At 63.0% G+C, this 113381-nt stretch carries 104 protein-coding genes, 1 tRNA gene and 4 pseudogenes (2 of these 109 only partly in view); 52 read left to right on the top strand and 57 right to left on the bottom strand.

Annotated features, from left to right (window positions below; translation table 11 throughout):
- On the bottom strand, positions 1-866 hold the 5' portion of the coding sequence (locus tag QQL79_RS16500; RefSeq protein ID WP_284392654.1) for an ABC transporter substrate-binding protein. 1042 nt of this gene lie to the left of the window's left edge; the window shows 866 of its 1908 coding nt (coding positions 1-866); it begins with the start codon at positions 864-866; its stop codon lies off the left edge, out of view.
- Between the two features lie 274 nt (positions 867-1140).
- Between QQL79_RS16500 and QQL79_RS16495 the strand changes: the two genes are divergently transcribed.
- Complete coding sequence (locus QQL79_RS16495; protein ID WP_284392653.1) at positions 1141-2364, top strand: ROK family transcriptional regulator; 1224 nt, start codon at positions 1141-1143, stop codon at positions 2362-2364.
- A gap of 401 nt (positions 2365-2765) precedes the next feature.
- Here the strand turns inward: QQL79_RS16495 and QQL79_RS16490 are convergent, their stop codons facing one another.
- Together QQL79_RS16490 and QQL79_RS16485 are read right to left on the bottom strand one after the other, a co-directional pair.
- Positions 2766-3815: a LacI family DNA-binding transcriptional regulator gene (locus QQL79_RS16490; RefSeq protein WP_370461229.1), complete on the bottom strand. Its 1050-nt coding sequence runs from the start codon at positions 3813-3815 to the stop codon at positions 2766-2768.
- Positions 3812-4600, bottom strand: coding sequence for an NAD-dependent epimerase/dehydratase family protein (locus QQL79_RS16485; RefSeq protein ID WP_284392651.1), 789 nt, complete (start codon positions 4598-4600; stop codon positions 3812-3814). The genes QQL79_RS16490 and QQL79_RS16485 overlap by 4 nt, the downstream gene beginning before the upstream one ends.
- Before the next feature lie 144 nt (positions 4601-4744).
- On the opposite strand from QQL79_RS16485, the gene QQL79_RS16480 reads away from it, so the two are divergent.
- The 4 genes from QQL79_RS16480 (at position 4745) to QQL79_RS16465 (ending at position 9405) form a co-directional block, all read left to right on the top strand.
- Positions 4745-5644 carry an SMP-30/gluconolactonase/LRE family protein gene (locus tag QQL79_RS16480; RefSeq protein WP_284392650.1) on the top strand — a complete coding sequence of 300 codons (900 nt, stop codon included), beginning with the start codon at positions 4745-4747 and terminating at the stop codon, positions 5642-5644.
- 146 nt (positions 5645-5790) lie between these two features.
- The gene (locus tag QQL79_RS16475) at positions 5791-7140 is read left to right on the top strand and encodes an MFS transporter (protein WP_284392649.1); all 1350 of its coding nucleotides are present in this window, start codon (positions 5791-5793) and stop codon (positions 7138-7140) included.
- Between the two features lie 65 nt (positions 7141-7205).
- On the top strand, positions 7206-8420 hold the full coding sequence (locus tag QQL79_RS16470) for an MFS transporter (protein WP_284392648.1): 1215 nt from the start codon (positions 7206-7208) through the stop codon (positions 8418-8420).
- 64 nt (positions 8421-8484) lie between these two features.
- Positions 8485-9405, top strand: a complete 921-nt coding sequence (locus QQL79_RS16465; RefSeq protein WP_284392647.1) for an ABC transporter substrate-binding protein — start codon at positions 8485-8487, stop codon at positions 9403-9405.
- A gap of 178 nt (positions 9406-9583) precedes the next feature.
- Here QQL79_RS16465 and panC read toward each other — a convergent pair whose 3' ends face one another.
- From panC to QQL79_RS16440, 5 genes are all read right to left on the bottom strand, one after another.
- The gene (gene panC, locus QQL79_RS16460) at positions 9584-10429 is read right to left on the bottom strand and encodes a pantoate--beta-alanine ligase (protein WP_284392646.1); all 846 of its coding nucleotides are present in this window, start codon (positions 10427-10429) and stop codon (positions 9584-9586) included.
- Positions 10426-11637, bottom strand: coding sequence for a bifunctional phosphopantothenoylcysteine decarboxylase/phosphopantothenate--cysteine ligase CoaBC (gene coaBC / locus QQL79_RS16455; RefSeq protein ID WP_284392645.1), 1212 nt, complete (start codon positions 11635-11637; stop codon positions 10426-10428). Before coaBC ends, panC begins: the two co-directional genes overlap by 4 nt.
- Complete coding sequence (gene panB / locus QQL79_RS16450) at positions 11638-12438, bottom strand: 3-methyl-2-oxobutanoate hydroxymethyltransferase (RefSeq protein ID WP_284392644.1); 801 nt, start codon at positions 12436-12438, stop codon at positions 11638-11640.
- An 85-nt stretch (positions 12439-12523) separates the two neighbouring features.
- Complete coding sequence (locus QQL79_RS16445) at positions 12524-13582, bottom strand: Gfo/Idh/MocA family protein (RefSeq protein ID WP_284392643.1); 1059 nt, start codon at positions 13580-13582, stop codon at positions 12524-12526.
- Positions 13583-13607: 25 nt separating this feature from the next.
- Positions 13608-15101 carry a GMC oxidoreductase gene (locus QQL79_RS16440; RefSeq protein ID WP_284392642.1) on the bottom strand — a complete coding sequence of 498 codons (1494 nt, stop codon included), beginning with the start codon at positions 15099-15101 and terminating at the stop codon, positions 13608-13610.
- A gap of 130 nt (positions 15102-15231) precedes the next feature.
- On the opposite strand from QQL79_RS16440, the gene QQL79_RS16435 reads away from it, so the two are divergent.
- Entirely contained in the window at positions 15232-16122 is an 891-nt protein-coding gene (locus QQL79_RS16435; protein WP_284392641.1) for a sugar phosphate isomerase/epimerase family protein, read from the top strand.
- A 267-nt stretch (positions 16123-16389) separates the two neighbouring features.
- On the opposite strand, the gene QQL79_RS16430 is transcribed toward QQL79_RS16435, so the two are convergent.
- Together QQL79_RS16430 and QQL79_RS16425 are read right to left on the bottom strand one after the other, a co-directional pair.
- Entirely contained in the window at positions 16390-17217 is an 828-nt protein-coding gene (locus QQL79_RS16430; RefSeq protein ID WP_284392639.1) for a sugar phosphate isomerase/epimerase family protein, read from the bottom strand.
- Between the two features lie 106 nt (positions 17218-17323).
- On the bottom strand, positions 17324-18163 hold the full coding sequence (locus QQL79_RS16425; RefSeq protein WP_284392638.1) for an alpha/beta hydrolase family protein: 840 nt from the start codon (positions 18161-18163) through the stop codon (positions 17324-17326).
- Positions 18164-18473: 310 nt separating this feature from the next.
- Here QQL79_RS16425 and QQL79_RS16420 point away from each other — a divergent pair, with 310 nt between their 5' ends.
- The 6 genes from QQL79_RS16420 to ligD all read left to right on the top strand — a co-directional run bounded on the left by QQL79_RS16420 (position 18474) and on the right by ligD (position 23696).
- Positions 18474-19442 (top strand): ABC transporter substrate-binding protein, encoded by a 969-nt coding sequence (locus QQL79_RS16420; RefSeq protein WP_284392911.1) that lies wholly within the window; start codon positions 18474-18476, stop codon positions 19440-19442.
- 28 nt (positions 19443-19470) lie between these two features.
- A complete protein-coding gene (locus tag QQL79_RS16415) occupies positions 19471-20373 on the top strand; it encodes an ABC transporter permease (protein ID WP_284392636.1) in 903 nt (300 codons plus the stop codon).
- Entirely contained in the window at positions 20349-21083 is a 735-nt protein-coding gene (locus tag QQL79_RS16410; protein ID WP_284392635.1) for an ABC transporter ATP-binding protein, read from the top strand. Before QQL79_RS16415 ends, QQL79_RS16410 begins: the two co-directional genes overlap by 25 nt.
- Positions 21084-21187: 104 nt before the next feature.
- Positions 21188-21607 carry a MerR family transcriptional regulator gene (locus tag QQL79_RS16405; RefSeq protein ID WP_284392634.1) on the top strand — a complete coding sequence of 140 codons (420 nt, stop codon included), beginning with the start codon at positions 21188-21190 and terminating at the stop codon, positions 21605-21607.
- Between the two features lie 10 nt (positions 21608-21617).
- On the top strand, positions 21618-22607 hold the full coding sequence (locus tag QQL79_RS16400) for an aldo/keto reductase (RefSeq protein ID WP_284392633.1): 990 nt from the start codon (positions 21618-21620) through the stop codon (positions 22605-22607).
- A 117-nt stretch (positions 22608-22724) separates the two neighbouring features.
- Positions 22725-23696, top strand: a complete 972-nt coding sequence (gene ligD, locus QQL79_RS16395; protein ID WP_284392632.1) for a non-homologous end-joining DNA ligase — start codon at positions 22725-22727, stop codon at positions 23694-23696.
- Between the two features lie 96 nt (positions 23697-23792).
- Here ligD and QQL79_RS16390 read toward each other — a convergent pair whose 3' ends face one another.
- The 8 genes from QQL79_RS16390 to QQL79_RS16355 form a co-directional block, all read right to left on the bottom strand.
- Positions 23793-25862: a DUF4139 domain-containing protein gene (locus tag QQL79_RS16390; RefSeq protein ID WP_284392631.1), complete on the bottom strand. Its 2070-nt coding sequence runs from the start codon at positions 25860-25862 to the stop codon at positions 23793-23795.
- Positions 25863-25991: 129 nt separating this feature from the next.
- The gene (locus QQL79_RS16385; protein ID WP_284392630.1) at positions 25992-27059 is read right to left on the bottom strand and encodes an aldose 1-epimerase family protein; all 1068 of its coding nucleotides are present in this window, start codon (positions 27057-27059) and stop codon (positions 25992-25994) included.
- Positions 27059-27862 (bottom strand): inositol monophosphatase family protein, encoded by an 804-nt coding sequence (locus tag QQL79_RS16380; RefSeq protein WP_284392629.1) that lies wholly within the window; start codon positions 27860-27862, stop codon positions 27059-27061. Before QQL79_RS16380 ends, QQL79_RS16385 begins: the two co-directional genes overlap by 1 nt.
- Positions 27859-28686 carry a glycerophosphodiester phosphodiesterase gene (locus QQL79_RS16375; RefSeq protein WP_284392628.1) on the bottom strand — a complete coding sequence of 276 codons (828 nt, stop codon included), beginning with the start codon at positions 28684-28686 and terminating at the stop codon, positions 27859-27861. The genes QQL79_RS16380 and QQL79_RS16375 overlap by 4 nt, the downstream gene beginning before the upstream one ends.
- A 47-nt stretch (positions 28687-28733) precedes the next feature.
- On the bottom strand, positions 28734-29555 hold the full coding sequence (locus tag QQL79_RS16370; RefSeq protein WP_284392627.1) for a carbohydrate ABC transporter permease: 822 nt from the start codon (positions 29553-29555) through the stop codon (positions 28734-28736).
- Positions 29555-30430, bottom strand: coding sequence for a carbohydrate ABC transporter permease (locus QQL79_RS16365; protein WP_284392626.1), 876 nt, complete (start codon positions 30428-30430; stop codon positions 29555-29557). Before QQL79_RS16365 ends, QQL79_RS16370 begins: the two co-directional genes overlap by 1 nt.
- Positions 30431-30516: 86 nt before the next feature.
- Entirely contained in the window at positions 30517-31785 is a 1269-nt protein-coding gene (locus tag QQL79_RS16360; RefSeq protein WP_284392625.1) for an ABC transporter substrate-binding protein, read from the bottom strand.
- A gap of 59 nt (positions 31786-31844) precedes the next feature.
- A complete protein-coding gene (locus QQL79_RS16355; RefSeq protein ID WP_284392624.1) occupies positions 31845-32618 on the bottom strand; it encodes a DeoR/GlpR family DNA-binding transcription regulator in 774 nt (257 codons plus the stop codon).
- A gap of 236 nt (positions 32619-32854) precedes the next feature.
- Between QQL79_RS16355 and QQL79_RS16350 the strand changes: the two genes are divergently transcribed.
- The gene (locus tag QQL79_RS16350; RefSeq protein ID WP_284392623.1) at positions 32855-33913 is read left to right on the top strand and encodes an ABC transporter ATP-binding protein; all 1059 of its coding nucleotides are present in this window, start codon (positions 32855-32857) and stop codon (positions 33911-33913) included.
- 150 nt (positions 33914-34063) lie between these two features.
- A complete protein-coding gene (locus tag QQL79_RS16345; RefSeq protein WP_284392622.1) occupies positions 34064-35734 on the top strand; it encodes a Na/Pi cotransporter family protein in 1671 nt (556 codons plus the stop codon).
- An 8-nt stretch (positions 35735-35742) separates the two neighbouring features.
- On the opposite strand, the gene QQL79_RS16340 is transcribed toward QQL79_RS16345, so the two are convergent.
- From QQL79_RS16340 to QQL79_RS16315, 6 genes are read right to left on the bottom strand one after another with little or no spacing between them, the layout of a single operon-like run.
- A complete protein-coding gene (locus QQL79_RS16340) occupies positions 35743-37446 on the bottom strand; it encodes a glycoside hydrolase family 32 protein (RefSeq protein ID WP_284392621.1) in 1704 nt (567 codons plus the stop codon).
- Entirely contained in the window at positions 37439-38791 is a 1353-nt protein-coding gene (locus QQL79_RS16335) for a NosD domain-containing protein (protein WP_284392620.1), read from the bottom strand. Before QQL79_RS16335 ends, QQL79_RS16340 begins: the two co-directional genes overlap by 8 nt.
- A 53-nt stretch (positions 38792-38844) precedes the next feature.
- Positions 38845-39984, bottom strand: a complete 1140-nt coding sequence (locus QQL79_RS16330; RefSeq protein ID WP_284392619.1) for an ABC transporter ATP-binding protein — start codon at positions 39982-39984, stop codon at positions 38845-38847.
- 10 nt (positions 39985-39994) lie between these two features.
- Positions 39995-40834, bottom strand: coding sequence for a carbohydrate ABC transporter permease (locus tag QQL79_RS16325; protein ID WP_284392618.1), 840 nt, complete (start codon positions 40832-40834; stop codon positions 39995-39997).
- Entirely contained in the window at positions 40827-41705 is an 879-nt protein-coding gene (locus tag QQL79_RS16320; RefSeq protein ID WP_284392617.1) for a carbohydrate ABC transporter permease, read from the bottom strand. The genes QQL79_RS16325 and QQL79_RS16320 overlap by 8 nt, the downstream gene beginning before the upstream one ends.
- A gap of 58 nt (positions 41706-41763) precedes the next feature.
- Positions 41764-43026 carry an ABC transporter substrate-binding protein gene (locus tag QQL79_RS16315; RefSeq protein ID WP_284392616.1) on the bottom strand — a complete coding sequence of 421 codons (1263 nt, stop codon included), beginning with the start codon at positions 43024-43026 and terminating at the stop codon, positions 41764-41766.
- Positions 43027-43247: 221 nt separating this feature from the next.
- On the opposite strand from QQL79_RS16315, the gene QQL79_RS16310 reads away from it, so the two are divergent.
- The 6 genes from QQL79_RS16310 (at position 43248) to QQL79_RS16285 (ending at position 49047) form a co-directional block, all read left to right on the top strand.
- Positions 43248-44279, top strand: coding sequence for a LacI family DNA-binding transcriptional regulator (locus QQL79_RS16310; protein WP_284392615.1), 1032 nt, complete (start codon positions 43248-43250; stop codon positions 44277-44279).
- Between the two features lie 177 nt (positions 44280-44456).
- Positions 44457-45347: a metal ABC transporter substrate-binding protein gene (locus QQL79_RS16305; RefSeq protein ID WP_284392614.1), complete on the top strand. Its 891-nt coding sequence runs from the start codon at positions 44457-44459 to the stop codon at positions 45345-45347.
- Positions 45344-46222, top strand: a complete 879-nt coding sequence (locus QQL79_RS16300; RefSeq protein WP_284392613.1) for a manganese/iron ABC transporter ATP-binding protein — start codon at positions 45344-45346, stop codon at positions 46220-46222. The genes QQL79_RS16305 and QQL79_RS16300 overlap by 4 nt, the downstream gene beginning before the upstream one ends.
- Entirely contained in the window at positions 46219-47073 is an 855-nt protein-coding gene (locus tag QQL79_RS16295) for a metal ABC transporter permease (RefSeq protein ID WP_284392612.1), read from the top strand. Before QQL79_RS16300 ends, QQL79_RS16295 begins: the two co-directional genes overlap by 4 nt.
- Entirely contained in the window at positions 47070-47909 is an 840-nt protein-coding gene (locus QQL79_RS16290) for a metal ABC transporter permease (RefSeq protein WP_284392611.1), read from the top strand. Before QQL79_RS16295 ends, QQL79_RS16290 begins: the two co-directional genes overlap by 4 nt.
- A gap of 76 nt (positions 47910-47985) precedes the next feature.
- Positions 47986-49047 (top strand): DUF2793 domain-containing protein, encoded by a 1062-nt coding sequence (locus QQL79_RS16285; RefSeq protein ID WP_284392610.1) that lies wholly within the window; start codon positions 47986-47988, stop codon positions 49045-49047.
- Between the two features lie 4 nt (positions 49048-49051).
- On the opposite strand, the gene QQL79_RS16280 is transcribed toward QQL79_RS16285, so the two are convergent.
- On the bottom strand, positions 49052-49633 hold the full coding sequence (locus tag QQL79_RS16280) for a TetR/AcrR family transcriptional regulator (protein WP_284392609.1): 582 nt from the start codon (positions 49631-49633) through the stop codon (positions 49052-49054).
- Positions 49634-49707: 74 nt separating this feature from the next.
- On the opposite strand from QQL79_RS16280, the gene QQL79_RS16275 reads away from it, so the two are divergent.
- The 3 genes from QQL79_RS16275 to QQL79_RS16265 are packed head-to-tail and all read left to right on the top strand — an operon-like array spanning position 49708 to position 52141.
- Complete coding sequence (locus tag QQL79_RS16275; RefSeq protein ID WP_284392608.1) at positions 49708-50115, top strand: VOC family protein; 408 nt, start codon at positions 49708-49710, stop codon at positions 50113-50115.
- 44 nt (positions 50116-50159) lie between these two features.
- Entirely contained in the window at positions 50160-51344 is a 1185-nt protein-coding gene (locus QQL79_RS16270; RefSeq protein ID WP_284392607.1) for a glycosyltransferase family protein, read from the top strand.
- Positions 51341-52141, top strand: coding sequence for a glycosyltransferase family 32 protein (locus QQL79_RS16265; protein WP_284392606.1), 801 nt, complete (start codon positions 51341-51343; stop codon positions 52139-52141). Before QQL79_RS16270 ends, QQL79_RS16265 begins: the two co-directional genes overlap by 4 nt.
- Here the strand turns inward: QQL79_RS16265 and QQL79_RS16260 are convergent, their stop codons facing one another.
- The 3 genes from QQL79_RS16260 to QQL79_RS16250 form a co-directional block, all read right to left on the bottom strand.
- Positions 52142-53017, bottom strand: a complete 876-nt coding sequence (locus tag QQL79_RS16260; RefSeq protein ID WP_284392605.1) for a glycosyltransferase family 8 protein — start codon at positions 53015-53017, stop codon at positions 52142-52144.
- The gene (locus tag QQL79_RS16255) at positions 53014-54219 is read right to left on the bottom strand and encodes an O-antigen ligase family protein (protein ID WP_284392604.1); all 1206 of its coding nucleotides are present in this window, start codon (positions 54217-54219) and stop codon (positions 53014-53016) included. The genes QQL79_RS16260 and QQL79_RS16255 overlap by 4 nt, the downstream gene beginning before the upstream one ends.
- Positions 54220-54282: 63 nt before the next feature.
- Positions 54283-54882 carry a hypothetical protein gene (locus QQL79_RS16250; protein WP_284392603.1) on the bottom strand — a complete coding sequence of 200 codons (600 nt, stop codon included), beginning with the start codon at positions 54880-54882 and terminating at the stop codon, positions 54283-54285.
- 194 nt (positions 54883-55076) lie between these two features.
- Between QQL79_RS16250 and QQL79_RS16245 the strand changes: the two genes are divergently transcribed.
- Positions 55077-55967, top strand: a complete 891-nt coding sequence (locus QQL79_RS16245; protein WP_284392602.1) for an NAD(P)/FAD-dependent oxidoreductase — start codon at positions 55077-55079, stop codon at positions 55965-55967.
- Between the two features lie 125 nt (positions 55968-56092).
- Positions 56093-57073, top strand: coding sequence for an iron exporter MbfA (gene mbfA, locus QQL79_RS16240; protein ID WP_284392601.1), 981 nt, complete (start codon positions 56093-56095; stop codon positions 57071-57073).
- Here the strand turns inward: mbfA and QQL79_RS16235 are convergent.
- Positions 57070-57516, bottom strand: a complete 447-nt coding sequence (locus QQL79_RS16235) for a DUF6463 family protein (RefSeq protein ID WP_284392599.1) — start codon at positions 57514-57516, stop codon at positions 57070-57072. The two genes, mbfA and QQL79_RS16235, sit on opposite strands and share 4 nt — an antisense overlap.
- A 119-nt stretch (positions 57517-57635) precedes the next feature.
- Here QQL79_RS16235 and QQL79_RS16230 point away from each other — a divergent pair, with 119 nt between their 5' ends.
- On the top strand, positions 57636-58202 hold the full coding sequence (locus QQL79_RS16230; protein ID WP_284392598.1) for a TetR/AcrR family transcriptional regulator: 567 nt from the start codon (positions 57636-57638) through the stop codon (positions 58200-58202).
- Positions 58203-58208: 6 nt separating this feature from the next.
- Here the strand turns inward: QQL79_RS16230 and QQL79_RS16225 are convergent, their stop codons facing one another.
- On the bottom strand, positions 58209-59141 hold the full coding sequence (locus QQL79_RS16225; RefSeq protein ID WP_284392597.1) for a LysR family transcriptional regulator: 933 nt from the start codon (positions 59139-59141) through the stop codon (positions 58209-58211).
- Positions 59142-59217: 76 nt separating this feature from the next.
- Entirely contained in the window at positions 59218-60198 is a 981-nt protein-coding gene (trhO, locus tag QQL79_RS16220; RefSeq protein WP_440588467.1) for an oxygen-dependent tRNA uridine(34) hydroxylase TrhO, read from the bottom strand.
- A 293-nt stretch (positions 60199-60491) separates the two neighbouring features.
- On the opposite strand from trhO, the gene QQL79_RS16215 reads away from it, so the two are divergent.
- Positions 60492-61529 (top strand): aldo/keto reductase, encoded by a 1038-nt coding sequence (locus QQL79_RS16215; protein WP_284392595.1) that lies wholly within the window; start codon positions 60492-60494, stop codon positions 61527-61529.
- A 168-nt stretch (positions 61530-61697) separates the two neighbouring features.
- Here the strand turns inward: QQL79_RS16215 and QQL79_RS16210 are convergent, their stop codons facing one another.
- A complete protein-coding gene (locus tag QQL79_RS16210) occupies positions 61698-62741 on the bottom strand; it encodes a LacI family transcriptional regulator (RefSeq protein WP_284392594.1) in 1044 nt (347 codons plus the stop codon).
- A gap of 489 nt (positions 62742-63230) precedes the next feature.
- On the opposite strand from QQL79_RS16210, the gene QQL79_RS16205 reads away from it, so the two are divergent.
- Positions 63231-63482: a hypothetical protein gene (locus QQL79_RS16205; RefSeq protein ID WP_284392593.1), complete on the top strand. Its 252-nt coding sequence runs from the start codon at positions 63231-63233 to the stop codon at positions 63480-63482.
- A 242-nt stretch (positions 63483-63724) separates the two neighbouring features.
- On the opposite strand, the gene QQL79_RS16200 is transcribed toward QQL79_RS16205, so the two are convergent.
- From QQL79_RS16200 to QQL79_RS16180, 5 genes are all read right to left on the bottom strand, one after another.
- Entirely contained in the window at positions 63725-63922 is a 198-nt protein-coding gene (locus QQL79_RS16200) for a hypothetical protein (protein WP_284392592.1), read from the bottom strand.
- Positions 63909-64055, bottom strand: coding sequence for a hypothetical protein (locus QQL79_RS16195; protein WP_284392591.1), 147 nt, complete (start codon positions 64053-64055; stop codon positions 63909-63911). Before QQL79_RS16195 ends, QQL79_RS16200 begins: the two co-directional genes overlap by 14 nt.
- A 59-nt stretch (positions 64056-64114) precedes the next feature.
- Complete coding sequence (locus QQL79_RS16190; protein ID WP_284392590.1) at positions 64115-64486, bottom strand: phosphonate metabolism protein/1,5-bisphosphokinase (PRPP-forming) PhnN; 372 nt, start codon at positions 64484-64486, stop codon at positions 64115-64117.
- 127 nt (positions 64487-64613) lie between these two features.
- Positions 64614-65750 (bottom strand): alpha-D-ribose 1-methylphosphonate 5-triphosphate diphosphatase, encoded by a 1137-nt coding sequence (locus tag QQL79_RS16185; RefSeq protein ID WP_370461228.1) that lies wholly within the window; start codon positions 65748-65750, stop codon positions 64614-64616.
- Complete coding sequence (locus tag QQL79_RS16180) at positions 65750-66445, bottom strand: DUF1045 domain-containing protein (RefSeq protein WP_284392589.1); 696 nt, start codon at positions 66443-66445, stop codon at positions 65750-65752. Before QQL79_RS16180 ends, QQL79_RS16185 begins: the two co-directional genes overlap by 1 nt.
- Positions 66446-66587: 142 nt before the next feature.
- Here QQL79_RS16180 and QQL79_RS16175 point away from each other — a divergent pair, with 142 nt between their 5' ends.
- From QQL79_RS16175 to QQL79_RS16165, 3 genes are all read left to right on the top strand, one after another.
- Entirely contained in the window at positions 66588-67841 is a 1254-nt protein-coding gene (locus tag QQL79_RS16175; RefSeq protein WP_284392588.1) for a glycerate kinase type-2 family protein, read from the top strand.
- 9 nt (positions 67842-67850) lie between these two features.
- Positions 67851-68198, top strand: coding sequence for a VOC family protein (locus tag QQL79_RS16170; protein WP_284392587.1), 348 nt, complete (start codon positions 67851-67853; stop codon positions 68196-68198).
- Positions 68199-68291: 93 nt separating this feature from the next.
- The gene (locus tag QQL79_RS16165; RefSeq protein WP_284392586.1) at positions 68292-69230 is read left to right on the top strand and encodes a Gfo/Idh/MocA family protein; all 939 of its coding nucleotides are present in this window, start codon (positions 68292-68294) and stop codon (positions 69228-69230) included.
- Positions 69231-69377: 147 nt separating this feature from the next.
- Here the strand turns inward: QQL79_RS16165 and QQL79_RS16160 are convergent, their stop codons facing one another.
- From QQL79_RS16160 to QQL79_RS16150, 3 genes are read right to left on the bottom strand one after another with little or no spacing between them, the layout of a single operon-like run.
- Positions 69378-70322, bottom strand: a complete 945-nt coding sequence (locus tag QQL79_RS16160) for an aldo/keto reductase (RefSeq protein ID WP_284392585.1) — start codon at positions 70320-70322, stop codon at positions 69378-69380.
- 26 nt (positions 70323-70348) lie between these two features.
- The gene (locus QQL79_RS16155; protein WP_284392584.1) at positions 70349-70852 is read right to left on the bottom strand and encodes a hypothetical protein; all 504 of its coding nucleotides are present in this window, start codon (positions 70850-70852) and stop codon (positions 70349-70351) included.
- Entirely contained in the window at positions 70828-71217 is a 390-nt protein-coding gene (locus tag QQL79_RS16150) for a VOC family protein (protein WP_284392583.1), read from the bottom strand. Before QQL79_RS16150 ends, QQL79_RS16155 begins: the two co-directional genes overlap by 25 nt.
- A 228-nt stretch (positions 71218-71445) precedes the next feature.
- On the opposite strand from QQL79_RS16150, the gene QQL79_RS16145 reads away from it, so the two are divergent.
- The 5 genes from QQL79_RS16145 to QQL79_RS16125 all read left to right on the top strand — a co-directional run bounded on the left by QQL79_RS16145 (position 71446) and on the right by QQL79_RS16125 (position 76808).
- On the top strand, positions 71446-73041 hold the full coding sequence (locus QQL79_RS16145; RefSeq protein ID WP_284392582.1) for an ABC transporter substrate-binding protein: 1596 nt from the start codon (positions 71446-71448) through the stop codon (positions 73039-73041).
- A 178-nt stretch (positions 73042-73219) separates the two neighbouring features.
- Positions 73220-74227 (top strand): ABC transporter permease subunit, encoded by a 1008-nt coding sequence (locus QQL79_RS16140; RefSeq protein WP_284392581.1) that lies wholly within the window; start codon positions 73220-73222, stop codon positions 74225-74227.
- A gap of 1 nt (position 74228) precedes the next feature.
- On the top strand, positions 74229-75131 hold the full coding sequence (locus tag QQL79_RS16135; RefSeq protein ID WP_284392580.1) for an ABC transporter permease subunit: 903 nt from the start codon (positions 74229-74231) through the stop codon (positions 75129-75131).
- Between the two features lies 1 nt (position 75132).
- Positions 75133-75978 carry an ABC transporter ATP-binding protein gene (locus QQL79_RS16130; RefSeq protein WP_284392579.1) on the top strand — a complete coding sequence of 282 codons (846 nt, stop codon included), beginning with the start codon at positions 75133-75135 and terminating at the stop codon, positions 75976-75978.
- Positions 75978-76808 (top strand): ABC transporter ATP-binding protein, encoded by an 831-nt coding sequence (locus QQL79_RS16125; protein WP_284392578.1) that lies wholly within the window; start codon positions 75978-75980, stop codon positions 76806-76808. The genes QQL79_RS16130 and QQL79_RS16125 overlap by 1 nt, the downstream gene beginning before the upstream one ends.
- On the opposite strand, the gene QQL79_RS16120 is transcribed toward QQL79_RS16125, so the two are convergent.
- The 5 genes from QQL79_RS16120 to QQL79_RS16100 form a co-directional block, all read right to left on the bottom strand.
- Positions 76805-77848 (bottom strand): Gfo/Idh/MocA family protein, encoded by a 1044-nt coding sequence (locus QQL79_RS16120; RefSeq protein WP_284392577.1) that lies wholly within the window; start codon positions 77846-77848, stop codon positions 76805-76807. The genes QQL79_RS16125 and QQL79_RS16120 overlap by 4 nt on opposite strands.
- Positions 77849-77907: 59 nt before the next feature.
- A complete protein-coding gene (locus tag QQL79_RS16115; protein ID WP_284392576.1) occupies positions 77908-80568 on the bottom strand; it encodes a bifunctional diguanylate cyclase/phosphodiesterase in 2661 nt (886 codons plus the stop codon).
- A 130-nt stretch (positions 80569-80698) separates the two neighbouring features.
- Positions 80699-81463 (bottom strand): DeoR/GlpR family DNA-binding transcription regulator, encoded by a 765-nt coding sequence (locus QQL79_RS16110; RefSeq protein WP_284392575.1) that lies wholly within the window; start codon positions 81461-81463, stop codon positions 80699-80701.
- 10 nt (positions 81464-81473) lie between these two features.
- Positions 81474-82028, bottom strand: coding sequence for a gamma carbonic anhydrase family protein (locus QQL79_RS16105; RefSeq protein ID WP_284392574.1), 555 nt, complete (start codon positions 82026-82028; stop codon positions 81474-81476).
- Positions 82029-82038: 10 nt separating this feature from the next.
- A complete protein-coding gene (locus tag QQL79_RS16100) occupies positions 82039-83448 on the bottom strand; it encodes a protein adenylyltransferase SelO (protein ID WP_284392573.1) in 1410 nt (469 codons plus the stop codon).
- Positions 83449-83549: 101 nt separating this feature from the next.
- Between QQL79_RS16100 and QQL79_RS16095 the strand changes: the two genes are divergently transcribed.
- Together QQL79_RS16095 and QQL79_RS16090 are read left to right on the top strand one after the other, a co-directional pair.
- The gene (locus QQL79_RS16095; RefSeq protein WP_284392572.1) at positions 83550-84233 is read left to right on the top strand and encodes an HAD family hydrolase; all 684 of its coding nucleotides are present in this window, start codon (positions 83550-83552) and stop codon (positions 84231-84233) included.
- Between the two features lie 327 nt (positions 84234-84560).
- Positions 84561-85514, top strand: a complete 954-nt coding sequence (locus tag QQL79_RS16090; protein WP_284392571.1) for a cell wall hydrolase — start codon at positions 84561-84563, stop codon at positions 85512-85514.
- A gap of 313 nt (positions 85515-85827) precedes the next feature.
- Here QQL79_RS16090 and pckA read toward each other — a convergent pair whose 3' ends face one another.
- A complete protein-coding gene (gene pckA / locus QQL79_RS16085) occupies positions 85828-87420 on the bottom strand; it encodes a phosphoenolpyruvate carboxykinase (ATP) (RefSeq protein WP_284392570.1) in 1593 nt (530 codons plus the stop codon).
- Positions 87421-87670: 250 nt separating this feature from the next.
- Here pckA and QQL79_RS16080 point away from each other — a divergent pair, with 250 nt between their 5' ends.
- From QQL79_RS16080 to QQL79_RS16050, 7 genes are all read left to right on the top strand, one after another.
- Complete coding sequence (locus QQL79_RS16080; protein ID WP_284392569.1) at positions 87671-88387, top strand: response regulator transcription factor; 717 nt, start codon at positions 87671-87673, stop codon at positions 88385-88387.
- A 90-nt stretch (positions 88388-88477) separates the two neighbouring features.
- A complete protein-coding gene (locus tag QQL79_RS16075) occupies positions 88478-90223 on the top strand; it encodes a sensor histidine kinase (protein WP_370461256.1) in 1746 nt (581 codons plus the stop codon).
- 8 nt (positions 90224-90231) lie between these two features.
- A complete protein-coding gene (locus tag QQL79_RS16070) occupies positions 90232-90702 on the top strand; it encodes an HPr kinase/phosphorylase (protein WP_284392567.1) in 471 nt (156 codons plus the stop codon).
- Positions 90703-90856: 154 nt separating this feature from the next.
- Positions 90857-91258 carry a PTS sugar transporter subunit IIA gene (locus tag QQL79_RS16065; protein WP_284392566.1) on the top strand — a complete coding sequence of 134 codons (402 nt, stop codon included), beginning with the start codon at positions 90857-90859 and terminating at the stop codon, positions 91256-91258.
- A gap of 3 nt (positions 91259-91261) precedes the next feature.
- Positions 91262-91570, top strand: coding sequence for an HPr family phosphocarrier protein (locus QQL79_RS16060; RefSeq protein ID WP_284392565.1), 309 nt, complete (start codon positions 91262-91264; stop codon positions 91568-91570).
- A gap of 35 nt (positions 91571-91605) precedes the next feature.
- Positions 91606-92427, top strand: coding sequence for an AAC(3) family N-acetyltransferase (locus QQL79_RS16055; RefSeq protein WP_284392564.1), 822 nt, complete (start codon positions 91606-91608; stop codon positions 92425-92427).
- A 58-nt stretch (positions 92428-92485) separates the two neighbouring features.
- Positions 92486-92992, top strand: coding sequence for a DUF2937 family protein (locus QQL79_RS16050; RefSeq protein ID WP_284392563.1), 507 nt, complete (start codon positions 92486-92488; stop codon positions 92990-92992).
- Here the strand turns inward: QQL79_RS16050 and QQL79_RS16045 are convergent, their stop codons facing one another.
- On the bottom strand, positions 92993-93565 hold the full coding sequence (locus QQL79_RS16045) for a DUF308 domain-containing protein (RefSeq protein ID WP_284392562.1): 573 nt from the start codon (positions 93563-93565) through the stop codon (positions 92993-92995). It lies immediately after the preceding gene.
- A gap of 63 nt (positions 93566-93628) precedes the next feature.
- The gene (locus QQL79_RS16040) at positions 93629-94207 is read right to left on the bottom strand and encodes a TetR/AcrR family transcriptional regulator (protein ID WP_284392561.1); all 579 of its coding nucleotides are present in this window, start codon (positions 94205-94207) and stop codon (positions 93629-93631) included.
- Positions 94208-94363: 156 nt separating this feature from the next.
- Here QQL79_RS16040 and ahcY point away from each other — a divergent pair, with 156 nt between their 5' ends.
- The 3 genes from ahcY to tsaE all read left to right on the top strand — a co-directional run bounded on the left by ahcY (position 94364) and on the right by tsaE (position 99339).
- Positions 94364-95776, top strand: a complete 1413-nt coding sequence (ahcY, locus tag QQL79_RS16035; RefSeq protein WP_284392560.1) for an adenosylhomocysteinase — start codon at positions 94364-94366, stop codon at positions 95774-95776.
- A gap of 510 nt (positions 95777-96286) precedes the next feature.
- Entirely contained in the window at positions 96287-98698 is a 2412-nt protein-coding gene (locus tag QQL79_RS16030) for a sensor histidine kinase (RefSeq protein WP_284392559.1), read from the top strand.
- Between the two features lie 221 nt (positions 98699-98919).
- A complete protein-coding gene (tsaE, locus tag QQL79_RS16025; protein WP_284392558.1) occupies positions 98920-99339 on the top strand; it encodes a tRNA (adenosine(37)-N6)-threonylcarbamoyltransferase complex ATPase subunit type 1 TsaE in 420 nt (139 codons plus the stop codon).
- Between the two features lie 3 nt (positions 99340-99342).
- Here tsaE and QQL79_RS16020 read toward each other — a convergent pair whose 3' ends face one another.
- The 3 genes from QQL79_RS16020 to polA all read right to left on the bottom strand — a co-directional run bounded on the left by QQL79_RS16020 (position 99343) and on the right by polA (position 103703).
- The gene (locus QQL79_RS16020) at positions 99343-99912 is read right to left on the bottom strand and encodes an AAA family ATPase (protein WP_284392557.1); all 570 of its coding nucleotides are present in this window, start codon (positions 99910-99912) and stop codon (positions 99343-99345) included.
- A gap of 84 nt (positions 99913-99996) precedes the next feature.
- Positions 99997-100791, bottom strand: a complete 795-nt coding sequence (locus tag QQL79_RS16015) for an aminoglycoside phosphotransferase family protein (RefSeq protein ID WP_284392556.1) — start codon at positions 100789-100791, stop codon at positions 99997-99999.
- Positions 100788-103703 (bottom strand): DNA polymerase I, encoded by a 2916-nt coding sequence (gene polA, locus QQL79_RS16010; RefSeq protein WP_284392555.1) that lies wholly within the window; start codon positions 103701-103703, stop codon positions 100788-100790. The genes QQL79_RS16015 and polA overlap by 4 nt, the downstream gene beginning before the upstream one ends.
- Before the next feature lie 603 nt (positions 103704-104306).
- On the opposite strand from polA, the gene QQL79_RS16005 reads away from it, so the two are divergent.
- Positions 104307-106652, top strand: a complete 2346-nt coding sequence (locus tag QQL79_RS16005; RefSeq protein WP_284392554.1) for a PAS domain-containing hybrid sensor histidine kinase/response regulator — start codon at positions 104307-104309, stop codon at positions 106650-106652.
- An 8-nt stretch (positions 106653-106660) separates the two neighbouring features.
- On the opposite strand, the pseudogene QQL79_RS16000 reads toward QQL79_RS16005, so the two are convergent.
- Positions 106661-107002, bottom strand: a pseudogene (locus tag QQL79_RS16000) (transglycosylase SLT domain-containing protein); the annotation flags it as partial.
- A gap of 731 nt (positions 107003-107733) precedes the next feature.
- On the opposite strand from QQL79_RS16000, the gene QQL79_RS15995 reads away from it, so the two are divergent.
- A tRNA-Arg gene (locus QQL79_RS15995) sits at positions 107734-107810 on the top strand.
- Positions 107811-108130: 320 nt separating this feature from the next.
- Here QQL79_RS15995 and QQL79_RS15990 read toward each other — a convergent pair.
- The 5 genes and pseudogenes from QQL79_RS15990 to QQL79_RS15970 form a co-directional block, all read right to left on the bottom strand.
- Positions 108131-108744: pseudogene (locus tag QQL79_RS15990) on the bottom strand (thiolase family protein); the annotation flags it as partial.
- A gap of 30 nt (positions 108745-108774) precedes the next feature.
- Positions 108775-109002 (bottom strand): annotated as a pseudogene (locus QQL79_RS15985) (CoA-transferase); the annotation flags it as partial.
- A gap of 200 nt (positions 109003-109202) precedes the next feature.
- Positions 109203-109310, bottom strand: a pseudogene (locus QQL79_RS22540) (CoA-transferase); the annotation flags it as partial.
- A gap of 351 nt (positions 109311-109661) precedes the next feature.
- Positions 109662-110459, bottom strand: a complete 798-nt coding sequence (locus QQL79_RS15975; protein ID WP_284392553.1) for an ABC transporter ATP-binding protein — start codon at positions 110457-110459, stop codon at positions 109662-109664.
- Between the two features lies 1 nt (position 110460).
- Entirely contained in the window at positions 110461-111216 is a 756-nt protein-coding gene (locus QQL79_RS15970; RefSeq protein ID WP_284392552.1) for an ABC transporter permease, read from the bottom strand.
- A 505-nt stretch (positions 111217-111721) separates the two neighbouring features.
- Between QQL79_RS15970 and QQL79_RS15965 the strand changes: the two genes are divergently transcribed.
- Positions 111722-112717: a sulfotransferase family protein gene (locus QQL79_RS15965; protein WP_284392551.1), complete on the top strand. Its 996-nt coding sequence runs from the start codon at positions 111722-111724 to the stop codon at positions 112715-112717.
- Positions 112718-112954: 237 nt separating this feature from the next.
- Positions 112955-113381, top strand: partial view of a glycosyltransferase gene (locus tag QQL79_RS15960; RefSeq protein ID WP_284392550.1) — the beginning only. Its footprint extends 509 nt past the window's final position; 427 of the gene's 936 nt are visible here — the first part of the coding sequence; it begins with the start codon at positions 112955-112957; its stop codon lies off the right edge, out of view.

Here is a 113381-nt window from a genome sequence, read left to right as displayed (position 1 = left end):
TGATCGACGGCGTAATAATAGGGATTGCGCACCATGACGACCGTATCGGCCGGCGGGGGTGTCTCGATCTTCCAGGCGGTGATGACGGGCAGGTCCGGATTGGACCACCAGGCGGTGGCAGCGCCCTTGGAGCCCCAGAGATCGGTCCAGGCCGCGACGTTGAACTTCTTGGCCGCGGCGGTCAGCTCGTCTTCGCTGGCGTAATTATTGTTGAACTGGCTGAGATAATGCTTGGGGAACAGGAAGCTGGGACGATCCAGGCTGGGTTCCCCGGTAGAATCCTTGGCCAGGATCTGCAGGAAATAGACATAGGGCTGGGCGAACTTCACCGTGAAGGTGCGCTCGTCCACCACTTCGAGTTCCAGCGGCACGCCGCCCGGCGCGAAGGTCGGCTCCAGCGTCGGCACGATCTTGCGGTTGAGGAAGATGTCATTGTACCAGAAGGCCACGTCTTCGGTGGTCACCGGTTGGCCATCGGACCATTTGAGGCCCTCGAGCAGGGTGAAGGTGAATTCGGTCGAGTTCTCGTTGACTGAGTAGCTCTCGATATAGCCCGGCGTCAGCACGGCACCGCCATTGGCGTCGGCGGTCCATTTGAGGACGCGCTCTTCCATCAGCTTGGTGGGGCCCCAGCGGTCGCCCGGGCCATTGAAGGCGCGGCGCCAGGTGCCGCCATATTGGCCCACCTCGATGGCCGTGACCACGGCGGGCTTGGTGGGCAGGCGCTCATCCACCGGCGGGAGCGAGCCGGCCTGAACCTGCTCGGCCAGCATCGGCGCTTCCTGAAAGGCCCAGGCCAGCCCGCTCAGCCCTGTCGTGCACAGGATGCCAGCCGCCAGAGCGGTAATCCATCTCTTGGAATTCATCGTCTCGTCCTCCCCAAACCTTGATTGGGTTCCCTGGCGGAGCGGATGCTCAGCCTGTTTTTTCGGTGGATTCAGACCTTAAGCAATAAAAATATTTGCATTAGATTGATCCTCCAATCTCCTGGGCAGCCAAGGCATGTGCGATTTGCTCGCTATTCTGGCCTATTAGGCTGCTACATTCGTATAATTGCGTCAGTCGTCGTATGAATCAACTAGAAAAAATTTGCACGCATGGCATTATGGCTGAGCAAACCGGATAAAGGGCGCATCTTGAATGGAAGATTGGCAGGCAAATCAAACGGCTAGGGGTCCCGCACCGGCCCTCTATGGTCTGGCCAAGACTTCGGGCACCATTCCAGCCGACCCGGCTCCGCCCCATCTGCGCCAATTGGCCGAAGTGCTGATCGAATCGGGCGCGCTGCAGCGTCCGGCACTGGCCCGGCGCATCGGGGTTTCCAAGCAGACCGTCTCCGAGCTGCTCTCGGTACTCGAGCAGCGCGGATTGGTGCGTGTGGCCGGCCCCCTCAATGGCCTGCCGGGACGCTCGAGCCTGAGCTATGCCCTGCGCCCCGAAGCAGCGCTCGCGCTGGGTTTCGATATTGGCGGCACCAAGATTGCCGCCGCCCTGATCGACCTGCGCGGCACGGTTCTGGCCGAAACCATCGAGCCGACCGCCCATGGCGATCTCGACCAATTGGTCGGCCAGCTGGCGGGGCTTGCAACGGCACTGACCGAGCGGGCCGGGGCACAGCGGCTGCATGTGCAGGCCTGTACGGTTGGCGTGCCGGCCGCGGTCAACCCGGCCACCGGCATTCTGAACCTGGCCGCCAACCTGCCGGGCCTGGTGGCGGTGGACCTGCATGCCAGGCTGACCGCGGCCCTGGGCTGCCCGGTCGCCATCGAAAACGACGTCAACCTGGCCCTCTTGGGCGAAGTGGCGGCCGGTTGCGGCAAGGGCAAGAGCGACATCGCCTTCGTGGCGCTGGGCACCGGTGTCGGCGCCGGCCTCATGGTCAATGGCCGGCTTTTGCGCGGCGCCACCGGCGGGGCCGGCGAAATCGCCTATCTCCCGCTGCCCGACCACGGCACGACCGAGCGTTCGCTGATCCAGGGGCATTTCGAAACCGTTGTCGGCGAGGCCGGCATTCGCGAAGCCTTCGTCCGCCGCGGCGGCGCGGCCGACCTGCCGGTACGGGCAATTTTCGATGCCGCGGCCGCGGGTGACGCGAGGGCGCTCGAAACCATCGACGAGCTGGCCGGCCATGTCGCGCTCGGCATCGTCTCGCTGATCGCGCTGATCGATCCCGAGCTGGTGGTGCTGGGCGGCAGCGTGGGCGCCCGGCCCGAGCTGATCGAGCGCGTGCGCCACCAATTGGCCACAAGGTTCGAGCGGCCGGTGCCGATCCTGGCCAGCAATACCGGCGCCCGGGCGGGCCTGGCCGGAGCGCTGGAAACCGCACGCCGGCATTTATTGGCGGATTTGTTTGGGGAGGAGTAACCCCGAGGGTCACTCTCGGCGTGGTGCGCGTGAGGAAAGGTCCTCGGGTCAAGCCCGAGGAAGGCGCAGACTGGAACACCGCGTCATTCCCGCGCAGGCGGGAATCCATTCTTTGGGCTTGCAAGGGCTTTTAAGAGTGGATTCCCGCCTGCGCGGGAATGACGTTGCGGGGTGGAGGGCCGGATGCCCATCCCGCACGATCGTCTCCCTCGGGCCTGACCCGAGGGTCTTTCCCAATCTGGCGGGAGCGACGAGTGGCCCTCGGGTCAGGCCCGAGGGAGGCGATTGTGGGTGGGGAGATTTGGGGCTGAGGTGCGCACCCATGGGTGCGGCATTCTCGGGGCACGACCTAATGGTGAGCCTGTCGAACCACGAAGTCGTGGCGGCCGCGCGCGGGACAGCTAAACCAGCCGCTTTACGCTGTTGCGGATGGTCAGCCGGCAGCCCAGTTCGAGCCGGTGAGCCGGGGGTTGCTGGGCGGCGTTGACGATGCGCTGTTCGAGCAGATGCAGGGCTGCGGTGCCCATATGCTCGAGGGGCACGCTGACCGTGGTGAGGCTGGGCGTGGTCAATTCCCCGATGGCGACGCCGTCGAAGCCCACGATGGACACATCGTCCGGCAGGCTCAGTCCGGCCTTGGTCAGGGCCGCCAGCGCGCCCAATGCCAGATTGTCGGCCGCGCAGAAAATGGCGGTGACCCCGCCCAGCCCGTCATGGCTGGCCAGCCAGTCCTTCATCGCCGCCTCGCCCTGATCGGGCAGATAGCCCTCGGCCAGATGCACATGGGCGGTGTCGAGCGACAGGCCATTGGCGCGGAAGGCGTCGAGAAAACCATCGCGGCGGCGGCGGATGGTCGAGCGGCCCTCCCAGCTGAGATGCAGGATCGAGCGGTGTCCCTCCTCGATCAGCCAATTGGTGGCGTAACGCGCGGCAAAGCGATTGCCGGGCGTGACGCTGTCGATCTGCATTTCATGGTCTTCGCCATTGATCAGCACGGCCGGGATTTCGGAGGCGGCGATATCGCTGAGCACATCGCGGCGATCTTCGCTGAGCAGCAGAATACCGTCCACCTCGGCCGCGCGGGCCTCGGCGACGATGCGTTCGCCGCTCAAATGCGGGCGGTCGATTTCAATGGGGATGACGCGGATGGCGCGCCGCTCGCATTCCCGCATCAGCGTGCTGAGCAGCGTCCAGGAAAAGAGGTTGAATTCATTATGCGGCAGCGTATCGCTGGGCACGGCCAGCAGGATCGAGCGCAGCACGGCGATGGCAGCCTTTTCCCGGCGCTTGGCGAGATAGCCCAATTGCCCGGCCGCTTCGAGCACCCGCGCCCGCACTTCCGGCGAGATCGGCGCGGTGCCGTTGAGCACATGCGATACTGTGGAAATGGCGACATCGGCCCGCAGCGCGATTTCCTTGAAGCCGACCTTTTTGTGCTGCACCGGCTTCATCCTGCCGCGCCGGGCGCGGGGCGCAGCGCCATGCCGCCGCCCAGCAGGCGATTGGCCGGGTCGTCGAAATCGACCGGCGCGCGCGGATCGGGAAAATCATGCTGGAGGGAGCTGCCCTGGGGCGCCCAGCCCAGGCTGTTTCCTGCCCGATTGACGAAGAAAGCGCCCGGATTGTCCGATATGCCGTACAGCACCTGGCAGCCCAATTGGTCGATCTCGATGGCCCGGTTCACCAGGCGCGCAAGATCTGCGGGGTCGCACCAATTGCGCGATTCCCGGACCGTTTTCGGATCATAGGCCGAGCAGATGCGGATCGACAGCGACTGGACGCCATGCTTGTCGAAATAGAAGCGCGCCAGGCTTTCGCCGAAAACCTTGGAGACCCCGTAAAGCGTATCGGGGCGGTAGGCGATGTCGACCGGCAGCGGCGCGGCCTCGGTGGGGTAAAAGCCCACGACATGATAGGACGAGGCATAGATGATGCGGTTGACGCCATGGCGCCGGGCGGCCTCGAACAGGGTGTGGCAGCCCATGATATTGGCGCGCAGGATGAGGTCCCAATCGCCCTCGTTGGACATGCCGCCGAGATGGACCACGGCGTCGATCTGCCGTCCCATCAAGCCATCCATGGCCGCCGCATCGGCGAGATCGGCAATCTCGATGGCGGCGCCGTCGGCGGCGGGGCGGATATCGGTGGCGATGATGGTGTGGCCCGCCGCGGCGAGCGCTGTGCGGAGCCGTGTTCCCAGATAGCCGGAGGCTCCGGTGAGCAGGATGCGGGACATGGAACCAGAGACCTTAATTCGCGCCGGCCGGCGCGCCGGAAGCTGCGAGAGCGGCACGATTGCCGCTTGCGCGGTGGAAAAGTTGGTAGGACTAATCCGGCGCCGAGGCAAGATAGCGCCGGCCAGGGAACAAGGAGCGTGCCATTGAGCGGAGAGGGGAACCAGGCGCTGGCCATATCGCCAGTGACTTTCCTGGTGGAGGAGCGCTTCGGCGTCGGGGAGAGCCCGGTTTGGGAGCAGGAGCATGGCCGGCTCTGGTGGTGTGACATCGAGGCGGGGGCGATCCATGCCCTGACGCTGGCCGATGGCAGCCGCCAGAGGCTGCAATTCGACGAACCGGTGGCCAGCCTTGGGCTTGCCGGCCCCGGACAGCTCGTCGTGGCCTTCCGCCGCACGGTCGAACTGGTGGACATGGCCGATGGCGCGCGCCGCCTGGTCGCGTCGGTCGAGCATGCCAAGCCGGCCATGCGCTTCAATGATGGCAAGGTCGGCCCCGATGGCGCTTTCTATGTCGGCAGCATGGACAATGGCGGCGTGGGAAGCCCGGCCGGATGTCTCTACCGGGTGACGGCGGCGGGCGCGGTCTCGACCCTGGTCACCGGCCTCGTCATTTCCAATGGCCTGGCCTGGAACGGGGCGGCGACGCGGCTCTACCACTCCGATTCGCGCGGCGAGATGTGGGTGGATGCCTGGGATTTTGACCGGACCAGCGGCGCCATCGCCAATCGCCGCCGCCTGCGCCACCAGGACGAAGCCAACGGCCGGGCCGATGGCGCCGCCTGCGATATCGAGGGCTATTACTGGTCCGCCGGCCCCAGCCGCAGCCGCATCAATCGCTTCGCGCCCGATGGCACGCTGACCGGCTGGGTCGACCTGCCGCTGGCCCACCCCACAATGCCCTGCTTCGGCGGCGCCGATATGCGCACGGTTTTCGTGACCAGCCTCAATTCGGGGGCAGCAGGGGAGGGCCGGGATGGCGTGGTGCAGTTTCGCGTGGCGGCACCGGGGGTGAAGGTGGGGCGGTTCGGGGTTCCGCAGGAGTAGCGCAAGAGTTCGGCAAATTACCCGGATCACTGCTGCCAAGCGCTGTCAGCACGCCTGGTTGAAGCTGGGATCGCGGCGTCCCAAAAAGGGTTGAGCATCCGGGCGCGTCGTCCTAGCCTCGCCACCTGCACGGAGGAGCGCCGCCCATGACCCCGTTTTATCATCTGCTGGGCAATAATCTGATTGCCAATATCACCAACTTCACGGTGTGGTTCGCGCTGACCTTCTGGGTCTATATCGAGACGCAATCGGTCTTTGCCACCGGCATGATTGCCGGCATCTATCTGGTTTTCACCGCCGGTTTCGGGTTCTGGCTGGGCAGCATTGTCGACCACAATCCCAAAAAACTCGCCATGCTGGGCTCGAGCGTGGTGTCGGCGGCATTCTATGCAGCCTCGCTGGCGCTATATCTGCTGTCGCCGGCCGAAGTCTTCACCAATCCCTATGGCGCCCATCTCTGGATCTTCGTGTTCCTGGTGATGCTGGGCGTCATTGCCGGCAATATCCGCTCCATCGCGCTGCCGACCCTGGTGACCATCCTCATCCCCGAGGACCGGCGCGACAAGGCCAATGGGCTGGTCGGCATGGTGACCGGCATCGGTTTTCTGACCACCTCGGTCATCAGCGGCTTCCTCGTCGCCTGGGGAGGCATGGTGGCGACGCTCGGCCTGGCGCTGGTGCTGACGCTGCTGGCCTTTGCCCATCTCTTCCCGGTGCCGATCGACGAGGGGCGTGTTGCCCTCGAGCCGGGCGAGGTGGCGGAGCCCAAGCGGGTCGATATCAAGGGCACGATTGCGGTGATCGCAGCGGTACCGGGCCTGTTCGCGCTGATCTTTTTTGCCACCTTCAACAATTTCCTGGGTGGCATCTTCATGGCGCTGCTCGATGCCTATGGCCTTTCGCTGGTGTCGGTGCAGATCTGGGGGCTGCTTTTCGGCGTGCTCTCGACCGCCTTCATCCTGTCCGGCCTCATCATCGCCAAAACCGGCCTGGGCAGGAATCCGCTGCGCACGCTGCTGCTGGTCAATCTCATCACCTGGGCGGTGTGTTGCGTCTTCACCCTGCAATCCTCGATCTGGCTGCTGGCGGCCGGGTGTTTTGTCTGGATGCTGCTGGGCCCCTATGCGGAAGCGGCCGAGCACACGACTTTGCAAAAGGTCGTGCCGCTGGAGCGGCAGGGCCGGGTCTTCGGCTTTGCCCAATCGGTGGAACAGGCGGCTTCCCCTTTGACCGCCTTCCTCATCGGCCCGCTGACCCAATTCGTCGTCATCCCCTTCATGACCGATGGTGCGGGGGCGCGGACCATTGGCTCCTGGTTCGGCACGGGGCCGGCGCGGGGGATCGCGCTGGTCTTTACCCTGGCCGGAATGGTCGGCGTGGTGGTGACCATAGTGGCGCTGCGCTCGAAATATTACCGCCAGCTCTCGGCCGCCTATGCCGGGGGGCCGGACGATGACGATCTGGATGGCGAGGGCGCCACGGTGAGCCCGGCCTAGCAGGCCCTTGCCTGGCGCGCCGTGATCGGCCATGGCTGGGCGGTTCTTATCCGCCGAGCCCGCCCTTGCCTGTTTCCACTCTCCTGCTGCTCTCGAACCAGTTCATCTTCATGGTCGGGTTCTACATGGTGGTGCCGTTTCTGGCTGCCTTCATGCGCGATGACCTGCGGCTGGAAAGCGCTGTCATCGGGCTCGTGCTCGGGCTCAGGACCTTTTCCCAGCAGGGGCTGTTCATCGTGGGCGGCGCCTTTGCCGACCGGCTTGGCGCCCGGCGCCTGATCCTGCTCGGTTGCATGCTGCGCATCGTGGGCTTCGTTGTTCTGGGCCTGAGCGACAGTTTCCTCACCGTGCTGCTCGGCGCCTGTCTCACCGGGCTCGCCGGCTCGCTGTTTTCGCCCGCCATTTCCTCGCTGGCCGCAGAGGCGGGCGAGGCGGCGGCGCGCGAGGGCAAGGGCACGCGCCTGCAGTTTTTTGCCCGGCTGGCGGTCTGGGGCGAACTGGGCGCGGTGGTGGGGCCGCTGCTCGGTGCATTGCTGTTGGGCGTGGGTTTCAAGGCCATGGCCTTTGCCGGCGCCGGCGTGTTTCTCCTGGCCTATATCGTGCTGCACATCTATCTGCCGCGCAGTGGAAGCCCGGTGCTGCAGCGGCAGGATGGCGCCTGGTGGCATGTCTTTACCGACAAGCTGTTTGTGGCTTTCACCCTTGCCCATGCCGGGTTCCTGTTCAGCTATAACCAGCTCTATTTCGCCCTGCCGGTCGAGGTGAAGCGCGCTGGCGGCAGCGATATGGACCTGGCGCCGCTCTTCATGATCGCCTCGGTGATGATCGTCGTGCTGCAGCTGCCGGCGGCGCGGCTGGCGCAGAAACTGAGCTGGGCGGCAAGCCTGGCCGCCGGTTTCCTGCTCATGGCGCTGGCCTTTGCGCTGACCGCATATTGCGCCACTTTTCCGGCGCCATCCGGCCCATGGCGGCTGGCCCCAGCCATTGCCATGGTGGCACTGCTGATCCTGGGCCAGATGATCGTCAAGCCCGTCGCCATGGACATCGTGCCCCGCTTTGCCAAAGGCCGGCCGACCGGGATCTATTATGGTGCGCTGGCCTCGGTGGGCGGCTTGGCCGTGCTGGTCGGCAATATCCTGCTCGGTCCCATTCTCGATCTGGCGCTGGTGCCCTCGGTCGCAGCCGCCATTCCCTGGCTGGCCCTGGCCGCGGTGCCCGCTTTGGGCGGGTTGGCGATGATCCCGATCATGCGGCGTCTGTTGCAGCGTCAGGGCGCTTGACTTCGCCGCTGCGGCAGGATTGATGTCCAAACATGACTATGATTGTCATTTTTATGGACCGCAGATGATCACTCGCCGCCTTTTCTCGTTTCTGGCCATGCCGGCTATCCTGGCTTTGACCATGCCCTTCGCCTCTGCCCGCGACGTCACCCATATCATGGGCACCACCAGCGTTCCCGAGGCCCCAGTGCGGATTGTCGCCCTTACCAATGAGGCAACCGAGGACCTTCTGGCGCTCGGCATCGTGCCGGTCGGCGCCGTCCGTTCGGCCAATGCCAATCCCTGGTTCGATCACGTCGCCGCCCAATTGGCCGACACAATTCTGGTGGGCGAGGAACTGGCCCCCGACATGGAGACCATTGCCGCACTCGAGCCCGACCTCATCATCGGCAACAAGAAGCGGCACGAAAAAATCTACGACCAGCTCTCGGCCATCGCCCCCACGGTGTTCGTCGAGAATATTACCGGCCAGTGGCGGGAAAACCTCGCCGTCTATAGCGGCGCCATCGGCAAGAGCGCCGAAGGCGAGGCGCTTCTGGCCGATTACCAGCGGCGCGTCGAGGCCATCCAATCGGAGCTGGGCGATCGCCGCGCCGAAAAGGTTGGCCTTGTGCGGTTCATTGCCGGGCAGAACTACGCCTATAACAATGACAGTTTCTCCGGCTCCATCCTGCGCGATATCGGCTTTGGCCGCCCCGCGGCCCAGGACAAACCGGGCCTGGCCGAACCGATCACCAAGGAACGCATTCCCGATCTGGATGGCGACCGCCTGCTCTATTTCTCCTACGAAACCGGGGACGGGTTGGCGCTGGAAGAGCAAAAGGCCTGGCTGGCCGATCCGCTCTGGCAGGCGCTGGATGCCGCCAAGGCCGGCCATGTCTATGGCGTGTCCGATACGGTCTGGGCCACGGCAGGCGGGATCATGGCGGCCCATCTGGCGCTCGATGATATCGAGCGGATTTATGGGATCGCTTCGACGCGGTGAGGTTTTAGGGGGCCTCTGGACGGCACCGCCCCAGTTTTTGTCGTCATTGCCCGGCTTGTCCGGGCAATCCATTGCTTCGACGCTGCTGAGAGATGGATCACCCGGACAAGCCGGGTGATGACGATGAATTGAGGGGGCGGCGCAAGTGGTGGCGTCCCTGGCGGGAAGCTGGGACGGCCTAACCCACCACCAGATTGTCGATGAGCCTGGTGTTGCCCAGGTGGGCGGCGACGGCGAAGATGGCGCCTTCGGGGCCGATGGTCTCGATGGCCTCAAGGCTTTGGGGGTGCCGGACGTCCCAATATTGCACGGCGATACGCGGCTCGGCGGCAAGGCTTGACCGGCCAATTTCGGCCAGCTTGGCGGCATTGCGTTCACCGTTCTCGAAGGCTCGCTGCGCCGCCTGGAGGCTGGCGAAAATGGCGGGGGCGGCCTGCCGGTCTTCCGGGGCCAGGTAGATATTGCGGGAGCTGAGCGCCAGGCCATCGGCTTCGCGCACGATGGGGCCGCGGACGATCTCTACCGGCAGGTTGAGATCGCGCACCATGCGCTCGATGACGAGGCATTGCTGGGCGTCCTTCTGGCCGAACACCGCGATATCGGGGCGAACGATGTTGAAGAGCTTGAGCACGACTGTCGTGACGCCGCGGAAATGTCCCGGCCGGACGGCGCCGCAAAGAGGCGCCGATACGGCCTCCTCGGTGACGAAGGTCGAGGCGTCTTCGGGATAGAGTTCATGCACCGGCGGCAGGAAGACCGCGTCGACCCCGGCCGCTTCGAGCAGGGCGAGGTCCTTTTCGATGGGGCGCGGATATTTGCTGAGGTCTTCGTTGGCGCCGAATTGCAGCGGGTTGACAAAAATGCTGGCAATGACAGTGCCGGCCTGTTCCCGCGCCAGCGCCATCAGGCTCATATGCCCGGCATGGAGCGCGCCCATTGTGGGCACGAAACCGAGCTTTTCGTCGCGCGGCAGACCGTCGCGCCAGGACCGCACTTCGGCGACGGTCCGCAAAATCGTGATCATGCAATAAGGTTCCAAAGCTGTTTGGCGAGGTCTTGCTTGCTCATGACCGGCAGCGTTACCGGCTCGCCCTTTGCGCGTAGTAGCGTGCCGCCATTGGTGGGGACGGAAAATCCCGTTGTGCTGGTTTCCCCGGCCCGGGCCACCGGATTGGCAAAGAGGAAATCGAGCTTCTTGCCATCGAGCTTCTTGCGGCCATTGCCTTCGACATCGTCGGTCTCGGCAGCAAAGCCCAGGAACCATTGCCCATTGGCCGCCTGCCGCAGCGCGCCCAGCACGTCGACCGAGGGCACCATGTCCAGGCTCGTGGCCTCGGCATTGCGCTTGAGCTTATTGGCGGACGGCACGGCCACGCGATAGTCGAGTACGGCGGCGGTGGCGATGACGCCATCCACCTCGGGCAGGAAGGAAAGGGCCTTTTCGGCCATGTCCTCGGCGGTCGTGACCTCAACCAGGGTCAGCCGGCCGGCACTGCCGCGCGGCGGGACGGGGCGGACAACGCCCTTGTCCGTGCCCAGCACATAGCGCACTTCGGCGCCCCGGCGCAGGGCTTCCTCGGCCATGGCCGCGCCCATGCGGCCGGTCGAATGATTGGTGATATAGCGCACCGCGTCGATCGGGCTCGTGGTCGGGCCGGCGGTGATGAGCACTTTGCGGCCGGCCAGGTCGGTACTGGGCTGCACGAGAGCTGCTTCGATGGCTGCGACAATGGCCGGAATTGGCGCCAGTTTCCCCACACCCACTTCGCCACAGGCGAGCGTCCCCGCCGCCGGATCGATCACGCCGGCGCCGCGCTGCTGCAACACGGCCAGATGCGCCTGCGTCGCGGGATGCTCCCACATCATCGTATTCATGGCCGGGGCGATGAGCAGGGGGGCGGTGGTCGCCAACGCTACCGTGGTCAGCAGGTCATCGGCCAGGCCCAGCGCCAGCTTGGCCAGCACATTGGCGGTGGCCGGAGCCACCACGAAGACATCGGCCCAACGCGCCAGGTCGATATGTTCGGTGCCCGAAATATCGGCGCCGAAGAGGTCCGACTTGACCGGCCGCCCGCTCAGGGTCTCGAGCACCAGCGGGGTGATGAAGTGCTGGGCGCTGGCGCTGAGGATGCATTGCACCTGGTGGCCTTGCTTGGTGAGGGCCGAGACCACGTCGGCAATCTTATAGGCTGAAATACTGCCGGTAACGGCGATCAGGATATTGCTGGCCATTCAAGGCGTCTCCTCGGCCGGGGCTTTGACCTCTGCGATATAGGCAGCGGCGGCCTCCCGGACAATCGCGGCGATATCGGCTTTCGGCTTGGCGAAGCTGGGCGGCGGCTGGATGCTGAGGCCGATCAGATCGTTGATCACCAGTACCTGGCCGGCGCAATCGGGGCCCGAGCCGATGCCGATCGTCGGGATATCCAGTTGGGCGGTGATCTTGGCAGCGAGCTCGGGAACCAGGAATTCGAGCACGATGGCAAAGGCGCCCGCCTCCTGCAGAGCCTTGGCGGCGGCGATGAGATCGCGGGCCTGGTCCTCGTCCTTGCCATGGCGGTAATAGCCGCCCAATTGATGCACCGATTGCGGGGTGAGCCCGATATGGGCCATGACGGCAATGCCCTGCTGTACCAGCCGGGCGACGATGGGGGCAGCGGAAGCGCCGCCCTCGATCTTGACGGCCTGGACGCCGGTTTCCTGCAGCAGCATTACCGCGCTGCGCAAGGCCGTTTCGGGATCGGTCGCGGTGCCGAAGGGCAGGTCGCAGACGACGAGGGCTTGGCTGCTCCCCCGCTGCACGGCGGCGGCATGCCGGCTCATATCGGCCAGCGTTACAGGAAGCGTGGTTTCGTAGCCCAGCACCACATTGCCCAGGCTATCGCCGACCAGCAGCACGTCTATGCCGGCTTGGTCGAGCAATCCCGCGGTCACATGATCATAGGCGGTGAGCATGGCGATCTTCTCGCCATTGCGCTTTTTGGCCCCGATATCGCGCGTGGTCAGGCGCCTGGGCCGGGTCTGGACAGACATGGCATTCCCTGGATCGGCGGGAACCACTGCGCTCCCGCGCGCCCCTCATTAATGGGTTCGCGCGCCCAAGGCTATGATCTTGTCCCTAGAGCCGCACCGGCTGCCCGCTGCGCACGCTTTCGTCGGCGGCAAGGCAGATGCGCAGCGAGGTGACACCATCGGCCATGTGCCGGGTGAGGTCGAGGTCATCGGCAATGGCGCGATAGACGAAATCCTGCTCGCGGTCGCAGAGCGCCTGGTGGCCGGGCTCGTCATGCATGTCCAGCCAGTCGTCAGATTTGACGAAGGTGTCGCTGGCATCGGTTTCGGCGTGATGCACCAGAAGGCGCGAGGTCTGGGTATGGGCATTGATATCGGCCGAGCTTGCCCCGCCATCCATGACGATGGAGACCGAACCGCGCGGGGAGATCACGTCTTTGACGAAATAGGCGGTTTCCGACATCATCGGACCCCAGCCGGCCTCGTACCAGCCCACGCTCCCATCGTCGAACAGCACCTGGAAATGGCCGTAATTATACATGCCCTGGGGCAGGCCTTGGGCCAGGTTCACCCCCATGCCGCGCACTTCGACGGGCTTGGCATCGGTGATCTGGCACATGACATCGACATAATGCACCCCGCAATCGACGATGGGCGAAGTGGTCTGCATGATCTGGCGATGGATGCCCCAGGCCGCCCCGCTCGATTGCTGGTTGAGGTTCATGCGGAACACATAGGGCCCGCCCAGGCCCCTGGCTTCTTCGATGAGCCGCATCCAGGAGGGATGGTGGCGCAGGATATAGCCGATGACGAGCTTGCGCCCATTGGCCTTGGCGGCGGCGACGACGCGTTCGGCATCCTCGGCCGTGGCGGCCAGCGGCTTTTCGACAAAGACATGCGCGCCGCTCTCCATGGCCGCTATGGCCAGGTCCGCATGGGTATTGGTGTGGGTGGCGATCGACACCAGGTCGGGTTTGAATTCGGCCAGCGCGGCGGCAAAATCGTGCCGCAGCGGATAGTCCGCAAGCTCGGCCGGCAGGCTTGGCACCGAGCGGTTGACCAGGCCCACCACCTCGAAACCGGGATGGGTGTGGTAGGCCATGGCATGGCTGCGGCCCATCTGGCCCAGCCCGACGACGAGCACCGACAATCGCTTTTCTGGCATAAAATTCATTCCATTCGTATTTGGGTCAGGCGGCCTGGCGCTGGCGCCCTTCGCGGGCGATCTGCCGTGCGCCAAAGGTGGCCAGGGCAACCGAATAAAGCGTCGGATTGGTGGCGGTCACGGTGGGGATGACGCCATTGCCCGCGACGTAAAGATTGTCAAAGCCCCAGACGCGGCTATTGCGGTCGCAGACGCTGGTGCCGTCGTCCTTTTCGCCCATCCGGACCGTGCCCTGGTAGTGCAGCGAGCTGCCGACGGGCTGTACGATAGTGGCAAAGCCCGGTGCGGGGCGGCCGATGATTTCGGCAATCTTGCGGGCCGTTTGCTTGGCGTAGTCCTGGCGCGCCTTATCTCCCTCGGACTCGCGCCACTGGATGGAAATGGCCGGCAGGCCCATCCAGTCGCGCTTGCTGTCGTCGAACGTGACGCGATTGTCAGGATTGAGATCGGCGGGGCAGAAAACGCCCATGCCGACCGGCTGGCCGGTAAAGCCGTCCGGACGCGTAATGCTGGTGAAAGAAGTCGGGTGGATGGTGACGGTGAACGGAAAATCATTGGTCGGCGGAATCCAGCTCATCGCCTGCATGGGCACATCACTGTGCATCTCAGCCATTTGCGAGATGATGAAATGGTCATTGAGGTAACGCCCCAGAGCCTGCGGGCGAATGCCTGACGCATGCAGCAATTGGGGTGAATGCAGCGCGTCACAGGCGACAATGACGGTGCCGGCGGCGACAAACCAGGTATCGTCCTGACCCGGATGGGCGAGTTCTACCCCGGTAACCCTGCTCCCCTCGTAGACCACGCGCCGGCAGGCGGTTTCCGCCAGAATCTGGAAGCTTTCAGCCGGCTCGTCCACCATGGGCCCGAGCACCACGTCGGTACCGTGGTAGCGCAGCCCATTGGGTCCGGGCGTTACGGCCAGCGGCATGGGCTGTACGAAACGGTCGGAACTGCGGCCCGGGTTGAACACGGCGCCCAGCTTTTCGCGCATGGCAATGGCGGTCTGGTCGTCGGGATGGGGGTTTTTGTTGGTGCCGAGCAGACCTTCGGCGACGGTGATGGCTGCGGCCAATTCGTCCGCCGGGATGAACGGCACGCGTTCGACCTGTGACGGCGTTGGCGTGCCAGTGGACCACTTGGTGCCCATGCCACCGACATTGGCGGCCGAAAAGCCCGCAAACAGGTTTTCTGCGGGATCGGATTCGTTGGCGATGAATAGGCCTGAGCGGCGCAATTGCGAGGCATCAAAGCCCCCAGCGCGGCGCGCTTCCCATTCTTCTTTGCTCATAGGGATGCGTGGCGTGCGATCGCCGCCTTGGGCCTGCACTTCAAGCGCGGCACGCTCCTTGAGATCAGCGATATTGTCCAGATGCGCCCCGGTCTGCGGCAGGATCTGCGGACCGGCCTCGACCATCAGGATGCGGGCTTCGGGCCAGTCGCGGCGAATGATTCGCGCATAGGCCGAGCCGGTCGGCCCGCTGCCGACGATGACGACATCGATGAAGTCTTCAGACATGGGCGCTATCCGCTCGTTGCAACGATCTACCGGGCGCCAGAAGAGAATAGCGGCCGCTTGCTGTCAATCGCCTCGTTGACAGCTTCCGCTCCGGCGTCGATTGTTCAACCGTTCCAGCGCGAGTCCTCCCATGAAGCTTGGTCTTTCCTCCTATAGTTTTCGTCCCCTGCTCGCGAGCGGCGCCATGGGAATCGAGGATGTTTTCGGCTGGCTCAGCGCCAATCAGGCCGAGCATCTGGAAATTGCAACGTTCTCATTTGCCCGCCCCGGCGAGGAGGCCGCCTATGACCTGACGGCCGATGCCGAAGTGCTGAGCCGGCTGCAGGCCCAGACGAAGCAGACGGGTATCCCCATTTCCGGCATCTGCCTGGGCGCCCGATTCGCCTTTGTCGAGCCGGCCGAGCGGCAGGAGCAGATCGAGCTGGTCAAGCGCCATGTCGAACTCTGCAACCGGCTCGAAGTGGGGTTCCTGCGCCATGACGTGGTCAATTGGGCCCATCGGCTGGGCAGTGCGGGGGAATTCGAGGGGGCCTTTGCCACCATTGTCGCGGCCTGCCAGGAGATAGCGGATTTCGCCGTAAGCCAGGGGGTGACCACCAGCGTCGAGGACCATGGCTTCTTCATGAATTCGAGCGCCCGCATCAAGCGGCTGCTGCATGGGGTTGACCGGCCCAATTTCAAATTCACTGTCGATGTCGGCAATTTCCTCTGCGTCGACGAGGATGCGCTGGTCGGCACGCGGGCGAGTCTGGCCGATGCCAGCTTCGTTCATCTCAAGGATTTCTATGTCCGCCGCACATCGCCGGGGCCGGGGTGGCTCGAAACCCTGGGCGGGCAATTCATTCGCGGTTCGGTGTTTGGTTTTGGTGATCTCGAAACCCGGATGATCCTCGAGGCCGTCGTGGGCTCGGGCTATGACGGCTTTGTCTCGCTTGAATATGAAGGGGCTGAACCGACATTGTCCGCCTGTCAGACCAGCCTGGGTAATATCCGGCGGATGTTGGCGGAGATTGGGGGGTGAGAGCCCGTGGATAGGGAGGTCTAGCGTAGAACCGCCTGCTTCTCTCCCTTGATGGGGAGTGTCCACTTTGGACTTGCATCCACCTACGATGTCATTCCGGCCCCCGGGACGCTTCGCGCCCGAGGACAGGCTCCGACCGGAATCCATGCTGTGCCCTCTCCCCGCACTGGGTAGCGACAATGGCCTTCAGCATGGATCCCGGCCTGCGCCGGGATGACACCGCGCCTTTAAGCGCCTCCAGAATAAACACTGGAACCGGCGCTCGACCTAAAGCGCCGCGATGCGGTCGAAGCGCTCTTTCAATTCCTTCAACCGATGGCGATCGCCGCCCGGCACTTCGATGGAAGCCCAGCCGGAATAGCCGGCGGCACGCAGCGCGGTATTGACCGCGGCCCAATCGCAGTCACCATCGCCCAGCTCGACATCAAAGCCCTTCCAGGGGCCCAGGCTGTTCATGCGGTCGAGGCTGAACTCCTTGACGTCGACCTTGAGGATGCGCTGGCCCAGCGCTTCGATCCAATGGGCGGGGCGGCCATAGCGCAGGATATTGCCGACATCGAAATACCAGCCGATCCGGGGATGATCGAAGCCGTCGACGAACCGCGCCGCTTCGAGCGGGCTGAGCAGGAAGTCGTTCCAGACATTTTCCACGGCGAGGGAAACCCCTGTCGCCTCGGCTCGGTCGAGAACTCCACCCAGCCCGGCCTGCGCCAGCTCAAAGGCCCGGGCATAGCTGGTGCCGGCATTGACCACGCCCGGCACGACCAGGACGGTGCTGGCGCCATAGGCGCGGGCGGTGTCGAGAGCGGTACGGATCGCGGCGATGGATATTTCGCGTGTAGCAGGATCGGGATCGGTCAGCGGGGCTTTCCAATGCATGGAATTGACCACGCCGGGAATGGCCAGCCCGCTGCGCCGCTGCGCGTTCAGAACCTCATCCATGGGCAAATCATTGGGCGCATCGAGCTCGACGCCATCAAAACCCAGATCGGCCAGCAGCAGGAATTTGTCTGTTATCGTCAGGCCCGGCTCCTCCACCATGTTCCATTTGATGCTCACCTTGTTGAGCGGGCGCTGGGACGGAGTGGTGGTCATCTGGGCTCTTTCGCGATGCTGTTTGGCAAGGTCCAACTGACCATCCCCATGGCGGCACTGCAAGCCTTGGCAAAGCAGGGCCGGGCACCAGGCCCGGCCCGCTGCATCAAAGGGCGTCGCGCAGCCAGGCGGTGGTCTTTTCGATGACCTCGGCGCCGATCTCGGGTTGCTCGCTGAAGACGCCCAGCATGTGGTCGGCGCCGGGAATGGTCACCGCTTCGGTTGGGCCGGCTGCCAATGCCAGATATTGATCGAAATAGGCGGCGGCCGGATCGGCCTCGCCGGCAATGGTGAGGAAGGGGCCTTCATAGCCGGCAAAGCGCTCTGCCAGGTCGTGCTTGGCCAGACTGTCGAAAAATGCCTGCTTGAGCGAAATCGTCCGCCATCCGAGGTCGGCGCTTGCAATGCCATCGGTGGCGGCCTTGGCGTAGAAATCCTGGCCGAGAAATTCTTCGAACTCGGCCTGCAGGTCTCCCATCTGGCCCCAGACGGCGACCGCGGCAAACGCGTCCGGCTCCAGCATGGCGACGGCAGCACCAAAGCTGTAGCCGATGACCCCGATCCGGTCGGGGTCCACGCCATCGAGCCCGGCAAGGGCCGTGCGGGCGGCATCGGCATCGGCAATAAGGCCTTCAAGCGTGGTATCGGCCATATCGCCGGCGCTTTCGCCATAGCCGCGGAAATCGATGCGCAGCGAGGCTATGCCTTCGGCGGCCAGGGCAGCGGCCTGCATGGCAAAAAGCCCGCCCACTTCATCGCGCGAACTGCCAAAGCCATGCAGCATGACCACGGCCTGCCCGGTGGCCTCGCCATCGGGCAGCGCCAGCGTGCCCTTGATGCCGCCGGGCAGCTCGAGAACCTGCTCGGCACCGGAAACGGGGTGGCTCAGCAGCACCAGCGTAAGTGCGGCAGCGGTGGATTTGAGAATTGCGTTGACGTTCGGCATCTGTGTCTCCTGTGGCTTGGTGAGCCCGATACCGATCTTTCTAGAGCGGACGCGCCCCGCAGGATTGAAGAAATCCGACAATCCGGCTGCGCGGGACCTAATGGCAACCCTCGCCGCTTTTCTTGCCATGCCGGGCTATGCGACACTCTTTCTCCCAACCCGGTGAGATTGGGTAAACCGATCTTTTAATGTCTATAGAATTAGTGGATATTTAGGCCTACCGTTCTGTTGTCACCCCTCGGATGGAACAGAAATGCAGCAAGGCCGTAGAACCGCAACCCTCATCCTCGCCGCTTCGCTCGTCTCGGCCATGACCCTTGGCCTGACGCAGGCCCAGGAGCCAGCGCCCCTGCTCGCCGAGGTGCCGGCGGGAACCAAGCTGGTCGTCGGCGACCCCCAGACGCAGAAGGCGCTGCAACTGTCGGGGCTGATCGATGAGATCCCCTTCGAGATCGAATGGGTTAATCTCAGCGGCGGGCCGCAGACCTCGGAGGCCTTCCGCGCACGAGCGCTCGATGTCGGCTCGGTCGCCGAGATCCCCTCCATCTTCGCCAATTGGAACAATCTGCCCGTCCGCAATATCGCCTATCGCGAGCGCGAAGACCCCATTGGCCATCCGATCTACCGCTTCGGCATCGCGCCCGGTGTCGAGGCCAAGAGCCTTGCCGATTTCCGCGGCAAGCGCATTGCCTTCAGCCCCGGCCAGGCGCAGGGCGCGCTGGTGCTGCGGGCCCTGCAGGCGGCCGGGCTCACAAGGAACGACGTGACCCTGGTCGAACTGCCCAGCACGGCCGATGTCTATCCGGTGGCGCTGGCCAGCCATCAGGTCGATATCGCCCCCATTGGCGGGGTCAATATCCGCCGATACGTCAACCAATATGGCGCCGATGGCGCGACCCTGGTCGAACACGGCCTGCGCGATGATCCGAGCCACCTCTATGCACCTCAATGGGTGCTGGACGATCCGGCCAAGGCCGCGGCCCTTGCCGTCTATGTCGACTTCTGGGCCCGCGCCACCCAATGGGTGAACGACAATCCCGAAGCCTGGGTCGAGGGCTATTACGTTAGGGATCAGGGCCTCAGCGCCGAGGATGGGCAATATCTGGTCGAGCTGACCGGCAACCAGGTCGTGCCCGCCAGCTGGGACGAGGTGGTGGCGCGGCACCAGCAGACCATCGACCTGCTGGCGGCCGAGCTGGGCTACGAGCCCTACAGCGCCGAACAGATTTTCGATCGGCGATTTGAAGCCCTGGGCGCCGCGGCGCTGGCGAGCAAATAACAGCCAAACCCATCTCAGGAGATCGGCAATGACCTATCTGAGCAGCAATAGTGCAGGGGAAACGGCCCTGCTCGAACGCGAGCGACCGGCAGCGCCTGCCGTCCCGAAAGGTCTCGAGGCGCCGGCATCTCCCGCTGTCCCCGCCATCCGCAGGAAGCGGCGGCTGGGGCCGGGGCCGGCCATTCCCTTCGGCCTCCAGATCGGGCCGCTCGTGCTGGTGCTGGCCTGGGTCGCCGGTTCGGCGCTGAACCTGATCGATCCGCGCATCCTGCCCTCGCCCTGGACTGTTATCGCCACTTTCGGTGAATTGATCGCCGATGGCCGGCTGCAATCGAATTTTCTGACCTCGTCGGTCAGGGCCCTGCTGGGCCTGGGCTTCGGCATTGTCATCGGGCTGCTGCTGGCCGTGGTTTCGGGCCTGTCGCGGGTCGGGGAAGCGCTGATCGACGGGCCGATCCAGATCAAGCGAGCCGTGCCGACCCTGGCCATGATCCCGCTGCTCATCCTCTGGCTGGGCCTGGGGGAGACCATGAAGGTCACCATCATCACCCTGGGCGTTATCGTGCCGATCTACATGCATACCCATAACGCGCTGCGGGCCATCGACGAGCGCTATGTCGAACTGGCCGAAACGCTGCGCATGAGCCAGCGCGATTTCCTGCTCCAGGTCGTGCTGCCCGGCGCGGTTCCCGGTTTCCTCCTGGGCCTGCGCTTCGCAGTGACGCTGTGCTGGGTGTCGCTGGTGGTGGTCGAACAGATCAATGCCACCTCCGGTCTGGGCTATATGATCGAACTCGCCCGCACCTATGGCCAGACCCAGATCATCATTGTGGGTCTGGTCGTCTATGCCCTGCTGGGCCTGGCCTCGGACGGCATTGTCCGCCTGCTCGAACGGAGGCTGCTCTCATGGCGCCGCACGCTGGCTCACTGAACGCGGTTGAAGTCCGCCGCCTGACGCGGCGCTTCGGGCCGACCACTATTCTCGACGATGTCGACCTTGATATCGCGCCGGGGGAATTCATTGCCCTTTTGGGCAAGAGCGGATCGGGCAAGAGCACTTTCCTGCGGGCACTGGCGGGGCTCGATTACGAGGTGGCGGGCACCGGCAGCCTTGCCGTCCCCGATCGGCTGTCGGTCGTCTTCCAGGATGCCCGCCTCCTGCCCTGGCGCAATGTCATCCAGAATGTGACGCTGGGCCTGTCCGGCGCCCGGCAGCAGGCCGGCCGCAAGGCATTGGCCGAAGTGGGTCTGGCCGGCCGCGAAACCGCCTGGCCGATCCAGCTTTCGGGCGGCGAGCAGCAGCGCGTGGCCCTGGCCCGCTCCCTGGTGCGCGAGCCGGCGCTGCTGCTGGCCGACGAGCCCTTCGGGGCGCTTGATGCGCTGACCCGGCTCAAGATGCATGGCCTGCTGCGCGAACTCTGCGCCCGCCACCGGCCCGCCGTGCTGCTGGTGACCCATGATGTGGACGAGGCCATTTCCCTGGCCGACCGCATTCTGGTGCTCGATCGCGGCCGCTTCATCGAGGACCTCGCCGTGGACCTGCCCGGCCGCCGCCGTCACGGCGATCCGCGCTTCGATGCCATCCGCTCGCAATTGCTATCCCGACTGGGGGTGGACGCCGACGAGCGCAACGCCGCCTGAACCGAGGGTTCCCGTTGCCGACCGGGACCAGCCAAATCGCCCCTTGACTTAGAGTGCGCTCGAAGCCGTAGCTTGGCAGGCGTCGTGGCGAAAGGCGGTCTGTGGTGAAGATTGGCGAACTGGCGAAACGCTCGGGATTGTCAGCTCATACCATCCGTTATTACGAGCGGATCGGGCTGCTGCCCTATGCCGATCGGAACGCGTCCGGGCTTCGTGACTATGACGCATCCATCCTGAACTGGATCGATTTTCTGGGGCGTTTGAAGACGACCGGAATGCCGATCCGGGACATGCTGCGCTATGCCGCCTTGCGCGAGCTTGGCCCGGGCACGGAGGCGGAACGCCGTCACCTGCTCGAGGTCCACCGCGATCGCGTGCGGGCACGTCTGGCCGAACTCGGCGATTGCCTTCTCGTCCTCGACACCAAGATCGCCGGCTATGCCGGCCTAACGAGGATTCTAGACTATGACACCACACTCCCAGAACGGCAGCGCAAACCCGCCGCAACACGGCGGGCCCGCTGAGGCACCTGCCATGCGCAAACTTGGCTCCGATCTGACCGTATCGGCGGTCGGGCTGGGCTGCATGGGCATGAGCCATGCCTATGGTGGCCAGGACGAAGCCGACGCCATCCGCACGCTGCATCACGCGGTCGACCTGGGCGTGACCCTGTTCGATACCGCCGAAGTCTATGGTCCGTTTGAAAACGAAATCCTGGTCGGCAAGGCGCTGAAGCCCTATCGGGGCAAGGTGGTGATCGCCACCAAGGTCGGCTTTCGCATCGATGCGGGCAAGACGGGCGTCGCCGCCATGAGCGGTGTCGATGGCCGGCCCGAGCATGTGCGCGCGGCCACCGAAGCCTCGTTGCAGCGGCTGGGCATCGAGGCGATCGATCTGCTCTACCAGCACCGGCTCGATCCGCAGGTGCCGGTCGAGGAGACGGTGGGGGCCATGGCTGATCTAGTGGCAGCGGGCAAGGTTCGGGCCATCGGGCTGTCCGAGACCGGTGCCGACATGATCCGCCGGGCCCATGCCGTGCACCCCATCGCTGCGCTGCAAAGCGAATATTCGCTCTGGACCCGCAATCCGGAAGGCGAAATCCTCGATGCCTGCCGCGAACTGGGGATCGGTTTCGTGCCCTTCAGCCCGCTTGGCCGCGGGTTCCTGACGGGCAAGCTGCAAAAGCCAGAGGATTTCGAGGCCGGCGATTTCCGGCGCACACTGCCCCGTTTCAGCCCCGAAAACATGGCGAGCAATGCCGCCCTGGTGCGGCTTCTGGAAGAGATGGCGGCCGACAAGGGGGTAAGTGCCGCCCAGCTCGCGCTGGCCTGGGTGATCAACCAGGGCGATTTCATCGTGCCCATCCCCGGAGCCCGCAAGATCGGCCATCTCGAGCAGAATGTCGCGGCGGCGAATATCGCCCTGACGCCAGCCGAGCGTGAAACGCTGGGCATTCTGCTGGCGCCGGAAAAGTTCGCCGGCACCCGCTATGGCGCGACCGGCGCCTGGGTGAGCGGCCGCTAGCCTGCGCGGGGGAATCGAGTTCGTCCGATCCATTGGATCGGGCGAACCGCCTGGCTGCCGGAACAAAGCGCCGAGGGCCGCCGTTTGCTTGTGAATGACCAGCATATGAGCGCCACCATGCCCGCCCGAACTGGAAATATCGAACAATCCGCTGCGGCCGCCAATCATGCCCAGGCGTTGAGCGCCCGGATGGGCAGCGATGCCGCGGAGGCGGCGGGCATCAAGCTCACCAGCCCTGATCGGGTGGTCTATCCCGGCCAGGGCGTGACCAAGGCCGATCTGGTCGCCTATTACGCCGTCGTGGCCGACCGCATGCTGCCTCATATCGAGAACCGGCCGCTCAGCCTGCTGCGCTGTCCCCAGGGCCGGGCCAAATACTGCTTCTTCCAGAAGCACGATACCGGCGGATTTCCCGACGCGATGAAGTCGCTGCCCATCACCGAGAAGGACGGCAGCCGCGAAAACTACTTCTATATCGACAATCTGGCGGGGCTGATCGCCGGCACGCAGATGAACGTGCTGGAATGGCACCTCTGGGGCGCCCGCACCGAAAATATCGAGAAGCCCGAGCGCATCGTCTTCGACATCGACCCCGACGAGGGCCTCGGCTTTGCCGAGGTGCGCGCCGCCGCCGTGGATATCCGCGCCGAGCTTGAGACGTGGGGGCTGCAAAGCTATGCGCTGGTCACCGGCGGCAAGGGCGTGCATGTCATTGCCCCGCTGCGCCCCAGCACCGAATGGCCGGAGGTGAAAATCTTCTGCAAGGCCTTTGCCCAGCGCCTGGCCGACAGGGAGCCCGATCGTTTCATCGCCACGATGAGCAAGGCCAAGCGCCAGGGCAAGCTCTTCATCGACTATCTGCGCAACGAGCGTGGCTCGACCGCCATCGCCCCCTGGTCGAGCCGCTCGCGGCAGGGGGCACCGGCGGCTGTGCCGGTCCGCTGGGATGAATTGGCAGCGATCAAGGCGGCCAACCAGTTCAGCCTGGCCGACGCCGCCCACCGGGCCAGCCTGCCCGATCCCTGGAAGGACTATTTCTCGACATCCCAGTCACTCACCAAGACCATGGTGAGCGCCATTGCGGAATAGCCTGGACACCAGGCGCCCGGCATTGGTCCCGATTGGTCCTATGCCTGTCGCCCGCCCAAGGCGAGCGCGGAGACCGGTCCGCGCCCGCCTTTTGCATTAGAGCGCGCCGACCTTTTCGCTGAAGGCTTTGGTGAGCGCGGCGAGCGCCCGTTGGGCATCCTGGCGATGGGTATCGAGATCGGCGATGCGGTTTTCCTCGGCCTCGAGCATTTCGAGATATCGCTGGGCCAGGGAAGAGTCGGCGGGAACGGCGGCGAGGTTTTCCCGGATGCGGGCCTGGCTGTCGCTGGCCTGGTCGAGATCCTGCTCCAGCCCGGCCAACCCATTTTCGGCACGGGCAATCTCCTGCCGGCTCTCGGCCAGCTCGGTCAGGATCGCCGCCGTGGCCGGGTCATCAAGCTGGCCCACCCAATAGAGCAGGGTATCGGCATCGGAATCGACGAGCGCGATGCTTTGCAGATCGGTGCGCTCGACGCTGGCGACGACCTTGGCTGTGCCGCCGGCCGCCAGCTTCGCCTGCAGGCGATAATGGGTGGGCGTCGTTGAATCGAGGGCATCGGACGATAGGGTCCATCCCGACTGGCGCGGATGCTCGATGACCACTGTGCGCGGCGCATCCTGGGCGCCGGTAATGGCGTAGGTCGTATCGGTGCGGGTGACCCCGGTCACGCGCAGCACACCATCGGCCAGGGTCGCGCGATAGACTGTTTCGCTCTCCCCATATTGGGTTGTCACTTCCACCTTGCGATCGGCGGCAAAGCTGATCATGCGGGTCTCGCCATCGGGCACATTGGCCAGTTGCGCATCGCCGGCATAGCCTTCTTCCTGCGGCGCATAGACGGTGACGAGCCCCGGCGGCAGGCTGGTGCCGGTGGTGTTTTCCAGCCGCAAGGCAGCGATCGGGTTCACCTCGCCCCGCTCGGGCTGGAACAGCGAAATCCGTTCGGCGGTGAGCTCGGCATCGATGAACGGCACGGACATAGTCTGCCCGGCAGCAAGATCGACCGGCATCGGCAGCAGATAGGTTGCCGCATTCGTGCCTTCCGTGGCCTGGGCCACTGCCTTGGGCGCCGAAGGGGAAGCTGGGGTGGGCGCCGGCGCGGCAATGGCGGCCGCATTGCCCAGGAACATGGAGTCAGACATCGCAATTTCCCCGGTATTGGGGCTGAGCTGCTGTTGGGCAGCGCTTTCGCGATAGAGGTCCGGGGCAGGCGCCGCAATGGTCTGGGCGAAAACGGGCACTTCGGGGCGCTGGTGCCAGTAGCGCTGGTAGAGGCGCTGGGCCAGCGTCACCGGCGCCCCCGATGACAGGGTGACCTGGACATCGGACCAATCATCGCCCGACGCATTTTCGATAACGGCCCAGGCCTGCAGCCGCGCGACCCCCTCGGCATCAAGGATCAGCCGATAGGCCGTCTTCCAGACGGGGGCGGGGACCACATAATCCAGCCGCACCTCGCGGGGGCCTGTGCCTTCGAGGCCGATATTGATGGTTCGCATGCCCGCGACCCGCCCCTGCCCACTGACCAGCACGGCCTGGCGCAGGCTCTCGCGCACGGCCGGGTCGAGAATGTCGAGCTCGGCATCCGCGCGCAATCGGATCGTGACCAATTGGCCCTGTTCGGTGAGAATGGACAGCAGCGGCGCCGGCTCTTCCTTTTCGTTTTCGAGGGGAGCGGCGGTATCGACGCCAAGCACCATGCCTTCCACCGTGCGGCCGGAGGAAGACACGCGCACGGGCACGCCCTGAAGCGTATCGAGCAGGCGCGGCAAGGCACGCAGATCGTCCGGCGTGAACGGCAACCCGCGGAAGGTTTCCTCCATCAGCGATGGCCCGTCCAGGGTAATCGCGGCCACCCCGCCCGCCGGATCATAGACCAATAGGCTCTTGAGAATGTCATCGACCTGATCGAGCGGCACTTCGAAGCCGAGCGCAGCGGCCTCCTCGAGGGAAATGCTGCGCCGGATTTCGGCCAGCCCACCCGAGGAAAGCGTCACCGCCTCGATGCGATAGCCGTCCCCTTCCTGCGCCAGGGTCAGGCTGACCGGCGCGCTGATGGCGACGCACAGCCCGGCCAGCACCGGCAACAGCAGCGGAACCCCCAAATGGCGCCGCGCCCTGGCGACACGCCAATCCGTCACGCGTACTGACCTGGAATTGCTCATAGCCCTATCCCTTCTCATGTCCTTATTGGAGACCTTCCACCATGAGACGTCGACCGCAATGCACTCCTTGGGATCGCAGAGAAAAATAATGCGGGTGGCTTCCCGCACTCGACGGCGGGGCCGCCGGATTTACAGAAATGGCTGGTTCGGGTCAGTGGTCGAACCGATGCCGATGCCAATTTTGTAAGTTACAGACTCGCCGGGCGCCAGGATGTTGGTTTCCGGCGATTGCGGCTTTGCCGGCTCAAGTGCCAGCGCATAGATCCCGGACTGAAACGCCCGCCAGATCCCCAGCGCGGGCAGGGCGGCGGTCGGGTATGATAGGCGTGCGCGCATTCCGCCCAGGAGGGCTTCATTCCGCAACTCGATCGTGGCGATCGCTTGGTTGGGCTGCACCGCTATGCCTTCATAATAGTCGACGAAATCGGGGTGAGGACGTTTGTCGCCGTCGTTGAAGGCAGCCGTGAAATCGGGGCTGATGTCGCCTGATATCCTGGTGTTCTGATCGAGAAACGGATAGCCGAAATTGAGATGATAGAGCATCGCGTGGGGCGTGGGACGGAAGCCGGCATTCTCTACCGTGTCGGCAATATCGACCCGGGTACCAAAAACCTCGATCTGAATGCGGCGACGCAGGATGAGGTTTTCTCCAAACACGGCGCTTTGCCTGACCATGCCTTCTGCCCAGATTGTCGGGACGTCCTGCTCCCAGGTGATGCCATATCCCGAAAGAGTGGCGCGCTGGCTGGAGATGCGGCCATGCAGGGGATGGAAAACCTCGCGTCGGTGTTTGTGAATAAAGTGCTCCGCCCCGGTCTTCCTGGCTCCCCCGATATGATCCAGGCCGCAGGTTACGAGGAAGCCGTCGAGGTTTCTGTAGAAGCCCACGCCATGCTCGGCATCGATCGGGTGCGGTGGCCAGGGCAGGCCATTGGCACTGTTCCAGCCAATATTGATGCCGCGCCATGTCGCGCTGGAAATGTCGAAGCCGCGGTCGAGAGCGATTTCACAGCCAATTCCGGTGGCGTTGCGGACGACAAGCAAACGTTGCCCCCGTCCCGGACCGTCCTCCAGTTGAAGCAGGCGAATGTCCGCCAGCCCACGCCCATCTACCGTTCGTTCCCTGAGGGCGGAGCGCGACAGGCTTTGCGGATTTGGCAATGATGGCCCATTGGGATCGACGAGGTCCTGCGACATCAGGCGGGTACCGCAATGGTCTTGAGCAGTGGTCTGACCTTGTCAAGGAAGCCCTCGGTGCCGCAGGCGAAGCGGAGCTTTGCGTCAAGGCCGGTATGGTCCCAATCAATCGTATGGGACACGCCAAGGCTGGCCAGGATCGGCAGGCCCGCCATCACGTCCCAGGTTGAATCGCCCAGGGCCAGGTACCCATCTGTCTCGCCCAACGCGATATCGACGAGCGACAGTGTTGAGGAGCCACAGAACCGGACATTGATCCCCAGCTCATCGGAAACAAAGCGGATCAACTCGATACGATCCGCTGTGCCGATGCTCGGATGCCAGCCAATTCCCGTCGCGCCCTGGGCGAAGTCAAGCGGGGGCAGCGGGCCCATTGGCATCCCGTTGCGCTGCGCGGGCGCATCGACGCCTCCGCTCAACATCAGGGCACGTGCCGGCGCGAAGATCGTCCCGTAGACCGGCCTTCTGTTCTCGAACAGGCCGATTGATATGGCCCAATTCTGACCACCGCGAACGAAGTTGAACGTGCCATCGATCGGATCAATGACCCAGATCCGGCCTGATGTGCCTGCGGTCTCGCCAGCTTCCTCCCCAAAGACGCCATCGTCCGGGAAAGCCCTGCGGAGACTGGATGTCAGGAATTGTTCGACCGCGCGATCCGCCTCGGTGACCAGATCGAGATGGCCCTTCCGTTCCACGGGCAGGCCGGCGAGAGATTGGAAATGCTCGAGGGCGATTGCGCCGGCGCGACGTGCGATGTCTTCGATAAGCGTCCGGGTTGGGCGCGTAGTGTGCTCTGTCATTGGATCGCATCGACCTTCGCGACCGCCAGCCCATTTGCGCGAACGAAATCCATGGTCCAGGCGACGTCGTCGCAAACGAGCATGTCGATCAGTCCGGCACGCAGGAAGCCCGCCAGCGTCTGCAGATAGTTGACGCCATAGCTTGCCCGCAGCTCGAAATATTGCGGCGGGGGGACATAGTGGCTGACGCCGATATTGGCCGCGTGAAGGCCTTTCGCCAGGTCCGCGGAAAACTGCGGGTAGTCCGTATTCATGACGTCCATCGATGCCGAACCGGCCGCAGCGGCCGGGTCCGTCAGGTGATGATAGTTGATGCCCATCGTGCGGATGCGCGGCTCCAGATGCTTGATATCGCGCAGCACGACATAGTCGAACGAGCTGATCAGGACGCGATCCAGCATCCCGGCATTGCCCAGGGCGGAAATGACCTGCTCCAAATAGGCGGAGCCCTCGAACTTGTCCTTGATCTCGACGATCAACCCAAGGCCGAGCTCCCGGCTGAATGCCAGCATGTCTTCGAAGAGTTCGATCGGCTGCCCCTCGATGGGCAGGCCATTGCGGGCCCTGGTTCGAAACCGGGCTATGTCGGCATGGTCGCGTTGGCAAATAAGGCCGGTGCCTGTCGACGCATTGTCCAGAATGTCGTCGTGGAACACCAGCAGGCGGCCGTCGCGCGTCTGGCGAAGATCAATTTCGCAGAGTGAAGCGCCCAATTCGGCCGCGCGTTGTAATGAGGGACGGCTGTTTTCGTGCCCATCGATAACGTGGCCGCGATGGCCACAGACCAGGATCTGTCCGGAGCGCGAAGGTAGGATATCAAACATTGCTTTCAATCTGGATAGGGTGAAACCGATTGCGATGCGCGAGGGGGCTATTTGAGCCCGCTGCGAGCAAAGCTGGTGATGAATTGCTTTTGCAGGACCAGGAAGATGACCACCATCGGAAGCGCCGCCATGGCGCCGGCCGCCATCACGACATTCCAGTCCGTAGTATAGACACCGCGAAGCAGCGCGAGGCCGGGGCCGAGCGTCAATTTGTCAATCGAACGGTTGACGACCAGGGGCCACAACAGGTCCTTCCATTCGGACAGGACCGACAGAATGGCCAGCGAGACGATGCCGCTCCGGGCAACGGGGACGACGATCGTGGCCAGTATCCGCAGATGAGAAGCCCCGTCGAGGCGAGCGGCTTCGATCAGCTCGCGGGGCACGCCGCGGAAGAACTGATAGAGCAGGAAGACCCCGAAAACGTCGAATACGGACGGCAGGAACAGCGCCACCAAAGTGTCTGTCATCCGGAAGCTTGCGATGATGGCAAAGTTCGGCACGATAAAGATGTCGCCCGGCACCATGATCAGCGCGAGAATTCCGACCAGGATGGCGGATGTCCCGGGAACCTTGATAATCGCCAATGCATAGGCCGCCGTGGCGCAGACTATCAGTGTCCCGATGGCCCGGCCCGCCGAGACGACGATGGTGTTGAACAGCAGCGTCGCGAACGGAATGCGATTGAAGACCTCGATCACGCCATCCAATGTCGGTGGTGACGGAATGAGGCGCGGAGGAACCATCAGGGTCTGGCCGGTCGTCATCAAGCCAGTTGCGACCATCCAGGCGAACGGCGCCAGAATGAGCAGGCCGACAATGGTGGTGATCGCATAAATCCGCCAACCGGCCTGGTTTTGAGCGTGCATCAGCCGTTCTCCCCATAATGTACGAAGCGGCGCTGCAAACGCATCAGCACGATCGAGACAGCCAGGATGATCAGCAGCAGCACGAGAGAAACGGCCGCCGCATAGCCGCGCTGGCCCGTCTCGAGGAAAGCGAGATAGAAATAATAGTAGACGAGCGTGAAGCCGTAGTTGAGCGACACCGAGTGATCGACAGGCGGCAGCAGCACATAGACGACGTCGAACAGCTTTAGGGCGCTGATGGTCGTTGTGATGATGACGAAGAAGAGCGAGGGCGTCAGAAGCGGCAGGGTAATGGAAAAGAATTGCCTGACCGGGCCCGCGCCATCGAGCGTCGCCGCTTCATAGAGGTCCGGCGAGATATCCTGCATTCCAGCATAGAGGATGATCGTGGGGACGCTGAAGGAAAGGTAGACAACCAGCAGCGACACGACGACCGTGACGCCCGAGGCGCTGCCGAACCAGCTGACGGGCGATGCGCCCATGACCTGCAGGGCCGAGTTGACGAGCCCATACTGGGTCTGAAACATCCAGCCAAAAACCAGGATGGCCGCGGTCGGCAAACACACCGCCGGCAGAAAAACGATGGCGCGGAAGACCGATTGGCCGCGAAAGCGGTATTGCATCAAGGTGGCCAGAGCCAGCGAGACCACGATGACGCCTGGTACGGCGATGATCGCGAACTTGAAGGTATTGAGGATCGCCACCCGCAGCTGATTGTCGCCAAGCAAGTCCTGATAATTGGCAAGACCGGCGAATTTGGGGGCGCCGAAAGCGCCGGCATTCATGAACGACAGCCAGATATTGTAGCCGAAGCCATATGCCCGGAAGACGAGCAGCCCGACCAGCAGCGGGGCCAGCAGAAGATAGCCGATCATGGCCTCTCGATGGGCCAGAGTGCGTCGCGCAATTGCGCGACGCACTCCCATGCCTGCGCCCGTCAGGCGATCAAGAATATTGCCCGTCAACGCAGGGCCCCATTCAGCAGGTCGTCGATCCGCTGGGCGGCTTGTTCTGCGGTCAATGCGCCCGAATAGAATTCACCCATGACCGCGCTGCTGATTTCGGGCATGGCCGCGAGTACTTTTGGATTGGCGGTCGTCGTGCGCAGATAGCTTTGCGCACTGGCCGCATCGAGCGCCGCTTCAAGGCCGCCCAGTTTTCCGTTCGTCGCGACGAATGCGGCCAAAGCCTGCGGATTGGTATTGGCAGGCAGGGCGGCGCCGCCCTGTGCGTGAAGGGCGGACCCCTCATCTGAGGTGAGGAACTTGATAAGTTCCCAGCTCTCGTCCTTGTGCTGGGAGTTGACGTTCATGACATAGGACAGCCCATTGGTGTCGTTTGCCCAGGACCCGTTGACGGCGGGCAGGTGCACGACGCCGAAGGTGCCGGCCGGCGCATCCGCCTTGGACAACAGGCTCAGATTCCACGAGGGCGTTTCCGCCATGGCGAGCTGCCCGGAAATCAATGCGTTTACCGGGTTGAAGTCGGTGGAATCGGCAACCTTCAGGATCAGCTCGCTATCCTGCAGGCTCTTGATCATCTCGAGAGCCTTGATGCCCTGGGGTGACGACATATGGCTCTGGCCATCGGCGATCACCGCGCCGCCCAGGGCATGGACCAGGCTCGCGACGCCATTGTTGAACGAGTAATTGTAGTAGAGAGGCACAATGGACGAAGAGGTCCGCTTCGCCTTTACCTCTTCGGCAATTCGGACCATGTCTTCCCAGGTCCATTCAGCTTTGGGCGTTGCGATCCCAAGCCCTTCGAGCAGCGTGGCGTTGTAAACGAAGGTCCAGGCATCGAAGTCCTTGGGGATGCCGTACTGATGACCGCCAAGGTTATAGAGATTGGCGATCACCTGCTTGTAGCCATCCAGCGACAGGGCATCCCGCGCGATATAGTCGTCTAGCGGCTGCAACGCGCCGCCATCCACATAATAGGACGCCTTGGAGCTCTGCCACATGACGTCCGGCCCCTGGCCGGCACCGAGGGCGGCGTCGAGTTTGACATAGTACTGGTCCTGCGGAACCTGCTCGAGCGACACGGCGATATTGGGGTTCGCGGCCTGGAAAGCATCGACTGCCATCTGCACGCCGGCCTTCTGTGCCGGATCCCAGATCATCAAGGTCAGGTTGACGTCGGCGGCCAAAGCCATGCTGGCGGCGGAGGTAGAAAGCAGTGCAATTGTCGCTGCCCCGGCCAGAAAGTTTCTGCGGTTTGTCTTGAGCATTGTTGTCTCCCTAAATGGTCGGTCGTTTTGTGGGCTGGGTCTTGGAAGCCGGAGGCCTCCTAGTCCGCGATGGTGAACTTCTTGCGGATTGCTTCGGGCGCTGCCTCGACCATGCTGCGAGCGCCGGCGTCGGTGACGATGACGCCCACGTCCTCGATCTTTGCGGTCACCGAGAAGCTCGATTTGGCCAGCTTGGAATGGTCGGCCACGACGATAACCCGCCGCGCCACCTCGATCATGGCGCGCTGCACGCCGGCATTCGCCGGCGAGCCGGTGAAGATCAAACCGCGGTCGAAATCGATCGACGCGGCATTGAGAATGAGCTTGTCGACGTGGAACTGGCGGATGAAGTCCTCGGCCAGGGCCCCCCGGAAAGACCGGTTGATCGCTGCATATTCGCCGCCGACGGCATAAACGCGTTCAGCGTCAGCGCGGACCAGCTCGGCGATGATATCGGCGCCATTCGAGATGAAGGTGAGCCCCTTGCGCCCGGCGAGAAGCTTGACCACTTCGAGCGAAGTCGTGCCGGCATCAAGCAGCACGGTATCGCCGTCGGCAATCATCGCGGCGGCTGCGCTTGCAATCGCCGCCTTCTCGGCCTGATGGGACACTGCGCGCACGGCATTGGCCGGGTCTTGCCCCACCTGCGTTATGCTGACGGCGCCGCCATGGGTTCTGCGCAACCGGCCGGCCTCGTCGAGCTCGCCGAGATCGCGTCGCATGGTGGCCCCTGAGACGCCCGTTCGTTCCGACAGCGTCTGTACGTCGAGAAAGCCCTTCTCGTTCAACAATTCCAGAATTCTGGCGTGGCGTTCTTCAGCTGTATTGAGCATTTGAACTCTCTCCAAATGATTGATAATGATCATGGCGAGCAAAATCGAAAACGTCAAATGAATATCTGATGACGCTGAAACCGCCAGAAAATAGCGGATTTGGCATTGACCGGCGCAAGAGTGCCAGTAAGTTAAAGTGGAAGTTGTCGGCAAAATTCCCAACTATGAGCATTTTCGATCATAGCTTGTGGCAGGGGTGGCCCGCCGATAGCGCCGCCCGGATTGTGGAGAATGGAATGGGTGCGATCAGCATCAAGGACGTCCGCAAACACTATGGAGCCGTCAATGTGCTCCATGGCGTTTCGCTCGACATAGAGGACGGCGAGTTTGTCGTGCTCGTTGGGCCCTCAGGCTGTGGGAAATCCACCTTGCTCCGGATGATTGCGGGCCTTGAGGAGATTTCTGACGGCGAGATCGCCATTGGCGGACGCGTCGTCAACGACGTGGCGCCCAAGGATCGCGACATCGCCATGGTGTTTCAGTCCTATGCGCTCTATCCGCATTGGACCGTTGCGCAGAACATGAGCTTCTCGCTCAAACTGCAACGCGTGCCGAAGCAGGAGGTGGAGAGGCGGGTCGCCCTGGCGGCCGAAATGCTCGACCTCCAGCCATATCTGGCACGCTATCCGCGCCAATTGTCGGGTGGCCAGCGCCAGCGCGTTGCCATGGGGCGCGCAATTGTCAGAAACCCGGCCGCCTATCTGTTCGATGAGCCGCTTTCAAATCTGGATGCCAAATTGCGGGTGCAGATGCGCTCGGAAATCAAGCAGAACCATCATCGGCTAAAGACGACGACGGTCTATGTCACCCACGACCAGGTGGAGGCCATGACCATGGCGGACCGCATCGTCGTCATGCATGGCGGCGTGATCGAACAAATCGGCACGCCACTCGAGCTTTACGATGCGCCGGCCAATCTCTTCGTCGCAGGCTTTATCGGCTCGCCCGGCATGAACATGATCCCGGGCACGTTTGAAAACGGCGACCTCGTCGCGCCCGGCAATGTCCGCATCCCGCTGGGACCGAAACATGCAGCGAAAAATGGGACCCAATTGATCCTGGGTGTTCGCCCCGAGCATTTCCGCCTTGATCCAGACGGCATCGCAGCCGAGATCCTGACGGTGGAGCCAACCGGTTCGGAAACGCATGTGGTCGCCCGTTTCGCCGAACAGGCCGTCGTACTGTCCCTGCGCGAAAGACTTGTTGCCGAGCCGGGTTCCACGATCACGATCGGTATCGATCCGACCTCGCTGCATCTGTTCGACGCCGCGAGTGGGGCGCGCGTTTCCGGCTGATCGCGACGGCGGTCGGGCCATGTTGAGTTGTCGGTGATGCGGGGTCTCCCGACCCGATCACTGACCCGTCTCCTTCGATTGGAGGAGGCGGCCCGGTGGGCGGGGGCTTTCCCGCCCACCGGCCTTCTTGCGAATAGGGCGGCCTGGACCATGACCTCAACACTCCTTCTGATTGACCTGCTGGGGGCGGCGGCCCTGCTCCTGTGGGGGCTGCGGCTCCTCAAGGCCGGGGTGACCACCGCCTTCGGCGCCGAGCTACGCCACTTTCTGGCCCGCAGCACCCGGAACCGGTTGACCGCCTTTGGCGCCGGGATGGCCACGACATTGGCGCTGCAGAGCAGCACCGCCATGGCCGTCCTCGTCAGCTCGTTTGTTGCCCAGGGCCTTGTCGCGCCGGTCATGGCCCAGGCGGTGATGCTCGGCGCCAATGTCGGCACTGCGCTCGTCACGCAGATCCTGTCCTTCGACATTCATTGGCTGGCCCCTGTCGTGGTGCTGACCGGTGTGGCAATCGGCACGCGCCGCTCGCGCCGCAGCCGTGGCATGAGCAAGATCGCCATCGGCATGGGTCTCATGCTGCTCGCGCTGCGGCTCATGGCCGAGGCCACCGCGCCGATGCGGCAGTCGGAGGCCGTTACGACCTTCTTTGGCCTGCTGGGCGATGCCCCGCTCATCGCCGTGGCCCTGGCGGCCGCGCTGGCGGCGGTTTCCGCCTCGAGCCTGGCTGTCGTGCTCTTCATCATGGCCCTGGCCGCAGCCGGCGGCATTGATGCCGAGCTGTGCCTGCTGCTGGTGGCCGGCGCAAATGTTGGCGGCGCCATCCCGCCGATCCCGGCGATTGCGGCCGAAGGGGCAGCCGCGCGGCGCGTTGCCATAAGCAATCTCGTCGTCCGGGGGATGGGCGCTATTGCTTTGTTGCTCGCCGCGCCTTGGCTGGCCAGCCTGTTGCCGCCCGACGGCAGCCTCGCCGAACTGACGGTGCAGGCCCATCTCGGCTTCAACGTCGTCCTGGCAATGGCCTTCCTGCCGGTCATCGGGCCGATGACCCGCCTATTGAGCCGGCTCCTGCCGAACAAGCCAACGGCGGAGGGGAGGCTGGCGCCGCTGCATCTCGACGAGGCCGCACTGGCCGATCCGCCGGCGGCGATCGCCGCGGCCATGCGGGAGACCCTGCATGTCGGCGATCTCGTCGAGAAAATGCTCGAGACGACCCTGGCCGCGCTCAGGAACAGCGATGAATTGCTGTGCCAGGACCTGTTCCGGCTCGACGATGAAGTCGATGCCCTTGATGAAGCCATCAAGCTTTACCTGTCCCGCATCGACCGAAGCCGGCTTGATGAAGCCGGGCGCCGCCAGCTGAGCGCCGTGCTCGACTACGCCATCAACCTCGAGCATGTCGGCGATGTCATCGAGCGGAGCCTGTCGCGCCTGACGATGAAGAAGATCGAGAACCAGCTGCAATACTCACCTGAAGGCATGGGCGAGATCGAGGGCCTCTTCCGCGACACAATCGATAATCTGCGCCTGGCCCAGAGGGTATTCATCAACCGCGACGCCCAGATCGCGCGGCGTCTCATGGAAGGCAAGGTTGCCGTACGGCACAAGGAACGCGCCTCGGTCGAGCGGCATATGGCGCGGCTGCAGGACCGCCGCCCCGATACGCTGCAGACGACGTCATTGCACCTGGATGTGCTCCGCGACCTCAAGCGCATCAACGGCCATCTCATGTCGGTCGCCGCGCCCATCCTCGAAGAGGCCGGAATGCTCCGGCAAAGCCGGCTTAGAAAGGGCGCGGATTTTTCAGGTGGCCGGCGGCCATGATTTGGGGCTCAGGCATATGCGGATTTATACTCCCAGACCTCGACAGACGCGCTGTCCTCGGCCGACGTCCAAAGCGATGCACAATCGATGACACGATAGCTGCGGCGGGTGCCGCAGAGCAGGCCGCCATTGGCGAAGAGTTCGATGACGCCGCGGTCGAAGAACAGTCTGGTGTCGGCGAGCTCGCGGCATGGGGTCCGGTAAGTGATCCGGCCGTCGTCTTCGGAAAGTTCCAGCGCAAGGCTCTCGCCGCTGTGGGTGAGGGTGACGGTTTCGCCGCTGGCGGAGGTGCCGGTGATGGTCAGCCCATTGAGTTTGCCGGATATGCGCATCTCGACAGCACGCCCGTCGGCAAGCGTGTATCTGCCGTTGGCCGGCTCCAGCTTGCGCGTTCGCAGGGTTGCGATGCCGGGTTCGGGATTCGTCAGCAGGCGGTAATGCTGGTCCAGCGTGAGCAGGCGGGGCAGAGAGAGTTCGCCGCTATAGGCGGAGCCGGCAGGCTTGCGGATTTCCCAGTTGAAGAGCCAGGCAAAGGCGAGCTGGCGTTCACCATCCCAAAAGCTTTGCATGGCATAGTAATCGGTGCCGAAGTCGAGCTCCTGCAATTGATCGGAATAGGGCGTGAAGACGCCGTTTTCGAAGCTGCCGGTAACGGCATAGAGGAGGTTGTGACGGCCGGTTTCGGCTTCGGTATAGCCAACGAAGCCGGCGACCAGGACCCAATGACCGTCGATGACAAAGAAATCGGGGCATTCGGCTGATCGCGCGCCGCCGTCGCGGAAGTGAGGCGGGGCGCGATAGAGGATGGAGGCGAAGTCCCAATTGTCTCCGTCGGCGGAATTGTAGAGCAGGAGGGCGGGATCGCCGTCGACGGACGAGCCCAGGACCATGCGGTAGAGGCCGGCATCGCCGTCATACCAGACCTTGGGGTCGCGAATGTCGTGCGTGGTGCCCTCTGGGCCATCGGCAAGCACGAGCGCATTGGCTACCGGCCTCAAAAGGCCTTTGTCCGGGCGCATGCGCTTTTGGACTTCCTTGTAATCCTTGAACAGGTCGTAGGCCGGCAGGCGCTCGGTATAGTAGAACGACAGCGCGCCATCGCGGTCGAAAAACGCATTGCCGGAAAATGCGCCGCCGGTGGCGCCGAGCGCGGCCAGGTTTGCCTCTGGGTATTGAAACACCGGGTAGTGAATCCAGCGGTAGAGGTCCTTGCTGGCAGCGTGCCCCCAATGCATCGGACCCCAATCCACGCCATTGGGATGGTATTGATAGAACAGGTGGTAAGTGTCACCTGCCTTGCACAGCCCATTGGGGTCGTTCATCCAGCCCTTGAACGGCGAAAAGCGCAGTTGGGGGCGTCCGGCCTCCTGTTCGTACCAGGTGGACAGACGATCGGCTGGCCAGGCGGCGAGGCCGCCTGGTCCGAATTCAAGGAAGGTCACCCCGATATCCGCCACGGTCTGCGGATTGTACCGATAGAACAGGGACACTTCGATCAGCGTGTCGTCCCAGGTGATGGTCAGCGCCTGATCGCTGTGATGGGTGTAGCTGAAGGCTTCGTAATAGGGCGGCAGGTGCGCAATCTGGTAGACTGTGCGATCCCCGATGCGAAACGAAAGTGGCGCCGAACCCGGCGGAGTCTCGTGCCTGGCTTTGGCCCAGAGTTCGAACCGGTCGCCGCTTCTGGCGGTTAGCTCCTGTGTCCTAGGCAATTGCGGCGCTCGTCTGCTGTTGCCCTGGTGTAGGGGTGCCTCGGAAGGCGTTCACCGCCTGGTCGATCATGACTTGGGTATCGCTGCCGGAATCCAGCACTGTGTTTTGGGTGGATTCCTGCTCCACTTTGACGGCTGTGACGTCGAGGGTGGTCAGGCCCTTCGTCGAGATTATCGCCGCTACTTGCGTCGAAAAACATTCGCTGTTCGGCACATCGCCTGGTTCCGGTGTCACCGTAGTTGCCACGATGTGATTATTGGCGACGTAGTTTTCCTTGCCCGAGACGAGCCGGATGATCACCGGCTTGGCGGCCGGGGGCTTGATGAGCCGGGTATCGATCGATTCCGAGATGTGGTTGGCAATGATGGAATTATTGCTGCCATTGATATGCAGGAGGCCGAACAGGTCATCGAGGCCATTGTCATATGGCGTCATCGGCGACCAGGGCTCTCCGTCGCGGAGGAAATGGTTGGAAGAGACCAGGTTTTCCGAGCAATCGTCGGAAAAGATCAGCATGCCCGGATAGAATGAATGGAACCTGTTGCCGGTGATGGACGACCGTGCCACGCCGGAAAAATGGATGCTGCTGCGGCCGCGGGGGAAGACATTGTTGGCGGAAACGAGCACGCCGCCGTAATTTTCGGCGTAGATCGAGTGCCCGGCATAGCCGGCGCCGATCAGATTGTTGGAGATCCGGCAGGCCTGTCCCATGCCTCTGAGTTCGATGCAGTTTCCGCATTCGGCGATGAAGTTGTTATCTATCGACAGGGCATCCGAATGGTGGGAGACGATGCCGTGTTCCAGATAGATGAAGCCCATGCCCGTTATGCGGAATGAGTCATTGGCGCTGGCGACGTGGATGCCCGTCTTGCCGTTGCGATACGAATTCTCGTCGCCTTCGAAATGGAGGCCATCGATGCAGAAATCGGCGAATTCGACCGAGCTGATACGGGGATTGCCGCTGCGCTTGACGAGAAAGGCTGAGCGGGATGCGGCATCATCGGTCTCGGGCAGGTCCACCAGCACACGGCTGCCGCCTGGCCAGATCTCGTGCCAATGCTTGAGCTCATGCGCCGGGGTGTTGAAGCGGATGCTCGAGGACGTAAAGCCGTGCCCGGAGCCGATGATTTTGAGATAGCTGATGTCGATGAGGACCTGCGTGACGAGCCGGAAGTCGCCCGGCGGAATATAGATCACCGCGCCGGGCTTGCCGCCATTATTCACATCGGGAAGCGCCTGCCGGCTTTTGATATCGGCGATGATGCTGTTGATGACAGCGCCGATATCCTCATGCGCGTTGCCCATTGGCCATGTCGTGACGTCATAGGCATTTGCACTGGTCATGTCGAATTCGTCCTTATGTGTTCCGGCCCGCTGGCCAGGCGCTGTGCCGGTCATCACCAGATGCTGTTGCGCGTGTCGGGGTCGAAGAAGTGAAAGGCCGATGCATCGGCCGATAGAGTGATCGGTGCGCCGGCCCTTGCTGCGGTTTTGGGGTTGAAGCGGCCGACGGCGGCCTGGATGCCGACTTCGGCCAGGGCATCGGGATCGCCGCCATCCACCATCGGGGCATCCATGGCCAGATGGACAATGGCTTCGGAACCGAGCATTTCGACCTGGGTGACTTTGGCATCGAGTAAAGCCGCGCCGGGATCGGCAAAGGCGGCGTCTTCGAGGCTTTCGGGGCGGATACCCAGGATCAGCCGGCGTGCGTCCGCCCCGCGCAGGCTGGGTCTTTCGTTGAAGACGGTGTCGGGCAGGCTGATGCTTTGCGACCCCAGCGTCAGGGTAGTGCCCGTGAGATTTGCCTCGAACAGGTTCATGGCGGGTGAGCCGATAAAGGTGGCGACGAAGGCGTTGGCGGGGCGGCTATAGAGGGCCTGGGGTGTATCCACCTGCTGCAGATGGCCGCCCTTGAGCACCGCGACGCGGTCGCCCATGGTCATGGCCTCGACCTGGTCATGCGTCACATAGACCGTGGTGACGCCCTGGTCCTTTTGCAGCCGCGTCACCTCGGCGCGCATCTGTACGCGCAGCTTGGCATCGAGATTGCTGAGCGGCTCGTCCATCAGGAAGACGGCGGGCTTGCGCACCATGGCGCGGCCCATGGCGACACGCTGGCGCTGGCCACCGGAGAGATTGGCGGGCTTGCGCTCGAGCAGGGGCGTCAATTGCAGCAGCGCCGCGACTTCCCGCACGCGGGCATCGGCCTCTCGCGCCAGCCCGGCCATGCGTAGGGGAAAGGCGATGTTGTCGTAGACGCTCATGTGAGGATAGAGCGCGTAGGACTGGAACACCATGGCGATGTCGCGGTCCTTGGGATCGACGTTATTGACCTTGCGGTCGCCGATCAGCAGCGTGCCGCCGGAAATGTCCTCGAGGCCGGCGATCATGCGCAGCAGGGTGGATTTTCCGCAGCCCGACGGGCCGACCAGCACAAGGAATTCGCCGTCGCGCACGTCGAGCGAGAGGTCGTGGATGACCTTGAGGTCGCCGCCATAGCTTTTGGCAATGCCGTTGAGTGAGATGGAAGACATGTCGGCTCCTTCAGCCTTTGACGGCCCCAAAGGTCAGCCCGCCGATGATCTTCTTCTGCAGGACCAGCGTGACCAGGATGACGGGGAGGGAATAGAGGATGGCCAGCGCGCTCATCGGGCCCCAGTCGAGGCCGAAGGCGCCCTTATATTGGGCGATGATAATGGGCGCGGTCTTGGCGTGCTGCGCACTGAGCAGCAGGGCGTAGAGGAACTCGTTCCACGAGGCGATGAACGAGAACAAGGCGGTGATGGCGATGCCACCCGAGGCCGGGGGCAGGATGATGTGCCAGAAGGCGGCAAAGCGGGTGCAGCCATCCATGCGGGCGGCTTCCTCCAGTTCGCGCGGTATGGATTCGAAGAACGCCGCCATCAGCCACACGGCCAGCGGCAGGCTGAGCGTGGTGTGGGCCAGAACAAGCCCCGAAATGGTATCGAGCAGGCCGATATTCTTGAGCAGGATGAAGAGCGGCACGCCCAGCGACACCGATGGCACCATGCGGGTCACCAGCGCGAACAGCAGGAACCAGGCGCTGAGCCGGGTGCGGAAGAATGAGGCGCCATAGGCAGCCGGCACGGCGAGCAGCAGCGCCAGACCCGTCGAGAGCACCGCGACGACCAGAGAATTGAAAAAGGCCAAGGGCACTGATGGATTGGCGAAGATGGCGCGGTAATTGTCGACCGACAGGGTTTCGGGCAGGAAGCGCGGCGGAATTTGCAGTACATCGGCCGCCGGCTTCAGCGACGTCATCAGCAGGTAGATATAGGGCAGGGCATAGGTGGCGACGAGCAGCGCCACGGCGAGCTGGAGGATGCCGGCGCCCAGGCGCCTGGAGGCGGTGCGGTCAGTCATTTTGCGGCTTCCAGATGAGCTTGTAGGCGATGACGGCAACCACGATCATCGCGAACATGAAGAGCGCGGCGGAGGCCGAGGCTTCGCCCAGATCGCCATAGCGCACCATGCGCTGGTAGATGTTCATGGACAGAACTTCCGACTGGAAGCGCGGTCCGCCCTCGGTCTGGATCCAGATCAGATCGAAGGTCTTGGCCGCATCGATGCCGCGCACGATGAGCACCACGGCCAGCACCGGGCGCAGCAGCGGCAGGACGATGTAGAGGAAGCGGCGGAACGCGTTGGCGCCATCGATGCGCGCCGCCTCGATCAGGTCGCGGGGGATATTCTGCAATCCGGCAAACAGCACCAGCGCCACAAAGCTGGTGGTCAGCCAGATATCGGGCAATGCCACCGCGTAGAGCACGATATCGGGATCGCTGAGCCAGCCGATATCATTTGGCGAGCCGATAATACCGACCGCTGCCAGACCATAATTGATAATGCCGATCTGTTCGGTGAGCAGGAAGCGCCAGAGCAGGCCCGCCACGATGGGCGGCACCATGAGCGGCAGCGCGAAAATTGTCCGATGCCAGCGCGACCGTTCGGCCAGCGCATTGAACAGCAGGGCTGCCGTCAGGCCCAGGACCACCTCGATCGACAGCGCAAAGGCGCAGTAGCGCAGGGTGCGCAACGCCGTTTCGTGCATGCGGGTGGAGCCCAGCACGTCCACATAATTGGCAAGGCCAACCCAGATGCCCGCATTGGGGCGGATCATCTCCACCTCGAACAGGGAATTGTAGATGAGCAGGCCGACCGGATAGGCGACCAGAACCGCCAGAAAGAGGGCGGCCGGCGCCATCATCAGCATGGCGAAACGACGTTCTGACATGTGGCAAAGTCCGAAGGAGTTCGGGGCGGCGGACCATCGCCGCCCCGCGATTCTGGCATCAAAGAATGTCTTCGATGATGGCCTTGGCTTGCGTGAGCAATTCGCCCGTATCGGCGTTGCAGCTCAATGCATCCTGCAGCATGGGCGTCACGGCCTGATCGACGATTTCCTGCCACTGGGCGATCAGTGGGCGGCCCTTGGTGGCAGGCGCGGCGAGGGTTTCCAGCAGCGGCTCGAAATGCTCGAAGCCCGGCTTGCCGACATAGGATTGGTAGGCCGAATTGGTCGCAGCCAGGCCCAGCGGCGCCTCGATACCCAGCGCATTATTGGCGATGGCGAAGGCGACGAACTGGCGGGCGGCGTCCTTGTGGGTCGAGCTTTTGGGGATGACATTGTACCAGGGGCCGGGCACGGCGGCGACGCCGGCTTCCCCGCCGATCATCGGGGCGACGCCCACCTTGCCTTCGACCAGCGAGTCTTCCGGGGTGAGGCGATAGGCATGCGCCCAGAAGCGCATCATGGCCGTCTTGCCCTGATAGAACAGGTTCTGCGCCGCGGGCCAATCGATCTGGGCGACGCCGACCGGCGGGGTGGCGTGGTCGGTACAGTGCGAAGCGATGTAGAAATCGAGCGCCGCCTTGTGCTGGGCGTTGTCTATGATCACGGCGCCACTGTCATCGAGCACGATGCCGGGCGAGCCGGCCTGCAACACGGTTGCCATCCACTCTTCCGGATTCACACCCTTGACGTCGGTGCCGTAGAGATCGACCACCCCGTCGGCATCAGTGTCGCGGGTGAAAAAGACCGAGACGTCGCGGAATTGCTGCCAGGTCTTGGGCGGGGCGAGTTCGTAGCCGTATTTTGCCTTGAACGCGGCCTGTTCGGCTGCATCTTCGAACAGGTCTGTGCGGTAGAACAGGATTTCGGCATTGGCCCAGGCGGGCATTCCGATATAGGCGCCGCCAAATTGCGCGTCGGCCAGCAAAGCCGGCGCAATGTCGGCCTTGACGGTGTCGGTGAAGAGCTCGTCAAGCGGCTCGACGAATTCGGCGAAGCGGGCCATCCAGATCACGTCGAGCGTGGCGACGTCATAATTGGACGAGCCGGCGGCGATTTCGGCCGACAGGCGTTCGAACACGCCGGCATAAGGCACGACGACGAAATTGACCTCGATGCCGGTTTCGGCGGTGAACTTTTCGGCAATCGCCTTTTGCAGCTGCTCGCCGCCGCCTTCGACGAGCACGCTGATGCTCTCCGCGAAAGCCGGCGCCGTCAGGCATGTGGCGAGCGCAAGCGCGCCCAGAATGGACTTGAGCCTCATATTTTCCTCCCTTGGGCGTCTCTCCCGTGACGCCGGAAACTGCTGTGTCGATATCCCGGGCGCCGCTCTGGGCGCCGGGCATAAATGGACGTTATCGGGCAATGTCGACGTCGTCAATGCAAAATGACGACGTCGACATTACTGATTGCTCTGACCGATAGGCTTGGTTAGGTTGGCTGGGGCAGCGACTCGGAAAACGTGGCGCCTGGCTTGGGGAGGGCATGGCTTTGGTCAGTATCAAGGATGTAGCGCGTGCCGCCGGCGTGTCGGACAAGACCGTGTCGCGCGTGGTCAACCGCGAGGCCAATGTTCATCCCGACACGATGGAAAAGGTCGAGCGCGCCATTGCCGAGCTCAACTATGTGCCCAATCTCAGCGCCAGGCTGGTGCGCACCAATCAGTCGCGCACGATCGGGGTGATGACGGACCTGGTGTCCACCACGCCCTATTCGGGCGAGATTCTGCGTGGCATTCATGATTGGGCCAAGCGCTTCAACAAGACCGTGCTGATCATCCATACCGGAGGCGACCCCGAAGAGGAGGAACGCGCCTGGCGGACCTTCCAGGAGCACCGGGCCGATGGGGTCATCTATGCCACCATGTTTCACCGCGATGCCGGCCTGCGCCGCGACGCGCTGAAACTGCCCACGGTGATGGTGAACTGTTTCAGCAGCAGCGATCCCGACCTTCCGGCGATCGTGCCCGATGATTATGGCGGTTGCGTTGGCCTTATCGACCACCTGCTGGATCTCGGCCACCGGCGCATCGCCCATGTGCGGCTCAACCCCAATCTCAAGGCGGCGCATCTGCGGCTTGCCGCCTATCGCGATACGCTCGCCAGGCGCGGCATCGAGGTGGATGAGACGCTGGTGGCCGAGGGCATGGACGGCGAGGTGGGCAAGGACCTCAATGTCGCGTTCGAGAGCACGCTGGCGCTGCTCAAGCGGGACGAGCCGCCGAGCGCTATTTTCTGCGGCAATGACGAAATCGCTCTACAGGTCTATTGCGCGGTTCTCTCGCAGGGCCTGCAGATTCCGCGCGATGTATCGGTAGTGGGGTTCGACGATTTCCAGACGGTATCGAAAGGACTGCGGCCACAACTGACCACTGCCGCCTTGCCTTATTTCCGACTGGGCTATGAGGGCGCGGCGCTGCTCGAAACCCTGCTCGGCGAGCACGATGTCAAAGGTGTATCGGTCATGGATTGCCCGCTGGTTTCGCGAGGCTCGACCGGCGCCGCGCTAGAGCGCTAGGCGGAAAAACTCAAAACAGATCAGTCGGTGACTGGCAAGCGGAGCGGCGGATCGTCGCCCTCGCGGCTTGTGGCTCGGGCATATGCTCGGAGGCCGCATTTGCCGGTCGTCATTTTCATTGTTGCGAATGATTTGCAATTGCACTATTGATCGGACGTTCTAATTTTGGAGTGCCCGATGCGTCGTCGCTTGTTTTCCGTGCTTGCTGTGTCCGCTGTTCTTGTCGCATCGCTGCCCGCCGCCGCCCAGGATCGCCTCAAGGCGGTCACGACCTTCACCATCATCGCCGATATGGCGCGCAATGTTGCCGGTGACGCCGCCGATGTGGTTTCGATCACCAAGCCCGGCGCCGAAATCCATAATTACCAGCCCACGCCCGGCGATCTGATCGCTGCCCAGGATGCCGACCTGATCCTGTGGAACGGGCTGAACCTGGAACAATGGTTCGCCCAGTTCCTCGCCAATCTGGGCGACGTGCCCAATGTGGTGGTGAGCGAGGGCGTCGAGCCCATGGGAATCGGGGAAGGGCCCTATGAGGGCAAGCCCAATCCCCACGCCTGGATGTCGCCCACTGATGCGCTGATCTATGTCGACAATATCCGCAAGGCTTTCGTGGCCGCCGATCCGGCCAATGAGGCGGTCTACAACGCCAATGCCGCCGCCTATTCGGAGCGGATCACCGCCACCGTCGCCCCGATCCGTGCCGCGATCGACGCCATTCCCGAAGACCGCCGCTGGCTGGCGTCCTCGGAAGGCGCCTTCAGCTATCTGGCGCGCGATTTCGGGCTCAAGGAGCTCTATCTCTGGCCCATCAATGCCGACCAGCAGGGCACGCCCCAGCAGGTGCGCCATGTGATCGACGAAGTGCGCGCCAACAATGTCCCGGCGATCTTCTCGGAATCCACCATTTCCCCCAAGCCGGCCGAACAGGTGGCGCGTGAAACCGGCATCAAATATGGCGGCGTGCTCTATGTGGATTCGCTCAGCGAAGCCGATGGCCCGGTGCCCACCTATCTCGACCTGCTTTCCGTCACCACGTCGACAATCGTAAAAGGCCTCACCCCATGAATGCGGTCCAGCAACCGGGCCTGGCGGTCAGCGACATTACTGTCGCCTACCGCAATGGCACCACGGCAATGAAACATGCCAGTTTCACCATCCCGCGCGGTTCGATAACCGCGCTGGTTGGCGTCAATGGCTCGGGCAAGTCGACGCTGTTCAAGGCCATAATGGGCTTCGTGCCGCTGGCGGCCGGCTCGGTTGACATTCTGGGCGTGCCGGGCCGGCAGGCGCTCAAGCGCAACCTCGTCGCCTATGTGCCGCAGTCCGAAGACGTGGACTGGAATTTCCCGGTGCTGGTCGAGGACGTGGTGATGATGGGCCGCTATGGCCACATGAACCTGCTGCGCCGGCCCCGCGCCATCGACCATCAAATGGTGACCGAGGCGCTGCAGCGGGTGAACATGCTCGACTTCCGCCACCGCCAGATCGGGGAATTGTCGGGCGGGCAGAAAAAGCGCGTCTTCCTCGCCCGGGCCCTGGCCCAGCAAAGCGAGGTTATCCTGCTCGACGAGCCCTTTACCGGGGTCGACGTCAAGACCGAGGATGCCATCATCGCCCTGCTGCGCGCCTTGCGCGACGAAGGCAAGGTCATGCTGGTCTCCACCCACAATCTGGGCTCCGTGCCCGAATTCTGCGACCGGACCGTGCTGGTCAAGGGCACGGTATTGGCTTCGGGCCCGACGGCCGAAATCTTCACCCGCGAATGGCTCGAAATCACCTTTGGCGGCGCGTTGCGTCACTTCGTGCTGGCCGGCGCCGACCTGCATGATGACGATGACCCGCGCCACGTCACGGTGCTGACCGACGATGAGCGGCCGCTGGTCATGTATGGCGAAGACGGCAAGATGAAAACCAAGCAGTCGGACCCGGTCGAGAAATGATCGACATCCTGCTCGAGCCCTTCGGCTATCACTATATGATCAACGCCATCTGGGTTTCGGCCCTGGTCGGCGGCGTCTGTGCGTTCCTGTCGGCCTATCTCATGCTCAAGGGCTGGTCGCTGATCGGGGATGCCCTCAGCCATTCCATCGTGCCGGGCGTTGCCGGGGCCTATATGCTGGGCCTGCCCTTTTCGCTGGGCGCCTTCTTTTCCGGAGGGCTGGCGGCGGGGGCGATGCTGTTCCTCACCCAGCGCACCAAGCTCAAGGAAGACGCGGTGATCGGGCTGATCTTCACCGCCTTTTTCGGCCTAGGCCTGTTCATGATTTCGCTCTCCCCCACCGCGGTCAACATCCAGACCATTGTCATGGGCAATATCCTGGCGGTGACGCCCGAGGATACATTGCAATTGGTGATCATTGCGGTGGTGACGCTGGCCGTGATGCTGGTGATCTGGAAAGACCTGATGGTCACCTTTTTCGACGAGAACCATGCCCGCACCATCGGGCTCAATCCGCCGCTGCTGCGGGTGATCTTCTTCACGCTGCTGGCGGCCTGCACGGTTGCGGCCATGCAGACCGTGGGCGCCTTTCTCGTCATCGCCATGGTGGTGACACCGGGCGCAACGGCCTATCTCCTCACCGACCGCTTCCCGCGGTTGATCCTGATCGCAGTGGCGGTGGGAACGCTGTCGAGCCTGTTCGGGGCTTATATTTCCTTCTTCCTGGACGGGGCCACCGGCGGTGTCATCGTCGTGCTGCAGACCGGTGTGTTCCTCCTGGCCTTCTTCTTTGCGCCCAAGCACGGCCTGCTCGCCGCACGGCGCCGCGCGGCCGAGGAGATGGCCAAATGAACGAATTTCTCGTCTATGCGCTCTGGCCGTTCCACTTCCCCTTCATGACCTCGGCCATGGCCATTGCCGTCATGGTCGCCATTCCCACCGCCTTGCTCTCGTGCTTTCTGGTGCTCAAGGGCTGGTCGCTGATGGGCGACGCCATCTCCCATGCCGTGCTGCCCGGCGTGGTGCTGGCCTATATTGTGGGCCTGCCCCTGGGCGTCGGGGCCTTTGCGGCGGGCATGGGCTGCGCGCTATCGGTCGGCTATCTCAAGGAAAATAGCCGCATCAAGGAAGATACCGTGATGGGTGTGGTCTTTGCCGGGCTCTTTGGCCTGGGCATCGTGCTCTATACCTCCATCCGCACCGATGTGCATCTCGACCATATCTTGTTTGGCGACATCCTTGGCGTCAGCATTGGCGATCTGATCCAGACCGGCATCATCGCCGTTGTGGTGACGCTGATCGTGCTCGCCAAATGGCGCGATCTGCTGCTCTTCACCTTCGATCCGCAACAGGCCGGCGCCATCGGACTGCCGGTGCGGGTGCTGCATTACGGGCTTTTGGCGCTGCTATCGCTGACCATCGTCGCGGCGCTGACGGCGGTGGGCATCGTGCTGGTGATTGCGCTGCTGGTGGCACCGGGCGCCATCGCCTATCTCATCTCCAAGCGCTTTGCGCCCATGATGCTGATCGCGACGATTGTCTCGGTGAGCTGCTCGCTGGTAGGAATCTATGCCAGCTTCTTCATCGATTCCGCACCGGCGCCCACCATCGTGCTGCTGATGTCAGCGACCTTCATCGTGACCTTTATCGTGACGACATCGCGCCGACCGGTGACCGCTGCGGTCTGAGGCCGCAGGCGCGATTTCTTCGGCTTATCCCCGCCTTTGCCGGCCGGCCTAGACTGGCCGGCAAAGGAGTTTTCCCATGGATCAAAGCCCGCGCCTCAGCCTGCCCCTCATCATGCCCCAGCAGGCCCAGAAACACGTGACGCATAATGAGGCGATCCAGGCGCTCGATGCGCTGGTGCAGCCCATTGTCGAAAGCCGGACCCTCGCAACGCCGCCCGTCAGCCCGCTGGCGGGCGAAGCCTATATCGTGCCGTCCGGGGCCAGTGGCGTCTGGGCCGGCCACGCCAATGAGCTCGCCGCCTATCAGTCGGGCGCCTGGACATTCCATGATCCCGCGGAGGGCTGGCAGGTCTATGTCAGGGCCGACCGTACCTTTTATGTCTTCGACGCGGGCGCCTGGACGGGCCTGGCCTCGCTCGGCTCGGGGCTTTCCCAATTGGGCATCAATGCTTCGGCCGACGCCACCAATCGGCTGGCCGTGTCGGGCGCCGCGACCCTGTTCAATCATGCCGGCAACGGCCATCAGCTCAAGCTCAACAAGGCCGCTGCCGGCGATACGGCGAGCTTGCTCTACCAGACCAATTGGTCCGGCCGCGCCGAAATGGGGCTGGCAGGGGACGATCAGTGGCGGCTTAAGGTCAGCGCCGATGGCGCGAGCTGGATCAATGCCCTGACGGTGGACGCGGCAAGCGGGGCAACGAGCTTTGCGGCGGCGGTGCGCCCTGCCAGCGACAATGCCGTGACGCTGGGCGTCAGCGGCGCGCGCTGGGCTTCGATCTGGTCGGCGACGGGCACGATCCAGACATCTGATGAGCGGCAGAAAACCGATATCGCGCCCAGCGATCTGGGGCTCGATTTCATCCTGGCGCTGCAGCCGGTGAAATATCGCTGGATCGCCGGGGGCACGGAGGAGGGCGCGCCGCGCCCCGGCCGGCGCATCCATTATGGCCTCCTCGCCCAGCAGGTCAAAGACGCGCTCGCCGCGGCCGATTGCCAGGACTTTGCCGGCTATGTCCAGGCCGATCCCACCGATCCCGACAGCGAGGCGGGGCTGCGTTATGACGCCTTTATCGCGCCCTTGATCGCCGCCGTGCAGCAATTGGCCAAATGTGTCGAAAAGCTTGAGCGCAGGGCCTGATGTCCTAGATCTTGAGGCCGCGGATCAGCGCCTTGATGGCCTTGCGATAGTCATTGACCTCGTCGGGCGGCGCCAGCGCTGCCCGGTCGAACAGGGCATTGAGGAGGTGGGCCAGCGGCGCGGCCGGCAGGTCCCGGATCGCCTTGGCGTCCATGGCCGCAGTGACGCCTTCGAGCAGGGTGCGCAATCCATGGCGGCCATCGATGTCGTCGACCTTGGCCCGGCCCAGCACCGCGGGCGCATCGACCAGCAGGATTCGCCGGCGGCCCTCATCCTGCATGGCATCGAGAAAGGCGTCGCCCCCTGCGATCAGGGCTTTGACCGGCCCCGGCTCGTCATCGCCTTCCGCAGCGGCATTGATCGTCATGGCCAGCAGCATGTGCTCTTCTTCGACGACCGTGGCGAACAAGGCCGTCTTGTCGGCGAAGTGATGATAGAGCGCGCCCCGCGTCACGCCCGCCGCGCTGACGATTTCCGGGGTGCCCGTACCAGCATAACCGTTTTTGGCGAAAAGGCCCCGGGCGGCACTGACCAAAGCGGCCCTGGTGCTGCTGCGCCGTTCAGCCTGGGTTCTGCGCTCTTGCATGCGTACAGCCTGTATGTTATATGAAGTTACAAACAGATTGAACGTAAATGGCGCGCAATGCAAGGAGTATCGCTATGAAAATGCTCAATTCCTACCCCCTTCTGCAGGTTGACGACGTCGCGGCAACGGCCGCTTTCTACCAGGCTCATCTGGGTTTTGCGCCCGTATTCGAGAGCGATTGGTATGTGCATATGCGCTCCTCGGCGCGCGAGCATATCGAACTCGCTGTGATCGCCTATGATCACGAAACTATTCCCGAAGCCGGCCGCAAGCGCACCTCCGGCCTGCTGCTGAGCTTTGAGGTTGAGGACGCGGCACAGGAATATGAGCGCCTGACCGAGGCCGGCATCCCCATTGCCCAGCCCTTGCGCGACGAAGTCTTCGGCCAGCGCCACTTCATCGCCTCTGACCCCAACGGGATCCTCCTCGACATCATCACGCCCATAGAGCCCGACGCGGCCTGGCTCGCCAGCCAGCAATAGCGCTTCCCACTGGCCTGGCGGCGTCAGTTAAGCTATGGCACGGCATGGCCATTGACCTTGCCAAAGCTGACGCGGCCATTGCCGCGTCCTCGCCCGTCCTATTGTCCGAAGCGGGGTCGCTGCGGCGTATCCCCTTGGGTCCCGGACTCAAGCGGCCGGCAAGCTTCTACGAGCGCTTCGACGACCGCACGCTATTTTACGACGTGTTTCGCGACCATACCGGCCGCCACGTCTATCTCATCGGTCCCATGGCGCTGAACCTGGAGCCCCTGATCGATGCCCTGGTCATCGAGGGCCGGCCCTCGGGCAGGCGCGCCAAGCCCAGGATCCATCATGGGGTGCAGGCCGAAATCCTGCGCGTGACGCTTCCCGAGGGCGATACCCATCTGGCCTTCGGCCTTGGTGGGCAGGATTTCGAAATACCCATCCAACCCAATCGCAGTGCTGTATTGGCCGGGGACCGGGTGATCTTTACCATCAACAAGGACAATGCCCTGGACTGGATCGCCGATTGGGCCCGCTTCTATGTGGCCGAACACGGCGCCACGGCCGCTGTGGTCTATGACAATGGCTCGTCCGACTATACGCTCGAAGAGCTTCGCGCGACCCTGGCGGGGGTTGAGGGGCTGGCCAAGTTCCTGGTCATTCCCTGGCCCTATCCCTTCGGTTCGATGAACGACGTCTTCGATGGGCACAAATTTGGTGGCCATTGGGCGATGTTCGCCCAGCCGCCCAAATTCACGCACTTCTTCCGCAAGTATGCCATGCGGGCCCGGTCCATACTCAATGTCGATATCGACGAACTGGTCATGTCGCCGTTTCGCCATTCCATATTCAAGGCGGTGGAGCGGTCACCCTTCGGCCTGCTGCGCTTTAACCGGGTATGGGTGCTCAATGCCCGCGAGCAGTCGGGGCCGCCGCGCCACCGCCAATTTGTCATTCGCAAGAAGGGTGTTGCCGCCCGGGACCGAGGCAAGAAATGGGCCATGGCGCCGAGGCGGGCCTTCCTTGCGAGCTGGCGGGCCCAACCCTGGACCCACCAGGTCAAGGGCTGGTTCAATCTCTCGGGATCCTCGATCCGCTTTTACGGCTACCACTTTATCGGCATCTCGCGATCCTGGTATTGGGACCGTACCGAACAGATCGAGTTCGATCCCAAGCTCCATATACGGGACCCGCTGATGATCAAGACCTTTGCCGACATATTCGGTCCGGAAGACAAGCAATGAGCCTGCCCACCATCGTCAGTTTCTGGCATGGACCCATGAGCTGGCTTGAGGCCCTGTCCATCGCCTCCTTCCGCCGCCACGGCCATCGCGTCGAGGTCTATTCGTTCGATCCCGTTCCCGGTCTGCCCGATGGCGCGGTGGCCATGGACGCTGCCGAAATATTGCCGCGTGACAAGCTGGTCTTCTACAAGGGCAAAGGCACGCCCGGCGTGTTCTCGGACTATTTCCGCATGAGCCTGCTGCGCCAGGGGCGCGGCGTCTATGCCGATCTTGATGTCTATTGTGTGCGTCCGATCGAGGGCCCGCCGGATTATCTCATGGCCTATGAACGGCCAGGCTCGGTCAATGGCGCCGTGCTGCATATCCCGGCCGATGCCCCCTTGCTCGATGATCTGCTGGCCATTTTTACCGACACGAGGCGTCCGCTGCTCGAGCCGCATCTGCCGCCCCTGCGCCGGCTGGAGGTGGCTGCCCGGCGCATGTTCGGCGAAAAAATCGCCCCTGAGGACATGCAATATGGGGCAACTGGCCCCTTCGCATTGACCTATTACGTGCGCCGACGCGGATTGCAGCAGCTGGTCCGCTCTAGCGAGGTGCTCTATCCCATCCCTTATGAAGGTATTCCCGAACTGATGCAGGCCGGTTCTAGCATCGACAAGGCCATTACGCCCGAAACCCTTGCGGTGCATATCTGGCGTAGCCAGCTGACACGCCGTGGCCGTGCGGACATGCCGCTGCCGGCGCCCGGCAGCGCCCTGGCCGAGCTTTGCGCGCGGGAAGGTATCGTGCTCGGCTAGCTACTTGCCCAGGCCAAACTTCTTCTTCCACCAGCGCTGCCACCGGTGACGGGCAAAGCGGTAGAACAGTTCATTGGTCATGACGTGCCGGTAGAGGCGGGCAAAGGCAACGCTTTGGAGCATGCCGGAGAAAATGCCCCAGGGCTTGGCCTCGCCCGTATAGTGCAGGATGGAGGGGTTGAGCCCCTCATGGGCGTGGCGGGCGTCGATCGTGTTCCAGCGCCAGGGCAGGGCAAGCCAGTTGTGCTGAAAGACCAGGTTGAGGAAATCCTGATCGTAATAGATGCGGGCCATGACGCCGTCTTTCAGGGCCTGTTCGAGCCGCCCGATAATATCGGCCTCGCGCCACTTGGCAGTGTCGATCAGGACCATGCCGGCGTTGAAATAGGCGTCTGCGGGATCGAAAATATCGCGATTGTTCCGCAAATCGCGCCCGCCGGTGATGAAGGCGCCGATCGAGTCGCGCACCGCCGCGATGGCAAACCCGTCCATATCGATGTCATAGAGCTTTTCGATATTGTCGCGCACGAGCATGTCGCAATCGAGGTAGAGCACCCGTGCGACATCGGGGCCGATCAGCCTGTCGATCATCAGCCGGGCATAGACGATATTGCTCAACCGCTTGTTGACGGGCATGCGCGCCGCCACGTCGCGGAACAATTCCGAGCCATCCAGATCGTGCCAGACCAGGGTAACCCCGAACTCGCCTTCGATGGCCTTGAGGTCAGCGACATGTTCCGGCGTCAGCGTGCGGTGGCACAGGTGAAATACCAGGTCGCTGCGCCGCTTGGTGAAGAGACAGACCGAGCGCATCGTGGCATAGGCGGGTGCCCAGAAATTATCATCGAAGGTCAGGGCAATATGGATGGCGCTCAAGCCTGGGCTCCTTGTGGGCGGTTGGACAGCGTGACGATGAGCGCCAGCACGGTTGCCAATACAATGTCCGGCCAGCGCAGGCCAATGACGGCATTGGTCATCCCCATGGAAAAATAACCGATCGTGGTCACGCTGCCGAGATAGAGCAGGGGCATGCGCAGCGCGCCTTCAACGCGCCGGGCACCGGCAATCGGTGCCCACAAGAACAGTCCATAAGCGGCCAGGCCCAGAATGCCGCCCGCCACGCCGAAATCGGCAATGTCGTTGTGCAGGTGGTCATAGATCGGGAATTCGCTGCCAGCCGGCGCATAAGCGGCCGCAGCCATCGGATAGTCGATAAGGCCATGGCCGACCAGCGGCGAAGCAAGAAAGGCATTGAAGGCCGACCTGTACATGATAAGCCGCTCGCTGGCGGAGGTGTCGCCCGCAATTCCCCCATGCAGCAGCGCCATGATGCGCTCAATGGCAGGCACGTCCGGAGCGTCCGTCAGCACCAAGAGCGCGGCCATGATGATACAGACCAGCAAGCATCCGCCGATGACGCGCATCCTTCTATATGCGGGTAGCCAGGAAAAGCACATGGCGAGCGCTGCCGTCAGCAGCATGAGGGAGGCCGCAACCATCGGCCCGCGCGATGCGGTCAGTAAGACGGTGCCGACGCTCAGGGCCGGGCCGGCCAGAAACACCAGCCGCCAGCGGCTTCCGCTCCAGAGCCCAACCAAGGCAACGAAGCCCAGGGCGAGCGTTATATCGGCCAGGTGGATGGGGTTGTTGACCAGGCCTCCGCGGCTCGAACCGAAGACATAGACGTCGATGGCGGCAACGGCAAAGCCGCCGGCTGCCCCCGCAAGCGCAAAAAAACCAATACGGTCCAGCGTCAGTGCTCCGCCGAGCCGGATCAGCAGGCCGGACATGGGCACGACCATATAGAGATGGATCAACGTCAGGAAGGCGGCGACGTGCAATGGCGATTTGGCGGTAATGCTGAAGGCGACAAGCAACAGCAGAGCCGCCAGCAGGGGCATCCAACTCGCCGGCTGGCGCAGCAAGTGCATGCGCTCGGGCACCCAGAACAGATGGAGCAGTCCTGCCGCCATCAGCGCCAGGATCGTCACATTGGAAATCTCGGGCGCAAAGCTCGGCAATGTCAACCCGGCCAGCAGCGTGGCCCAGGCCAGAAAAGCGACGATCAATCTTGGCAAAAGCATATCCCGCATGGTCAATCGAGCAGTCCGGCTCGTGGCCTCTGGTCAAACTGCCGAGCTCTACCAGCGATAGGTGAGTGCTTCTGCTGTTGCCTGGTCGAAATGGATTGTTACCTCGGTGTCGCGGCTCGTGTCGTGGGTGTCGTCGACATATTGGCGCTGCTTCAGCGTAACAGTCTGGTTGGCTGCATCAGCCGAAACGAAGAGATAGTCAAAGCAATCCTGGGTATCCTGGTCTCTGAGGCCCAAAATCTCGGCCTTGAGCGCGGCCAGTTCGCGGCCGCCGATGACGCTGCCATCCGAGCGCTTGGTGGCACGGACCGAGGGCACCCAATCATCGCCGGTTTCGCAGATATAGCGTCCGTCGCGGAACGTGCCGCGGTCGGTAAAGGCGATGTCGACATCCTCGTTCCAGGCATTTCCGATCTCGAACTCGGCCTGGCTCTTGCCGACATTGAGATAGATGTCCGACCAGGCGCATGTCCCCGCTTCCTCCCGGTAGCACCAGCGCTCGCTGGCGCCCATGAGATGGCCGACATCGGCGATTCTGATCAGCTTTCCGGGCTTGTACTGGTCGATAATCCCTTGCGTCCGCCCGTCGTAGCCAAGGGCCGCCGAAGTGGCGAGGAGCAGCAACACGGCAGCGAGGGAAATCTTCATGGGGTACTCCGACACAGAACTTGGCCTCGATCCTATCCGCAAATCGTGAACGACGGAACCTGCCTTGACACTCGGACCATAATGTAACAAATAAAGTTACATGATATCCGAATGCCATTGGCGCGGCCCGGCTGGAGCTGTCCGCGAGCGGCCATGGCGCGCCCGCAGCAGCACTCAACCTGGAGGTCATCGCAATGGATGATGTCATAATTATTGGCGGCAGTTTTGCCGGTCTTGCCGGGGCCCTGCAATTGGGCCGGGCGCGCCGTAAGGTCACAATCCTCGATACCGGCCTGCCCCGCAATCGCTATGCCGCCCATTCCCATGGCCTGCTCGGGCATGATCACAAGCCGCCCGCCGATATCCTGGCTTCGGCCCGCCAGCAGCTGGAACGCTATCCCACGGTCCGGCTGGTCAATGTCCGCGCTGAGAGCATAGGCGGGGTGGCTGACGATTTTTCCGTCCTCACCGATGATGGGGAAACGCTCAGGGGCCGCCGCCTGCTCCTGACCTATGGCGTGTCCGATCAGTTTCCGGCCATTCCCGGTTTTGCCGAATGCTGGGGCAAGTCGATCGTGCCATGCCCCTATTGCGAAGGCTTCGAGGTCGCGGACCGGCATTGGGGATTGGTCTATTCCGGGCCGCATGCCCTCCATGCCGTCTCTCTGTTCGGCGACTGGACGGACAGGCTGACCCTGTTCACCGACGGGCACGATCTGGCGAGCGACGCGCGGGCCGATCTGGCGCGGCGCAATGTGTCTGTTATCGATGGCAAGCTGGAACGCATCGAGCATGACAAGGGCCAATTGACCAGTATTGGGCTCGATACCGGCCGCAATGCCACGGTGGATGTCCTCTTCGCCCACCCGCGCAACCGTCCGGCTGCCGATCTGCATGTCGGCCTGGGGCTGGAGACCGTCGAGGCGCCGCTTGGGCTTTTTCTCAAGGTCGACGACCGTCGCCAAACCTCGGTGGAAGGCATCTATGCCGCTGGCGATCTGGCCAATCCCATGGCCAGCGTGACCCTTGCCAGCTCGAGCGGCGCGATGGCGGCGATTTTTGCCCAGCAATCTATGCTGGTGTGAGGGCCTGGACCAACATTCAAGTTCCGGGACGGCGGGAGGGGGCCGCATAGCGGCTCTCAAGCTCTTGCCTTCAGTTTAGAATGGTTCTAGAAAATGTTTAGAACCATTCTAAACGAGATCGCGTCATGTTTTCCCTGCTGCCCGATAGCCGCCGCTCCTTTTCCAGCCTTTCGGAACGTGAAATCCTGGCTTTGGCGATCGCGGCGGAGGAAGAGGATGGCGGCATCTATTCCGAATTTGCCACGCGCCTGGCTGCCACCTATCCCGGCTCGGCGGCCTTGTTCGAGGGCATGGCAGCCGAGGAAGACGAGCATCGCCGCCGCCTGCTCGATCTCTATGTCGCGCGCTTCGGCAAGCGGCTGGTGCCGATCCGGCGCGAACATGTGCGCGGCTTTCTCAATCGCAAGCCGGTCTGGTTGCTGAAGAACCTGACCCTTGAAACCGCCCGCCAACAGGTCTGGGAAATGGAGGAGGGCGCTTATCGCTTCTATATGGAAGCGGCCAAGCAGGTCAGCGATGCCGGTACCCGCAAACTGCTGGGCGATCTCGCCGCGCAGGAGCGCCGCCACGCCGATGCCGCCGACCGGATCGATGAAGCCGTGCTCGGCGCCGAGGGGCGCGACGTCGAGAAAAGCGAAAACCACCGCCAGTTCGTTTTGACCTATGTGCAGCCTGGTCTTGCCGGGCTGATGGATGGTTCGGTTTCGACATTGGCGCCGGTCTTTGCGGCCGCCTTTGCCACCGGCGACACGCATCAGACCTTTCTCGTGGGCCTCGCCGCGGCCATCGGCGCCGGTATTTCCATGGGCTTTACCGAAGCAGCGTCCGACGACGGCAAGCTGACCGGGCGTGGTTCGCCGGTTAAGCGCGGTCTGGCCGCCGGCATCATGACGGCCGTGGGTGGGCTGGGGCATGCTCTGCCCTATTTGATCCACGATTTCTTCACGGCAACGGTATTGGCGATTGTCGTCGTGCTGATCGAGCTCTGGGCCATCGCCTTCATCCAGAACCGCTACATGCAGACCCCGTTCTGGCGGGCCGTGATGCAGGTGGTGCTGGGCGGCTCGCTGGTCTTTGCGGCGGGGATATTGATCGGCAGTGCCTAGGTGCGGGCACTGCGAGCGGCCAGGACGATCAGCACGGCGGGGATGAGGCCCAGCGGATAGCCGCTGGGCTCCATGACCAGCGCGGCGATTGCTGCCCAGACGCCCAGCCCCCAGCCCAGGAAAGCCGGCGGCACGATGGCGCGCCGCTCCATCCAGAGCAGCAGGAAGCCAAAGACGATGACCGGACCGGCAAAGCTGCCGATCGTCGAATGAAAGGCCGCATTGCCGATCAACAGCTCCGGCGCCTGGCTCGCCAGCGGCTGCCAATGGGCGGGGGTCCAGAGGGCGCCACGCAGCCAGTCGCCCAGCAGGGGCACGACATCAAGGCCCAGAACCACAAGATGCAATATCCCGATGCCGACCATGGTGTAGCCGGCCCATTTCAACTGGGCGGCTCCGGTCCATCTGGCAGGGGCGATGCGGTAGGCGCGTAAGGCGGTCATGGACATGTCCTTTGCGATTGCAGTTGACCATACGGTACCGTATGTACGCCGTTGGCCCTCTGCCTGTCCATACGCTGCCGTATGGATGCGGCGAGGCGCCGCATAGGGAGCATTGTGACATGGCCAAAGCCGACAGCCTGACTCGCATGGACTGGATCCTTGCCGCCACTGCCGCGCTGGGCCAGGGCGGGGTCGATAGCGTGCGCGTCGAGGCCCTGGCGCGTGCACTCAAGACCAGCAAGGGCTCGTTCTATTGGCATTTCAAGGATCGTCCCGGTTTGCTGGAAGCGGTACTGGCGCTCTGGGAGACCGAAGGCACCAGCGATGTCATCGCCATGGCCGCAAACCTGGCAACGCCGGAGGAGCGGCTGGTGGCCGTCCTGGAAGAGGCCGTGCGGCTGGATTTGCGGGGAATCGATGTGGCCGGCGTTGAAGGCGCCTTGCGTGGCTGGGCGGCACAGGACCCTGCCATTGCCGAGCGCATCCGCATCGTCGATGCGCGCCGCGTCAGCTATCTCACCGAAGAGCTGGGCCGGATCGGGCAAGAGCCCGGCATGGCCCGGCGCCGCGCCGAAGCGCTTTATCTGGCGCTACTCGGTTTCTATGGCGCCAGCCGTTACGGTTCGGCAACGGCCGATGTCGCGGCATTGCGCGATTTTCTCGATCTCGCCATGGCGCCACCCTGAACCGGCTCAGGCGACCTTGTCGCCCAGGCTGGCCAGCCTATTGTCGAGGATGATACCGACCTTGGCGCATTCCCGGGCGATTTCGGCGATGAAATCGGCCAGCATGTCGCGGTCGAGCGCCGCGAGGGACCGCACGACCATGGCGGTGTCGCGGTGCAGGGCCTCGAAATCGGGCGGCGCAATCTCGACCAGCCGGCCCGCCTCGATGTCGTCGGCCACCGCCGAATTGACGAAAAAGCCTAAGCCTTCCCCTTTGATGGCGAGCCGCCGGGCCGGCCCGGTGGGTAGCTCGACACTGGTCTTGGCGAGGCGCACCAGGGCGGCGGCCGTTTCGGGCTCGGCCTGCCACCAGCGCAGGGAGATGACGCGAGGCACCAGGGCTAGCACCTCTTCGATGCTCGGCCGGGCGGGCAGCCGCGCTGCGATTTCGGGCGCGACCACCAGCGGCACGCGTTCGCGCATGATGACCAGCGGTACGAGATCGACCAGCAAGGGATCGATATTGGGCCAGCACAATATGCCCATTTCGACATCGCGCTCATGCAGCATGGCGACGATCTGGGCCTGCCGTCCCTCGTTCACCACCACATCGACGCCGGGATAATGCTGCTGGAAGCGCAGCAGGGGTTCGGTGATCAGCGGTGATACCAGGCTCCGCAGCGAGGCTATGGCGATGCGCCCCCGCTCCACCCGGCGCAGCGCCTCCCGGCCTTCCTGGACCGTGCCGATAATGCGGCGGGCAAAGGGCAGGAAGGTCATGCCCTGATCGGTCAGGGTCACGGTGCGGCCGCGCTGGAACAGCGTCACACCCAGGAGCTGCTCGAGGGCGCGAATGCGCATCGAGGCCGTGGCCTGGGTGATGTTGAGATAGGCGGCGGCCTTGGTGAAACTCTGTTCGCGAACGATGCGGTCAAAGGTGCGGAGCTGGTCGAGGTCCATCGGGAATGCTTATGCGAGCCGTCGATTATTACAGTGAAATCGAGACTAGCATTGGTTCTGGTGATGGAAAAGCGGTTTACGACGATCCAGCATTGCGCTGGCGCGAGGCCTCGGCGCGTTGCCGTTTCTGCTCCTTGGCCCGCGCGGCGGCAGCCGCTGCATCATCGCCCATATGCGCAGCGCCGCGCTTGCTGGCCAGCTCCATCTGCTTTTGCCGTTCGGCCGCTGCCTGATGCTTGGCGCTGTCCCCGCTGCAATGGGGGCAGCTCACGCCTTCGACATAGGCCGGATCGGCGCGATCGGCCGATGTCAGGGGGTGACGGCAGGCGCGGCAAAGGGTGGCGTCGCCTTCCACCAGCCCATGGCCGACCGAAACGCGCTCGTCGAAGACGAAGCATTCCCCGGCAAATCGGCTCTGCTCCTGCGGCACCGTTTCGAGATATTTGAGAATTCCCCCCTTGAGGTGGAACACTTCCTCAAAACCCTTGCTCAGCAGGTAGGACGAGGCCTTTTCGCAGCGAATGCCGCCAGTGCAGAACATGGCGACCTTCTTGTCGCGCGCCGGGTCGAGATGGGTTTCGACATAGTCCTTGAACTCGGTAAAGCTCTTGGTGGCCGGGTCCAGCGCGCGCTGGAAGGTGCCCAGGCCCACTTCATAATCGTTGCGCGTATCGACCAGCACCACATCGTTGCGCTCGATCAATCCATTCCAGTCTTCCGGCTCGACATAGGTGCCCACCGCCTTGGCCGGATTGGCCTCGGGCGCCCGCAAGGTAACGATTTCGGGCTTGAGGCGCACCTTCATGCGCAGGAACGGCATGGCGCTGGCGATCGAGAACTTGATTTCGGCGCCGACGAGCCTCGAACCGAAATCGGGACCGGCCGACAGATAGTCGGCCAGCGCATCGATGGCCTGTTCGGTGCCCGCCACCGTGCCGTTAATGCCTTCGGGCGCCAGGATCAGCGTGCCCTTGATACCGCGCCCGCAGCAGAATTTGGCGAGCCTGGGCTGCAGTTCGGCGCAGTCGGGCAGGTCGGCGAATTTATAGATCGCCATCACCTTGTATGGTTGATTAGCTTGGGGCACGGTACAGAAGTGTCTACTTGGTTAGGTTGGACAATGGCAGTAATTGGCGAAGTGAACCAGCACAACCAACTTTTGGTCGAAAAAACTGACCAAAGAGGCAATCATCCAAACGCGAAGCTCTGGTTGCTTGAATGCAAAATAGACGCATGTGGCGAGCGCTACCACGCAAACAGCTGTGATTTTCATATTAGACGATGCCCCAAGCATGGTGGACGACCGCCGTCCGATCGCGCCGCTTAGGAATAAACTATCAGGAGGACGTCATGACCTATCGGGCCGATCCGGCGCGCTATGACAGCATGCACTATCGCCATTCCGGCCGTTCGGGGCTCAAGCTCCCGATCATAAGCCTGGGGCTCTGGCAGAATTTCGGCGGCACGCGCGACTATCCGGGCGCCATGGAAATCCTGGGCCATGCCTTCGATGCCGGCATTACCCATTTCGATCTCGCCAACAATTATGGGCCCCCCGCCGGCTCGTCCGAAGAGCTGTTCGGGCAGGTCATGGCGCGCGATTTCCGGCCCTATCGGGATGAGCTGATCATCTCCACCAAGGCCGGCTACAATATGTGGCCCGGCCCCTATGGCGAATTCGGCAGCCGCAAATATCTGTTGGCCAGCCTCGACCAGAGCCTCAAGCGGATGGGGCTCGACTATGTCGATATCTTCTATTCGCACCGCTATGACCCCAATACTCCGCTTGAGGAAACCATGGGCGCGCTGGCCCAGGTGGTGCGGCAGGGCAAGGCGCTTTATGTGGGGATTTCGAGTTATCCCGAAGCCGAAACGCGGGAAGCCCATCGGATTTTGAAGGAAATGGGCGTGGCGACGACCATCCACCAGCCCAGCTATTCGGTGCTCAATCGCTGGATCGAGAATGACCATACGATCGATGCCTGTGGCGAGCTGGGCATCGGCATCATCGCCTTTTCGCCGCTGGCGCAGGGCGTGTTGAGCGGCAAGTATAATACCGGCAGCAAGGAAGGCACCCGCGCGGCCAATAGCAATACCTCGCTCCGCGCCAGCCATGTCGAGCCGCGCGTGCTGGAGGCGGTCGACAAGCTGGGCGCCATCGCCCGGGCGCGGGGGCAGTCCATGGTGCAATTGGCCTTGAGCTGGGTGCTGCGGCGCAAGGAAATGACCTCGGCGCTGGTGGGCGTGCGCACGCTCGATCAGCTCAAGGACAATCTGGGCGTGCTCAACAATCTGGAGCTGAGCGCGGAGGAGATTGCCCAGATCGATGAGGCCACCAAAGGCGGGCAGATGGAACTGCATCCCAGTCCGAAGGGGTGGTTGCGGTAGGGCTGGCGAGTAATTCTCGTCCTCCCCACGGTGTCATTCCCGCGAAAGCGGGAACCTCTGTTTGGGCCCTAGACAAGAAAAACGGAGGTTCCCGCTTTCGCGGGAATGACACTGTGGTTGGAAGTAGACCTCGTGATTCGACAGGCTCACCATGAGGTCTTTTTGGGCTTAATCCCAGTCAAACCTTGGCGCATCCAGCGCGGTGAGGGCTTCCGCGCTCTCCCCGCCGATGCGGCGCAGGAGCAAGGTACCCAGGCTATGCCCGGCCTTGGTGAAATCCTCGAACACGGTCTCCGCGCCAGGCTGGAATTGGGCGAAAAGCTGGGAGGCCTGCTTGGTGACGACATGGGCCGATTGGCCCACCGTCCGCCCGGCCTCGTTGAGGGCGCCGATCACGGCGAGCGCCGAGATTTCCGAGGCGCAGACATAGCCGTCCGGCCCACCGTCGGGGCGCCGGGCGCGTTTGGCAACATGGGTGCGGATGGCGTCGGTGGGGCTGCCCAGATTGATGTCGGCGGCAAATTCATGCTCGATGCCCGCTTCCCCGGCTGCGCGGGCAATGCCGGCCTTGAGATGCTCGGTATAGGTCAGGGCGCTATCGGGCAAGACGATGGAAACGCGCCGGCAGCCCTTCTGCACCAGACGCTTGACCGCGCCATAGGCAAAGGCCTCGTTGTCGAAATCCACCCAGGGATGGGCATCGGGCCAGCGGCTGCGGCCATGGCTGATAAAGGGGAAGTCGTTGTCGAGCAGGAACCGGACCCGCTCGTCATACATCTCGGTCTTGGAGAAGACCACGCCATCGGCCATGCGGTTGCGCACGATATGGCGGATCGGGTCCATCGGCGACACATTGCGGAACAGCGGGGTGATGACCAGGTGATAGGGCGTATTGCGCATCGCCTCGGTCAGCCCGCTGACGATCGAAGTGCCGAAGCCATAGATCTGTTCATCGGGCTCGAGCACCAGCGAGAGCACATTGGTCCGCCCGGTCTTGAGCCGCAGGGCCGCGCGGTCAGGCAGGTAGCCGATTTCGGCGGCGACCTTTTGCACCCTGTCGCGGGTATCCTGCGCCAGCTCGGGGGCATTGTTGAGCGCGCGGGACACTGTGGTCACCGCAAAGCCGGTCAGCTCGGCAATGGTCTTGAGCGTCGGCTTGCCGGTGGGCTTGACGCCGCGCTTTGCCTTGGCCGGTATGTCGTCGTCGGGCACGCAGCACCCCTCTTGGCCGCCCTTGGCGGGCGGCGGTCACATCAGGGGCGGACAACACCAGATTGTCGCTGATACTGCAAGCATGGTGCGTTATGTCATGGTTCCGTCATAATATGACAAAATCACCCCAGTTTTCGTTATTCGCCGAAAGTCGAGCAGGCTTTTTTCAGAAATCGTCATTCTATGGCGCTGGCCGGGCTGGAAATTGCGCTCAAACGCTCCTATCTTGCCTTCACCGCTGGCAAGCCCCGGCGGCCTAATCGTTCACCCTGCAGGAGAGGACTGAAGATGACATCATCGAATACCTTCACCATCCATGCCGGCTGCTCGATCGTACGTCTCTCCATGCAAGCCTCAAAACGCTGGCAAGGGATCTGTCGCTCAAAACGAATGTGACCTCGTCACAACCTCGTCTCAAACCCTCGATAGAACCCCAGCGTTGCCGATTCACCCCGGTAGTCCTTCCAGGACTAGCCGCAAGGGTGGTGAATGAGTCGACGCCAAGTGGAGCATCCACTGATGCAGGAAAACAGTCTAGATCGGGCCAAGGCCCACAAGCCTATCGTCATTGAAGTTGCCGGCGAGCCTTTGGGCGTCGTCGTGCCGCATGAAGCAGGTTATCGCTTCCTCGCCGTTCGTCTGCCCGCCTTCGCCATCGATGGCCAGCATTTCGAAACCGTCGAAAAGGCGCATTTTGCCGTGTCCCAGGCCGTCCGCAAGGGCAGCGCCGACGCGGCCTGAATTCGACTCAAAAAGACGAAAAACAAAAAAGGCATTCCCGTTCCGGGGATGCCTTTTGTTTTTTGGGGGCGTGGCATTTGGTTGGGCGCATTCATAAGCACCGTGTCATCCCGGCGCAGGCCGGGATCCATCCTGATGACTGTCCCCTTACAGCGGTAGTCGTGGGGAGATGCGGACATGGATTCCGGCCTGCGCCGGAATGACATCGTGAGTGGTGTGGGTCCCGAGCAAACACCCAAAGCCTAATCATCATTGGTCGCGTTGAGTTCCTCGGGGCGGCGGCCCTCGCTTGGCTCCGCCGGCCGGTCGATCACGGCCTTGATCACGTCGACCAGGGCTTCGATATCAACCTGCCTGGCGCCCTGCCGGGCCAGTTCCCCGGCAATCGCTTCAGCCAGCATTTCACGCGAGGGCGCGATGTCATGACTAACCATTGCCATCGATCGAAATTCCCTGCTCGTCCAGCCGGACCTCGACGCCGGGCCGGTTCTGCTGCTGATAGGTATAGATGGCAAATGCCGCCACCGCGATCAGCAAGACAGCGATCACGGCATAAAGACCATTGCGACTCATGAGAACTCCCGGCGTTCGACGCTTATGACGCAGATACAACGCGTTAGCGCCCAACTGGTTCACTGCGCCGCGATTTGCCGCAGCGCCATGACGAAGGCGGTGACCCCGATGGCCAGCGAGCCGGAATTGTCGATGACGATGGGGGCAATGCCGGCGGGAACCGGCGCGGATTCGCGGGCCAGCCGCGCAGTGATCTGTTCGCGGTTTTCCCGGCCGCGCCGCATCAGGCGCTCGGCGCGCAGCGAAATTTCGGCGGTGACCAGCACGACCGAACAGGCCGGATACTTGCTCCGCGCCTCACCCACCACATGCCGGGAGATATTGGCCACCACCACGCGCCCCAGCGCGATATCGGTATCGACACTGAGCGGCAGGGCGTAGCGCAGGTTATGGGCGTCCCAGCACAGGGCAAAGCGCCCTGCGCTTTCCATCCTGGCAAAGGTTGGGGCATCGAGACTATCGTGGTCTTCCGCCTCGGGCGCCGCCGATCAAAGTGTCCTTGCCGACCCCCGAGGGGCCGACCACCAGCACCAGCGACCCCAGCGGTTTTGCCATATGTCAGCCGACCCTCTGCCCTTCTCGCCAAACCGCGCGCACTACGGGCAACGGCCCCGATTTGCGCACCCGCACCAGATCGGCCCGCTTGCCGATGGCGATCTGCCCGCGATCGTCAAGCCCGGCGGCCCGGGCCGGATTGAGCGTGACCATGGCCAGCGCCTGAGCCAGGCCATACCCCTCCACCCGCTCGGGCAGCACGAAAACCGCCTGCAGCAGCGCCAGGGGTACGTAATCGGAACTCAGTACATCCAATAATCCTGCCCGCACCAGGTCGGTCGCCGAGATATTGCCCGAATGCGACTTGCCGCGCACCACATTCGGCGCGCCCATCAGGATTGCAAGCCCTGCATCATGGGCCGCGGCGGCCGCTTCGAGCGTGGTGGGAAATTCGGCAATGGCCACGCCATCGGCCACGGCCTCTTCGACATGGGCGAGCGTGGCATCGTCATGGCTGGCCAAAGGCAGGCCCAGTTCGGCCGCGCGCGAGACAATGACTTGCCGGTTGGTGGCAGAATATTTTGCCTGCTCGGCCAGGCGCGCGGCGATATAGCTGTCCAGCTCGTCCTGGGTGCGCCCCATCTTGTCCTTGTAGAAGCGCTTGTAGTCGTCCAGCGAGCAGAATTGCCGCTGTCCGGGCGTATGGTCCATCACCGAGGCCAGGCGGGTTGCCGGATCGGCCGCGTAGGTCTCAAATTGCGGCACCAGATCATGGCTGGGCAATTCGCAGCGCAAATGCACGAAATGCTCGGCCCTGAGCCACCCGCCCTCGCGCCCGGCGTGAATGGCGCCGACGAGCTTGTCGACATGTTCGCCCATGGTCGGCATGTCGAAATCCGAGCCGATCCGCACCGCGTCGAACACCGTGGTAATGCCCGAGCCGGCGATCTGCACGTCATGGGCATGAAGCGAGGCCAAAGGGTCCCAGAACACGCCGGGCCGGGGCCGGTAATAGCTTTCGAGCTGGTCGGTATGAAGTTCGACGAGGCCGGCAATGAGATAGTCGCCCTCGAAATCCTCGCCGGTTTGCGTGGCGCCGCCGTCGATGGCTGATATGACGCCATCGTCCACGGCCACGCTGCCCTCGATCACCTCATCGGCCAGCACGATCCTGGCATTGCGAAAAACCTCTTCGCCCATCAGCCATTGCCTCCCAGCGGGAATTCGGCGACGCGGCGGAAGGGGCGACCCTTTTCGGATTCAACATAGAGCGAGAGGCTGTCGATGATCATCTCATCGCCCAGCACCGGGGCAAACCAGGTATTGGCCGCATTGGCGATATCGGTGGCGTCTTCCGCGGCGAGCCGGTCGGTCAGCGTCATGTGGAAGCGGAATTCTTCGAACACATAGGGGTAGCCATAGGCGTCAAGCACTTCCACCTGCCGCTCGCTCAGCCCCTTTCCGACGCGCGCAGCACGATCCTTGACGCTCATTGGCGCGCGGAACACTTCGAAGCTCTCCACTACATGGGCGGCGAAATCCTGGAGGGTCTCATTGGCTTCTTCGGGCACGAGGGCCAGGAACCCATCCAGTGAAGCCAGCTTGAGCCGGCCCAGGCTGAAGGAAGAGCGTTCGGCGGCAAAGCGGGTCAGCGCGGCGCGCAGATCGGCTTCATCAGCGCCATCGGCCAGCGCCATGGGCGCCTTGATCGTGGCGTGAAAACCGTAGCGATTGGCCGATTGGGTGAGGTTGAGCAGCCGCGTGCGGTCGATGCCGGCAACCGGCCCGTCGAATGTATCGCCATCGGCAGCGTCGCGCCCCAGCCAGGTTGCGGCGCGTTCCCAGAGGCTCCCGGTGGCCGGCGGGGCGAAATAAATCGCGAATCGTTCAGTCATTCAGAGCCTCTTTTCTTACTGTGTCGGCGAGCCGCTATCGATAATCTGTGTCTGTCGTTTGACAGTCGGCCGCGGACAGCCCCAAATGGCTGCATCACCCCTGTTGGCCTACCCTTGGCCGTATCGAGTCGCAACCCAGCCCATGGATCGCCCCCTTCTTCAGTCCTTGTTTCAGGCCGCTGTGGCCAAGGCGCAGCCGGCTCTTGCCGTACGCCTCAACCTGCCACCCAAGCCGGCGGGCCGTACGCTGGTAATCGGCGCCGGCAAGGCCTCCGCCCAGATGGCGAGAGCCTTTGAAGAGGCCTGGGACGGCCCGCTCAGCGGGCTGGTCGTGACCCGCTATGGTTATGGCGAAAGCTGCGAGCGCATCGAAATCGTCGAGGCGTCCCATCCCGTGCCGGACGAAGCCGGTTTTCTTGCCGCCCGCCGCATCATGGAAACCGTTTCGGGCCTCTCCCATGACGATCTGGTGGTGGCGCTGATTTCGGGCGGTGGTTCCTCGCTGCTGCCCGCTCCGGCGCCGGGGCTGACGCTCGATGACGAACAGGCCATCAACCGGGCACTTCTCGCGTCGGGGGCGCCGATCGGGGTGATGAACCTGATCCGCAACCAGTTCTCGACCATCAAGGGCGGGCGGCTGGCGGCCCATTGCGGCCCTGCTCGGGTGGCAACGCTGGTGGTGTCCGATGTGCCCGGCGACGATCCGGCCATCGTTGCCTCCGGCCCCACCATTCCCCTGGCGGGAACGCGCGAACTGGCGCGCAAATATGCCAATCTCTACCGGCTCGACCTGCCGCCGGCGGCACAGGCTTTGCTGGCCGGCGAGGATGACCTGGCTCCGCTGCCCAGCGATCCGGGCTTTGCCCGCAACACCGTGCGCACCATCGCCTCGGCCGCTTTGTCGCTGGAGGCGGCCGCCGACCTCGCCCGGCAACAGAAGGTCGAGGCCGCCATTCTCTCCGATTCCATCGAAGGGGAATCGCGCGACGTGGCCCAGGTCCATGCCGCCATGGCCCGCGAAATCGCCGCCCGCAATCGCCCCTTCAACAAGCCCGTTGTGCTGCTGTCGGGCGGGGAAACCACGGTAACCCTGCGCGGCAAGGGCAGGGGCGGGCGCAATGCCGAATTCCTCTTGGCCTTTGCCATCGCCATCGATGGCGTCGAGGGCATTACCGCCCTGGCCGCCGATACCGACGGGATCGATGGTTCGGAGGACAATGCCGGCGCCTTCTGCGATGGCACCACGGCCACGCGGCTGCGCCATGCCGGCATCGACCCGCTGGCGGCCCTGGCCGATAATGATGCATATTCGGCCTTCGCGGCCATTGGTGACCTGCTGGTCACCGGGCCGACCGGCACCAATGTAAATGACTTCCGGGCAATTCTGATCCGCTAGGAGACGGCCATGGCAAAGGTTTTGGGCATTGGCGGCATGTTCTTTCGCTCGCGCGACACGGCAGCGCTTGCGGCCTGGTATGAAACCCATCTCGGCGTGGCCGAGCTCTTCAACCAGGAGGCGGGGCTCACCGTCTTCGCGCCATTCAAGCAGACCAGCACTTATTTTCCCGCCGACAAGCAATGGATGATCAATTTCCGCGTCGATGACCTGGACGGCATGATGGACCAATTGCGTGCGGCGGGTATTGCCATCGAGACCCGTCCGGATGAATGGGACACGCCCGAAACCGGGCGCTTCGCGCGCATCCACGACCCCGAGGGCAACCAGATCGAGCTCTGGGAGCCTTCGGCCTAGCCACAAAAATCATACAAATCGGCGAGCAGCCCCTTGGCAGAGCCGGGGGCTCTCTGTTCTATACGCCCGCATTTCCGGCAAGAGGACCGACCATTGGCCAAACGCAAAATCGCCGTCATCGGTGTGGGCAAGATCGCGCAGGACCAGCACCTGCCGGTGATCGATAATTCCGACGATTTCGAACTGGCGGCCACCGTGTCGACGCGCGGCGTCGGTCACAATGGCCTGCCGGTGTTCAAGACCCCGGCCGAGCTTTATGCGGCCATGCCGGACGTGTCGCTGGTGTCGATCTGCACGCCCCCGGGCATCCGCCATCAATATGTCCGCGAGGCGCTGGAAGCCGGCAAGGACGTCATGATGGAAAAGCCCCCCACGACGACGATTTCCGAACTGGACGACCTGGTCGCCTATGCCGGCCGGCTCGGTCGCGTGCTCTATCAGACTTGGCATTCCCAATATAATGCCGCGGTCGACCGCACCCGGGATATCCTGGCCGAAAGCGGGGTCAGATCGGTACGCATCGACTGGCGCGAAAGCGTGCGCAAATGGCATCCGGGCCAGGATTGGGTCTGGGAGCCGGGCGGGTTCGGCGTCTGCGATCCCGGCATCAATGCCATGTCCATCTTCACCAAGATCATGCCCTTCCCGGTCTTTGTGGAGGCGAGCAAGTTGACCTTCCCGGCCAATCGGCAGACCCCGGTCGATGTCGAGATCGCCTTCAAATCCGGCCAGCTGCACAAGCCGGGCCTGTCGGCCGGGTTCAATTGGCTCGAAGAGAGCGGGGAAATCTGGACCATCCGCGTCGAGACCATGGCCGGGGATGTACTCAAGCTCGAAAATGGCGGCCGCAGCCTGCGCGTCAATGACGAGCTGGTGCTCCAGCATGGCGACGGGGAATATGCGGCCATGTATGAGCGGTTCGCGACGCTCCTCGACCGCCACGAAACCGATGTCGACGCCGCGCCACTACGGCTGATGGCCGATGTGTTTTTGCTCGGCGCCAGGGAGAATGGGCCGGATTTCGAGTGGTAAATTTCGGATTGGGGCCCTCATACCCCCACCCTTGATCCCTCCCCACAAGGGGAGGGAGACGATGGAACCGAGAAGGCAGTGCCTGCGCCTCCCTCCCTTGATGGGGAGGGAATGAGGGTGGGGTGGGCGAGAGCCACGGAAGTCTGTCTACTGCTTCCCAGCAGCACTCAGCGCCTTCAAATCCGCATCGCTGAGCTTGAGCCGGACGCCCTTGGCGAGGCTCTTGACCTGTTCCACTGATGTCGCCGAGGCGATCGGGGCGCTGACGCCCTTTTGTGCGACCAGCCATGCCAGCGACACTTCGGCGGGAGTGGCGTCATTGGCCTTGGCGACCGCGTCGAGGGCGGAGAGGATCGCTTCGCCCTTCTTATCGAGATATTTCTCGATGCCGCCGCCACGCTGGCTTTTGCCGAGATCGGTCTTGGAGCGGTATTTGCCGGTCAGGAACCCTGAGGCGAGGCTATAATAGACGATGGTGCCGATTTCCTGCTCGATGGCGAGCTTTTGCAATTCGCCTTCGAAATCGGCGCGGTCATAGAGATTGTATTTGGGCTGCAGCACTTCATAGCGCGGCAGCGACTTGATCACCGAAATCTCCTCGGCGTCCCGGACCATTTGCGGGGTGTAGTTCGAGGCCCCCACCACGCGCACCTTGCCGGCGCGGATCAGCACGTCATAGGCGCCCAGGGTTTCTTCGTGGCTGGCATCGGGATCGGGCCAGTGGCTGAAATAGAGATCGACATAATCGGTCTGCAGCCGCTTGAGCGAGGCCTCGATCGAGGTCTTGATGCCCTCGGCACTCAGCCCGTTCTTGACCTTGCCCGAATTGACCTTGGTGATGATATGCACGGCGTCGCGATTGCCGCGCGCCTTGAGCCATTTCCCGATAATGGTCTCGCTCATGCCCGGGGGATTGCCCGGCACCCAATTGGGATAGCCCTCGGCCGTGTCGAGCGCGGTAAAGCCGGCATCGACAAAGGCGTCCAGAATGTCGAAGCCTTGTTTTTCGTCGACCGTCCAGCCGAAGACATTGCCGCCCAGCACAAGCGGTTCGATGACAAGTTCACTGCGTCCGAGCGGGCGGCGATCCATGGGTATTCTCCTGTTGTGGTAATGCTCTAAACGTCTCCGCCCGCATTGGGTTCGCCGGGGCGGGGCAGGCGTGGCGCACAAAAGGCCAGCGCCGTGTTGATGGCGAAGAGCGATCCGGTCAGGTCGATGAAATAGACCGGAGCATCCCTCTCGCCCGATTTCTGCAGATAGACATAGGCACCCTGGGCCAGCCGTTCCAGCAGCCAGGGCCCGTCCGCGACGAATTTGCCGCCATAGGGCAGGGCGGGTTCGGCAACCAGGGTGCGTACTTCGCGGTCTATGGTTATGTCCCAGAGGCCCGGCGCCGTCGCCTTGTCGCTGGTGTGAATATGGACCCCGGTGGTGAAATCATCCTCGCAGCGTACCGCAAGGCACGCGAAATCCTCCGGTTTTCCATCCCGCGCGCATCCCAGCGTGGCGCGGTCGCCTTCCCCCGGCAGGGGCGAATAATGCCAGCCCGGCTCCTGCGCCAGGGCCGGGGAAACCAGCAGCAGCGCCAGCGCGGCTATTTGGGCTCGATAAGGTCCCATTTGTTCCCGTAGAGATCTTCGAAGACGGCAACGCTCCCATAGGGCTCGTGCCGGGGCTCTTCGAGAAAATGGACGCCGCGCGCAAGCATGGCGGCATGATCGCGCATGAAGTCGTCGGTTTCCAGAAACAGCATGACGCGGCCGCCCGTCTGGTTGCCTATGGCCCGGCGCTGTTCGGCCCCGTCGGCCCTGGCCAGAAGGAGCCTGGCACCCGTGCCGCCCGGCGGCGCCACCACGACCCAGCGCTTGCCGCCGCCCATAGGGGTGTCGCTGAGCACACTGAAGCCGGCCTGATCGCGGTAAAATGCTATCGCCTCATCATATTCGGCGACGACAAGGGCAATGGTGGCGATGGAGCGGGTCATGTTTCCTTTGGATCACTGCCGCCTATCGCCGGTCAAGCGGCAGGTCGTTGCAACCGAACGGATCGGTCCGAAACCGTCCATTGTTGTGGAATGGGGCAATCACTGTCATCGAATTGACCAAATGGTAAAACTCACCCATTGCGCTCCCCTAAATTCTAGGCTTTGTTGGCGCCCAAGCTCCGGCCGGCAAACCGGATGCGCAAAAAACTTTCTCGGGAGACAACAATCATGAAATTGATGACCACCCTGCTAGCGGCTTCAGCCATGCTGGCTCTGGCCGCGGGCGCTGCCCAGGCCAAGCAGCTGGTATTCTGTTCCGAAGCTTCCCCGGCGCACTTCGATCCCGGTCCGACCACCGGCGGTAACGACTTCGACGCCTCTTCGCGCACCATCTACAATCGCCTCGTCGAGTTCGAAAAAGGCGGCACCGCCATCGAGCCGGGCCTGGCCGAGAGCTGGAGCACCTCCGAAGACGGCAAGGAAATCACCTTCAAGCTGCGTCCGGGCGTCAAGTTCCACACCACGTCCTATTTCACCCCCACCCGCGATCTCAATGCTGACGACGTGATCTTCAGCTTCGAGCGCCAGTGGAAGGAAGACAATGCCTGGTTCGCTTATCTCGACGGCCTGACCTGGGACTATTTCCAGGGCATGGACATGCCCCGCTACATCAAGGAAATCGTCAAGGTTGACGACCTGACCGTCAAGTTCGTGCTCAACGAACCCAATGCGCCGATGATCGCCAACCTGGCCATGGACTTCGCGTCCATCGTCTCCAAGGAATATGCCGATCAGCTCGCTGCCTCGGGCGATCTGGCTGCCTTCTCGACCCAGCCGGTCGGCACTGGCCCCTTCGTGTTCGCGGACTATCAGCTCGATACCGTCATCCGCTACCAGGCCTTCCCCGACTATTGGGCCGGCAAGCAGCCGATCGACGATCTGATCTTTGCCATCACCACCGATCCCTCGGTGCGGGCCCAGCGTCTGCTGGCCGGCGAATGCGATATCATGGCCTATCCGGCGCCTGCCGATATCGCCCAGCTGCAGGGCAATGAGAACCTGGTGGTGCAGGAGCAGGAAGGCCTCAATATCGGCTATATGTCCTACAACACCACCGAGCCGCCGTTCGACAATGTCAATGTGCGCAAGGCCCTCTCCATGGCTGTCGACAAGGCTGCCATCATCGAGGCGGTCTATCAGGGTGCCGGCCAGGACGCCAAGAACCTGATCCCGCCCACCATGTGGAGCTACAACAACAATATCCCCGCCGACACCTATGATCCGGAAGCCGCCAAGAAGCTGCTCGAGGAAGCCGGCGTGACGGGCCTCACCACCGATCTCTGGGCCATGCCGGTGTCGCGTCCCTACAATCCCAACGCCCAGCGCGTTGCCGAACTGATCCAGGCTGACTGGGCGGCGATTGGCGTCACCGCCAATATCGTCTCCTACGAATGGACCGAATATCGCGAGCGCGGCAAGCAGCCCGACCGCAAGGGCCCGTTCCAGATCGGCTGGACCGGCGACAATGGTGATCCGGACAACTTCTTCGCCACCCTGTTCTCCTGCTCGGCCATTGGCGTGTCCAATTACTCGAGCTGGTGCAACCAGGAATTCGAAGACCTGATCCAGAAGGCCAAGACCACTGCCGACCAGGCCGAGCGCACAGCGCTCTATGAAAAGGCCCAGGAGGTCTTCAAGGCTGAAGAACCTGCTCTCACGCTGGCTCACTCGAAAGTGTTCATGCCCATGAACAAGCGCGTCATCAACTACAAGATGGACCCGCTGGGCATTCACCGCTTCGACGGCGTCGACGTCACCGAGTAAGGCTAACGCCGATCAAATTACGGAGTCCCGGGCCGGTTTTACCGGTGCGGGGCTCCCCATTCATTTTAGAGCAGGGTAAAGAGGCGCCGGCCAACGGCTCCCGTCAAATGCCCCGCCACAACAGGAAACGTGCGCCCTGCCGAGTTTGCCGGCACAGCGCTTTAGGGTAAAGACCCGCATGCTCAATTACATTCTGCGCAGGCTTGCGCTGATCGTGCCGACCATCATCGGCATTTCCATATGTGCTTTCGCCTTTGTCCGCGTGCTGCCGGGCGACCCCATCCTGGCCATGGCCGGCCAGCACGGCGTGACGCCGGAACGCTACGAAATCCTGCGCGAGCAGTTCGGCTACAATTTGCCGATCTGGCAGCAATATTTCAATTATCTCGGCGGCATCCTGCAGGGCAATTTCGGTGTCTCGCTGGCCACCAAGCGCCCGGTCATCACCGAATTCATGACGCTCTTTCCCGCCACGATCGAATTGGCCCTGGTCGCCATGTTCCTGGCGGTGATCATCGGCATTCCTGCCGGCATCTTCGCTGCGGTCAAGCGCGGTTCCTGGTTCGACCAGCTCACCATGGGCGTGGCGCTGACGGGCTATTCCATGCCCATCTTCTGGTGGGGCCTGCTGCTGATCATCTTCTTTTCCGGCTATCTGGGCTGGACGCCGGTTTCGGGCCGCATCGCGCTCTCTTTCTTCCTGCGTCCCATCACCGGCTTCATGCTGGTCGATACCCTGCTCTATGGCAATTGGGCTGCTTTCGTATCGGCGCTGCGCCATCTGATCCTGCCGGCTGTGGTGCTGGGCACTATTCCCCTGGCGGTCATCGCCCGGCAAACGCGCTCGGCCATGCTCGAAATCCTGGGCGAGGATTATGTGCGCACCGCAAAGGCCAAGGGCATGTCGCCCCGCCGGGTGATCAATGTGCATGCCTTGCGCAATGCGCTGATCCCGGTGGTCACGACCATTGGCCTGCAGATCGGCCTGCTCATGGGCGGCGCCATTCTCACCGAAACCATTTTCTCCTGGCCCGGCATTGGCAAATGGATGATCGATTCCATCGCCAAGCGCGACTATGTCGTCGTGCAATCGGGCCTCTTGCTGATCGCGCTTATCGTCATGGCGGTGAACCTGATCGTCGACGTGCTCTATGCCGTCATCAACCCGCGTATCAGGGTGCAGTAAGATGACCGAAACAACCCAACCCGTTCCCGTCAAGTCCGACCGCCTCGCCGCCCTGCGCGAATTCTGGCACTATTTCTCCATCAATCGCGGTGCGGTCATTGGCCTGGTGGTCTTTGCCCTCCTGGTGCTGATCGCCATTTTCGCGCCCCTCCTGGCGCCTTATTCGCCCGACCAGCAATATCGCGACGCCATCCTCAAGCCCCCGTTCTGGGAAATGGGCAGCGATCCGCGCTTCCTGCTCGGCACCGATCCGGTGGGGCGCGACATGCTCTCCCGCCTCATCCATGGCGCCCGCTATTCACTGTTCATCGGCTTTTTCGTCGTGGTCGGTGCGCTCATTGTCGGCGTGACGCTGGGCGTGCTCGCCGGCTATTTCCGCGGCTGGGTCGATGCGCTGATCATGCGCGTCATGGATATCATCCTGGCCTTCCCCTCGCTGCTCCTGGCGCTGGTGCTGGTGGCCATTCTGGGGCCGGGCCTGTTCAACGCCATGGTGGCCATTGCCCTGGTGCTGCAACCGCACTTTGCCCGCCTCGTCCGCGCCGCCGTCATGGCGGAAAAGAACCGCGAATATGTGACCGCCGCCCGCCTCTCCGGCGCCGGGCATTTCCGGCTCATGCTGGTGACCATCCTGCCCAATTGCCTTGGGCCGCTGATCGTTCAGGCGACGCTGAGTTTCTCCAATGCGATTCTGGAAGCCGCCGCTCTTGGTTTCCTGGGCATGGGCGCTCAGCCACCAACCCCGGAATGGGGCACCATGCTGGCTTCGGCCCGCGAATTCATCCTGCGCGCGCCCTGGGTCGTGACCTTCCCGGGTCTAGCGATCCTGATCACCGTGCTCGCCATCAACCTCATCGGCGACGGATTGCGCGATGCGCTCGATCCCAAGCTCAAGAGGAGCTAAGATGCCTCTGCTCGATATCAAGAACCTGACCGTTTCCTTCGATACCTCGGTGGGCCTGTTCAAGGCCGTCGACGGGATTGATGTGTCGGTCGATGCCCGCGAAGTCCTCGCCATTGTCGGGGAATCCGGCTCGGGCAAGTCCGTGGCCATGCTCGCGGTCATGGGGCTGCTCCCCGGCACCGCGACCGTCACTGCTGATAAAATGCAATTCGAGGGCCTCGACCTGCTCTCCATGTCGCCAGCCGACAAGCGCAAGATTATCGGCAAGGACATTGCCATGATCTTCCAGGAGCCCATAGCCAGCCTCAATCCCTGCTTCACCGTAGGCTTTCAGATCGAGGAAGTGCTGGCCAAGCATATGGGGCTGAAGGGCAGGGCGGCCCGCCAGCGCGCGGTGGAATTGCTGCATCTGGTCGGCATCAAGGATGGCGCCGAACGGCTTGGCGCTTTCCCCCATCAGATGAGCGGCGGCCAATGCCAGCGCGTCATGATCGCCATGGCCATTGCCTGCAATCCCAAGCTGCTGATTGCGGACGAACCCACCACTGCGCTCGATGTGACCATCCAGAAGCAGATCCTTGATCTCTTGGTCCGGCTCCAGGCCGAGCATGGCATGGGCCTCATCATGATCACCCACGACATGGGCGTCGTCGCCGAAACGGCCGACCGGGTCATCGTGCAATATAAGGGGCACAAGATGGAGGAAGCCGATGTGCTTTCTCTCTTCGAAAACCCCAAATCCAATTACACGCGCGCGCTGCTCTCGGCCCTGCCGGAAAATGCGGTGGGCGATCGCCTGCCCACGGTGTCCGACTTCGTCTTTGAACCCGCGCCGGGAGTGGCATGATGAGCGCCCCCGTCCTCGAAGTTCGTAACCTCACCCGTGACTATACCTCGTCCGGCGGCTTTCTGCGGCCGGCCAAGGTGGTGCATGCCGTCAAGGGCGTGAACTTCACCCTCGACAAAGGCCGGACCCTGGCCGTGGTGGGCGAAAGCGGCTGCGGCAAGTCGACCCTGGCGCGCATGGTCACGCTGATCGATCCGCCCACATCGGGCGAAATCCTGATCGATGGAAAACCGGTCGATGCCGGCCACGTCACCCATGAGATGCGCCAGAAGGTGCAGATCGTGTTTCAGAACCCCTATGGTTCACTCAATCCGCGCCAGAAGATCGGCGACGTGCTGGCCGAGCCCCTGCTGCTCAATACCAAGATGTCCGCGGCCGAACGGCGCGAGCGGGCCATGGCCATGCTGCTCAAGGTCGGGCTGGGCGCCGAGCATTTCAACCGCTATCCGCACATGTTCTCGGGCGGCCAGCGCCAGCGCATCGCCATTGCCCGCGCGCTGATGCTCAATCCAAGCTTCCTCGTGCTGGACGAGCCGGTATCGGCGCTCGACCTCTCCGTCCAGGCGCAGATTCTCAACCTGCTCAAGGATCTGCAGGACGAGTTCGGGCTGACCTATGTGTTCATCAGCCACGATCTGAGCGTGGTGCGCTATATCGCCGACGAGGTCATGGTCATGTATTTCGGCGATGTCGTCGAACATGGTAGCCGCGACGAGGTCTTCGGCAATCCCCAGCACGCCTATACCAAGACGCTCTTTGCCGCGACGCCCAAATCCAGCGTCGAATCGATCCGCGACCGCCTGGCCAAAAAGGCGGCCCTGGCCTCCTAGCCTTTCGCGACTGGCAGCGCGTGGCCGAGCCGCGCGCTGTCCATGATGGCGTCGATCAGCCGATGGGCGCGTAGCGCGGTTTGGCCAGTCGATACCGGTTCGCGGCCTTCCCGGAGCGCGGCGGCGAAATCGGCGATCTGGCGTTGATGCCAGATAAAGGGGCCGGCCATGGGGTCGGTATTGCTGCTGGCATTGCCGGCCTCCCCGATCTGTTCGGTTCGCCCATCCTGCCAGAAAATATCGAGCACGGGGCCTTTGAGCATGGCCGTGGCCTTGGCAAAGCCGAGCGTCAATTGTTCGGGCATATCGGGAAAATGCGCCGTACTGGCGGTGAGCGAACCCAAAGCGCCATTGGCAAAGCGCAGGCCCGCCACCGCGAAGTCTTCGGTTTCCATGCGGTGAAATCCGCTCGTTGCCGTCATGGCGACAACCTCTGAAACCGCTCCGCAAAGGCTCAGCATCAGATCGAGCGTGTGAATGGCCTGGTTCATCAATACGCCCCCGCCATCCTGCGCCAGCGTGCCGCGGCCGGGCTGGTCGTAATAGCCCTGCTGCGAGCGCCATTTCGGCACGGTCACCTGCACGGTCTGGAGGGCTCCGAAGGCGCCCGCCGCGATCCGCTCGGCCAGTGCGCGGCTGGCATTGCGAAAGCGATGCTGAAAGATGACGCCGAGTACGATCCCGGCGGCGTGGCATTGGGCAGAGAGCCGCTCGGCCGCTGCGGTGGTCCGCTCCACCGGCTTTTCGATAAGCACATGCTTGCCGGCTCTGGCGGCCGCCGCAACGATATCCTGCCGCGCATTGGGCGGGGTCAGCACCAGCACCATGTCGAGCCGCGGATCGGCCAGCAGTGCCTCGTAACTCTGGGCAGCGGTAAAGCCATAGGTCTGGCAAAAGCCATCCAGCTCAGCCCGATTGCGCCGGTGGACGCCCAATACGGCGATCTCGTCCTTGAGAGCCTGCAGCGCCAGGGCATGCGGCTTGGCGCCCATGCCCGCGCCGACAATACCCAGCCCCAACCGTCCGCTCTCGTCCGCCATGCCCTGCTCCCCGTTTTATGCGGGCAGGCCTATCACGGCGTCGCCGGGCTGTCGCCCTTTCAGGAAGCGCGCCGCCAGCGCTGTTCGGCCAGGAATGTCTCGAGATCGTTCCGGCTCATCGGCCGGGCAAAGGCATAGCCCTGCAGGATATCGCACCCCAGTTCGGCCAGGATCGCGGCATGCGCCATGGTTTCCACGCCCTCGGCGATGACGGAAATGCCCATGGATTTGCCGATATCGACGATCGAGGCCAGCAATTGGCGCTGTCCGGCATCATCGAGGATGGGATCGACCAATTGCCGGTCGATCTTGAGCCGCGCCGGCCGCAATTTCTGCAGCGACACAATGGAGGCATAGCCCGTGCCGAAATCGTCGATTTCCACCTCGATGCCCAATTCCTTGAGCCGGTCGATATTGTGGGCGACCACGGCGTCGCTCTCATCGAGATAGATCGATTCCACCAGTTCGAACGATACCCGTCCCGGCGGGATATGGAGTTTTTGCAGCCCCGCGATCAGCTCGTCGTCATGCAGCCGCCGGTGGGAGACATTGACCGAGGCCCGCGGCACCTTGAGGCCCATGGCGTCCCAGCGCTCGAGATCGGCCAGCGATTGGTCGAGAATGACGCGATCGATGCTCGCCACCACATTGAGCTCTTCGGCTATGGCCAGAAACGCGTCGGGCGTGCGCAGGCCGAGCACGGGATGGCGCCAGCGCGCCAGGGCCTCGACCCCCACCACATCGTGGCTATGGGCGTCGAACTGGGGCTGGTAGAAGGCGACGAATTCGTTGCGCTCGAGCCCGCTCAGGATTTCGTCCGCCAGGCGCTTGGTATGCACCACTTCGGCCTGCAGCGTGTCCGAGAAATATTCGAACCGGTTCCGCCCGCGCGCCTTGGCGCGGTAGAGCGCGATATCGGCATTGACCAGCACCCGGGCCACGTCGATATCGGCGCCATGTCCGGCGGCAATGCCGATGCTGACCCCGAACCGGCATTGATGGCCCTGATAATTCACCGGCTTGCGCATCTGGTTGATGATCCGCTCGGCCATCACGCCCAGATATTCGTCTCCATCCCCTGCCGGGCAGACCACGACGAATTCGTCGCCCCCGATCCGCGCCACGAAATCGGTGGTCCGGCAATTGGCGCGCAGCACGGTGCTGGCATGGATCAGCATGGCGTCACCAGCGGCATGCCCCAGCGTGTCGTTGATCTGCTTGAAGCGGTCGAGATCCAGATGCAGCACGGCAATGCTGCCGCTGCCGGCATAGCCGCGTGCCGCATTGCGCTTGAGGATGTCATCGAGATAGCGCCGGTTGGGCAGGCCCGTGAGGCTATCATGGAGCGCATTGTGCTCGATCCGGTTCTTGGCGGCTTCCAGCTCCCGGTTGCGGGCTTCGGTCAGAAGCTTGGTGCGCCGCAAATCCTCGTTGCGCGCGACATCTTCGGTTATGTCCCAGTTGACGCCGACCAGCTTGGAATGGCTCTCCGCCTCGTTATAGACCGCGCCGATCGCCTTGATGGTGCGCACCGTCCCATCTGGCCAGGTGACGCGGAACACAGAATTATAGCGTCCGCCCTTGATGCCCGAGGAAAAGTCGGTCAAAGCCTGCGCGAAATCGGCGGGGTGGAGCGCCGCCTTCCAATGCCCGAAATTGCGGAGCTTGCCATCCTTGGGCAGCCCGTAGAGCTCGTTCATCCGCTCGTCCCAGACCAGCTCGCGGGTGGCAATGTCCATTTCCCAGACACCCACCTCGGAACTGTCGAGCGCCACGGCGAGCCGGCGGGACAGCCGGTCGAGCTCGGTCTCGCGCTGCCTGAGCTCGCGGATATGGAGCTGGCGTTCCCCCATGAGCCGTCCGGTGATGACAATGGGAAAAACGATCAGCGCGCCCGCGACGAGCAAGAGGCCGCGCAAGACCCATATGCCTCGATCGACCGCCCAGCCCCCTTTGGGCCGGGCCGCGATTTCCCAGGAACCCGATGGCAGCACGACGCTGGCGACGACCGGTTGCGCGCCATCGAGGTCGGGCCCGAAGAAGCGGGTGCCCCTGGCTCCGCGCGCATCCCGGCCGGTAATGGAAATTTCGATGCCCAGGGATGGGTCGAACAGGCCGCTTTCGGCATAGAGCCGGTCGATATCGACCACCGCCGAAACAATGCCCCAGAAGCGCCGCTCGCTGCCATTGCCGGTGAAAACCGGGAAGCGCCCGACAAAACCCTGCCCGCCCTGGACCAGGTCGACCGGCCCGGCCAGCACCGTCCTGCCGGTATCGCGCGCCTTGAATACCGCTTCGCGCTGGGTGGCGTCGGTCGCATAGTCAAATCCCTCCAGCGCCTGGTTGCCCGAGGCCGGATAGATCAGGGTGACCACCAGGTCCCGCGCCGCAGCCACGAGGCGCAGCTGGCTTCTCTCTTCCAACAAGCGGGATGCGAGCGCCGAAAAGCGGCGCTCATCCATGTCCGGTTCGGTGGCCAGCGCCGAAACCAGCCCCCGCACCAATTGGATATTGCCGTTGATATTGCCTTCGAGCTTGGCGCGGATCAGGGAAATTTCGGCCTGCACTTCGGCCCGCATTCTCTCGCGGGTGAGGATCGTGGTCTGCCTGTCGAGAAAAAAGCCACCCGCCACCAGCACAATCAAGGCAATCACTGCCGGCACGGCGATCGGGCGCAGCCAGCCCAGCCTATTGTCCTGCGATAGGGTCGAATTCGTCACCGATACCATCCGCTTCCCAGTCTTCTGTCCGGGCAGGACGGCAGCCTGGGCGCACAATCTTTATGATTGCCTTATTCCCGCCCTCTTGCTTATCGGGTGGTTAGCATGCGGCTAACTGCTGGGCAGGTATTTACCCGGTTTCCACCAGCATCGTGCCGGCTTCGGCGCAGAGCGCGGTGAAGGCGGGCGATGGACTGCGGTCGGTGACGAAAATGTCGATCTGGTCGATCCGGGCGATCCTGACCGGCGCGGTGCGCGCGAATTTACCCGCATCGGCCACGAGGATGATGTGCCGCGCATTGGCGATGATGGCCTGCGCCACCTTGACCTCGCGATAGTCGAAATCGAGCAGGGCCCCGTCTTCGTCTAGCGCCGAAGCGCCGATAATGGCGTAATCGACCTTGAACTGGGAGAAAAACCCCGCCGCGGCTTCCCCCACAATGCCGCCATCGCTGCCCCGCACCACGCCGCCGGCAATCACCACCTCGAATTGCGGATAGACCCGCATGCGGTTGGCCACATTGATATTGTTGGTGATGACCAGAAGGCCCGAGTGATCGAGCAGAGCCTGGCTCACCGCCTCGGTCGTCGTGCCGATATTGATGAACAGCGATGCGTCATTGGGAATGAGCGCCGCCGCGGCCTTGCCGATGGCCTGTTTTTCCGCCGCCGCAATGCCGCGCCGCGCTTCATATTCGAGGTTTTCGATACCTGAGGGCAACACGGCCCCGCCATGCATGCGCTTGAGCAGGCGCTGGTCGCAGAGCTGGTTGAGATCCTTGCGGATGGTCTGGACCGACACGGCAAAGCGCGTCGCCAGCGGCTCGACAATGACACGCCCCTCAAGCCGGGCCAGCTCCAGTATCGCCTGCTGGCGTGTCTGCGCCTCGCTCAATCCCCGCCCCCTATGCCGGTTCGAAATCGGATGGCCGCGCCGTCACATCGGCGAGGCCGGTGGCAAAGCGCCTGGCATTGCGCACATAGCCCTCGGCCGAGCGCGTGAGCCCGGCAATGGCTTCCGCATCGAGCGTCCGGATCACCTTGCCAGGCGCCCCCACGACCAGCGAGCCATCGGGAATTTCCTTGCCCTCGGTGATCAGGGCCCCGGCCCCGATCAGGCAATTGCGGCCGATCCTGGCGCCATTGAGCACGGTGGCGCCCATGCCGATCAAGCTATTGTCGCCAATGCTGCAGCCATGCAGCATGGCTTTGTGCCCGATCGTGCAGCCTTCCCCGATGGTCAGGGGAAAGCCCATATCGGTATGGAGCACCGCATTGTCCTGCACATTGGTCCGGGCGCCGATGGTGATGGCTTCATTGTCGCCGCGCGCTACCGCGCCGAACCAGATGCCGGCATCTTCTCCCACCACCACATTGCCGACCAGCACGGCGGTCGGCGCGATCCAGGCCACACCTGGATCGATCCGCGGCGCTACGCCATCGAGTTCATATAGGCTCATGGGCTCCTCCTCAGACAATGATGCCATAGCCATCGCGCATCTCGGCGATTTCGGCCAGTGCCTGGGCGAACATCCCCCAGTCGTCGCGCTCGGCAATGGGCGCCCAGATCGCCTCGACCTCATCGATCAGCATGGTACGCGGCTTCCGGCGCGCGAAATATGGATGATCAAGATTGACCGTCTTGGTTGGCGCATAGGCCTCCATGGCATCGGCAATGGGCCGGAAGGCCTCGCTCGCATAAAGCTCGGCCGACGGACTGGCCGCCGCCCGCTCGGCACTCAGGGCCCCGCCGCGCCAATCGAAGAAAAATTGCTCATAGGGCGCCCGGGACTGGCTGAGAAAGCCGAACAGGGCCGTGACAAAGGCGCTGTCGCTGTCCACGTCGCGGGGCTCAAGCCCCAGCCGGGCCAGCATGGCGGCGGGCAGGGCGGCGCGGAATTGCGGCCAGATCGTATTGAGCGCGGGTTCCAGCGCCTCGATGCTCGATAGCGGCAGCAGGCATTCGGCTAGCCTCGTGAGGTTCCAGGCCAGGGTATCGGGCTGGCGGCCGAAACTATAGAGCCCCGTCTCGTCGAAATAGGCGGCGGTGAAATCGGGATCGTAGCTGGGCAGGAACCGCCAGGGCCCATAGTCGAAACTCTCGCCCGTGACATTGATATTGTCGGTATTGAGCACGCCATGAACGAACCCGGCGGCAATCCATTGCGCCCCCAGCCGGGCAACTGCCGCGACCACCGCTTCGAGCAGGGCGGCTGGCTTGTCGGGAGCCTCGGACAGCTGCGGATAGTAATTGGCAATCGTATAATCGACCAATTGGCCGATGCCGGCGGTGTCTTCTAGATAGGCAAGGCGCTGGAAGGTGCCAATGCGGATATGGCTATGGCTGAGCCGGACCAGCACCGAAGAGCGAGTGGGAGACGGCTCGTCGCCGCGATAGAGCTCTTCGCCGGTCTCGATCAGCGAAAAGCTCTTGGAGGTATAGACGCCCAAAGCTTCCAGCATTTCGGTGGCCAGCACCTCCCGCACGCCGCCCTTGAGCGTCAGCCGCCCATCGCCGCCGCGCGACCAGGGGGTCTTGCCGCTGCCCTTGGTGCCGAAATCGAGCAGGCGCCCATCCGTAAGGTCATATCCCTGGGCAAACAGGAAACCGCGCCCGTCCCCCAGGTCGGCATTGTAGCTGCGGAATTGATGCCCGTGATAACGCAGCGCCAACGGCTGGTTGAACGAGCCCGGCAGGGGCACGAAACGGGCAAAATGATCGATCCATTCGGCCTCGCTCAGCCCGTCGAGCCCCATCCTTGCGGCCCAGCGCTGGTCGCGATGGCGCAGGATGGTCTTGGGAAAATCGGCCGCCGCGACACGATCGAAGAACGCATCGCCGAGCGTTTCGTGCGCTGTGGCTGGTTTGAATTGGGGCATGCCGCTAGGCTACCAAGTGCCCTGCGCCAGCGCCAGTGTGCAACCCAGCCTTTCGCTTGCCTCCCTAGCGCGCTAACGCAAATCGCCCTATATCCCAAGCAATGAAACCCCAAAGCGACATTCTGCGCCTCGCGCCCTTCCAGGCCGCCATCTTCGATATGGACGGCACGCTGCTCGATACCGAAGCGGTGTTCAAAACCATCGTCTTTGAAGTCTGCACCGAGCTGGGCTTCGAAATGACCGATGCGGTGCATATGGCCATGGTGGGCTCCAGCCACGAGCGCACCAATCAATTGCTGATCGAGGCCTATGGCGTGGCTTTCCCCTATACTTTGTTTGACGAGCGCTGCCGCGTCAGCATGCGCGAGCGCACCCATGCGGGTGTGCCGGTCAAGCAGGGCGCACGGGAATTTCTGACTGAATTGCGCGATCGCAAGATCCCCATTGCCGTCGCGACGTCGTCGCGCCAGCCCCATGCTCATACCCATCTGGGTGCGGCGGGCCTGCTTGATCTGTTCGAGACCGTGGTCACCCGCGACGACGTGGTCAATCCCAAGCCCCATCCCGAACCCTATCTCACGGCAGCCCGGCGGCTTGGCATCGACCCCACGCAATGCCTCGCCCTCGAGGACAGCCATGCTGGCGTGCGGGCGGCTCATGCGGCGGGCATGCAGACCGTCATGGTGCCCGATCTGGTCCACCCCAATGATGAATTGCGGGCGCTCGGTATCTCCGTCCTGGAAAGCCTCGATCACGTGCGCCTGGCCGCGTTCACGCCCCGCTGACACCGGTTTTCTCGTTCTTTCTGGAAAGGGTCCTGGCCACGGCCGGGACCCTTTTGCTTGCGCTTCGGCGGCAATCCTTTTGTTAATAGTTTTGGCCCAGCCAAATCCCATAAACTTTTATCCTTCCCCTTAAAGCCCTGTTTGTTACGTCCCAAGCCTTTGTGCGCTAAGGGTTTTCAAGTGACGGCCGCTCGATTAACCCTAACTTAAGAAGCTAACGCTTATGGTTAACCGACGGTAAATTTCGGCTTCCCAGCCGGGCCAAGCCCGGATAGGGTGCGGCTCGTTACCAGACCAAGCCGGTCCGCAACGACGGATCGGACGATCATGAAGGCCCGCCGGAAACGGCCGGACGGGCTCAGGGGCAAGGACGGGGCATTGACGCAAACCTGGCAGGTCATCGCTGTGCGTGCGGTTTCGCATGTGCTGATCCTGTGCGCGGTTGCGCTCGTGCTGTTCGTTACCCTGGCTCCTGCTCATGCCGAAGCTCTCCGCATCGCCGATGTGACCCCGCTCGACGTGCCGGCCGATCTGGCCGTGTTGCGCGCCCAGCCGGCCCTTGGCGCGACCGCGGTGCCGCTTGAGCCTGGCCAGCAGAAACTGACTGAAGCGCTGCTCTCCAATTACGTCGCCCGCCAGCAGGCGTTGCGCGCCTTTGACGTCGCCGCCGCCCTGCCGCAGCCCGAACTCAATTCCGAAGTGCTGATGGGCTATATCGCCCGCGGGTCGTTCGGCGGCAGCAATGGCGCGCTTTCGGCTATCGACAGCTTCGCCGCTTCCAGCGCCCCCTCCGAGCGGGCGCTTAATCCTTCGGTGCTCGCCGCCTATATCGAAAGCGGCTACCAGACCACCGGCCAGCGTCTCGACCATGCCAATACCGAGCGCGGTTGCCTCGCCCAGGCTATTTATCACGAGGCGCGCGGGGAAAGCGAAGCCGGCCAGCTCGCTGTCGCCAATGTCATCGTCAACCGGGCGCGCTCGGGCAAGTTCCCGTCCACCCTCTGCGGCGTCATCTACCAGAACGCCAATAAGGGCCGCTATCGCTGCCAGTTTACCTTCGCCTGCGACGGCCGCGACGACGCCCCGGGCGAACGCCGCGCCTGGGCCCGCTCCAAGGACCTGGCTCAGCAGGTCTATGCCGAATTCGCCTTGGGTGAAAATGTCGGCGCCGTGCCCGGCTCGACCCTCTACTACCACACCACCGCTGTTCGCCCGGCCTGGGCCAATACCTATAACGCGGTCGCCGAAATCGGCTCTCACATCTTCTATTCGCCCAACTGATTAAGGCGCTACCCCTCTCGGTTTTCGCTTCTCGGTTCGCAAGCTCCGCGATATGGGCACGGTGCTGGCCGTTCATGTGAAGACGAAGTGTGCCAGAGATTTTTGGGGCGGGGATAAGTTGGAAAATCGGGGCTCGCGATACCCCCTCCTAGCCTCCCCCTGATAGGGGGCGGGACCGCCTTGTGGTTATGACCCGATCCAGTTCAAGAGTGGAGATATCCCTCTCCCTATCAAGGGGGGGGGTAGGAGGGGTAACCTCTGAACAAAAAAGAGCGCCCGGAGGCGCCCTTTGTCATTCAATGATATCGCAAATCTACTCCGCCGCCTGCGCCATCCGGGGGCCCGGCGCAGCATTGGCGCCGGTGCCGAATTTCTCGAAGTTTGCGCGGAACAGCCCGGCCAGATGGGTCGCCTGGTGGTCGTAGGCGTGGCTGTCGGCCCAGGTGGCGCGGGGCGTCAATAGGGTTGGATTGATGCCGGGAACGGCCAGCGGCACGGCAAAGCCGAACAGTTCGTCGGTCCGCATTTCGGCTGTGTCCAATTCACCATTGAGCGCGGCGGTGAGAAGGCGCCGTGTCGAGGCGATGTCGATGCGTTTGCCCACGCCATAGCCGCCCCCGGTCCAGCCGGTATTGATCAGCCAGGCCGAAGCCCCGCTAGCCCTCAGTTTTTCGGCCAGCATGGCGCCATAGACGGTGGGATGGAGCGGCATGAAGGGCGCGCCGAAACAGGCCGAGAACGTGGCTTGCGGCTCGGTGACGCCGCGTTCGGTGCCGGCCACCTTGGCGGTATAACCTGAGAGGAAATGATAGACCGCCTGTTCCGGGGTGAGCCGGGCGATGGGCGGCAGCACGCCAAAGGCGTCTGCGGTAAGGAAAACCACGGTGCGCGGCGTGCCGCCCACACTACCCCTGGCAATGGCCGGCAGCACGTGAATGGGATAGGCCGCACGGGTATTTTCGGTGAGCGAAACGTCGTCGAATGCTGGCAGACTGTTAGCATCCAGCACGACATTTTCCAGCACCGTGCCAAATTTGGCGGTGGCCGCGAAAATTTCGGGCTCGGCGCTCGGGCTGAGCTTGATGGTCTTGGCGTAGCATCCCCCTTCGAGGTTGAACACGCCATCCTCGCTCCAGCCATGTTCGTCATCCCCGATCAGCGGGCGGTCGGGGTCATTGCTGAGCGTGGTCTTGCCCGTGCCCGACAGGCCGAAGAACAGCGCGCTGTCGCCATTGGCCCCGATATTGGCCGAGCAATGCATGGGCAGGACGCCCTGGCGGGGGGCATGGAAGTTGAAGAGGCTGAAGACACTCTTCTTGATCTCCCCGGCATAGAGCGTGCCGGCGATGACAACGATATTGCGGCTCATATCGAGCGCGATCACCGTATCGGTGCGGCTGCCATGGCGGGCCGGGTCGGCCTTGAAAGCGGGGACATGGACGATGGTCACCGCCACCGGATTGTCGCTTTCGGGCACCATCTCGCCGGGGCGGATCAGCAGGTTACGGATGAAGAGGGCATGCCAGGCGCTGGGGGTGAGCACGGTGACGCCATATTGATGGCGCGGATCGGCCCCGGCCAGAAGGTCCTGGCGGTAAATCGGCTGACCGGCGAGATGATCCTCTGCATCGGCAAGCAGAATATCGAAATGGGCCGGGCTCATGGCGCCCGAATTGTCCCACCACACGCTGTTCTCGGTCAGCCCGTCGCGCACGATGAACTTGTCCTTGGGCGAGCGGCCGGTAAAGGCGCCGGTGCGCACCGAAACCGCACCATCGGCGGTGAGCTCGGCGCCGCCATCGGCAACGGCGCGTGCAACCAGGCGTGGGGCGATATCGTTGTGTGATACCGAAGCGGCGTCCCTGACAATCCGGTCCCGCAAGGCGCTATGGTCGAACACACTCATCTGCAAACTCCAAGGGTCGCCGCAACACCATGATGCGGCCCTTAACGGAGCCAAGGTTAGTGTGTCCGATGGGCTCGCAACTATCCCGAAATCGGTCGTAAGACGGAAGTTGCATCCACCGCGCAAAGGGTTCGGCCATTGTTCAAGACTTGGCCGCGCCTTATTTAACGCGTAATTGTCGCCTGCAACGCGATGTTTTCCGGCTATAGTTCCAGCCGGCCATCACGCGTCCCAACACGAAAGGCAGCTCATGCCCAAGATTGCCCTGGTAGATGACGACCGCAATATTCTGACCTCGGTGTCGCTGACGCTCGAGGCGGAAGGCTATCAGGTCGCCACCTATACCGATGGTGCCTCCGGGCTCGAAGGCCTCACCACCGACAAACCCGATCTTGCCATTCTCGATATCAAGATGCCGCGCATGGACGGCATGGAATTGCTGCGCCGCCTGCGCCAGAAGTCGGATGTGCCGGTGATCTTCCTCACGTCCAAGGACGAAGAGATCGACGAGCTGTTCGGCCTTAAGATGGGCGCCGACGATTTCATCACCAAGCCGTTCAGCCAGCGCCTGCTGGTCGAGCGCGTCAAGGCGATCCTGCGCCGTTCCGCCCCGCGCGACCCCTCTGCGCCCGCCGGTGCTGCCGGCGAAGCCCAGCCGGGCAAGGCGCTGATCGAGCGCGGCTCGCTGGTGATGGATGAAGAACGCCATACCTGCACCTGGAAGGGGCAGCGGGTGACCCTGACCGTCACCGAATTCCTGATCCTGCAGGCGCTGGCGCTGCGGCCCGGTGTCGTCAAGTCGCGCAATGCGCTGATGGACGCGGCCTATGACGATCAGGTCTATGTCGACGATCGCACCATCGACAGCCACATCAAGCGGCTGCGCAAGAAGTTCAAGGCGACCGACGACGACTTCGAGATGATCGAGACGCTCTATGGCGTCGGCTATCGCTTCAAGGAGCAATAAGCAAACCAAGTGGCCATTCTCGAGCCCGATACACAATCCAGGCCGGACGCCGAGGCGCCCGGCAAGGCAGCGAAGCTGCCCGAGGCTGCGATGCCGCCCGAGGTAGCTTCCGAACCCGAGCGGCGCCGGCGTCACCCCTGGCGGCTCCTGCTGGCCCCGTTCTATCGCGTGGCCGGCGGCATCAGCCGATTTCTCGATTTCACCATCTTTTCCAGCCTCACCCGGCGCATCATCGTGCTCAACCTGGCTGGGCTCCTGGTGCTGGTGGTGGGCATTCTCTATCTCAACCAGTGGCGGGCCGGCCTGATCGACGCGCGCGTACAATCGCTGCGCGTGCAGGGCGAAATCATCGCCGCCGCGGTCGCCGCTTCGGCTACGGTCGATAGCGACGTCATTTCGGTCAATCCCGACCGGTTGCTGGAATTGCAGGGGGACGGCACGGTCTCCTCGCTCTCCTATTTCGATCCGACGCTGGAATTCCCCATCAATCCCGAACGCGTGGCGCCCCTGCTGCGCAACCTCATCACCCCCACGCGCACCCGTGCGCGCATCTACGATCAGGGTGGGCTGATGATTTTGGACAGCGACAATATCTATGCCCGGGGCGAAGTGATCCGGCAGATCATCGAGACCAAGAAGGAAGGCAATTTCCTCTGGGATTGGTGGAATGGCGTCTTGTCCTGGGTGCCGGGCGACAATTTCCCCAAATATCAGGAATATGGCGTCGACGAGGGCATGCGCTATCCCGAGGTCGCTTCGGCCCTGCAGGGCGCGCCGGCCGATTTCGTGCGTGTCGACGCGCAGAACCAATTGGTCGTCTCGGTCGCCGTTCCCGTGCAGCGCGTGCGCGCGGTGGTCGGCGCCATCCTGCTCTCGACCGCGCCGGGCGATATCGATTCCATCGTCTCCCAGGAGCGTTGGGGCATTTTGCGCATCGCCATGATCGCCGCGGCGGTGCAGATCGCGCTGTCCCTGCTGCTGGCGGGCACCATTGCCGGCCCGATGCGGCGGCTTTCGGCAGCGGCCGAGCGGGTGCAGACCGCCGGCAATGCCCGCGCCGAAATCCCCGATTTCACCGACCGGCCCGACGAGATCGGGCATCTGTCGGGCGCATTGCGGCGGATGACCGACGCGCTTTACAACCGCATCGAGGCCATCGAGCGCTTTGCCGCCGATGTGGCCCACGAGCTCAAGAACCCGCTGACCTCGCTGCGCAGCGCGGTGGAAACCCTGCCGCTGGCCAAGCGCCAGGAGGACAAGGACCGGCTCAATGCCATCATCCAGCACGATGTCAAACGGCTTGACCGGCTGATCACCGATATTTCCAGCGCCAGCCGGCTCGATGCCGAACTGGCGCGCGAAAGCGCCGACCGCGTCGATATCGAAAAACTGGCCGAGGCCATGGTCGGCATCCAGCAGGACATGGCCCAGGGCCGCAATGTCTCGGTGGTGATGGGCAAGCGGACAGGCAAAGGCAATGCGGTGGTCAATGGCCATGAAAGCCGGCTGGCGCAGGTCTTTGCCAATCTCATCGACAATGCCGTTTCCTTCTCGCCCGAAGGGGGCGTGGTAACAGTCGCGCTCGCCACCGATGCCGACGACATCACCGTGACCGTGACTGATGAGGGGCGCGGCATAACCGGGGATTTCGGCAAGATCTTCCAGCGTTTCTATACCGACCGGCCCGATACCGAGAGCTTCGGCGATCATTCGGGGCTGGGCCTGTCCATCTCCAAGCAGATCGTGGACGCCCATAAGGGCACGATCCGCGCGTCCAATCGCGAGGATCGCTCGGGCGCCCTGTTCACGATTGTGTTGCCGCGGGCGCGCAAATAGGCCCCGCCATGACCCAGAACCACAATCTGCATGGCACGGCCATCCAGCTTGGCACGACCGGATTGCTGCTGCGCGGCCCCTCGGGCGCGGGCAAGTCGCTGCTGGCTCTGGCCCTGCTCGATCGCTGGGCGGCGCGCGGCCTTTCCGCTGCTCTCGTGGCCGATGACCGGGTCGATCTGGCTCCCGGCCCGTCAGGGCTGCTCATGAGCGTTCCGGCCCCGATTGCCGGGCTTATCGAGCTGCGTGGGCGGGGCATTATCAACCGTCCGCATGTGAGCCCCGCGCCGCTCCATCTGCTGATCGATCTCGTGCCTGAGCTGGTGCGCATGCCCGAATCCCCTGCTTTCAGCACCGAGATTCTGGGGGTGTCGCTGCCCCGCGCTCCGGTGCCCGAGGCCCGCCTTGTCGGGCTCGAGCATCAAATGCTGTTGGTAAGTGAGGCCATTGCCGCCCTGGACCGGCCGGAGGGCCGTCCGTGACAAAAAACCACTTGAATCCCCGCCGCTCCGGGGCAAGACTGATATTTGTTCACGCCTTTGCCGGGTTAAGCACTGGCGCGGGCAGGGGGCAGACAATACTGGAATGCCGTCGGCGCCACGACGCAGGCGCATCTCGGCAGGCTGGGGACGTTGCATGATCGGTCTGGTTCTGGTGACGCATGGTGCGCTCGCCAATGAGTTCAAGTCGGCACTGGAACACGTCGTCGGCCCGCAGGATTACTGCGAAACCATCGCCATTGGTCCCGACGACAATATGGAAAACCGGCGCAACGACATTCTGGCCGCGGTCGACCGCGCCGATAATGGCTCGGGCGTCATCATCCTCACCGACATGTTCGGCGGCACGCCGTCCAATCTCGCCATCTCGGTGATGCAGAACCGCGATGTCGAGGTGATCGCCGGGGTCAACCTGCCCATGCTGGTCAAGCTCGGCCGCGTGCGCGGCGACATGACCATCAAGGACGCGGTCAATCTGGCGCAGGAAGCGGGCCGCAAATATATTACCGTGGCCAATTCCATCCTGAGCGCGGGGTAAGCCATGGACGCCGCCAGCACCGGCCGGGCCGTCGCCCAGCAATTGACCATCGTCAATCGCAAGGGCCTGCATGCCCGCGCCTCGGCCCGCTTCGTGCGCACCGCCGAATGCTTCGACGCTTCCATCGCCGTCATCAAGGACGGCACCTCGGTGGCCGGCAATTCCATCATGGGCCTGATGATGCTGGGCGCGGGACCGGGGAGCACGATCCTGGTACAGGCCAGCGGCAAACAGGCGCGAGAGGCGCTGGAGGCTATTGTCGAGCTGGTCAATAACGGATTTGACGAGGATAGCGACGGGGCGGCGGGTTAACCGCGTGCTGCTCGACCAGCAGTATGGGGAATGCCTTGACTGAGCCCGACCAAGTCTTGCGGACCGCCGCGCCGGTTACGCGCGATAGCCTGCTCGCCGATATACGCGCGCTTGGCGTCAAGGACGGCGATCTGCTGGTCGTACATTCGTCCCTCAGTGCGCTGGGCTGGGTCAATGGCGGCGCTGTTGCGGTCGTTCAGGCCTTGCTCGACGCCATCGGCAAGCACGGCACTCTCGTCATGCCTGCCCATTCGGCTGGTCTCACCGATCCGCAGCATTGGGAGGCGCCACCGGTGCCCAAGGCATGGCATCGGCCCATTCGGGACACTATGCCGGCCTTCGACCCACAGATCACGCCGACCAGGCAGATGGGGCAGGTGGCCGAACTGTTTCGCACCTGGCCAGGCAGCATGCGCAGCAATCATCCCTCTACGTCGTTTTCCGCCCTGGGGCCGCTGGCGGGGGAAGTGACGCAAAGCCACGATCTTGCCGACCCTTTTGGCGAGCACTCTCCCTTGGGCGCGCTTTATCGGCTGGGGGCCAGCATCCTGCTCATGGGCGTGGATTTCGACACCTGCACCGCCCTCCATCTTGCGGAACGGCGCTATGTCGCCAATCCGGCACTCATCCAGGAAGGCGCCCCGATGCTCGTCAATGGCAAGCGGGAATGGGTCAGCTTCAATACCCCCGCCATCATGGACAGCGCCGCCTTTCTTCCTATCGGCGCCGGGGCGATTGAAAAGGGATTGGCGCAGGCCGGGCCGCTGGGCGAGGGACGCGGCATCTTTGTCCAATTGCCGGCTTTGGTCGATCACGCAATCGACACCTGGGCAGGCAAGGCTGCACCCGGCAGCTGAGGTCATTCATACAACCGTAACTCCGGCCCCACATGCTTTTCACAACGCGGAGGTTTGTATGCGGCGGATTATTGCCGGGATCGGTGGGGTTGGGCTGGCGCTGACCCTCAGCCAATTCCCTGAATATGCCCAGCAATATACCCAGCGGCTCGGCGGGGCGGTGGATGAGCTGCGCATCGTGACCGAGGATTTCGACCGCGCGGCCGCGGCGGGCGGGCTGGACCGGGCCGAGGCGCTGGGGCGTTATGAAGGGTCCACCGACGCCTTCATCGTCGGACGCGGCACGGCCATGGCGGCCACGTTCACACGCTATGAACAGCTCAGCGCCACCCTGGCCCGTATCGAGGGCGCCGGACCCATCGAGCGCCTGCAATCGCTGCCGGCCTATCTCGATACCGATATCGGCCGCCGCACGCTCGAGGCCTATAAGCCCGCCATTCCGGTGACCATGGAAGGCCTGCTCTATGCCGGAGGCGGGTTCATCCTGGCCTATCTGGTGCTGTCGGGCCTTTGGCGGTTCTGCGCCCTGCCGTTCAAGCGGAAGCGGCGGGAAGCCTATCGGTAATTATCCCTGCCTGCGCAGCCTTTTGCCGATGATGAGCCAAAGCGCGGAAACCAGGAAATAGATGGCGCCGAAAGCCGCATAACCGGCAATCGTGGGGATGACGACCGGCACCGATTGCTGGGCCTGAATGACAAAGAACGTACCGGCCAGCGCCGATTGAGCGCCGCTCAGGATCATGGCCCATTGCGCTCCCGCCTTCCAGCGACGGACGGCCGTTCCCAATTGCAACAGCCCCGACAGCACCGCCCAGGCTCCGAAAACCGCAAGGACTGCGCTCAGCCCCATCTGCAGGGCCACCAGCACGGCCAGGGTCGTGACGAGGCTGACCAAGACGTTAATTGCCTGCGTGCGATTGCGAACGAGGCCCCCATTTCGGGCAGCGTCGGCATAATTGGCCGCCGCATCCCAGAGCGGGTAGATCACCAGCAAAACCACGCCGAAGCCGGCATGGTGCAGGCCCAGCGTCAGGGCAGCCGCCACCCAGGCGGCCGAGAAGGCCGTGCGGCCGAGATAATATCGCGTGAGCCAGCCTTCTTCGGTGGAGCGGGCGGGATTTGCGGCAATGGATGACATGGATATTCCTATCTACTAATTGGTAGGTAACGGAGGGTGAAATGGCGCTAGGGCCGGGTTCGGTTAGCTGGAGAGGCGATTGAGCAGGGAGCGGGTGATTGTTCCAAACAGGCGCGGATCATCCTGGGCCCGGGCGGAGAGCATGCCTCCATGCACCGTGGCCATGAAGGTCTCGGCTTCCGCCTGCGGCGGGTTGGCGAGGCGGAAGACGCCAAGAGCGGCGCCGCGTTCGAATGCCGAGGTCAGCCAGGCCGACAGGGTCTCGAAATGAAGCCGCACTTCGACGGCCACGGATGGCGGGAGGGCGGGAAGTTCGCTGGCCAGAAGGGCGCAGACGCAAAATGGATCGCTGGCATCCATGATGCATGTTTCCCAATAGCCGACATATTTGGCGAGCTGGTCGCGCGGATCGGATGCCGTCCGCGCCAGTTCGGCAAAGCCTGCCCTGGCATCCTCGCGATAGCGCTGCACCAATATGCGAACCAGATCGACCTTGCTGGGGAAATGGTGGTGGATGGACGCCTTGCGGATGCCCACGACCTCGGCGATGTCGGCATAGCTGAAGCCGTTATAGCCGCCCGCCGTAATCAGGGAGCGCGCGCAGGCCAGGATGTCGTCGGCTGTCGAGGAAGGATTGTTCATGGGCTTTATCTACCTATTGGTAGGTAGAGTGCAATGGCAATTTTCGGAGGCGCGAGATGTGAGGGATATAAACTTATCTTTATATCCGGTTGATCCTGCGGCTCGCCTTGGCTATAGCAAAGCCAAGACATCCCTATGCGAGGCGGAGCCTGCCCGATGACCAAATCGACCACCAAATCGACCGACTACGCGATCAAGGACATTTCGCTTGCCGATTTCGGCCGCAAGGAAATCCAGATCGCCGAGATCGAAATGCCCGGCCTGATGGCCATCCGCGAGGAATATGCCGCTGCCCAGCCGCTCAAGGGCGCGCGCATTGCCGGCTCGCTCCACATGACCATCCAGACCGCCGTGCTGATCGAGACGCTGGTGGCGCTCGGGGCCGAAGTGCGCTGGGTGAGCTGCAATATCTTTTCGACCCAGGACCACGCTGCCGCCGCCATCGCGGCCGCCGGCATTCCGGTTTTTGCCCATAAGGGCGAGACGCTGGAAGAATATTGGGCCTTTACCGACCGCATGATGGATTGGGGCAATGGCCTCACCCCCAATATGATCCTCGATGATGGCGGGGACGCCACCATGTATATCCTCAACGGCGCCAAGGCCGAAAAGGACGCGGCCTTCCTCGACAAGCCCGGCAATGAGGAAGAAGAAATCTTCTTCGCCACGATTCTGAAGCGCCTGGCGACGTCGCCGAATTTCTTCTCCACCATCCGCGCCAATATCCGCGGCGTCTCGGAAGAAACCACGACGGGCGTGATGCGGCTCTATCAGCTCCATGCCAAGGGTGAGCTGCCCTTCCCCGCCATCAACGTCAATGACTCGGTCACCAAGTCCAAGTTCGACAACAAGTATGGCACCCGTGAATCGCTGGTCGATGCCATCCGCCGCGGCACGGACGTGATGCTCGCCGGCAAGGTCGCTATCGTGTGCGGCTATGGCGATGTGGGCAAGGGCTCGGCGGAATCGCTGCGCGGCGCTGGCGCCCGCGTGCTGGTCACCGAAGTCGACCCCATCTGCGCCCTGCAGGCGGCCATGGAAGGCTTTGAAGTGGTGACGCTGGAAGAGGCCGCCCCGCGTGCCGACATCGTCGTCACTGCCACCGGCAATCGCGATGTGCTCACCCTCGATGACATGCGCAATCTCAAGGACATGGCCATCGTCGCCAATATCGGCCACTTCGATAACGAAATTCAGGTCGCCGCCCTGCGCAACTTCAAATGGACCAATGTGAAGCCGCAGGTCGACCTGGTCGAAAAGCCCGATGGCAAGCGCCTGATCCTCCTGTCCGAAGGGCGCCTGGTCAATCTGGGCAATGCCACCGGCCATCCCAGCTTCGTCATGTCGGCCAGCTTCTCCAACCAGACCCTGGCCCAGATCGAACTCTGGACCAATGGGGCCAAGCTCGAAAAGAAGGTGCATGTGCTGCCCAAGCACCTGGACGAAAAGGTCGCCGAACTGCACCTGGCCAAGCTGGGCGCCAAGCTGACCAAGCTGACCAAGGACCAGGCCGACTATATCGGCGTGCCGGAAAACGGCCCCTTCAAATCCGGCGAATACCGCTACTAGTTTTTGCCGTTTTAGGTTTTTGGCGCCCGCGGCCTTGGCTGCGGGCGTTTTTTGTTGGGGATACCCCCTCCTAGCCTCCCCCTGATAGGGGGAGGGACCGCTCTGTGGCTAGAACTCGATCCAGCTCCAAGAGTGGAGAGATCCCTCCCCCTATCAGGGGGAGGCTAGGAGGGGGTACGCCGATATCTGCCCATCTCCCCCGAACACCCTCGCCGTTTCTGCTTCGTTCTCCGTCAAGGGGCGATATCAGGCATTTGCCCGGATTGCACAGCCATTAAGACTCTTTTAGCCGATTCGCCGTGCCGGTATGGTCAGGGTGATTCGGTTGCGCGCGACGCGCTGCCGGTCGGGCGGCGGGGACAGCAAAGGTTCCGCTTGCGCCGCCCTTCGAGTGCACGCGTACCGCCTTTCGGGGCGGACTGGCAGCAACGTCAATAAACACGAGGGCAGCGCATGGCGCCGGATCGTTTCCGGAAGCATTGGGGATTCCGCGGATTGGCCGCAGCCCCCATGACACTGGCAACGGCCGTTCCCGCCCTGGGCCAGAGCCCCGCCACGGCCACTTTGGCCGGCGCGGCGCCGCTGGCCATTGCCGTGGGCGCGGGCGCCTTTGCGCTGCTGGCCATGGCCGTGGTGCGCACCATGCTGGCCGATGGCAAGGCTGCGCGGCTGCGGGCCGCCGAACAGGTTTCGGGCCTGCGTGCCCTGGTCGACGAATATGAGGCGCTGCTGTCCGGGGTGCGCGAAGTCACGATCCTGTGGACCGATAACAGCGCCGGCGCGCCGAAATTTCTGGGCCAGGCCTCGGCCGTGGTACCCGGCGGGCGGGAGCCCCGCAGCATTCTCGATTTCCACTCCTGGCTGGCCAATGCCGATGCCACCCTGCTCGCCCATGAGCTCGAAACCCTGCGCGTGCATGGCCAGGCCTTTTCGGCCAGCCTAACCGCCATCGACGGGCGGCTGATCCGCGCCAATGGCTGGGTGCTGGGCGGCGGCGTCGCCCTGCGCCTGCGTCCGGCCTTCCTGCAGCCCAGCGCCGAACAGGCCAGTGCCGCCAATGCCATGATGAGCGACACCGATAGCGTGCGCGCCATTCTCTCGCTGCTGAGCCAGCCCGCATTCCTGCGCGGGCCCAATGACAAGCTGGTCTTTGCCAATCCGGCCTATCACGCCCTGGCCAAGGCGCTGAACAGGCCGGGCAGCGATGTGGCGCCGGCCGAATTGCTCGATACCGCCGCGCTCAGGACCCATCTGGCTGCCTGCGCCGCCGCCGACAAACCCGCCATAATGAGCCTGGACTGGCCCGGCCAGGGCCGGTTCGAGCTGGTGGAATTTGCCGTTGCTGGCGGCCGCGCCGGCTATCTGCGACCGCTCGAAGCCGCTGCCGCTCCGGCGCTGATCGATCCGGCCCTGGCCCATATCGGGGGCATTATCAATGCCCTGGCCACACCCATCGCCATTTTCAATGCGCGGCGCGAGCTGGTCCAGTTCAACCGGGCCTATGCCGATCTCTGGCATCTCAATGGCGGGTTCCTCGCCGTGGGGCTCGACGAACGGGCCATTCTAGATAAGCTCCGCACCGAAGGCATGCTGCCCAACCAGGTCGATTACCAGACCTGGCGCACCAAGCACCTCGAATCCTATTCCCGCACCATTCCCCATGAAAACGAGCCCTGGCACCTGCCCGATGGCCGCACCATCAAGGTGATTTCGGCCCCCGCCGGGGCCAATGGCGGGGTGATCTATGTCTTTGAGGACCTGACCGAGCGCCTCAAGCTGGAAAGCACCAACAAGGCCTTCACCAATGTGCAGCGCGAAACCATCAATGCGCTCAGTGAAGCCGTCGCCGTGTTCGGCACCAATGGCAGGCTGACGCTCTCCAATCCGCGGCTCTCCGCGCTGTGGAAGCTGCCGATGAACGAGCTGGGGCTCAATCCCCATATCGACCAGATCGCCGAGGCCTCGGGCCGCGCCATTCCCGAGGATGGCGCCAGCATCTGGCGCGATCTGAAACGCGGCATCATCGATCTCAATCCGACCCGCTCCGACCAGACCGGGCGGCTCAACCGCTCCGACGGGCGCCTGCTCGACTATGCCATTACCCGCCTGCCCGATGGGCAGACCATGATGACTTTCCTCGATGTCACCGAAAGCGCCAGCTATTCCAAGGTGCTCAAGGAGCGCAATGACGCGCTGGTGGCCGCCGACGTGCTCAAGGACGCGTTCGTCGAAAATGTCTCCTACGAATTGCGCAGCCCCTTGACCAATATTATCGGCTTTGCCGACCTGCTGGCGGGCAGCGAGGGCGGCTCGCTCAACGAGCGGCAGCGCGCCTATATCGACTATATCCGCGCCTCCTCGGTGACGCTGGGCGTGCTGATCGACAATATTCTGGATCTCGCCTCGGTCGATGCCGGCATTGCCGAATTGCGGCCCGAACTGCTCGACGTCAACAATCTGGTCGACAAGGCCCGGGCCGGGCTTTCGGCGACTTTCCCCGAAGTGTCGGGCGAAAAGCCGATCAATCTCGTTGTCGATATCGAGGACCACCTGCCCCCCTTCATCGCCGATGGCACGCGCATCGTGCAGGTGCTCTATAACCTGCTCTCCAACGCCGCCCGCTTCTCCCCGCCGGGCGGGGAAATTCGCCTTGCGGTGAGCCACCGGGCCGAGCGCATGCTGTTCATCATCGAAGATGAAGGCCCTGGCCTCACCGACGAGATGAAATCGGCCATCCTCACCCGGCTCGACACCCCCGCCGCCAGCGGCCGCCAGCGCGGCGCGGGGCTGGGCCTCTCCATCGTGCGCACTTTCGTCAACCTGCATGGCGGCACCATCTCAGCCGAACGCCGCGAACCCCGCGGCAGCCGCATCATCATCAACCTGCCCCGCGACAGCGCCATGGCCGGGGTGGCGGAATAGGATTTTGGGCCGGCGGGATCGTGGCTTCCATCCACCCCCTCCCAACCTCCCCATCACGGGAGGGTGAGCCCGGCGGGAGCGGACTGGATATTGCCAAACCCACTGAACGGCACCTCCCCCATGATGGGGGAGGTTGGGAGGGGGTGGCGAGAGCCCCGATATGCGGATAGTCCTCGAGATAGCCACCGCGAAAGAACAGGCCGCCAGCCCAAGGGCCAAAAATGCAGAAATTCCTCCCTGACGATGACGCCACCGCCGCCTTCGGCGCCGAGCTTGCCACAACGCTCGCCCCCGGCGATCTGGTCATCCTCAATGGCGATCTGGGCGCGGGGAAAACCGCTTTGGCCCGGGCCATTATCCGCACGCTGGCTGCCGATCCCGCGCTCGACGTGCCCTCGCCCACCTTCGCGCTGGTCCAGCCCTATGAGACGCCCAGGGGCCCCGTGCTGCATGCCGATCTCTACCGGCTGGGCGATCCGCGCGAAGTGGATGAGCTTGGCTTGGCTGACAATCTCAATGCCATCGTGCTGGTCGAATGGGCCGAACGCGCGCCCGAAATCGTCGCGGCAGCAACGCTTGTCGTGGAGCTGGCCATCCCGCCGGGTGGCGTCGGGCGGCAGGTGACGGCGAGCCGCCGATAGCGCTCAGCCGGCCAGAATGGCGTCCACCACCTGCTCGACGCTCATGGCGGAACTATCGATCCAGCGGCCGATGCGCGGCGTGTCGCGCTCCAGCGCCCCCGCCAGCACATCGGGCGGAAAATTGTCGCCATAGCCCGTCTTGCTGCGTGCCCGATCCCGCTGCGCCAGCGCGTCCACCGAGGGCGCCAGCACGATGACTTGCGGATCAAGATCAGCCAACCGCTCCGCCGCCGCCACCAGATCGGTCCCGATCAGGATATCCTGATAGACCACGGCAAACCCCGCCCCATGATAGGCTCGCGCCGCGTCAGTCGCCAGAAGCTGCCGCAAATCCAACTGCCCCCGCGCCTCCGCATCCAGCACCGGCCCCATCTCGGCCGCGCCATTGACGATCATCTTGCGAAAGACATCGCCGCGCAGGTGCACGGATTTGGGCAAGCGCTGGGCGAGGGCCTGGGCGACAGTGGATTTCCCGGCAGCCATGGCGCCGGTGATGATGAAGAGGGGCTGGGTCATGGGAGCACGGTAGCGTCCGCTAACCACGATGTCATCCCGGCGCAGGCCGGGATCCATGCTGCGCTCTCTCCATAGGTGGGATCGTGCCGTGGGCCCTCAGAATGGATTCCGGCCTGCGCCGGAATGACCTTGTGGTAGGATTCAAACCAACGCCGCTTCCAGCACCGCCCTATTCAGCAACATCCATGCGGCACTCTTTGCCCGCCAGGCCATGGCCCAGAGCGCTTCGACCGGCTCCGTGCTGCCCGGCGTGAGCTTTGCCTCCACCGCTTCATTGGCGGCGTCGTGGATGGCCAGTTCGATCATTGTGGACACCAGGCGGGTGCGATCGCGCGCGGGGAGTTCGTAGCCATCGACAATGAGCCGTAGCTTGCGGGCGCGGGTGGTGAGGGGTGGCAGGCCGAGGCGGGTTTCGAGATCATCGTCGAAGAGGTGGGCGTTGAGCCAGCAGAGCTGGGCGAGTTCGACCAGGGGATCGACGGGGCCGGCTTGTTCCCAATCGATCAGGCCGGTGGGCTGGCCATTTTGGGCGATGATGTTCCAGTCGCCTAGGTCGCAATGGCCGATAATGCGGGGACCATCGCCCAGCGTGCGGCCGAACCAGTCGCGCCATATGGCGTTGGGCGGCGGCCTGAAGCTGGCCGTAGCGCGGTGCAGGTCGGCCAGCAGCTTACCGAGGTTGAACATAGCCTCTTCGGGCCAGGGGCCGGGATGGAGCGATGCGCCGGGCAGGAAGGTGAGGGTTTCCCGGCCCTCTGCGTCAAAGCCGCTGCCGACGACACGCGGGGCGTTGGTGAAACCGACATCTTCCAGATGACGCAGCAGGGCGTGCACGGTTTCGGCCCATGGTCCGGTCTGGCGGTGGACGACATTGCCGCGGCGGCTGACGGCGGTGCGACCGCCGCCGGTGAGGACTTCTTCGTCCTCGCCCCTCAATGCGCCTCATCCCAATTATGTGCCGCGTGCGCATCCACCTGAATCGGGACCGACAATCGCACTGCCGGTTCCGCCGCGCCCTCCATCACCTTCTTGATCACCGGCATGGCGGTTTCTTCGGTGCCCAGGGGGACTTCGAAGATCAACTCGTCATGGACCTGCAGCAGCATGTCGGCTGCGATGCCGGCTTGCTGGAGGGCCGGTTCCATGCGGATCATGGCGCGGCGGATGATGTCGGCGGCGGAACCCTGGATGGGGGCGTTGATCGAGGCGCGTTCGACAAAGCTGCGTTCGCTCGGATTGTGCGAATTGGCATTGGGGAAATTGATCTTGCGGCCGAAGATCGTGCTGACATGGCCCTCGGCTTTGACGCGCCGCTTCTGCTCGGCCATGTAATCGGCAATGCCGGGGAAGCGCTCGAAATAGGTCTTGATGTAGTCGCCCGCCTCGCCGCGCGGAATGCCCAGCTGGTTGGCGAGGCCAAAGGCGGAAATGCCGTAGATAATGCCGAAATTAATCGCCTTGGCGCGGCGGCGGACATCGGACGGCATGCCCTTTACGGGAACCCCGAACATTTCGCTCGCCGTCATGGCGTGAATATCAAGCCCTTCCTCGAACGCGTCCTTGAGCGCCTGGATATCGGCGATATGGGCCAGCACGCGCAATTCGATCTGGGAATAGTCGGCGCTGACCAGGATCTTGCCCGGCGCGGCGACGAAGGCGCTGCGGATCTTGCGGCCATCCTCGGTGCGGACGGGAATGTTCTGCAGGTTCGGATCGTTTGAGCTGAGCCGCCCGGTCAGCACCGAATGCTGGGAATAGGTGGTGTGCACCCTGCCGGTGCGCTGGTTGATGTAATTGGGCAGGGCATCGGTATAGGTGCCCATGAGCTTGGTGAGCTGGCGCCAATCGACAATGGTACGGGCGAGCGGCACGCCCTTGAGAGCAAGCTCTTCGAGCACGCCGGCCCCGGTCGCCCAGGCGCCGGTCTTGGTCTTGGTGCCGCCTTCCAGCCCCATCTTGTCGAAGAGGATTTCGCCCAGCTGCTTGGGTGAGCCGAGGTTAAAACTCTGCCCGGCCAGCTCATAGGCCTCCGCCTCGAAGGCAGCGGCGCGCTGGGCGAAGTCGCCCGAAAGGCGGGAGAGGATCTGGCGGTCGATGGAAACGCCGCGCCCTTCCATGCGGGCGAGAACCGGGGCCAGCGGACGCTCGATGGTTTCGTAAAGCGCGGTCATGTTTTCGGCGGCGAGGCGCGGTTTCAGCACCTGCCAGAGGCGGATGGTGATGTCGCTATCCTCGGCGGCATAGCGCGCGGCGTCGGCCAGCGGCACCTGGGCAAAGGTCTTCTGCGTCTTCCCGCTTCCCAGCAGGTCCTTGATGGGAATGCCGGAAAAGCCCAGCCAATGCTCGGACAGTTCGGCCATGGTGTTGAATTGCGGGCCATCGAGCGAGTAGCTCAAAAGCAGCGTGTCATCGATGGCATTGACCGGCACATCATAGCGCGCGAGCAGGCCCAGATCGTATTTGGCATTGTGGAAGATCTTGAGGATCGCCCGGCTGGCAAACATGGGGCGCACCATATCCAGCGCCTCACGGATATCCATCTGCCCTTCGACGAGCCCGCCGCCGAACATGTCGTCATTGCCCTCGGTGTGGCCGAGCGGCAGATAAGCGCCATTGCCCGGGGCGACCGAAAAGGAAATGCCGACCAGGTCCGCGGTCTGGTTGTCGAGGCCGGTGGATTCGGTGTCGGTGGCCACATAGCCGACGCTTTCGATCAGGTCGAGCCAGCGCTGCAACCCGGCCGCGTCGCGGATGATCTCATAGGCATCGGGGTTGAAGGGAATGGCCTTGACCCTGGCATGCATGTCGGCGGCATGGAGCACGGTGGCATTGTCGGCGCGGCCGGTCGCTTCCTGCCGGGCCGCGCGCGCCTCGGCACGGGCCGTATTGTCGAAACCGACCGCCGCGACCGGCTTGGCCGCCAGTTCCGGATCGGCGGCAAAATCGTCGGGATTGGCATCGAGCAGCCCGGCCAGCCGCTTGGTGATGGTGGCAAATTCCATCGCCTTGAGGAAGGGGAAGAGCGCAGAGGGCTCAACCGGCTGGCGCGCCAGTGCGCCGATATCGAGCTCCACCGGCACATCCTGCGCCAGGGTCACGAGGCGTTTGGAAATGCGGGCGAGATCGGCATTGTCGCGCAGCTTTTCGCGGCGGGCGTTCTGCTTGATCTCGTCGACATGGGCGAGCAGGTTTTCGAGGTCCCCATATTGATTGATGAGCTCGGCCGCCGTCTTGACGCCAATGCCCGGCACACCAGGCACATTGTCGACGCTGTCGCCACACAGCGCCTGCACGTCGATCACCTTGTCGGGAGTGACGCCGAATTTGGTGAACACTTCATCGACCCCGATCCAGCGCAGCGGCGGCTGGCCGGGGCGGGGAATGGTATCGAGCATGCGGATCGAGCCATCTGGCTCAACCATCTGCATCAGGTCCTTGTCGGAGGAGACGATCGTCGCCTTGCCGCCGGCCTTGCGGGCCAGCGTGGCATAGGTGGCGATAATGTCGTCGGCCTCCCAGCCTTCCATTTCGATGGAAGGAATGCCGTAGGCCCTTGTGGCCGCGCGGGTCAGCGGAAATTGCGGAATGAGTTCGGCCGGCGCGGGTGGGCGCTGCGCCTTGTAATCGGGGAAGAAATCGTCACGGAAGGTCTTGCCCTTGGCGTCGAAGATCACCGCCATATGGGTGGGCTCGTCCTCGCCCTTCAAATCCTCGGTGAGCTTATAGAGCATGTTGCAGAAACCCTGGACGCACCCCACAGGCAGCCCATCCGACTTGCGGTTGAGCTGGGGCAGGGCGTGGAAGGCGCGGAAGATGTAACCCGAGCCGTCGACGAGCAGCAGATGCATGAAACGATTCCCGAAACGTAAGGAGTGGCGACTTTAGGGGAGTTTGCCCCGGCCCAAAAGGGCCGGTGGGCTTTTCGTATTGCTTCTACGATGTCATTCGCGCTTTCGCGGGGTGGGTGCGCATGGGATTGTGCCACGCGGTCGTGCCCCTATGAACTTGCCAGCCACCGCCGCTTCCCCCGGGCTCGACCCGAGGGCCATTCTCAACCTGGCACAAGCGGCGAGCGGCCCTTAGATCAAGTCCGAGGGAAGCGATTGTGGGGGCGAGGCTCAGGGGCAATGCAGCGCAGGTTCTCCCACAACGTCATTCCCGCGCAGGCGGGAATCCACTCTTCACGGGCACTGAAACAAGAAAGAATGGATTCCCGCCTGCGCGGGAATGACGCCGTTGGATGGTGCGCACAAGACCTGAGGCAACCAAATCGCGGCTGGAGCGTTGCGGCAGTTTAAGTCATAATGTGCGCGAGCGGTCCCTTATCCGCCTGTGCAAGCTTTTTTGGGCGACATGTTTTTACGCAACCCGCCGCCATTGCTGTGCTTTTGGGGACGGCGCGACGCCGCCGGCAATTGGTGCGACGGCCTCCAGCCCGGGAGTGCCGCAAGGTGATCAGTTCCGAGCGCGCATTGATCCTGGCGCCCTCCGGCGGCGACGGCACCGAAATCAGCGAGCAGCTGAAGCATGCCGGCTGGGCGGCGGAAACCTTCGATACGATCGAGCCTTTGATCGAGGCCCTGCGCAAGGGCGCGGGGGTGGCGCTGCTGGCCGATGAAACGCTGCATGGCGACAATCTCCAGCCACTGCTCGAATGGGTCGCCAACCAGCCGTCCTGGTCCGATTTTCCCTTTGTGGTTTTGAGCCGGCGCGACGAGGCCGGCCCCACCGCGCTCGATAGCGGGCTCGAAACCCGGCTCGGCAATGTGATGCTTCTCGAGCGCCCCTTCCATCCCCAGGCGCTCAGCAATGCGGTGGCCAATGCGCTGCGCGGCCGGCGCCGCCAATATGAAGCCCGCCGCTATCTCGATGATCTGCGCGAGAGTGAGCAAAGCCTGCAGACGGCGCTGCTGGCCGGTCGCATGGGCTCCTGGGAACTCAATATCGCCGAACAGGTGCTGCATGGCACCGAGCAGTTCAAGGCCTGCTATGGCCGGACGGCCGAGGAAAAGTTCCTCTACCCCGACCTCATCGCCGCCATCGCGCCGTCCGATGCCAAGCGGGTGGAGCGTGCGCTGCACGATTCGATCAATACCGGGGCGGACCTGGTGATCGAATATCGCGTCATCTGGCCCAATGGCCAGGAGCACTGGCTCGATTCCCGCGCCCGCGTGCTGCCCGACCGCTATGGCCGCCCCGAAACCATAGTGGGCGTCGTCTCCGACATCACCGCCCGCCGCAATGCCGAGGCCGAGCGCGAAAAACTGATGCTGGCGCTAGCCACCGAGCGCGAACGCACCCAGCAGGCGCTGCGCGGCGAGCGGGCGCTATCTGGCCTGTTGCTGACCAGCGTGCCGGCCGGCATCGTCGCCTATGATGGCGATTTCCGCGTCACCATCTGGAACCCGGTGATGGAACGCATTTTCGGCATGCCCTCGCCTGCCGTGCTCGGCCGGCCGCTGACCGATGTGTTCAGCAAGGAGCAGCGCGATATCATCGAGCCGCGCCTGCGCGATGCGCTGGCGGGCGTTTCCGGGCCGATCGAGGAAATCGAACTGACCACATTGGCGGCCGGGCAGGTCATGCTGGAAAGCCAGCATGCTCCCCTGCGCGGCGGCGATGGGCAGATCGTGGGCGGCGCGGCCTTTTTCCGCGATGTCACCGACCGGCACCGCGCCGAGGAACAATTGCGCCATGCCCAGAAAATGGAAACCATCGGCCAATTGACCGGCGGGGTGGCCCATGACTTCAACAATCTCCTGGCGGCCGTGCAGGGCAATCTCGAATTGCTGGCCAAGCGCCTGCCCGATGATCCCCAGTTCCGGCGTTTCATCGATGGCGCCTTGCAGGGTGCCCAGCGCGGCGCCGCGCTGACCGCCCGGCTGCTCGCTTTTGCCCGCCGCCAGGAGCTCAAGCCCGAGCCGACCGACCTGGCCCAATTGCTTGAGGGCATGCGGGCGCTGATGGAGCGCTCGCTGGGCACCATCGTCACCATCCGCTACGCGCTGGCGCCGGGCCTGCCGCCGGCCCGGGTCGATCCCAACCAGCTCGAACTGGCCATCCTCAACCTGGCGGTCAATGCGCGCGACGCCATGCCCGAAGGGGGCGAGCTCACCATTTCCCTCAACCAGGTGGATGGCAGCGAAAGCGGGATCGGGCTTTCCGGCCCCTTCCTGCGCCTGGGCGTGGCCGATAGCGGCACGGGCATGGATGCGGCGACGCTCAAAAGCGCGATCGAGCCGTTTTTCTCGACCAAGGAATTGGGCAAGGGCACGGGGCTGGGCCTGTCCATGGTGCATGGGCTGGCCGTGCAGCTCGATGGCGCCCTCAAATTGATCTCGGCGCCAGGCGAGGGCACTACGGCCGAACTTTGGCTGCCGGTGTCCACGGCGCCCGTCATGGAGATCAGCGAAATGGAACCGGAACGCAGCGCAGCACCCGCATCGACCATTCTGGTGGTGGATGACGACGCGCTGATCAATATGAATACGGTCGATATGGTGGAAGATCTCGGCCATACCGCGCTCGAAGCCTATTCGGGCAAGCAGGCGCTCGAAATCCTGGGCAGCGACAGGCAGGTGGATGTGCTGATCACCGATTATGCCATGCCCGGCATGACCGGGGTGGAGCTGGCCGGCAAGGCTCGCCAATTGCGGCCCGGCCTGCCCATTCTGCTGGCCACCGGCTATGCCGACCTGCCCAGCGGCACCAGCACCGACCTGCCGCGCCTGGCCAAGCCCTATCAGCAGGCCGACCTGGCAACGCAGATCGCCCGGCTATTGGCGCATCGGGAATAAGGCCGGGATCAGCGGAGCCCGGAAACCTGCAATAGCCCGGCCCGCTTGGCATCGTAATAATAGCCGCCGGCATAGAAGCGCACAGCCTGGTCGTGATTGCCGCGTGCCGTCACATAGGCACCGGCCAGGTAGCGCACCGCATAGCGCAGATTGGTTTCGGCATCGAGCAGGCCGGCGGGCGAGCCGCGATAGCCCATGCCGGTCGCCGTGGCATGGGAAATCTGCATCAATCCGTAATAGGGCCCGTTGCGCGCACCAGGATTATAGTTGCTTTCCCGCACGATCACCCGGCGCACCAATGCCTCGGGCACGCTATATTGCTGGGAATAATGGGCGATAAGGCCATCAAGGCTCCCGCTGGCGGCATAGCCCATGGCCTGGGGCGCCATCGGCACCGCATCGGCCTTGGGCACATGACCCGGCTGGGTCGGCGCCAGCGCCGCAATGGCCGCCGTGGCGGGACCAGGCGCGGGCTTGAGCGAACTCATCGAGCAGCCCGAAACCAGCAAGGCCAGCAATGCCGCCGCGCCAATCGATTTCGCCGACATCCCGGAGATCTGTGCATATGCCATAAGGTCACCCTAGACCGTTTCTGCTGCAGGCGCGATAGAGCCCCGGTCTGAAAAAATGGTTACCATTTTAACAAGAACCCTGCGCAACCGGCCAAATCCCGGCCGCCAATGCTTCAGCTCCCCTTGCGCGATAAGGACAAATCGGGGCGGCTTGATGGCAAAACGGTGATCGGGCGATCTGGAGGGCGTCCGGGGCTTGTCCTTTGCTTGCGTTGGTCCCGGTGGGGGGCGAACCCGCCCCGCGCTCCGGCGATGGCCTGAAGCCACCAAGTCCTCGGTCCAGCGACAAGCGTGCCCGATGCGCCTCATGGCCCGAGCCGCACTGCCAGAGGCGCCGGCAATGCGATAAGCCCGGCATGTCCATCCTGGTGCCAATCGGACACTGCCATCGCCTCCCGATGCGCGTCATCACGGACACCATGGGATTTCTTCATCGCCCCCGTTGCGCGGCTCATCCTCTTTGGATAGTTTGCACCCCGTTCAGCCGGGGTTCCCCCCGCGTCACGGAAGCACCCGTAGCTCAGCTGGATAGAGCGCTGCCCTCCGAAGGCAGAGGTCACAAGTTCGAATCTTGTCGGGTGCGCCAATTTCACTGGGTATTACAGTGGGTTGCGCCTAGATATCGGTCGTTTGCTCAGATACCGCGCAATCTGCGCGTAAGCGTCAAAGCTTGGTTGTGTGCTATGACTGCGCGTCAAACGATGCGACTTCATGTGCAATGCAGCGATATCTGGCCAACTTCCTGTCAAAAACTGCACCTCACTAAAATGCCGGCGTTTGACCGCTGCCCACGAAGGCAGCACTCCACAAACGGTGGTTGTGGGGGCCGGTTGCGAACTAACGGCTTTCGGGCGCTTACCAGGACATTAGCGGACGTTCTGACCAAGTGACGTCGCCATTCGGCTCCTACCAGCGCTCCACACAGACTGCTATGCCCATGCCGCCGCCGATGCAGAGCTTGGCAATCCCCCCTCTGCGCTCGGCGGGACTGCATGGCATGGAGTAGCGTGACCAGCACACGGGCGCCCGAGGCGCCTATTGGGTGGCCGATGGCGATGGCGCCGCCGTTGACATTGACCTTGGCTGGGTCCCAGTTCATGCCGCGCGAGACGGCGCAGGCCTGAGCGGCGAACGCTTCGTTGGCCTCGATCAGGTCGAGATCGTCGATGGTCCAGCCGGCGCGTTCCATGGCCTTGCGCGAGGCTGGGGTTGGCCCAGTACCCATGAGTGTCGGATATTTCGGTCTCGAACTGCCCACCAACCTGTGCTGCAGCGGCCTTCTGCTGGCTGGCCAGCGCAAACGCATTCTGCTCTTCGCGCGTGATGCCGAATTGGCGCGCGACATTCTCGGCGGTGACGCCCATGTGGTAGTTGCCGAAGGCGTCGGTAAGACCCTCGCTGAGCATGGTGTCCACAAGCGTAACCGGCCCCATCCTGATGGCGCCGCGCAGGTACTGGCAATGCGGCGACAGCGACATGGATTCCTGTCCGCCCGCGACGATGATGCGCGCATCACCGCTGCCCTTGACCATCTTGCCCGGGATCATCCAGTTGGCGAGATCGCCATTCTCGGCCACTTGCATCGCGCCCAGGATCGACAGATCGATGTGGCCGCCGCGGATCATGCCGAAGCTGTCGGCGCTGGAGAAGAAGCTGGTCTCGGGCAGTTCGGTGATCGTCTGCTTACCGGCGTTGATGAGATCGGCATCTTCTTCGCCTGCAAAGGGGAAGGGTCCCATGCCCAGCATGCCATTCTCGCTTTGCAGCCGCACGTCCATGCCGATGGGAATGTAGTTGGCCACTAGCGTTGGGATACCGGTGCCAAGAAGCCAACTTCGACTTCACGGGCGGCGCGAGCGGCCATCTGGTCACGGGTCCAGGCCATCACACGGGCTCCTGCTGACGCTGGCGCAGGGTGCGTTGCTCGATATGCTTAGCCGGCCGGGGCACATGCACGATGCGGCTGGCAAAGATGCCGGAAACTGCGAACTTCCTTGCCTTCGGCGATCAGTGTGCCGACACCAGTCCTGGTGAAGAAAGCCGGAATGCCTGCGCCGCCGGCGCGGATGCGTTCGGCCAGTATACCAAAATCACACAGTTGAGCGATACATGAACCCGATCATCGTCGGTCGTGTTCTCAAAAGCCTCGCAGCTGCAGCCGGGTTATCGGCAACGGCGGTGGAGGAAATTTCCGGCCGTTTTTTACGCGTAGGGGCAGCGCGGCAATTGACGATCTACGGTCGTGGAAGAGGCGCTGGCCCTGGACGTGAAAGTCTCGGCGGTGGCACATCAGGAAGTGTCGTCAAACCAGGGGCAGTCCACATAGTTTTTTCGTCAAATGACAGGTAGTAGTGTCGAACCTTCCTAGGATAGGAAGTTGCCAATTCACAAAACGATCACTCCGTGCCCCCGCTTCCGCCCGCAAGCAGTCGAATAATCAGTACGACTTTGGTTGGGCGCGCCTTACCGGTATAGGGCGCTCATCCAACCCTTTTTCCGTCCAACGCTTGTATTCGCGGAAGACCTCTCTGAACGGCCCATAGGCCTTCACCTCGCCCTGGTCCAACCAGAGCAGAGAATCCGTCCAGTCGCGCAAGACACGCTGGGAGTGGCTGGCCAACACCAATATCGAAGCGGATTTGATCAGCCTCGCCTGCAACTCATTGACAGTCTTGTTGACGCTGGCGTCAGCCGCGTTGATCCACTCATCCATGATCAGGATGTCTGCATGCACGAGGTTCATCAGGCTCATTACGAGACGTGACTTCATGCCGGCCGAATAAGTGTGGACCGGCAGTTCGAAGTAACCGCCGAGATCGCTGAGTTCCTTGACCTCCTCCACGCTCTGCTGGATCGAGCGTTGTGAGGTCCCCATGTACAAGCACTTGAGCTCCGCATTTCGCCGACCGGTCAGATTTGGTTTGATCCCGGAACCGAGCGCAAACTGGGGCGAGACGCGACCGTCTATGTCGATGCTTCCGGACTGGACGGCCAAGGCCCCCGAGCAAAGCTTGAGCAATGTCGACTTGCCGGAGCCGTTGATTCCAATCAGGCCGACGCGATCACCGGTTTTCAGCGACAGCGAAATATTCCTTAGGGCGTTGATCTCAAGATAGCGCTCTCCGACGACGATACGGGCGCCAACCGCCCCACGACTGAGCTTCTTTTCAACAGCGCCACCGCGTTTGCGAAGGAAGTAGCTTACGGACGCGTCTTTTATGTCGATACTTGCCATGCTATTTGAGATTTCTCACAAAGCCCTGAGTGCGACGATAAGTGATCATGGCAATTACTGCCAAAATGAGCGTGAATAGCGTTGCGATAAGCCACTTGTGGCCCGCCAGCGGTTCTATTCCAAAAACCTGGCGGGACATCGACAGGAAATAAGCTGCCGGATTATACGTGCCCAGCAGACCGCGAATACCGTCCGCATCATCAGCGACCCAGAATATTGGAGATGCGAAGAATACGAACCGGACGGCCGTCTTTATCAGTAAAGACATGTCCGGGTGGTAGATGGTGATCAAGTTTACTATGTAGCTGAGCGAAAGAGACGCGACCATTATTATGAAAACGAATGGCGCGAACAGCAAGAGATGAATGCCTAGGGCGCTCCACTTGAGCAGCACCACGCAAATCACCAGCAACGCGACATCCATTGCATATATAAATAGCCTGTCCGCCAGGATCTTCAGAAACAGCCCAAACAGGGTGAGGTTGTTATGCACCGCAAATTCCAGGCGTTTCTGAATGATATCGACGCTGCCGGAGATGGAGTCGGAAATGAAGTCCCAGAGCACATAGCCCGCAAGAACATAGAGAAAAAAGTCGACCTGGTTGCTGGTATCGGAATGGTGAAACACCAGCGCAAGCATGGCGGTGAAGATCAAAGTCGACACCGGCACCCATGCCAGCCCCAACTTTGTTCCCTGATATTCCGATTTTGCCTCGAGATAACTGATCCGCAAAAAGCGAACCGCGACCGAAAGCATCGGTCGTACTCGTTGCCAAATGCCCATAAGGTCTCCGTGCATTTAAGGTGCGCCGCTACTTAGCCTAAGCCGCATGTTCGGTCAAAGTGAGGTGCGCTCAACTCGTCGCCGACATCGAAGCGCACCCCGACCTAGAATTGCGGCAGCAGGTGGCCGTGACGTTGCCCCAACTTCCATCCAGCGTTAGGTAGACTTGGACGGTTGGTTTGGCCGATCTGGCCGGGGTGAGCGACGGGGCTGGTCATGGAACGAAGCGGTAGATCCCGTCGCGGGTTGAAGGTGTCGGCGTATTCTCTGGGCGTCATCCAACCCAGCCGCGAGTGCGGCCGGTTTAGATTGTAATCGGCGCAAGGACGCCACGGTGACCCGGACCTCCAGCCCCCGGCAACACGCAGACCAAGATAGCGGTGTGTCGGCAACCAGGCTCAACCCCCCCCCCCCCCCCTTGCTTGACGACAAGCCTTTAACTAAAGCAGGTCGACTTCCTGACGAACGGAAGTGCGGGATGCTCGAGACACGCGCGTCAGTCTATGGTCTACGGGAACTGGGAGAGCAGACCTTGGAAGAAAGCACGGGCCTGATCATCGTCGGCATGCACAGGTCTGGCACCTCAGCGCTAACGGGGGCCCTGCATTCACTAGGGGCCAATGCTGGTCACAGCAGCGATCTCACGGGGGCCAGTGTTGAGAACCAGAAAGGGTTCTTCGAGCGCAGGGACGTCAGGGAAATCTGCGATGCGCTCTTGCACGCGGCGCATGCAGACTGGTGGAAAATCTCAAATTTCGAAATAGGCCAGGTTGAGCAAAATCAGCTTGAGCAACAACGCCAGAGATTTTCCGGGATTGTTGAGAGCCTTTCGAAGGCCAAAACCTGGATCATAAAGGAACCAAGGCTCTGCCTTCTGCTCCCGTTGCTCATCGATCTGGTTCCAAATCCCATTTGCATTCTGATATACCGCAACCCAATTGAGGTGGCGAAATCACTCAGAACCAGAAATCAAATATCTCTCCAGCAAGGGATTGCGCTCTGGGAAAAGTACAATTGGGCCGCCTTGCAGTCGGTGAAGCACCTCCCATGCGTCGTTGTTTCGTATCACGACTTAATTGCTGATCAGGCCACGACATTAGACAGTGTGGTCGACCAGCTTGCCGCGCTGGGCGCCAAAGGGCTAGGCAGGCCGAAGGATTCGCCAGATTTTATTGATAGGTCGCTGCAGCGCTCTGTGGCTGAGCCGGAAGAAATGGAAATGCTTACGGTAGAGCAGCGCATCCTCTGGAGCTTTCTGGAAAGAAAGGCGAAGCCCGACGGGGACTTCGGCTATAAACCGACCGGCGCGCAAAAATTCATCCTGCAGGATTTGGAATATCATTTCGCCAGACATAGCAAGGCAGGGGGCGGCGTTGACTTTGCTTCCCCCTCTATTCGCTCCAGAAAGGTACTGAAACTCGCCGGCTTTCTGGATCACATTGTTTTCTATCTAAGGTCAAAAATCAGAGGGTAGGAAGCGACCGCCGACCAGTGGAAGCGGCTGCACAAGTGTGTCTTCCTGACCGTTCGATCACTTGAATAGAGCGGTCCGCATAGCGCATAGTCGCGCCGGTGGGTTCCGGTCCAGGCCATGGCGTTTTCCGTTCAGTCTCGCGGCCGAATTGAATGACAAACTGCCGACTGCTCAACTGTTGAGTTGCGCTCTGAAACGGCGTGTATCGCGTTTCAAAAACGGAAATTTTGTGTGGAAATGAACGACGTATCGGATGATTTAACAATCCTGATGGCGAGCTATGAAGGTGAAGAGTTTCTCGGGCCTCAGATTGAGTCTTTTGCAAACCAGGATGCAACGAATATCCACCTGGTCGTCTCCGATGATAGTAAATCAGACCGAACACGCAACGCATTGTACCAAATCATACAAAGCGTTCCCAAGATTGACCTTCAGTATGCTGCGGGTCCTCAAAAGGGTTTCGCGGAAAATTTCAGGTCGCTTTTGCTTAATTGCACGCCAAAAACCGATTTTATCGCGTTTAGCGACCAGGATGATATCTGGCTGGCCGACAAAACCCAGCGTTCCATTAATTGGCTGCGCAAGCAGCCTAGTCATGTTCCCGCGCTCTATTGCGGTCGTACGCGCATGATCGACAGGGAGGGTCACGATATCGGCCGGCTGT

The sequence above is a fragment of the Devosia yakushimensis genome (assembly GCF_030159855.1).
GTDB lineage: Bacteria > Pseudomonadota > Alphaproteobacteria > Rhizobiales > Devosiaceae > Devosia > Devosia yakushimensis.
The sequence above is the reverse complement of the archived record's forward strand: the minus strand, read 5'-3'. Positions and strand labels throughout refer to the sequence as shown.

Bases quoted from the DNA above. Each gene is read 5' to 3' on its own strand.
- QQL79_RS16150 (WP_284392583.1), bottom strand. From the start codon at position 71,217: ATGACCCGCTCCATCGCCACCATTGCCCTTGTCGTCGCCGAATATGAT.
- polA (WP_284392555.1), bottom strand. From the start codon at position 103,703: ATGCATCTGCTGCTCGTCGACGGCTCGGGTTACATCTTCCGCGCCTTC.
- QQL79_RS16155 (WP_284392584.1), bottom strand. From the start codon at position 70,852: ATGGGACCTTATCGAGCCCAAATAGCCGCGCTGGCGCTGCTGCTGGTT.
- QQL79_RS16125 (WP_284392578.1), top strand. From the start codon at position 75,978: ATGAGCGCCCCCGTCCTCGAAGTTCGTAACCTCACCCGTGACTATACC.
- QQL79_RS16345 (WP_284392622.1), top strand. From the start codon at position 34,064: ATGACCTCAACACTCCTTCTGATTGACCTGCTGGGGGCGGCGGCCCTG.
- QQL79_RS16420 (WP_284392911.1), top strand. From the start codon at position 18,474: ATGACCCTTGGCCTGACGCAGGCCCAGGAGCCAGCGCCCCTGCTCGCC.
- QQL79_RS16300 (WP_284392613.1), top strand. From the start codon at position 45,344: ATGAATGCGGTCCAGCAACCGGGCCTGGCGGTCAGCGACATTACTGTC.
- QQL79_RS16095 (WP_284392572.1), top strand. From the start codon at position 83,550: ATGAAACCCCAAAGCGACATTCTGCGCCTCGCGCCCTTCCAGGCCGCC.
- panC (WP_284392646.1), bottom strand. From the start codon at position 10,429: ATGATCACGATTTTGCGGACCGTCGCCGAAGTGCGGTCCTGGCGCGAC.
- QQL79_RS16245 (WP_284392602.1), top strand. From the start codon at position 55,077: ATGGATGATGTCATAATTATTGGCGGCAGTTTTGCCGGTCTTGCCGGG.
- panB (WP_284392644.1), bottom strand. From the start codon at position 12,438: ATGTCTGTCCAGACCCGGCCCAGGCGCCTGACCACGCGCGATATCGGG.
- trhO (WP_440588467.1), bottom strand. From the start codon at position 60,198: ATGGCGATCTATAAATTCGCCGACCTGCCCGACTGCGCCGAACTGCAG.
- QQL79_RS16170 (WP_284392587.1), top strand. From the start codon at position 67,851: ATGGCAAAGGTTTTGGGCATTGGCGGCATGTTCTTTCGCTCGCGCGAC.
- QQL79_RS16265 (WP_284392606.1), top strand. From the start codon at position 51,341: ATGAGCCTGCCCACCATCGTCAGTTTCTGGCATGGACCCATGAGCTGG.
- QQL79_RS16250 (WP_284392603.1), bottom strand. From the start codon at position 54,882: ATGAAGATTTCCCTCGCTGCCGTGTTGCTGCTCCTCGCCACTTCGGCG.
- QQL79_RS16060 (WP_284392565.1), top strand. From the start codon at position 91,262: ATGGACGCCGCCAGCACCGGCCGGGCCGTCGCCCAGCAATTGACCATC.
- QQL79_RS16350 (WP_284392623.1), top strand. From the start codon at position 32,855: ATGGGTGCGATCAGCATCAAGGACGTCCGCAAACACTATGGAGCCGTC.
- QQL79_RS16090 (WP_284392571.1), top strand. From the start codon at position 84,561: ATGAAGGCCCGCCGGAAACGGCCGGACGGGCTCAGGGGCAAGGACGGG.
- QQL79_RS16400 (WP_284392633.1), top strand. From the start codon at position 21,618: ATGCGCAAACTTGGCTCCGATCTGACCGTATCGGCGGTCGGGCTGGGC.
- QQL79_RS16310 (WP_284392615.1), top strand. From the start codon at position 43,248: ATGGCTTTGGTCAGTATCAAGGATGTAGCGCGTGCCGCCGGCGTGTCG.
- QQL79_RS16390 (WP_284392631.1), bottom strand. From the start codon at position 25,862: ATGAGCAATTCCAGGTCAGTACGCGTGACGGATTGGCGTGTCGCCAGG.
- QQL79_RS15965 (WP_284392551.1), top strand. From the start codon at position 111,722: ATGCTCGAGACACGCGCGTCAGTCTATGGTCTACGGGAACTGGGAGAG.
- QQL79_RS16360 (WP_284392625.1), bottom strand. From the start codon at position 31,785: ATGCTCAAGACAAACCGCAGAAACTTTCTGGCCGGGGCAGCGACAATT.
- QQL79_RS16335 (WP_284392620.1), bottom strand. From the start codon at position 38,791: ATGACCAGTGCAAATGCCTATGACGTCACGACATGGCCAATGGGCAAC.
- QQL79_RS16195 (WP_284392591.1), bottom strand. From the start codon at position 64,055: ATGAGTCGCAATGGTCTTTATGCCGTGATCGCTGTCTTGCTGATCGCG.
- QQL79_RS16180 (WP_284392589.1), bottom strand. From the start codon at position 66,445: ATGACTGAACGATTCGCGATTTATTTCGCCCCGCCGGCCACCGGGAGC.
- QQL79_RS16490 (WP_370461229.1), bottom strand. From the start codon at position 3,815: ATGAAGCCGGTGCAGCACAAAAAGGTCGGCTTCAAGGAAATCGCGCTG.
- QQL79_RS16465 (WP_284392647.1), top strand. From the start codon at position 8,485: ATGATCACTCGCCGCCTTTTCTCGTTTCTGGCCATGCCGGCTATCCTG.
- QQL79_RS16065 (WP_284392566.1), top strand. From the start codon at position 90,857: ATGATCGGTCTGGTTCTGGTGACGCATGGTGCGCTCGCCAATGAGTTC.
- QQL79_RS16205 (WP_284392593.1), top strand. From the start codon at position 63,231: ATGAGTCGACGCCAAGTGGAGCATCCACTGATGCAGGAAAACAGTCTA.
- QQL79_RS16410 (WP_284392635.1), top strand. From the start codon at position 20,349: ATGGCGCCGCACGCTGGCTCACTGAACGCGGTTGAAGTCCGCCGCCTG.
- QQL79_RS16380 (WP_284392629.1), bottom strand. From the start codon at position 27,862: ATGACAGAGCACACTACGCGCCCAACCCGGACGCTTATCGAAGACATC.
- QQL79_RS16225 (WP_284392597.1), bottom strand. From the start codon at position 59,141: ATGGACCTCGACCAGCTCCGCACCTTTGACCGCATCGTTCGCGAACAG.
- QQL79_RS16075 (WP_370461256.1), top strand. From the start codon at position 88,478: ATGCCGCCCGAGGTAGCTTCCGAACCCGAGCGGCGCCGGCGTCACCCC.
- QQL79_RS16100 (WP_284392573.1), bottom strand. From the start codon at position 83,448: ATGCCCCAATTCAAACCAGCCACAGCGCACGAAACGCTCGGCGATGCG.
- QQL79_RS16445 (WP_284392643.1), bottom strand. From the start codon at position 13,582: ATGCCAGAAAAGCGATTGTCGGTGCTCGTCGTCGGGCTGGGCCAGATG.
- QQL79_RS16325 (WP_284392618.1), bottom strand. From the start codon at position 40,834: ATGACTGACCGCACCGCCTCCAGGCGCCTGGGCGCCGGCATCCTCCAG.
- ahcY (WP_284392560.1), top strand. From the start codon at position 94,364: ATGACCAAATCGACCACCAAATCGACCGACTACGCGATCAAGGACATT.
- QQL79_RS16040 (WP_284392561.1), bottom strand. From the start codon at position 94,207: ATGAACAATCCTTCCTCGACAGCCGACGACATCCTGGCCTGCGCGCGC.
- QQL79_RS16160 (WP_284392585.1), bottom strand. From the start codon at position 70,322: ATGGATCGCCGCCCGCTCGGACGCAGTGAACTTGTCATCGAACCGCTT.
- QQL79_RS16020 (WP_284392557.1), bottom strand. From the start codon at position 99,912: ATGGATCCCGGCCTGCGCCGGGATGACATCGTGGTTAGCGGACGCTAC.
- QQL79_RS16330 (WP_284392619.1), bottom strand. From the start codon at position 39,984: ATGTCTTCCATCTCACTCAACGGCATTGCCAAAAGCTATGGCGGCGAC.
- QQL79_RS16495 (WP_284392653.1), top strand. From the start codon at position 1,141: ATGGAAGATTGGCAGGCAAATCAAACGGCTAGGGGTCCCGCACCGGCC.
- QQL79_RS16215 (WP_284392595.1), top strand. From the start codon at position 60,492: ATGACCTATCGGGCCGATCCGGCGCGCTATGACAGCATGCACTATCGC.
- QQL79_RS16475 (WP_284392649.1), top strand. From the start codon at position 5,791: ATGACCCCGTTTTATCATCTGCTGGGCAATAATCTGATTGCCAATATC.
- QQL79_RS16415 (WP_284392636.1), top strand. From the start codon at position 19,471: ATGACCTATCTGAGCAGCAATAGTGCAGGGGAAACGGCCCTGCTCGAA.
- QQL79_RS16175 (WP_284392588.1), top strand. From the start codon at position 66,588: ATGGATCGCCCCCTTCTTCAGTCCTTGTTTCAGGCCGCTGTGGCCAAG.
- pckA (WP_284392570.1), bottom strand. From the start codon at position 87,420: ATGAGTGTGTTCGACCATAGCGCCTTGCGGGACCGGATTGTCAGGGAC.
- QQL79_RS16440 (WP_284392642.1), bottom strand. From the start codon at position 15,101: ATGTCTGAAGACTTCATCGATGTCGTCATCGTCGGCAGCGGGCCGACC.
- QQL79_RS16080 (WP_284392569.1), top strand. From the start codon at position 87,671: ATGCCCAAGATTGCCCTGGTAGATGACGACCGCAATATTCTGACCTCG.
- QQL79_RS16315 (WP_284392616.1), bottom strand. From the start codon at position 43,026: ATGAGGCTCAAGTCCATTCTGGGCGCGCTTGCGCTCGCCACATGCCTG.
- QQL79_RS16135 (WP_284392580.1), top strand. From the start codon at position 74,229: ATGACCGAAACAACCCAACCCGTTCCCGTCAAGTCCGACCGCCTCGCC.
- QQL79_RS16185 (WP_370461228.1), bottom strand. From the start codon at position 65,750: ATGGGCGAAGAGGTTTTTCGCAATGCCAGGATCGTGCTGGCCGATGAG.
- QQL79_RS16200 (WP_284392592.1), bottom strand. From the start codon at position 63,922: ATGGCAATGGTTAGTCATGACATCGCGCCCTCGCGTGAAATGCTGGCT.
- QQL79_RS16375 (WP_284392628.1), bottom strand. From the start codon at position 28,686: ATGTTTGATATCCTACCTTCGCGCTCCGGACAGATCCTGGTCTGTGGC.
- QQL79_RS16285 (WP_284392610.1), top strand. From the start codon at position 47,986: ATGGATCAAAGCCCGCGCCTCAGCCTGCCCCTCATCATGCCCCAGCAG.
- QQL79_RS16105 (WP_284392574.1), bottom strand. From the start codon at position 82,028: ATGAGCCTATATGAACTCGATGGCGTAGCGCCGCGGATCGATCCAGGT.
- QQL79_RS16365 (WP_284392626.1), bottom strand. From the start codon at position 30,430: ATGATCGGCTATCTTCTGCTGGCCCCGCTGCTGGTCGGGCTGCTCGTC.
- tsaE (WP_284392558.1), top strand. From the start codon at position 98,920: ATGCAGAAATTCCTCCCTGACGATGACGCCACCGCCGCCTTCGGCGCC.
- QQL79_RS16385 (WP_284392630.1), bottom strand. From the start codon at position 27,059: ATGTCGCAGGACCTCGTCGATCCCAATGGGCCATCATTGCCAAATCCG.
- QQL79_RS16140 (WP_284392581.1), top strand. From the start codon at position 73,220: ATGCTCAATTACATTCTGCGCAGGCTTGCGCTGATCGTGCCGACCATC.
- QQL79_RS16190 (WP_284392590.1), bottom strand. From the start codon at position 64,486: ATGGAAAGCGCAGGGCGCTTTGCCCTGTGCTGGGACGCCCATAACCTG.
- QQL79_RS16050 (WP_284392563.1), top strand. From the start codon at position 92,486: ATGCGGCGGATTATTGCCGGGATCGGTGGGGTTGGGCTGGCGCTGACC.
- QQL79_RS16320 (WP_284392617.1), bottom strand. From the start codon at position 41,705: ATGTCAGAACGTCGTTTCGCCATGCTGATGATGGCGCCGGCCGCCCTC.
- QQL79_RS16145 (WP_284392582.1), top strand. From the start codon at position 71,446: ATGAAATTGATGACCACCCTGCTAGCGGCTTCAGCCATGCTGGCTCTG.
- QQL79_RS16280 (WP_284392609.1), bottom strand. From the start codon at position 49,633: ATGCAAGAGCGCAGAACCCAGGCTGAACGGCGCAGCAGCACCAGGGCC.
- QQL79_RS16130 (WP_284392579.1), top strand. From the start codon at position 75,133: ATGCCTCTGCTCGATATCAAGAACCTGACCGTTTCCTTCGATACCTCG.
- QQL79_RS16275 (WP_284392608.1), top strand. From the start codon at position 49,708: ATGAAAATGCTCAATTCCTACCCCCTTCTGCAGGTTGACGACGTCGCG.
- QQL79_RS16355 (WP_284392624.1), bottom strand. From the start codon at position 32,618: ATGCTCAATACAGCTGAAGAACGCCACGCCAGAATTCTGGAATTGTTG.
- QQL79_RS15970 (WP_284392552.1), bottom strand. From the start codon at position 111,216: ATGCTTTCGGTCGCGGTTCGCTTTTTGCGGATCAGTTATCTCGAGGCA.
- QQL79_RS16070 (WP_284392567.1), top strand. From the start codon at position 90,232: ATGACCCAGAACCACAATCTGCATGGCACGGCCATCCAGCTTGGCACG.
- QQL79_RS16270 (WP_284392607.1), top strand. From the start codon at position 50,160: ATGGCCATTGACCTTGCCAAAGCTGACGCGGCCATTGCCGCGTCCTCG.
- QQL79_RS16120 (WP_284392577.1), bottom strand. From the start codon at position 77,848: ATGGCGGACGAGAGCGGACGGTTGGGGCTGGGTATTGTCGGCGCGGGC.
- QQL79_RS16290 (WP_284392611.1), top strand. From the start codon at position 47,070: ATGAACGAATTTCTCGTCTATGCGCTCTGGCCGTTCCACTTCCCCTTC.
- ligD (WP_284392632.1), top strand. From the start codon at position 22,725: ATGCCCGCCCGAACTGGAAATATCGAACAATCCGCTGCGGCCGCCAAT.
- QQL79_RS15975 (WP_284392553.1), bottom strand. From the start codon at position 110,459: ATGGCAAGTATCGACATAAAAGACGCGTCCGTAAGCTACTTCCTTCGC.
- QQL79_RS16425 (WP_284392638.1), bottom strand. From the start codon at position 18,163: ATGCCGAACGTCAACGCAATTCTCAAATCCACCGCTGCCGCACTTACG.
- QQL79_RS16305 (WP_284392614.1), top strand. From the start codon at position 44,457: ATGCGTCGTCGCTTGTTTTCCGTGCTTGCTGTGTCCGCTGTTCTTGTC.
- QQL79_RS16485 (WP_284392651.1), bottom strand. From the start codon at position 4,600: ATGTCCCGCATCCTGCTCACCGGAGCCTCCGGCTATCTGGGAACACGG.
- QQL79_RS16430 (WP_284392639.1), bottom strand. From the start codon at position 17,217: ATGACCACCACTCCGTCCCAGCGCCCGCTCAACAAGGTGAGCATCAAA.
- mbfA (WP_284392601.1), top strand. From the start codon at position 56,093: ATGTTTTCCCTGCTGCCCGATAGCCGCCGCTCCTTTTCCAGCCTTTCG.
- QQL79_RS16370 (WP_284392627.1), bottom strand. From the start codon at position 29,555: ATGCACGCTCAAAACCAGGCCGGTTGGCGGATTTATGCGATCACCACC.
- QQL79_RS16235 (WP_284392599.1), bottom strand. From the start codon at position 57,516: ATGACCGCCTTACGCGCCTACCGCATCGCCCCTGCCAGATGGACCGGA.
- QQL79_RS16030 (WP_284392559.1), top strand. From the start codon at position 96,287: ATGACACTGGCAACGGCCGTTCCCGCCCTGGGCCAGAGCCCCGCCACG.
- QQL79_RS16295 (WP_284392612.1), top strand. From the start codon at position 46,219: ATGATCGACATCCTGCTCGAGCCCTTCGGCTATCACTATATGATCAAC.
- QQL79_RS16435 (WP_284392641.1), top strand. From the start codon at position 15,232: ATGAAGCTTGGTCTTTCCTCCTATAGTTTTCGTCCCCTGCTCGCGAGC.
- coaBC (WP_284392645.1), bottom strand. From the start codon at position 11,637: ATGGCCAGCAATATCCTGATCGCCGTTACCGGCAGTATTTCAGCCTAT.
- QQL79_RS16230 (WP_284392598.1), top strand. From the start codon at position 57,636: ATGGCCAAAGCCGACAGCCTGACTCGCATGGACTGGATCCTTGCCGCC.
- QQL79_RS16045 (WP_284392562.1), bottom strand. From the start codon at position 93,565: ATGTCATCCATTGCCGCAAATCCCGCCCGCTCCACCGAAGAAGGCTGG.